The 97,837-nt window shown below is 70.1% G+C and carries 95 protein-coding genes, 1 pseudogene and 1 riboswitch (1 of these 97 only partly in view); of the genes and pseudogenes, 36 read left to right on the top strand and 60 right to left on the bottom strand.

Features of this window, described 5'->3' with window-relative positions:
- Positions 1-113: 113 nt before the first annotated feature.
- The 3 genes from AB0N07_RS10230 to AB0N07_RS10220 form a co-directional block, all read right to left on the bottom strand.
- The gene (locus AB0N07_RS10230) at positions 114-356 is read right to left on the bottom strand and encodes a hypothetical protein (RefSeq protein ID WP_344403631.1); all 243 of its coding nucleotides are present in this window, start codon (positions 354-356) and stop codon (positions 114-116) included.
- Between the two features lie 114 nt (positions 357-470).
- A complete protein-coding gene (locus tag AB0N07_RS10225; RefSeq protein ID WP_365833780.1) occupies positions 471-1,049 on the bottom strand; it encodes a DUF6082 family protein in 579 nt (192 codons plus the stop codon).
- Positions 1,050-1,298: 249 nt separating this feature from the next.
- Entirely contained in the window at positions 1,299-1,709 is a 411-nt protein-coding gene (locus tag AB0N07_RS10220) for a helix-turn-helix domain-containing protein (protein ID WP_365833779.1), read from the bottom strand.
- Between the two features lie 94 nt (positions 1,710-1,803).
- Between AB0N07_RS10220 and AB0N07_RS10215 the strand changes: the two genes are divergently transcribed.
- The 4 genes and pseudogenes from AB0N07_RS10215 to AB0N07_RS10200 all read left to right on the top strand — a co-directional run.
- Positions 1,804-2,658 carry an SDR family oxidoreductase gene (locus tag AB0N07_RS10215; RefSeq protein WP_365833778.1) on the top strand — a complete coding sequence of 285 codons (855 nt, stop codon included), beginning with the start codon at positions 1,804-1,806 and terminating at the stop codon, positions 2,656-2,658.
- Between the two features lie 127 nt (positions 2,659-2,785).
- The gene (gene rarD / locus AB0N07_RS10210; protein WP_365833777.1) at positions 2,786-3,736 is read left to right on the top strand and encodes an EamA family transporter RarD; all 951 of its coding nucleotides are present in this window, start codon (positions 2,786-2,788) and stop codon (positions 3,734-3,736) included.
- Positions 3,737-3,880: 144 nt separating this feature from the next.
- On the top strand, positions 3,881-4,369 hold the full coding sequence (locus AB0N07_RS10205; protein ID WP_365833776.1) for a VOC family protein: 489 nt from the start codon (positions 3,881-3,883) through the stop codon (positions 4,367-4,369).
- A gap of 32 nt (positions 4,370-4,401) precedes the next feature.
- Positions 4,402-4,826 (top strand): annotated as a pseudogene (locus tag AB0N07_RS10200) (M28 family peptidase); the annotation flags it as partial.
- A gap of 16 nt (positions 4,827-4,842) precedes the next feature.
- Here AB0N07_RS10200 and AB0N07_RS10195 read toward each other — a convergent pair.
- The gene (locus AB0N07_RS10195; RefSeq protein WP_365833775.1) at positions 4,843-6,054 is read right to left on the bottom strand and encodes a tetratricopeptide repeat protein; all 1,212 of its coding nucleotides are present in this window, start codon (positions 6,052-6,054) and stop codon (positions 4,843-4,845) included.
- A gap of 245 nt (positions 6,055-6,299) precedes the next feature.
- On the opposite strand from AB0N07_RS10195, the gene AB0N07_RS10190 reads away from it, so the two are divergent.
- Positions 6,300-6,809, top strand: a complete 510-nt coding sequence (locus AB0N07_RS10190; RefSeq protein WP_365833774.1) for a hypothetical protein — start codon at positions 6,300-6,302, stop codon at positions 6,807-6,809.
- On the opposite strand, the gene AB0N07_RS10185 is transcribed toward AB0N07_RS10190, so the two are convergent.
- The 5 genes from AB0N07_RS10185 to AB0N07_RS10165 form a co-directional block, all read right to left on the bottom strand.
- Positions 6,799-7,680: an ABC transporter permease gene (locus AB0N07_RS10185; RefSeq protein WP_365833773.1), complete on the bottom strand. Its 882-nt coding sequence runs from the start codon at positions 7,678-7,680 to the stop codon at positions 6,799-6,801. The two genes, AB0N07_RS10190 and AB0N07_RS10185, sit on opposite strands and share 11 nt — an antisense overlap.
- Positions 7,667-8,644: an ABC transporter ATP-binding protein gene (locus tag AB0N07_RS10180; protein WP_365833772.1), complete on the bottom strand. Its 978-nt coding sequence runs from the start codon at positions 8,642-8,644 to the stop codon at positions 7,667-7,669. The genes AB0N07_RS10185 and AB0N07_RS10180 overlap by 14 nt, the downstream gene beginning before the upstream one ends.
- 140 nt (positions 8,645-8,784) lie before the next feature.
- On the bottom strand, positions 8,785-10,023 hold the full coding sequence (locus tag AB0N07_RS10175) for an outer-membrane lipoprotein carrier protein LolA (RefSeq protein ID WP_365833771.1): 1,239 nt from the start codon (positions 10,021-10,023) through the stop codon (positions 8,785-8,787).
- 258 nt (positions 10,024-10,281) lie between these two features.
- Entirely contained in the window at positions 10,282-11,226 is a 945-nt protein-coding gene (locus tag AB0N07_RS10170; protein WP_365833770.1) for a CHRD domain-containing protein, read from the bottom strand.
- 158 nt (positions 11,227-11,384) lie between these two features.
- Positions 11,385-12,395, bottom strand: a complete 1,011-nt coding sequence (locus AB0N07_RS10165) for a polyprenyl synthetase family protein (protein WP_365833769.1) — start codon at positions 12,393-12,395, stop codon at positions 11,385-11,387.
- 676 nt (positions 12,396-13,071) lie between these two features.
- Positions 13,072-13,246, top strand: a riboswitch (cyclic di-AMP (ydaO/yuaA leader).
- A 4-nt stretch (positions 13,247-13,250) separates the two neighbouring features.
- Here AB0N07_RS10165 and AB0N07_RS10160 point away from each other — a divergent pair.
- Entirely contained in the window at positions 13,251-13,733 is a 483-nt protein-coding gene (locus tag AB0N07_RS10160) for a transglycosylase SLT domain-containing protein (RefSeq protein WP_365833768.1), read from the top strand.
- A 52-nt stretch (positions 13,734-13,785) separates the two neighbouring features.
- Here AB0N07_RS10160 and AB0N07_RS10155 read toward each other — a convergent pair whose 3' ends face one another.
- The 3 genes from AB0N07_RS10155 to AB0N07_RS10145 form a co-directional block, all read right to left on the bottom strand.
- Positions 13,786-14,643 (bottom strand): HAD family hydrolase, encoded by an 858-nt coding sequence (locus AB0N07_RS10155; RefSeq protein WP_365833767.1) that lies wholly within the window; start codon positions 14,641-14,643, stop codon positions 13,786-13,788.
- A 134-nt stretch (positions 14,644-14,777) separates the two neighbouring features.
- A complete protein-coding gene (locus AB0N07_RS10150; protein ID WP_365833766.1) occupies positions 14,778-15,980 on the bottom strand; it encodes an FAD-dependent oxidoreductase in 1,203 nt (400 codons plus the stop codon).
- A gap of 67 nt (positions 15,981-16,047) precedes the next feature.
- On the bottom strand, positions 16,048-17,295 hold the full coding sequence (locus AB0N07_RS10145) for an ATP-grasp domain-containing protein (protein WP_365833789.1): 1,248 nt from the start codon (positions 17,293-17,295) through the stop codon (positions 16,048-16,050).
- A gap of 262 nt (positions 17,296-17,557) precedes the next feature.
- Here AB0N07_RS10145 and fahA point away from each other — a divergent pair, with 262 nt between their 5' ends.
- The 8 genes from fahA (at position 17,558) to AB0N07_RS10105 (ending at position 27,039) form a co-directional block, all read left to right on the top strand.
- Entirely contained in the window at positions 17,558-18,787 is a 1,230-nt protein-coding gene (gene fahA / locus AB0N07_RS10140; protein WP_365833765.1) for a fumarylacetoacetase, read from the top strand.
- A 209-nt stretch (positions 18,788-18,996) separates the two neighbouring features.
- Positions 18,997-19,938, top strand: a complete 942-nt coding sequence (locus AB0N07_RS10135) for a M56 family metallopeptidase (RefSeq protein ID WP_365833764.1) — start codon at positions 18,997-18,999, stop codon at positions 19,936-19,938.
- Positions 19,939-20,175: 237 nt separating this feature from the next.
- Positions 20,176-20,964: a GntR family transcriptional regulator gene (locus AB0N07_RS10130; protein ID WP_365833763.1), complete on the top strand. Its 789-nt coding sequence runs from the start codon at positions 20,176-20,178 to the stop codon at positions 20,962-20,964.
- Positions 20,965-21,006: 42 nt separating this feature from the next.
- On the top strand, positions 21,007-21,234 hold the full coding sequence (locus tag AB0N07_RS10125) for a ferredoxin family protein (RefSeq protein WP_009338563.1): 228 nt from the start codon (positions 21,007-21,009) through the stop codon (positions 21,232-21,234).
- 16 nt (positions 21,235-21,250) lie between these two features.
- Positions 21,251-22,594: an ABC transporter substrate-binding protein gene (locus tag AB0N07_RS10120; RefSeq protein WP_365833762.1), complete on the top strand. Its 1,344-nt coding sequence runs from the start codon at positions 21,251-21,253 to the stop codon at positions 22,592-22,594.
- Positions 22,595-22,662: 68 nt separating this feature from the next.
- Entirely contained in the window at positions 22,663-23,511 is an 849-nt protein-coding gene (locus AB0N07_RS10115) for an ABC transporter permease (protein WP_365833788.1), read from the top strand.
- The gene (locus tag AB0N07_RS10110) at positions 23,495-24,262 is read left to right on the top strand and encodes an ABC transporter ATP-binding protein (RefSeq protein WP_365833761.1); all 768 of its coding nucleotides are present in this window, start codon (positions 23,495-23,497) and stop codon (positions 24,260-24,262) included. Before AB0N07_RS10115 ends, AB0N07_RS10110 begins: the two co-directional genes overlap by 17 nt.
- Before the next feature lie 11 nt (positions 24,263-24,273).
- Entirely contained in the window at positions 24,274-27,039 is a 2,766-nt protein-coding gene (locus AB0N07_RS10105) for a fumarate reductase/succinate dehydrogenase flavoprotein subunit (RefSeq protein WP_365833760.1), read from the top strand.
- 63 nt (positions 27,040-27,102) lie between these two features.
- Here the strand turns inward: AB0N07_RS10105 and recQ are convergent, their stop codons facing one another.
- From recQ to AB0N07_RS10030, 15 genes are all read right to left on the bottom strand, one after another.
- Positions 27,103-29,079: a DNA helicase RecQ gene (gene recQ, locus AB0N07_RS10100; protein WP_365833787.1), complete on the bottom strand. Its 1,977-nt coding sequence runs from the start codon at positions 29,077-29,079 to the stop codon at positions 27,103-27,105.
- Between the two features lie 167 nt (positions 29,080-29,246).
- Positions 29,247-30,905, bottom strand: a complete 1,659-nt coding sequence (nuoN, locus tag AB0N07_RS10095; RefSeq protein ID WP_365833759.1) for an NADH-quinone oxidoreductase subunit NuoN — start codon at positions 30,903-30,905, stop codon at positions 29,247-29,249.
- Positions 30,902-32,476 carry an NADH-quinone oxidoreductase subunit M gene (locus tag AB0N07_RS10090; RefSeq protein ID WP_365833758.1) on the bottom strand — a complete coding sequence of 525 codons (1,575 nt, stop codon included), beginning with the start codon at positions 32,474-32,476 and terminating at the stop codon, positions 30,902-30,904. The genes nuoN and AB0N07_RS10090 overlap by 4 nt, the downstream gene beginning before the upstream one ends.
- 5 nt (positions 32,477-32,481) lie before the next feature.
- Entirely contained in the window at positions 32,482-34,428 is a 1,947-nt protein-coding gene (gene nuoL, locus AB0N07_RS10085; RefSeq protein ID WP_365833757.1) for an NADH-quinone oxidoreductase subunit L, read from the bottom strand.
- 14 nt (positions 34,429-34,442) lie between these two features.
- Positions 34,443-34,742, bottom strand: coding sequence for an NADH-quinone oxidoreductase subunit NuoK (gene nuoK / locus AB0N07_RS10080; protein WP_046585936.1), 300 nt, complete (start codon positions 34,740-34,742; stop codon positions 34,443-34,445).
- Positions 34,739-35,581 carry an NADH-quinone oxidoreductase subunit J gene (locus AB0N07_RS10075; RefSeq protein ID WP_365833756.1) on the bottom strand — a complete coding sequence of 281 codons (843 nt, stop codon included), beginning with the start codon at positions 35,579-35,581 and terminating at the stop codon, positions 34,739-34,741. The genes nuoK and AB0N07_RS10075 overlap by 4 nt, the downstream gene beginning before the upstream one ends.
- On the bottom strand, positions 35,578-36,228 hold the full coding sequence (gene nuoI / locus AB0N07_RS10070) for an NADH-quinone oxidoreductase subunit NuoI (RefSeq protein ID WP_115906547.1): 651 nt from the start codon (positions 36,226-36,228) through the stop codon (positions 35,578-35,580). The genes AB0N07_RS10075 and nuoI overlap by 4 nt, the downstream gene beginning before the upstream one ends.
- The gene (gene nuoH, locus AB0N07_RS10065) at positions 36,221-37,585 is read right to left on the bottom strand and encodes an NADH-quinone oxidoreductase subunit NuoH (protein ID WP_365833755.1); all 1,365 of its coding nucleotides are present in this window, start codon (positions 37,583-37,585) and stop codon (positions 36,221-36,223) included. The genes nuoI and nuoH overlap by 8 nt, the downstream gene beginning before the upstream one ends.
- Positions 37,582-40,086: an NADH-quinone oxidoreductase subunit G gene (locus AB0N07_RS10060; protein ID WP_365833754.1), complete on the bottom strand. Its 2,505-nt coding sequence runs from the start codon at positions 40,084-40,086 to the stop codon at positions 37,582-37,584. Before AB0N07_RS10060 ends, nuoH begins: the two co-directional genes overlap by 4 nt.
- Positions 40,083-41,432 (bottom strand): NADH-quinone oxidoreductase subunit NuoF, encoded by a 1,350-nt coding sequence (nuoF, locus tag AB0N07_RS10055; protein ID WP_365833753.1) that lies wholly within the window; start codon positions 41,430-41,432, stop codon positions 40,083-40,085. The genes AB0N07_RS10060 and nuoF overlap by 4 nt, the downstream gene beginning before the upstream one ends.
- Positions 41,429-42,304: an NADH-quinone oxidoreductase subunit NuoE gene (gene nuoE, locus AB0N07_RS10050; protein ID WP_365833752.1), complete on the bottom strand. Its 876-nt coding sequence runs from the start codon at positions 42,302-42,304 to the stop codon at positions 41,429-41,431. Before nuoE ends, nuoF begins: the two co-directional genes overlap by 4 nt.
- The gene (locus AB0N07_RS10045) at positions 42,301-43,623 is read right to left on the bottom strand and encodes an NADH-quinone oxidoreductase subunit D (protein WP_365833751.1); all 1,323 of its coding nucleotides are present in this window, start codon (positions 43,621-43,623) and stop codon (positions 42,301-42,303) included. Before AB0N07_RS10045 ends, nuoE begins: the two co-directional genes overlap by 4 nt.
- Positions 43,620-44,363 (bottom strand): NADH-quinone oxidoreductase subunit C, encoded by a 744-nt coding sequence (locus AB0N07_RS10040; protein WP_365833750.1) that lies wholly within the window; start codon positions 44,361-44,363, stop codon positions 43,620-43,622. Before AB0N07_RS10040 ends, AB0N07_RS10045 begins: the two co-directional genes overlap by 4 nt.
- Entirely contained in the window at positions 44,360-44,914 is a 555-nt protein-coding gene (locus tag AB0N07_RS10035; RefSeq protein WP_007383964.1) for an NADH-quinone oxidoreductase subunit B family protein, read from the bottom strand. The genes AB0N07_RS10040 and AB0N07_RS10035 overlap by 4 nt, the downstream gene beginning before the upstream one ends.
- 14 nt (positions 44,915-44,928) lie before the next feature.
- Positions 44,929-45,288, bottom strand: a complete 360-nt coding sequence (locus AB0N07_RS10030) for an NADH-quinone oxidoreductase subunit A (RefSeq protein WP_003992243.1) — start codon at positions 45,286-45,288, stop codon at positions 44,929-44,931.
- Positions 45,289-46,053: 765 nt separating this feature from the next.
- On the opposite strand from AB0N07_RS10030, the gene AB0N07_RS10025 reads away from it, so the two are divergent.
- Positions 46,054-46,848 carry a C40 family peptidase gene (locus AB0N07_RS10025; protein WP_365833749.1) on the top strand — a complete coding sequence of 265 codons (795 nt, stop codon included), beginning with the start codon at positions 46,054-46,056 and terminating at the stop codon, positions 46,846-46,848.
- A gap of 104 nt (positions 46,849-46,952) precedes the next feature.
- Here AB0N07_RS10025 and AB0N07_RS10020 read toward each other — a convergent pair whose 3' ends face one another.
- The gene (locus AB0N07_RS10020) at positions 46,953-48,767 is read right to left on the bottom strand and encodes an FAD-dependent oxidoreductase (RefSeq protein WP_365833748.1); all 1,815 of its coding nucleotides are present in this window, start codon (positions 48,765-48,767) and stop codon (positions 46,953-46,955) included.
- Positions 48,768-48,857: 90 nt separating this feature from the next.
- Between AB0N07_RS10020 and def the strand changes: the two genes are divergently transcribed.
- On the top strand, positions 48,858-49,484 hold the full coding sequence (gene def / locus AB0N07_RS10015) for a peptide deformylase (protein ID WP_365833747.1): 627 nt from the start codon (positions 48,858-48,860) through the stop codon (positions 49,482-49,484).
- Between the two features lie 135 nt (positions 49,485-49,619).
- Here def and AB0N07_RS10010 read toward each other — a convergent pair whose 3' ends face one another.
- Positions 49,620-50,915, bottom strand: coding sequence for a geranylgeranyl reductase family protein (locus AB0N07_RS10010; RefSeq protein ID WP_365833786.1), 1,296 nt, complete (start codon positions 50,913-50,915; stop codon positions 49,620-49,622).
- Between the two features lie 109 nt (positions 50,916-51,024).
- Here AB0N07_RS10010 and AB0N07_RS10005 point away from each other — a divergent pair, with 109 nt between their 5' ends.
- Together AB0N07_RS10005 and AB0N07_RS10000 are read left to right on the top strand one after the other, a co-directional pair.
- Positions 51,025-51,549: a GNAT family N-acetyltransferase gene (locus AB0N07_RS10005; protein ID WP_365833745.1), complete on the top strand. Its 525-nt coding sequence runs from the start codon at positions 51,025-51,027 to the stop codon at positions 51,547-51,549.
- Positions 51,550-51,665: 116 nt separating this feature from the next.
- Positions 51,666-51,968: a PASTA domain-containing protein gene (locus AB0N07_RS10000; protein WP_365833744.1), complete on the top strand. Its 303-nt coding sequence runs from the start codon at positions 51,666-51,668 to the stop codon at positions 51,966-51,968.
- A 3-nt stretch (positions 51,969-51,971) separates the two neighbouring features.
- Here the strand turns inward: AB0N07_RS10000 and AB0N07_RS09995 are convergent, their stop codons facing one another.
- The 4 genes from AB0N07_RS09995 to AB0N07_RS09980 all read right to left on the bottom strand — a co-directional run bounded on the left by AB0N07_RS09995 (position 51,972) and on the right by AB0N07_RS09980 (position 55,005).
- Positions 51,972-52,664: a demethylmenaquinone methyltransferase gene (locus AB0N07_RS09995; RefSeq protein WP_365833743.1), complete on the bottom strand. Its 693-nt coding sequence runs from the start codon at positions 52,662-52,664 to the stop codon at positions 51,972-51,974.
- Positions 52,665-52,810: 146 nt separating this feature from the next.
- Complete coding sequence (locus AB0N07_RS09990; protein ID WP_365833742.1) at positions 52,811-53,257, bottom strand: hypothetical protein; 447 nt, start codon at positions 53,255-53,257, stop codon at positions 52,811-52,813.
- A 7-nt stretch (positions 53,258-53,264) separates the two neighbouring features.
- Positions 53,265-54,464 carry a cyclic dehypoxanthinyl futalosine synthase gene (gene mqnC / locus AB0N07_RS09985; protein ID WP_365833741.1) on the bottom strand — a complete coding sequence of 400 codons (1,200 nt, stop codon included), beginning with the start codon at positions 54,462-54,464 and terminating at the stop codon, positions 53,265-53,267.
- 127 nt (positions 54,465-54,591) lie between these two features.
- On the bottom strand, positions 54,592-55,005 hold the full coding sequence (locus AB0N07_RS09980; RefSeq protein WP_365833740.1) for an SsgA family sporulation/cell division regulator: 414 nt from the start codon (positions 55,003-55,005) through the stop codon (positions 54,592-54,594).
- A 241-nt stretch (positions 55,006-55,246) separates the two neighbouring features.
- Between AB0N07_RS09980 and AB0N07_RS09975 the strand changes: the two genes are divergently transcribed.
- Together AB0N07_RS09975 and AB0N07_RS09970 are read left to right on the top strand one after the other, a co-directional pair.
- Positions 55,247-57,040 (top strand): sigma-70 family RNA polymerase sigma factor, encoded by a 1,794-nt coding sequence (locus tag AB0N07_RS09975; RefSeq protein WP_365833739.1) that lies wholly within the window; start codon positions 55,247-55,249, stop codon positions 57,038-57,040.
- Between the two features lie 269 nt (positions 57,041-57,309).
- Positions 57,310-58,380: a sugar ABC transporter substrate-binding protein gene (locus AB0N07_RS09970; RefSeq protein ID WP_365833738.1), complete on the top strand. Its 1,071-nt coding sequence runs from the start codon at positions 57,310-57,312 to the stop codon at positions 58,378-58,380.
- 12 nt (positions 58,381-58,392) lie between these two features.
- Here the strand turns inward: AB0N07_RS09970 and AB0N07_RS09965 are convergent, their stop codons facing one another.
- A complete protein-coding gene (locus AB0N07_RS09965; protein WP_365833785.1) occupies positions 58,393-60,201 on the bottom strand; it encodes a serine/threonine-protein kinase in 1,809 nt (602 codons plus the stop codon).
- Positions 60,202-60,268: 67 nt separating this feature from the next.
- Positions 60,269-61,117, bottom strand: coding sequence for a menaquinone biosynthesis protein (locus AB0N07_RS09960; RefSeq protein ID WP_365833737.1), 849 nt, complete (start codon positions 61,115-61,117; stop codon positions 60,269-60,271).
- 307 nt (positions 61,118-61,424) lie between these two features.
- Between AB0N07_RS09960 and AB0N07_RS09955 the strand changes: the two genes are divergently transcribed.
- Positions 61,425-61,628, top strand: coding sequence for a cold-shock protein (locus tag AB0N07_RS09955; RefSeq protein WP_003992177.1), 204 nt, complete (start codon positions 61,425-61,427; stop codon positions 61,626-61,628).
- Positions 61,629-61,738: 110 nt separating this feature from the next.
- Here AB0N07_RS09955 and AB0N07_RS09950 read toward each other — a convergent pair whose 3' ends face one another.
- On the bottom strand, positions 61,739-62,305 hold the full coding sequence (locus AB0N07_RS09950) for an XRE family transcriptional regulator (protein WP_365833736.1): 567 nt from the start codon (positions 62,303-62,305) through the stop codon (positions 61,739-61,741).
- A gap of 65 nt (positions 62,306-62,370) precedes the next feature.
- On the opposite strand from AB0N07_RS09950, the gene AB0N07_RS09945 reads away from it, so the two are divergent.
- From AB0N07_RS09945 to AB0N07_RS09935, 3 genes are read left to right on the top strand one after another with little or no spacing between them, the layout of a single operon-like run.
- On the top strand, positions 62,371-63,081 hold the full coding sequence (locus AB0N07_RS09945) for an AzlC family ABC transporter permease (protein ID WP_365833735.1): 711 nt from the start codon (positions 62,371-62,373) through the stop codon (positions 63,079-63,081).
- Positions 63,078-63,392, top strand: a complete 315-nt coding sequence (locus tag AB0N07_RS09940; RefSeq protein ID WP_365833734.1) for an AzlD domain-containing protein — start codon at positions 63,078-63,080, stop codon at positions 63,390-63,392. Before AB0N07_RS09945 ends, AB0N07_RS09940 begins: the two co-directional genes overlap by 4 nt.
- Positions 63,393-63,441: 49 nt before the next feature.
- On the top strand, positions 63,442-64,089 hold the full coding sequence (locus AB0N07_RS09935; protein WP_365833733.1) for a class I SAM-dependent methyltransferase: 648 nt from the start codon (positions 63,442-63,444) through the stop codon (positions 64,087-64,089).
- A gap of 74 nt (positions 64,090-64,163) precedes the next feature.
- Here the strand turns inward: AB0N07_RS09935 and AB0N07_RS09930 are convergent, their stop codons facing one another.
- Positions 64,164-64,463: a hypothetical protein gene (locus AB0N07_RS09930; protein WP_365833731.1), complete on the bottom strand. Its 300-nt coding sequence runs from the start codon at positions 64,461-64,463 to the stop codon at positions 64,164-64,166.
- Between the two features lie 456 nt (positions 64,464-64,919).
- The gene (locus tag AB0N07_RS09925; RefSeq protein WP_365833730.1) at positions 64,920-65,474 is read right to left on the bottom strand and encodes a DUF6817 domain-containing protein; all 555 of its coding nucleotides are present in this window, start codon (positions 65,472-65,474) and stop codon (positions 64,920-64,922) included.
- Between the two features lie 193 nt (positions 65,475-65,667).
- Here AB0N07_RS09925 and AB0N07_RS09920 point away from each other — a divergent pair, with 193 nt between their 5' ends.
- On the top strand, positions 65,668-66,660 hold the full coding sequence (locus tag AB0N07_RS09920) for a LysR family transcriptional regulator (RefSeq protein WP_365833729.1): 993 nt from the start codon (positions 65,668-65,670) through the stop codon (positions 66,658-66,660).
- On the opposite strand, the gene AB0N07_RS09915 is transcribed toward AB0N07_RS09920, so the two are convergent.
- Positions 66,571-66,999: an ATP-binding protein gene (locus AB0N07_RS09915; protein ID WP_365833728.1), complete on the bottom strand. Its 429-nt coding sequence runs from the start codon at positions 66,997-66,999 to the stop codon at positions 66,571-66,573. The genes AB0N07_RS09920 and AB0N07_RS09915 overlap by 90 nt on opposite strands.
- A gap of 141 nt (positions 67,000-67,140) precedes the next feature.
- Here AB0N07_RS09915 and AB0N07_RS09910 point away from each other — a divergent pair, with 141 nt between their 5' ends.
- The 3 genes from AB0N07_RS09910 to AB0N07_RS09900 are packed head-to-tail and all read left to right on the top strand — an operon-like array spanning position 67,141 to position 68,965.
- Positions 67,141-67,995: a helix-turn-helix transcriptional regulator gene (locus AB0N07_RS09910; protein ID WP_365833784.1), complete on the top strand. Its 855-nt coding sequence runs from the start codon at positions 67,141-67,143 to the stop codon at positions 67,993-67,995.
- A complete protein-coding gene (locus tag AB0N07_RS09905) occupies positions 67,992-68,228 on the top strand; it encodes a DUF397 domain-containing protein (protein ID WP_365833727.1) in 237 nt (78 codons plus the stop codon). The genes AB0N07_RS09910 and AB0N07_RS09905 overlap by 4 nt, the downstream gene beginning before the upstream one ends.
- An 8-nt stretch (positions 68,229-68,236) precedes the next feature.
- A complete protein-coding gene (locus tag AB0N07_RS09900) occupies positions 68,237-68,965 on the top strand; it encodes a PIG-L deacetylase family protein (RefSeq protein WP_365833726.1) in 729 nt (242 codons plus the stop codon).
- 83 nt (positions 68,966-69,048) lie between these two features.
- Here the strand turns inward: AB0N07_RS09900 and AB0N07_RS09895 are convergent, their stop codons facing one another.
- The 3 genes from AB0N07_RS09895 to AB0N07_RS09885 form a co-directional block, all read right to left on the bottom strand.
- On the bottom strand, positions 69,049-71,361 hold the full coding sequence (locus AB0N07_RS09895; RefSeq protein WP_365833783.1) for an MFS transporter: 2,313 nt from the start codon (positions 71,359-71,361) through the stop codon (positions 69,049-69,051).
- 129 nt (positions 71,362-71,490) lie between these two features.
- Positions 71,491-73,407, bottom strand: a complete 1,917-nt coding sequence (locus AB0N07_RS09890; protein WP_365833725.1) for an AMP-dependent synthetase/ligase — start codon at positions 73,405-73,407, stop codon at positions 71,491-71,493.
- 235 nt (positions 73,408-73,642) lie between these two features.
- Positions 73,643-75,592: an AMP-dependent synthetase/ligase gene (locus tag AB0N07_RS09885; protein ID WP_365833724.1), complete on the bottom strand. Its 1,950-nt coding sequence runs from the start codon at positions 75,590-75,592 to the stop codon at positions 73,643-73,645.
- A 285-nt stretch (positions 75,593-75,877) separates the two neighbouring features.
- Here AB0N07_RS09885 and AB0N07_RS09880 point away from each other — a divergent pair, with 285 nt between their 5' ends.
- Positions 75,878-76,732: a MaoC/PaaZ C-terminal domain-containing protein gene (locus AB0N07_RS09880; protein ID WP_365833782.1), complete on the top strand. Its 855-nt coding sequence runs from the start codon at positions 75,878-75,880 to the stop codon at positions 76,730-76,732.
- On the opposite strand, the gene AB0N07_RS09875 is transcribed toward AB0N07_RS09880, so the two are convergent.
- From AB0N07_RS09875 to AB0N07_RS09845, 7 genes are all read right to left on the bottom strand, one after another.
- Complete coding sequence (locus tag AB0N07_RS09875) at positions 76,727-77,377, bottom strand: TetR/AcrR family transcriptional regulator (protein WP_365833723.1); 651 nt, start codon at positions 77,375-77,377, stop codon at positions 76,727-76,729. The two genes, AB0N07_RS09880 and AB0N07_RS09875, sit on opposite strands and share 6 nt — an antisense overlap.
- 38 nt (positions 77,378-77,415) lie before the next feature.
- Complete coding sequence (locus AB0N07_RS09870) at positions 77,416-77,724, bottom strand: DUF4229 domain-containing protein (RefSeq protein WP_365833722.1); 309 nt, start codon at positions 77,722-77,724, stop codon at positions 77,416-77,418.
- Between the two features lie 98 nt (positions 77,725-77,822).
- Complete coding sequence (locus AB0N07_RS09865; protein WP_365833721.1) at positions 77,823-78,347, bottom strand: GNAT family N-acetyltransferase; 525 nt, start codon at positions 78,345-78,347, stop codon at positions 77,823-77,825.
- Positions 78,348-78,363: 16 nt separating this feature from the next.
- On the bottom strand, positions 78,364-79,011 hold the full coding sequence (locus tag AB0N07_RS09860) for a UdgX family uracil-DNA binding protein (protein ID WP_365833720.1): 648 nt from the start codon (positions 79,009-79,011) through the stop codon (positions 78,364-78,366).
- A gap of 108 nt (positions 79,012-79,119) precedes the next feature.
- Positions 79,120-80,283, bottom strand: a complete 1,164-nt coding sequence (gene mqnE / locus AB0N07_RS09855; RefSeq protein ID WP_365833719.1) for an aminofutalosine synthase MqnE — start codon at positions 80,281-80,283, stop codon at positions 79,120-79,122.
- Positions 80,284-80,377: 94 nt separating this feature from the next.
- Complete coding sequence (locus AB0N07_RS09850) at positions 80,378-80,833, bottom strand: Lrp/AsnC family transcriptional regulator (RefSeq protein ID WP_365833718.1); 456 nt, start codon at positions 80,831-80,833, stop codon at positions 80,378-80,380.
- A gap of 58 nt (positions 80,834-80,891) precedes the next feature.
- Complete coding sequence (locus AB0N07_RS09845; RefSeq protein WP_365833717.1) at positions 80,892-81,575, bottom strand: UbiX family flavin prenyltransferase; 684 nt, start codon at positions 81,573-81,575, stop codon at positions 80,892-80,894.
- A gap of 92 nt (positions 81,576-81,667) precedes the next feature.
- Here AB0N07_RS09845 and AB0N07_RS09840 point away from each other — a divergent pair, with 92 nt between their 5' ends.
- Positions 81,668-82,270: a rhomboid family intramembrane serine protease gene (locus tag AB0N07_RS09840; protein ID WP_365833716.1), complete on the top strand. Its 603-nt coding sequence runs from the start codon at positions 81,668-81,670 to the stop codon at positions 82,268-82,270.
- On the opposite strand, the gene AB0N07_RS09835 is transcribed toward AB0N07_RS09840, so the two are convergent.
- The 3 genes from AB0N07_RS09835 to AB0N07_RS09825 are packed head-to-tail and all read right to left on the bottom strand — an operon-like array spanning position 82,261 to position 85,228.
- Positions 82,261-82,833, bottom strand: coding sequence for a Uma2 family endonuclease (locus AB0N07_RS09835; RefSeq protein ID WP_365833715.1), 573 nt, complete (start codon positions 82,831-82,833; stop codon positions 82,261-82,263). The two genes, AB0N07_RS09840 and AB0N07_RS09835, sit on opposite strands and share 10 nt — an antisense overlap.
- A 44-nt stretch (positions 82,834-82,877) precedes the next feature.
- Positions 82,878-83,780, bottom strand: coding sequence for a menaquinone biosynthesis prenyltransferase MqnP (gene mqnP, locus AB0N07_RS09830; RefSeq protein WP_365833714.1), 903 nt, complete (start codon positions 83,778-83,780; stop codon positions 82,878-82,880).
- Complete coding sequence (locus tag AB0N07_RS09825; RefSeq protein ID WP_365833713.1) at positions 83,777-85,228, bottom strand: menaquinone biosynthesis decarboxylase; 1,452 nt, start codon at positions 85,226-85,228, stop codon at positions 83,777-83,779. Before AB0N07_RS09825 ends, mqnP begins: the two co-directional genes overlap by 4 nt.
- An 88-nt stretch (positions 85,229-85,316) precedes the next feature.
- On the opposite strand from AB0N07_RS09825, the gene AB0N07_RS09820 reads away from it, so the two are divergent.
- A complete protein-coding gene (locus tag AB0N07_RS09820) occupies positions 85,317-85,730 on the top strand; it encodes a PLD nuclease N-terminal domain-containing protein (protein ID WP_365833712.1) in 414 nt (137 codons plus the stop codon).
- The gene (locus AB0N07_RS09815) at positions 85,730-86,614 is read left to right on the top strand and encodes a LysR family transcriptional regulator (RefSeq protein ID WP_365833711.1); all 885 of its coding nucleotides are present in this window, start codon (positions 85,730-85,732) and stop codon (positions 86,612-86,614) included. The genes AB0N07_RS09820 and AB0N07_RS09815 overlap by 1 nt, the downstream gene beginning before the upstream one ends.
- Here the strand turns inward: AB0N07_RS09815 and AB0N07_RS09810 are convergent.
- The gene (locus tag AB0N07_RS09810) at positions 86,511-87,473 is read right to left on the bottom strand and encodes a DMT family transporter (RefSeq protein ID WP_365833710.1); all 963 of its coding nucleotides are present in this window, start codon (positions 87,471-87,473) and stop codon (positions 86,511-86,513) included. The two genes, AB0N07_RS09815 and AB0N07_RS09810, sit on opposite strands and share 104 nt — an antisense overlap.
- 169 nt (positions 87,474-87,642) lie before the next feature.
- On the opposite strand from AB0N07_RS09810, the gene AB0N07_RS09805 reads away from it, so the two are divergent.
- A complete protein-coding gene (locus tag AB0N07_RS09805) occupies positions 87,643-89,055 on the top strand; it encodes a cytosine permease (RefSeq protein ID WP_365833709.1) in 1,413 nt (470 codons plus the stop codon).
- Here the strand turns inward: AB0N07_RS09805 and AB0N07_RS09800 are convergent.
- Positions 89,028-89,657, bottom strand: coding sequence for a hypothetical protein (locus AB0N07_RS09800; protein ID WP_365833708.1), 630 nt, complete (start codon positions 89,655-89,657; stop codon positions 89,028-89,030). The two genes, AB0N07_RS09805 and AB0N07_RS09800, sit on opposite strands and share 28 nt — an antisense overlap.
- 60 nt (positions 89,658-89,717) lie before the next feature.
- A complete protein-coding gene (locus AB0N07_RS09795; protein WP_365833707.1) occupies positions 89,718-90,053 on the bottom strand; it encodes a helix-turn-helix transcriptional regulator in 336 nt (111 codons plus the stop codon).
- Between the two features lie 135 nt (positions 90,054-90,188).
- Between AB0N07_RS09795 and AB0N07_RS09790 the strand changes: the two genes are divergently transcribed.
- A complete protein-coding gene (locus AB0N07_RS09790) occupies positions 90,189-91,163 on the top strand; it encodes a zinc-binding dehydrogenase (protein WP_365833706.1) in 975 nt (324 codons plus the stop codon).
- Positions 91,164-91,426: 263 nt separating this feature from the next.
- Here AB0N07_RS09790 and AB0N07_RS09785 read toward each other — a convergent pair whose 3' ends face one another.
- Positions 91,427-92,803: a PucR family transcriptional regulator gene (locus AB0N07_RS09785; RefSeq protein ID WP_365833705.1), complete on the bottom strand. Its 1,377-nt coding sequence runs from the start codon at positions 92,801-92,803 to the stop codon at positions 91,427-91,429.
- A gap of 105 nt (positions 92,804-92,908) precedes the next feature.
- Here AB0N07_RS09785 and AB0N07_RS09780 point away from each other — a divergent pair, with 105 nt between their 5' ends.
- Together AB0N07_RS09780 and AB0N07_RS09775 are read left to right on the top strand one after the other, a co-directional pair.
- Positions 92,909-93,376 carry a nucleoside deaminase gene (locus AB0N07_RS09780; RefSeq protein ID WP_365833704.1) on the top strand — a complete coding sequence of 156 codons (468 nt, stop codon included), beginning with the start codon at positions 92,909-92,911 and terminating at the stop codon, positions 93,374-93,376.
- Complete coding sequence (locus tag AB0N07_RS09775; protein ID WP_365833703.1) at positions 93,357-94,334, top strand: 2-oxoglutarate and iron-dependent oxygenase domain-containing protein; 978 nt, start codon at positions 93,357-93,359, stop codon at positions 94,332-94,334. Before AB0N07_RS09780 ends, AB0N07_RS09775 begins: the two co-directional genes overlap by 20 nt.
- Here the strand turns inward: AB0N07_RS09775 and AB0N07_RS09770 are convergent.
- The 4 genes in view from AB0N07_RS09770 to AB0N07_RS09755 are tightly spaced (at most 25 nt apart) and all read right to left on the bottom strand, a layout consistent with a single transcriptional unit that may run on beyond the window.
- A complete protein-coding gene (locus AB0N07_RS09770) occupies positions 94,321-94,713 on the bottom strand; it encodes an SRPBCC domain-containing protein (protein ID WP_365833702.1) in 393 nt (130 codons plus the stop codon). The genes AB0N07_RS09775 and AB0N07_RS09770 overlap by 14 nt on opposite strands.
- Before the next feature lie 25 nt (positions 94,714-94,738).
- Positions 94,739-95,836, bottom strand: coding sequence for a c-type cytochrome biogenesis protein CcsB (ccsB, locus tag AB0N07_RS09765; RefSeq protein WP_365833701.1), 1,098 nt, complete (start codon positions 95,834-95,836; stop codon positions 94,739-94,741).
- Positions 95,833-97,596, bottom strand: a complete 1,764-nt coding sequence (locus AB0N07_RS09760) for a cytochrome c biogenesis protein ResB (RefSeq protein ID WP_365833700.1) — start codon at positions 97,594-97,596, stop codon at positions 95,833-95,835. The genes ccsB and AB0N07_RS09760 overlap by 4 nt, the downstream gene beginning before the upstream one ends.
- Before the next feature lie 3 nt (positions 97,597-97,599).
- A protein-coding gene (locus tag AB0N07_RS09755; RefSeq protein WP_344403542.1) for a cytochrome c biogenesis protein CcdA crosses the window boundary here: on the bottom strand, positions 97,600-97,837 show its final stretch. Its footprint extends 533 nt past the window's final position; the window shows 238 of its 771 coding nt (coding positions 534-771); the start codon falls outside the window, past its right edge; it ends in the stop codon at positions 97,600-97,602.

Here is a 97,837-nt window from a genome sequence, read left to right as displayed (position 1 = left end):
GGCGGGGCGCGTCGCCGTGTTCGTGCTCGCCGACCTCCGAGCCGCTGGGGAGGGGGCGGTGGTGGTGGTGCGGCAGGGTGGCGCGCCCTCCCCTGTGGTGTCACACGTCGGTGTCACACGTCGGGGATGTCCTTCTTGGCACGGATGAGGGTCTCGCGGGTGATGACGACGATGCGTTCGTAGTCGGCGCGGGCGGCGTCCGGGGGCAGATGGGGGTCGAGGGCGGTGGTGGCTTCGGTGCCGATGACAGCGAAGTTGCCATCGGTCAGTTCGAACAGGTCGGGGCAGGTCTCGGAGGAATAGCTGCCTCTTTTGCGGGGTGGATCGCCGAGGCGGCGGGCTATCCGAACAGACATCGATTCGTCAGGCAACTGAGCTTCCCCTCCCGGAGTCACAGCCAACGCCCAGAGCATGACCGGGCCGACCTGCGCTCACACTCACCCGTCGGAGTACAGGTGCGGCATGCGCCCTCAGCCGTGCGCCGGGGGCTCGGGCTCCGGCTCAGGCACGGCGCCCACCACCCACCACTCGTCCGGCTCCTCGGCCAGCTCCTCCATCATCACGTCGACGGCCGCGCCGATCCTCGCCTCGACGGAGTCCTGAGGCAGACTCCGCCGGTGCTCGACGGTCCGGTCCCAGTACTCGGCGAAGACGGAATTGATGCACAACACCCGCAGATGGCCGAGGAGTTCGTCCCAGCCGAGCGCTCCGACCCGGTGGGCGAGCACCAGGGAGCCGTACTGCTGGTTGGCGAAGATCATCTGCCGGCGCCTGTCATCGGAAAGGCCCCCCAGCGTGCTCGACGCCTCGGCCAGCAAGGGGTCGTCCAGCTTGCGGTCGTTCTGGTCCACGATGAGGCGGTAGTGCTGGATGAGGTTGGCCCGGCGGATCTCCTCGGTCATCAGCCCGAGTTGCTGCACCAGTTCCGTCAGCAGCTGCTCCAGACGCCGGCTGCGTCCGCCCCGCGCGAAGGACATCCCCCTCAGCCCCAGTCCCGCCACCACTGCAGAACCGATACTTCGCGCGGCCGCGTTCCACCGTAAAGCCATCTCGAGGAATCCCCCTGGATCAGGTGGCCGTGCACCGGCCGACGATGCACGGACCGGCGCACGGGAGGGCACGACATTCCGCCTCCAGCGTGCCCGGTGCCGTCAGGCGGTGCGGAAGGCGGAGAGGGGGCGCATGGAAGGACGTAGCGCTCCTGCCCGTCCGCGCCCTGACATTCGTGTGCCCGGCGAGCGCCCGCCGCATGCGTCCGGCGCCTGCCGACGGACGCGTCGGCCCTGCTCAGCCCCCGCTCAGCGCTGCCGCTTCGCCGCGTCGTACGCGTCCCGCGCCTGCTGTACGGCGTCCATCCGCCGCTCGGTCCACACCGCCAGCGCCCGCACCTGCTGCGCCGCCTCGCGCCCCAGGTCGGTCAGGGAGTAGTCGACCCTGGGTGGGATCACCGGCTTGGCGTCGCGGTGCACCAGTCCGTCGCGCTCCAGGGTCTGCAGGGTCTGGGTGAGCATCTTCTCGCTGACGCGGCCGATGGCCCGGCGCAGTTCGCTGAAGCGGTACGGGCGCTCCAGGAGTTCGATCAGGACCAGCACGCCCCAGCGGCTGGTGAGGTGTTCCAGGACGAGGCGGTAGGGACACATCGCCTCGCCGGTGTCGTACTTGGCGACGGGTGCCGACCCGACGACGGATTCCGGACTGCTTACTGCCATGCCAGTACCTTACTTCAAAGTGGGTACTTTCCAATAGTTAGCGCCGCCCCTAGGGTTAGTGGCACATCCGCACCCCACAAGGAGATCGCAGATCATGAGCATCGTCGTCACCGGATCCACCGGACACCTCGGCCGTCATGTCGTGGAGCAGCTGCTGGAGAAGGTCCCGGCAGAGCAGATCACCGCCGTCGTACGCGACGAGGCGAAGGGCGCCGATTTCGCCGCGCGCGGGGTGAAGCTCGCGGTCGCCGACTACAACGCGCCCGAGTCCTTCGGCAGCCTCTTCTCGGCCGGCGACAAGGTGCTGCTCATCTCCGGCAACGAGTTCGACAAGGGCCGTGTCGGCCAGCACAAGGTGGTCATCGAGGCCGCGAAGGCCGCCGGTGTCGCGCTGCTCGCCTACACCAGCGCCCCCGGCAGCCTGACGGCCGCGCTCGCCGACGACCACCGCGGCACCGAGGGGGCCCTTCTCGCCTCCGGCGTGCCTTTCACGCTGCTGCGCAACGGCTGGTACCACGAGAACTACACCGAGAACCTGGCCCCCGTGCTGGAGCACAACGCCGTCGTCGCCGCCGCCGGTGACGGCCGGGTCTCCTCCGCCTCGCGCGCCGACTACGCGGCCGCCGCCGTGGCCGTACTGACCGGCGAGGGCCACGAGAACAAGACGTACGAGCTGGGTGGCGACGAGGCGTGGAGTTTCGCCGAGTACGCGGCCGAGCTCAGCAAGCAGACCGGCAAGGAGATCGCCTACAGCCCCGTCTCGGTCGAGGCCCTCACCGGGATCCTGACCGGCGCCGGGCTGCCCGGGCCGCTCGCCGCGATCCTTGCGGGCGTGGACGCCTCCATCGAGAAGGGCGAGCTGGTCGTCTCCACCGGCGATCTGTCGCGCCTGACCGGCCGTCCGACCACGCCGCTCGCCGACGCGATAGCGGTGGCCGTCAAGGGCTGACGCCCCCGGGCGCCCCGGGGCGCAACCCCCGCCTGTCATGACCGTATGGCGATACGGGTATGACAGGCGGGGGTGCTCGGCGTTACCTTCTGCCTGGGACGCGTGCGCGACGAGGTGAGGGGGGCCCGTGACCGGGAAGACGAGGGGCGAGCGGCACATAGGACTGCTGAACGGCTTCGCCGCCTACGGAATGTGGGGTCTCGTCCCCCTCTTCTGGCCCCTGCTGAAGCCCGCCGGCGCGGTCGAGATGCTCGCCCACCGGATGGTCTGGTCCCTTGTCTTCGTGGGCGCCGCGCTCGTCGTGGTGCGGCGCTGGGCCTGGGCGGGCGAGCTGCTGCGGCAGCCGCGCAGGCTGGGGCTCGTCGCGATCGCCGCGGCCGTCATCACCGTCAACTGGGGCGTGTACATCTGGTCCGTGAACAGCGGGCATGTCGTCGAGGCCTCGCTCGGGTACTTCATCAACCCGCTGGTCACCATCGCCATGGGCGTGCTGATCCTCAAGGAACGGCTGCGACCCGTGCAGTGGGTGGCGGTCGGGACCGGCTTCGCCGCGGTGCTCGTGCTCACGGTGGGTTACGGGCAGCCGCCTTGGATCTCGCTCACGCTCGCCTTCTCGTTCGCGACGTACGGGCTGGTGAAGAAGAAGGTCGGGCTCGGCGGGATCGAGTCGCTGGCCGCGGAGACCGTGCTTCAGTTCCTGCCCGCGGTGGGTTATCTGCTGTGGCTGAGCTCGCGGGGCTCGTCTACGTTCACGACGCACGGAGTGGGGCACGGGGCGTTGCTCGCCGCAACCGGGGTGGTGACCGCGTTGCCGCTGGTGTGTTTCGGGGCGGCGGCGATCCGGGTGCCGTTGTCGACGCTGGGGTTGCTGCAGTATCTGGCGCCGGTGTTTCAGTTTCTGCTCGGGGTGCTGTACTTCCATGAGGCGATGCCGGTGGAGCGGTGGGCCGGGTTTGCGTTGGTGTGGGTGGCCTTGTGTTTGCTGACGTGGGATGCCTGGCGCGGGGCGCTGCGCTTGCGGGGCGGGGTCAGCGTGCCGAAGGTTGAGGCGGCGCCGTCCGCTGCCGTGGACGTCTGACCGGGGGCTCTGTCCCCGGGCCCCCCGTATCGGCCTGAACGGCCATGTCCTCGAACGCCGGACGCGCTGAAAGTCAAACGCCGACCGGCGCTGGGAGTTGTCGACCCGGCAGACATCGGTCGCCGAGCCGCATATAAGTGGTCCATGTCTCAGACGCCCGAGCCCACGCCCCCGTCCGGCCCCTCCCCCGTCCACTGGAAGCTGGTCGTCGACGCCGGTGATCCCCATGCGCAGGCCGACTTCTGGGCCGCCGCGTTGCGGTATGAGGTCGAGGACAACAGTGCGTTCGTGGAGCGGCTGCTGGAGCTCGGGGCGCTGCCTGTCGCGGCCACCGTCGAGTTCCATGGGCGGCCCGCTTTCCGGGACCTGATTGCGGTACGGCATCCCGACGATCCGTACGACAAGGAGCGGGGGACGGGGCTCGGGCGGCGGCTGCTGTTCCAGCGGGTGCCGGAGGCCAAGAGCGTCAAGAACCGGCTGCATCTGGATCTGCATCCCGGCGACGGGCGGCGGGACGGCGAGGTCGAGCGGCTGGTGGGGCTGGGGGCGAGTGTGCTGCGGCGGGTGAAGGAGCCCGCCGGGGAGTGGGTGGTGATGGCGGACCCGGAGGGGAACGAGTTCTGCGTGCAGTAGGTCACAGCGGGGAGCCCCCGTGGGCTGGATGTTCCGGCCGCACCGGCTGCAACCTCATCGCCGACTGGCCGGGCGGTAAAGCCGACCAGGTCGTCATGGCGGGCTCCCACCTGGACAGCGCCAGCAGGGGTCCGGGGATCAACAACAACGGCTCCGGCTCGGCCGCCGTTCCGGAGACCGCGCCGACCGTGTCACGGGCCGACCACCACCCCGCCAAGCATCCGCGTTTCGCCTGGTGGGACGCGGAGGAGCGGGGCATCGCCGTCTCCGGCCGCTACGTCGACGGCCTCTCCGCCACACATCGCTCTCGGCGCAGACGGCCAAGTGGGGCGGTGGCTCGGGGAAGGCCTTCGACGCCTGCTACCACCGCTCCTGCGACACGACGTCCGACATCGACGACACCGCTCTGGATCGCAACAACGACGCCATCGCGCATGCTGTGTGGGAGCTGTCCGAGCAGTCGTCCCCGGTCGTCAACCCGGCGTCTGCCGGGTCGGCTTGCGGGCGCGTTCCGTGAGCCGGCCCATGCGGGTGCGGGCCGACTCCAGCCGCTCGATGTCGTCGGCCGCCGGGCCGTCCTCGGCCGTGAGCTCGGTCCACAGGCCGATCAGCTCGTGGCCGAGGTCCAGGCCCTGCTGCGGATCGCGCACGGCACGCCAGGCGGAGGCGGCGCTCTGGATGTTGCCGTAGGCCGCCTCCGCGTCCCCGCCGCGGCGGTGGAGCCGGGCCAGGTCGAGCGAGAGCCGGAACGCGCGGATCGGTTCGCCCGCCAAGTAGGCGATGTACGCGGTGAGTTCACGCAGCCGGAGCACTTCGGTGTGCTCCGGTCCGAGCGCCGCCGACGCCTCCTCGACCGTGGTCTCGGCCAACCCGGCCGCCGTCTCTATCCGCCCCGCCTTCACGGCCTCGTTGATCTGTGCCATCGGCTCCGCGAGGAATGCGGGGGCGGTCGGCGGTTCGTCACCGAGGACGGCTTCGGCCACGGCGTCGAAGCCGCGGGCGGGGGTCGGCTTGGGGTCGGGGTCGAGGGCCGGGTCCGGGGGGACCATGAGGAGGGGGCCGGTCGACGAGCGCCTGGATGCAGGTGCGTCCGCGGATTCCTTGCGGGGTTCGGGTTCCTCGCGGGGTACGGGCGTGTCCTCGGGTTCCGGGTGGTGCTGCGGGACCGCGTCCATCGGCGGGGGCGGGCCGAACTCGCCGGTCGGGGCCGCCACCGTGCCCGGAGCCCTGCCCTGTGCCGGCTGTGGCAGCGCACGCAGCACGAACGTCGGAGAAGTCTCCCGCGCGGGTTCCGCGGGCGCCCGCAGAACGTGCGTCGGCGCGTCGCCCTGGGGCGACGGCTCGGGCTGCCGCGACGGAGTCGCGGGAACAGTCATCCCTACGGGTTCCCCGGTGAAACTGCTGGCCCCGTCCGTGTCCACCTGAAGGTGTACGACGCAGCCGATCCGCTCGTCGTGCACGGTCGCGTGGACGGGGTGGCCGGTGGCGAGCGCGACGCGATGGAGATGGTTGAGGACGGTCTGTTGGATCTCCTCGCCGGCGGCCGCGGTGACCGGCACACCGCCGACCCAGGCACCGACCGCCCCGGCTTCGGGTACGCGGACGTCGATCGGTGCCGCCGCAACGGCCGCCGCGCCCTCGGCGCGCTGCTGTTCCCGCTTCTTCTCGCGGCTGAGTCGAGCCATCGGTTCCCTCACTCGGATGCGTCGGGGAGTCTGCGGACAGCGCGTTCGGGTTCCATGGTGCTCCCTCCCGCCGTCGGGTCTCCGCTCCCCCGGCGTCAAGATCCGTTCGTGCACGTACATTGAGTCTCGCCGGTCGCTGCCGGTTCTCCGGTCACCGTGGCGTCACAGACTCGTCCCAGGAGCTCGCCCCCGTCGTGTGGCCGGCGCCATGAACACCGGTGGGTGTACGAGGGAGGAAGGCGGGCATGCGGACGGACGTGCAGCAGGGACCGGAGATCTGGATCCGCGGCCCGGTCACCGTACCGGAGCCGGGACCGCAGCAGCCCGCCCCGTCCGCCGCCGGCGCCCGGCGCTACTCCTGGGTGGGCACGCACGGCGGCGCGGGCGTGTCCACACTCGCCGCCGTCTACGGCGGTCACGACTGCGGCCGTGCCTGGCCCGGCGCCGAGGACCCGCGGTCCGTCCTGCTCGTCGCCCGTACGCATGCGTCGGGGCTGACGGCCGCCCTGCGCACCCTGGAGGTCTTCCGCCTCGGGGAGGCCCCGCCGGGGCTCGACCTTGACGCCGTCGTGCTGGTCGCGGACGCTCCGGGGCGGCTGCCGCGGCCCCTCGACCGGCAGGTGCGGCTGATCGAGTCGCTCATCGACGTCTACCGCGTGCCCTGGGTGTCCGACTGGCGCCTCGGTGACCTCGGCGGGTCGCCGCCGCGCGAGACGCAGCCACTTGCCCGCCTCACGGGGGCGGCTAGGCGGTGATGTCCTTCGCCGTGAACCGGGCCCATGCCGCCGAGCCGAACACGGCCGCGTACAGGGCCTGGATCTCGAGGTTCTTCACCAGGTCGTCCCAGTAGACCGGGTCACGCATCAGATCGGCGAAGGACAGCCAGTAGTGGGAGAAGAAGTACGGCTGTATCGCGTGGAGCTGGGGTATCTGGTCGAGGATCTGGATGGTGATCAGCAAACCGACGGTCGTCGCCATCGCGGCGATGCCGCTGCCGGTCAGGGTGGAGACGAACAGCCCGAGCGCGGCGACGCCGATGAGGGACACGGCGACGATCAGGGCGATCAGCAGGGCTCTGCCCAGGCCCTCGGTGAAGCTGATCTGTGTGCCGGAGATGGTCGTCAGCTCGCCGAGCGGGAAGAGTATCGCCCCGACGGTGAGCGCCGAGACGGCCACCACGAGGGTGGCGACCAGGCAGAAGGTCATCACCGTCGCGTACTTGGTGAGCAGGAGGCGGGTGCGGCCGGCGGGGGCGACCAGCAGATAGCGCAGGGTGCCCGAGTTCGCCTCGCCGGCGATGGCGTCGCCCGCGATGACGCCGATCGCCATCGGCAGGAAGAACGGGAGCGTCGCGGCCAGCGCGGTGAACACCAGGAACAGGCCGTTGTTGGTGATCTGCGAGATGAAGGCGGGGCCGCCGCCGCGACCGGGGCCGTCCGGGGAACCGCCGCTGGTCTCGATCTTGACTGCGATGCCGACGAGGATCGGCACGGCAGCGAGGACGGCCAGCAGCGCGAGGGTCCGCCAGCGGCGGAACGTGGTGACCAGTTCGCTGCGGAAGAGTCCGAAGGTCCACAAAGGGCTCGGCTGACGCACCTCGGTCACGACCGCTTCAGCCTGCGACATCGAAGCCCTCCCCCGTCAACGCCACGAACGCGTCCTCCAGGGACGCCCGTTCCACGCCGAAGCCGCGGACCCGGACGCCGGCTGTGACCAGCGCGGCGTTCACCTCTGCGAGGTCGCGGTCCGGGGTCTCGGCGGTCACCCGGTCGTCGGTGACGACGATGTCGGCGGCGCCCTGCTCCTTCAGCACACGGGCCGCGTCCCCGGGGTCGGGTGTGGAGACGACCAGCCGGCCGCGCACCCCCGCGGCCAGGTCGGCCACGGCGCCCTGGGTGATCAGACGGCCCTGCGCCATCACCGCGGCATGGGTGCAGACCTGCTCGATCTCGTCGAGGAGGTGGGAGGAGAGAAAGACCGTCGTGCCGTCGGAGGCCAACTCCCTGACCAGCGAACGGATCTCGCGCATGCCCTGCGGGTCGAGCCCGTTGGTCGGCTCGTCGAGGACCAGCAGTCTGCGGGGCTGCAGCAGCGCCGCCGCGAGGCCGAGGCGCTGCTTCATGCCCAGCGAGTACGCCTTCGCCTTCTTGCCGGCCGCCGCGGTCAGGCCCACCCGGTCCAGCGCGGCCGCGACACGGGTACGGCGGGTGCGCGGATCGGCGGTCGGGTCGGCGGCGTCGTAACGCAGCAGGTTGTCGCGTCCGGAGAGGAAGCCGTACAGGGCGGGGCCCTCGATGAGGGCGCCGACGTGCGGGAGCACGGTGCGCGAGGCGCGCGGCATGGGCCGCCCGAGGACGCGCGCCGTACCCGATGTGGGTTCGATCAGGCCCATCAGCATGCGGATGGTGGTGGTCTTGCCCGAGCCGTTGGGACCGAGGAAGCCGAAGACGCTGGCCGCCGGGACGGTCAGATCCAGGCCGTCGACGGCGAGCTGCCCGCCGCGGTAGCGCTTGGTGAGCCCATGGGTGGCGATGACGCTGTCACCCGGCGGCCCGCTCTGCTGCGGCTCCGTGGCGGACTCCTCGTCCATCGGCTTCCTCGATTCGTGCAGGTGCCGCCTCTCGCGCGGCGACTACGTACAGTGACTACGTACGAGCGTCGCGCAAGGTTCCCGGCTGAGCGCTCGACGGCTGTGCCGCGAAGGGCCGTCGACCTTGCGGGGCGCTGCGCTCAGCCCGCGTTCGCCGCCTTGACCAGGGCGTCCTTGCTCACCGCGCCGACGTAGACCTTGCCCTTGTCGGTGATCAGGGCGTTGATCAGGCGGGTCTTGAAGACCGTGCCCGAGCCGAACTTGCCGGAGACCTTGTCGCCGAGCGAGTCGAGGAAGCCACCGAACTGGCCGCCGGCCTTGGAGCCGGACGGGATGCCCTTGCCGCCGGTGTCGAAGGTGGCGATGGAGTTCCAGCCCTTGCCGATGACGTTCAGCCCGTCGGCCCCCTTGCCGAGGTCCTGGCCGGGCTTGCCGTGCAGCTTGCCGGCCTTGTGGTCGCCCTTCGGGCCGCCCTCGAAGTGGCCCTTCGCGTGGTCGCCCTGCTTGTCCTCGGTGACCTTCGCACCCTTGGGCGGGGTGAAGTCGAAGGTCGAGGCGCTGGGCTTGGCGAAGCTGACCTGGGTGAAGCCGGCGTCGATCACGGCGGCGCCGCCGCTCGCCGGGGTCAGGGTGAACTTCAGAGGCAGCCCGGTCTTCGAGTCCACGGCCACGGTGATCTGACCGACCGTCGAACCGGACTGCTTCGGCTTGATGACCAGCCGGTACGCGTCACGGCCCGCGACCTGGGCGGTCCCCTCGACGGTGACCGACGTGGTGGAGTCGACCGACTTCAGAGCGTCCTTGGTGAGGTCCTTGGGCGTGGCGGGGACGTCCTGCTTCTGCTGCTTCTCCGCGTCGGCGGGGGCGGTCGAGTGGTAGACCTCGTTCGACTGGCTGTCGTAGCCCCAGACGTCCTTGCCGTTGTGGATGATGCTGTACTCGGCCGCGTTCTCCAGCAACGACAGCTTCTGCCTGTCCTGGCCGTCGGCCGCGACACGCAGGGTGTGCGTGCCGGTGGCGAGCTCCGTGAGCTTGGAGGTCGGGTCGGCGGACGAGCCGTCGCCCGACTTGCCGGCGCCGGAGGTCAGGCTGCTCTCGAGACCGCCGAGGTTCGGCAGCCCCAGATCCGTGGTGATCTTCACCGTGCCGGACATCTGCTGTACGTCCGACTTGGCGATCTTGTCGATGAGTTGTTGTGCGCTGATCTTCGGCAGATTGGGGTCGCCGGAGTCGGCGAGCGCCGGGACGAGCCCGATGGTCGCCGCCGCCACCCCCACCACCGCGACCGGGACGACGTACCGCGCGGCCTTGCGCCGACCCGCGCGCAGGTCGTCGGCCTCCTCGGCGGTCATGCTGTCGTCGGATTCGTACGGTGCCATGTGTGCACTACCTCCGTCGTCGGCGGCGGCTTGTCCAACCCGTGTGTTTCTGTTGTCCACCCCGAGCCGCCATTCTCACCCGAATCGGTGATCAGTGGTGATTTCCGTGGTTTCCATCTCACCAAATCGGCCAGGAGTAAGCGTCAGCCCCGGGGGCCAACTCCGTGTACATCTGGGGTATGACGCGAGAGGGCGACGCCCGCCCCGACCCGTAGGGGTCGTAGGGGGAGGACGCCGCCCGCCCGAGGTGAGCTCCCGTCAGTTCTGCAGGAAGACGTAGTCCGCCCGGTACGGGACTCCTGCGATCGCGCCGGGCGTGCAGGACCCGGCCGGGGCCACTCCGCCCACGGTGTTGAGCCGCAGGATCTCGGTGGTGTTCGCGAGCAGGCCGTGGCGCTTGCCGGACCGGGTGGCCTTGAGGTCGAGCTCGGGGATGTTGCCGTCGCCGTTCGGCGTCTTGGACAGGACGGCCCCGGTCACCGCACTTCCGTCCGGTGCGACCCACTGCGGTGTACCGGAGTCGGGCGCGACGAAGGAGTGCCGGATGCCGCCGCCGAGCAGGGCGCCGACGTCCCGCTGGGCGAAGGCGTAGCCGCCGCCGGCGGCGGGCTTGCACTCGTAGATCTGCTTGCCCTTGATCACGGACGCCTGGAAGTTGTGCAGGGCGTCACGGAAGTCGAAGGCGGCGACGCTGACCTTGTGGAGCTGGCCGCGGACGGCTCCGCCGGGGAACCCTGTGGTGTGCAGGTTGGCGTAGAACGAACCGGGGTCGGACTTGAGAGCGGCGAGCAGGGCGGCGTCCTTGACCTGGACCGTGCCGGTGACGCTGTGCCGCTTGCTGTGCTTCAGCAGGTCGGTGAAGTCGACCTTGACGCCGCCGTTGGTGCCCTTGGCGCCCTGGTGGATGTGGAGCATGGTCGGTTTGCCGGTGCCGCGCCAGGTCACGGCGACGGACACCTTGTCGTCCTGCACCTTGATGAACTCGAGACCGGCGCCGTCCTGGTCGCCGACGGCCGGGCCGCCCGCCACGGGCACCTCGTCGGCCCCGCGCAGACTGGCAGCCAGAAGGGTTCCCCCGGTGCCGTCGGACACGACACCGGTGGCGTGGGCCGGGATCACCGCGGCGGCGATCCCGCCGGCGGCGGCCACCGCGACAGCTGTGGCCACCAGGCTCTTACGGCGCTTCGAGAACGTCGCATTCATGCCCATGATTCTTTTTTTCTCCCCGTAGACCGGCCGACACCCCCTGCGTCGGCCTTCCGGGTATGACTACGGAAGCGATCTCATTCTGGATTCAGTCCAGATATATGACGTGCATCACATCGCCTGGAGCGCAGCTCAGAGGCCGCTCGGCCGACGGCTCAGCCGGCCCGGTGCACCACGGCGTCGCACATCTCCATCAGCGCGAGCTTGGCATCGCACTCCGGCAGCGGGGCCAGGGCCGCTCGCGCGTCCTCCGCGTACCGCACCGTGTCCCGCCGCGCCTGCTCCAGCGCAGGGTGCGCCCGCAGTCCGGCGAGCGCCTCGGCATGCCGCGCGTCGTCGCTCAGGTCGGAGTCCAGCAGCTCGCACAGGGCGATGTCCTCGGCAAGACCCAGCCGGGCCGCCCGCTCCCGCAGCCGCAGCACCGGAAGCGTGGGGACTCCCTCGCGCAGGTCGGTGCCCGGGGTCTTGCCGGACTCGCGCGACTCGGAGGCGATGTCCAGTACGTCGTCCGCCAGCTGGAAGGCGACTCCCAGCCGCTCCCCGTACTGCGTCAGCACGTCCACGACCGTCTCGTCGGCGCCCGACATCATCGCCCCGAAGCGGCACGACACGGCCACCAGCGAGCCCGTCTTGCCGCCGAGGACGTCCAGGTAGTGGTCGACCGGGTCCCGTCCGTCCTGCGGCCCCGCCGTCTCCAGGATCTGCCCGGTGACCAGGCGCTCGAACGCCTCGGCCTGCACCCGGACCGCCTCGGGCCCGAGGTCGGCGAGGATGTGCGAGGCGCGCGCGAACAGGAAGTCGCCGGTGAGGACCGCCACCGAGTTGCCCCAGCGGGCGTTGGCGCTGTCGACGCCACGCCGCACGGCGGCCTCGTCCATCACGTCGTCGTGGTACAGCGTCGCCAGATGGGTCAGCTCCACCACCACGGCCGACGGCACGACCCCCGGCGCATACGGGTCACCGAACTGGGCGGCGAGCATCACGAGCAGCGGGCGGAACCGCTTCCCGCCCGCCCGCACCAGGTGCTGGGCGGCCTCCGTGATGAAGGGCACCTCACTCTTGGTGGCTTCGAGCAAACCTTCCTCGACGGCCGCCAATCCGGCCTGGACATCGGCTTCCAGAGCCTGGTCCCGCACGCTCAGCCCGAACGGCCCGACGACGGTCACGAGGGGTCTCCTGTCTGCTGGTGTCTACTGGCGGTTACACGGTTTGTCGATAGGTCGCTGACATCACTCAAGTCAGCGTATCCGGTCACCTTTCGATCACCGATGCCACCCACCCGTCCAGCCCGGGCGGTATCGGATCACGGCCGGTATGTTTTTGATCAACTGATAAGAACGGATATCTACCGACTTGTCTATCGGGGTGTCGGCCGACCCGCCTCTCGGCGTGCCCCCCGGCGCGTCCGTACGAGTCGGCACGCCCGATCGCCCCTCCCTCACGAAACGACTCACGAGGACCTCCGGATCCCGGCGCGGGGTGCTCGACGGGCGACCGCCATGACAACGACGTGCACCACACGCCAGGTTCCGTTTTCGCCCCCCAATGAGGCGATGAGCTGCTGGTTGACCACTAGTTGGGGCCATTGCCCCTTTTTGCCGTTCTTGCGGATGCCGGTGACTTGACTCACACGGCGGTGCGGGCCGACGAGCGCCACCCTCTCACCGCTTCCCCTTCCCCGTACGCGAGTTGAACCTTGGCAACCGCAAAGGATCAAGTGCCCCATAAGCCTCAGACCAAGGTCAAGAGGCGTGATCTGTGAACTCGACACTTGTTCCCGTCATGTGCTCTCGCATACGTTCCCGGCCTGTCGGGTGGACGCCGAATCCTGCCGCCGCCCGGGAACAACCATCGACCAACTGACTCGCACGGCAGGAGCGGGGGAACCAGGTAGGCCGCCGGGCCGGGCATCGTCCCTGACCGGCTAGGGGTGAAGTCGCGCTGCCGTACGGCTGCGCGGCCGGGCATCTCCCCGCCCGAACCCGACAGCTCACCTCGCAGGCGCCGGAGAGGATCCCGCCATGCCTGCAACAGGTCAGCACCGTCGTCCCAGAAGCAACCGCCTCGCTCGCAAGCTCGCCGTCACCGGTACGGGCGTCGCCGTTCTCGCCCTCCCGCTCATCGGCGCGAACAGCGCGTCCGCGGCCACCCCGACCGTGGCCAGCGTGAAGTCGATGGGCTACGCCGACAACCTCGACGGCTGGATCCGGGGCGCCCTCCAGGTCATGCAGCAGAACGGAATCCCGGGGACGTACAACGGCATTTACCGCAACATCATCCGCGAGTCCTCGGGCGACCCGGCCGCCATCAACAACTGGGACTCGAACGCGGTCGCCGGCACCCCCTCCAAGGGACTGCTGCAGGTCATCGACCCGACGTTCCTCGCCTACCACGTGCCCGGCACGGCGATGAACCCCTTCGACCCGATCGCGAACATCACGGCCGCCTGCAAGTACGCCGCCGCGCGGTACGGGTCGATCGACAACGTCTTCGGCGCCTACTAGGCGCTCCCGGGGAAGTGCCTCGACGGGCCGTTCGTCGCATCCGGCACCCTGCTCACAACCCCTCGAGTTGCCCGAGCTCCACGAGTTCGTCGAGCTCCCCGAACTCGACGAACAGTCGCTCGAGGACGACGGCGATGCCGTCGTCCTCGTTCGACAGGGTGATCTCGTCGGCCACCGCCTTGAGTTCGGGGTGGGCGTTGGCCATGGCGACGCCGTGGGCGGCCCAGTCGAACATGGGGATGTCGTTCGGCATGTCGCCGAAGGCGATGGTCTGCTGCGGGCCGAGTCCCAGGTGTGCGGCGGCCAGTGCGAGGCCCGTCGCCTTGGTGATGCCGCATGGCTGGAGTTCGACGGTCCCCGGCCCCGACATGGTGACGGTGGCCAGCGAACCCACCACCGAGCGCGCCGTCGCCGCCAACTCGTCGTCGGACAGGTCGGGATGGCGCAGCAGCACCTTGCTGATGGGTTCGCACCACAGGTCGTCGCGCCGGTCGACCCGGACCGCGGGCAGCGTCGGATGCGGCATCAGATAGCCCGGTTCGATGAGCGTGAGTCCCTCCACACCGTCCTGGTCGACAGCCGCGTACACCTGGCCCACCTCGGCCTCGATCTTGCCGAGGGCGGTCTCGGCCAGCTCCCGGTCCAGGGTGACGGACCACAGCAGACGGTCCGCGCCCACGTCGTACACCTGCGCGCCCTGCCCGCACACCGCGAGCCCCCTGCCGCCCAGTTGGTCGAAGAGCGGCCGCACCCTGGGGGCCGGCCGGCCCGTCACGACCAGGTGCCGGGCGCCGGCCCCGGCGACCCGTGCGAGAGCGGCGAGGGACCGGTCGGAGAGCGTGTCGTCGCCTCGGAGCAGCGTGCCGTCCAGGTCGGTGGCGATGAGTGCATATGCGGTGGGTGCGGCCATGATCAGAGAATACGGACAGGACGCCCCACCGACTCATCGTGAACCGGACGACGGCCGATTGCCCCACCGTCCCTCACTCAACTCCCTTATCCTTATGGGCTCTTCATCGTCAGGCAAGAGCCCGCTGCCGCTGCCTAGCCGTGCGCTGCCGCCAGGTGTTTTGCCAGCCTCGGAGAGGCGAACTCGGTGCCGCACACGAAGCGCATCACCGGGCCGTACGACGCCGCGGCCGGCAGGCCGGTGAAGTACAGGCCGGGGACCGAGGAGACGTACCCCGCGCCCAGTTTGGGTGTGCCGCGGCTCACCGCGAGACGCGTGCGCAGTTCGTGGCCGAGGAAGTCCATGGCCGCGATGTCCACCCGGTATCCGGTGGCCGCGATGACATGGTCCGCGGACATGTCCAGGATGCGGCCGGCGTGGGTGCGGACCGTCAGCTTCGGGCTGCCGTCGGCCGCATCCGCCCGCACGATCCGGTCGACCTCGCTGACCTGCACCTTCCCCTCGAAACGATCGCGCAGCCACCATGCGCCGAGCGGACCGAGGACGCGCCGCACCAGGTAGTGGCGGGCCTCGGCCGGCAGATAGCGGTAGGGGTGCGGATAGTAGCTCAGGGCCCACAGGGACCAGGCGCGGCCGAACGGCGACTCGGGGCGCAGCTTCGGCTGCTTCCACGGCGGTGCGCCGAAGGCGACCCTGCCGCGGCCGCGGGAGACCACCCGCACCTGTGCGCCCACCTCCGCCGCCAGCGCCGCCGTCTCCAGCGCGGACTGGCCGGCGCCGATCACGATCAGTTCCTTGCCGGCGTAGCGCGTGAGGTCATGCTGCTGGGAGCTGTGTGAGACCGGGCCCGTGGGGGTGGGTCCGTCCGCCGCGGCGGTGGCCAGTTCGGCCGGCAGGTGCGCGAGGCCGGACAGGCCGGTCGCCACGACGACCGCGCGGGCGGTGAACAGCTCGCCGGAGTCCAGCTTGAGTTCGAAGCCGCCGCCTCCCCGCCGGTCCACCGACACCACCCGCACCTGCTCCAGTTCGGGCACCAGCTTCTGCTGGAACCACTCGCCGTAGGCGATGAAGGTCTCGACGGGGATGATGTCCTCGTCCGTCACCAGCCGCCTGATGCCGGCGGCGTCGCAGTAGTCGGCGAGCGTGTGGCCCTGCTGCGGCGCGTCCAGACTGGAGGCGGCCGGGGTCGACTTGAGGAGCATTCCGGCGGGCATGTGGTCGCGCCAGCTGACCATGGGCTCGCCGAAGACGCGGACCGGCAGTCCGCGGGCTCGGAGATGGGCGGCGGTCGACAGGCCGAAGGGCCCGGCGCCGATGACTGCAACCGGTTGAATCACGAAGTCCCTCCCCAGGACGCTTACTTCGTCACTTCGTGTGGTTCGTCTCGGGCGGCTGATCGGTCGGCTAGCCGCCCGAACTGGTGGTGTTGCCACGGCGGTTGGTCCGCCACAGCTGGTACAGGTGCTTCGCGCCCGGCCGCACGAAGCGGGCGAGCATCGTGAGAAACGGCAGCGGGTCGTCACCCGCGAACCAGGCCAGCTCCGTCCCGCTCGCGTGCGCCGGTGCGTGCGGCGTCGTATAGCCGCTGCGGCGGTAGGCGAGCAGGGCGGGCAGGTCGATGTTCTCCACGATGTACCGGTGGCCGGCCCGCTGTTCCCCCTCCGGGACGCTGCGGCCGGTCAGGTCGAGATGCATGGCGCGGACGACGTCCACCCCCGACTCGTTCTCGAAGAGCCGGAACTGGGCGCCGATGCGTGGATTGAAGTCGAGGAGTTTGTACTGTCCGTCGCGCCGGTCGAAGCGCAGGTCGAGGTCGATGATGCCGCTGAAGCCGATCTGTTTGATGAAACGCGCGGCGATGTCCGCGAGTTCCGGGTTGTCGACGACGTACGCGTTCGCCGTCATGCCCGCGTGCGGCGGCCAGGAGCGCACCTTGACGCCGGTGAACATGGCGAGCGGCGTCGAGTCCTGGTCGAAGTAGGCGTGCACGATCCAGTCCTCGGCGTCCTCCCTGGGCAGGTACTCCTGGAGGATCACCCCGGGGCACTCGCCCCAGTCGCGGGCGAGACCGAGCAGGCCCTCGCGGGTGGCGATCCGCGTCGTGCCGTTCACCGCCGGCCGTTTGCGCCGCACGAACGCCTCGCGGTTCTTGGCCACCACCGGGAAACGGGCCTTCTCGGCGAACGTGACGATGTCGTCGTACGACTGCGGGAAGGCGGCCGTCGGGCTCGGGATGCCGTGTTCCACGCACAGTTCGTGCAGTCCCTGCTTGCTCGCGAGACGGCGGGGCAGGGCGGGCTCGACCCGCGGGAACAGGAAGCGGGCGGCGAGTTCGTCCTGGTGCTCGGCGATCAGGACGGCTGCCTCCTCGTCGGTGGGGACGAGGACGGTGGGGCGGCCGATGCGGCGCCCGATGCGCAGCAGGCCCTCCACCAGACGGGCGGGTTCCTCCGTGCCGGTGGTCGGCCAGACGAACGCTTTTTCGAGATAACGGGAGGAGGCGGCGGGTGTGTAACGGTCCTCGGTGATCGCATACATCGGCACGCCGAGGCGGCCGAGGCTGCGGATCGCACCCACACCGCCGTGGTGCAGCGGGTAGTCGCCGAACTTGACGATCAGGCCGGGCACTTCACGGTCGGCCGCGAACGGCACACTGCGCATGCTGCTGGCCACGGGTCCCCCCACGCGTCCCCCTACGGACCGGACCCACCCCGTCCGTGTCCCCCAAAGGACGCTAAGCCGGAATTGCCACGTCCGACAAGCCCAATTCGGACATTGCAAACTCTTTAGACACTGCCCAAGACGGGCAACGCAGCCGTAACGTGTGGCGCGGCCCCCCAGCGGCCATATAACGGTTCGCGCAGGTGGCACACGACAGACGGTTCGCGACACAGTGAGAGTGAGGCAGCACCCCATGCCCCCCTTCGATGTCCCCGAGGGCGATCCCTTCGGTCCGCACAACCTTCCGTACGGCGTCTTCTCCCCCGCCGGCTCGGCGGAGCGGACCGTCGGCGTCCGGCTCGGCGACCAGGTCCTCGACACGGGCGCGGCGGCGCGGGCGCTCGGCTCGCCGTACGCCTCCCTGCTCGCGCAGCCCTCGCTGAACCCGCTGCTCGCCGCGGGCCGCACCACCTGGTCGGACGTGCGGCGCGCGCTGACGGCGTGGGTGACGGTCCCGGCGCACCAGGAGGCGGTCGAACCCTTCCTGCATCCGCTGGCGTCGGTGACGCTCCACCTCCCGTTCGAGGTCGCGGACTACGTCGACTTCTACGCCTCCGAGAACCACGCCCGCAACGTCGGCCAGATCTTCCGCCCGGACGCCGCGGACTCGCTGACGCCGAACTGGAAGCACCTCCCGATCGGTTACCACGGACGGTCCGGCACGGTCGTGGTGTCGGGCACGGACGTCGTACGGCCGTCCGGGCAGCGCAAGGCACCGGCCGATGCGGCGCCGGTCTTCGGGCCGTCCGTCCGCCTGGACATCGAGGCCGAGGTCGGTTTCGTGGTGGGTGCGCCCTCCGAGCACGGGCGGCCGGTGGCGCTCGGCGACTTCCGGGAGCACGTCTTCGGTCTGTGCCTGCTCAACGACTGGTCCGCGCGCGACATCCAGGCCTGGGAGTACGTCCCCCTCGGCCCGTTCCTCGGCAAGTCCTTCGCCACGTCGGTGTCGGCGTGGATCACCCCGCTGGACGCACTGGAGGACGCGCGGGTGGCGCCCCCGGAGCGGACCCATGCGCTGCTGCCGTATCTGGACGACGCGGCCGACTCGGGCCATGAGCCCGGCGGGTACGACCTGCGGATCTCCGTCGCGATCAACGGCTGCGTCGTCTCCGAGCCGCCGTTCTCCACCATGTACTGGACGGCCGCGCAGCAGCTGGCCCATATGACGGTGAACGGCGCCTCTTTGCGGACCGGCGACCTGTACGGATCGGGCACGGTGAGCGGTCCGGAGCCCGCGCAGCGCGGATCGCTCCTTGAACTGACCTGGAACGGGCGCGATCCGCTGGAACTTCCCGAGGGCAAGCGGACGTTCCTGGACGACGGGGACGTGGTGACGTTGTCTGCGTGGGCACCCGGACCGGGCGGCATCCGCGTGGGCCTCGGTGACGTGAGCGGACGGATCGTGGCCGGCGCGACGGAGTGAGCGGGTGCGGGAAGTGACGGCGGCGGTACGGATCGTGCGGGTTGTCGTACGAGACGTGCGAGATGTGCGAGGTGTGTCGTACGGGACGGCCGTCGTCCCCTGACTCCGGCGCCGTTCGCCGTCATACTGGCGGCGGGCGTCTTGTGCGCCGAGCCGCACCACCGCACCGCCCCCGCCCCTTCCTCCGACCAGGATCCGGAGACCGTGGCATGACCGTCTGTCTGCTCCTGCTGAGCGTCGTCGCCTTCATGGCCGCCGTGCCGGTGCCGCGTGCGCTGGTGCGGTCGGCGTGGCCCGAGCGGGAGCCCGTGGTCGCGCTGTGGGTGTGGCAGTGCCTGGTCGCCACCGTCCTGCTGTGCTGTCTGACAGCGCTCGTGCTGGGCGCGGCCGCCGTCTTCCACACCTTCCGCGACCACGTCTTCGCGCCGGCGCCGCCGGCCGTGACCGCGGCGTACGACCTGACCGCCGCCCCCGCCTGGTCCGCGACCCTCACCCTGCTGCTGGCCTGCGGCGCCGCCTGGACGACGGCGATGCTCGCCCGCGAACTCGTCGAGGCGCGCCGCCGCCGTGGACAGACCCGGGCGCATCTGCGTGAACGCGCCCCCGAGCTGCCCGCCGGACTGGAGGAGGCGGCGCGCGGCCCGCTGCTGGTGCTGGAGGACGAGTACCCGGACGCCTGGTGGATGCCCGGCCACCCGCCCCAGTTGGTCGTCACCACGGGCGCCCTGCACCGGCTCACCGACCACCAGCTCGACGCGGTCCTGACGCATGAACGCGATCATGCGCGGGCGCACCACGACTGGCTGCTGCATCTGTCGAGCGCGCTGGCCACCGGCTTTCCCCGCATCCCGCTGTTCGCTCACTTCTGCGAGCAGACCCACCGGCTGGTGGAGCTGGCGGCGGACGACACGGCGTCCCGCCGGTGCGGCCATCTGACCACCGCGCTCGCCCTGATCGAACTGAACCAGCACCGCGGCGTGCTGTCCTGCGCCTCCAGCCACCGCCTCCTGGGCGAACGCGTCGACCGCCTGCTGGAGCCGCCGCCGCGGCTGGGGCGCCGGCATCGGGCGCTGACGACGACGGTGGCGGCGCTGGTGCCGTTGCTGCCGCTGCTGATCGCGTTCGCGCCCGGCTTGACGGCGCTGGGCTGACCCTGCCCGGGGCTGGGTTCTCCGGGACGGGCGCTTCGGCCTGAACGGCCTCGTCCGCAAACTCCCCCACTCTCGGCTTCGCTCGAGCGGGGGACCCCCACGACGGGCTGGTACGTCGTGGCAGATCTTGCTTGAAAGTGAACGTAGCACCAGGTCAGCGGCCTACCTGACACCCCGGCAAGTGGCGCAACACTGCTGCAACACTCCATTCCCTACCAGCTCGCTATGGTTCGAAACATGCCTCCCGCCGACCGCATCCGAGACCACGCCGGACAGGGCGCGACCACCGTCGCCGCCCACCGTGCGCGGCGTCGGCTGCGTGCCGACCAGGCCAGGCAGCTCGCCGACCTGCTCCGCCACCAGCTCCTGGCCGGCGGTTTCCCGGACGGCACACTCCCGCACGAGACGACCCTCGCCACGGAGTACCGCGCCACCCGCAACACGGTCCGCCAGGCCCTGGACCTGCTCAGGGCCGAAGGCCTCGTGGAACGGCTCCCCGGAGTGGGCACCGTGGTCGTCGCCGAGAAGTACCCGCACGGCCTCAACCATCTGATGGGCCTCGCGGAAACCCTCCATGAGCACGGCCGCGTCACCAACGAGGTCCGCACCATGGGCCCCGCCCCCGCACCCACCCCGGTCGCCGAACGCCTCCGCGTCCCCGCCGGCGACGACGTCCTCTACATCGAACGTCTGCGCCGACTGAACGGCCTGCCTCTCTCCCTCGACCTCACCTACATCCCGCTCGACATCGGCACCGCCCTGCTCGGTGCCGACCTGGAGAACACCGACGTCTTCCGCCTCCTGGAGACGATCACCGGCCAGCGTCTCGGGCACGCCGAGATCACCCTGGAGGCGGTCAATGCGGACACCCACTCCGCCGCCGTGCTCGAAGCCCCGCGCGGCGCGGCCGTCCTCATGCTGGAACGGCTCACGCACCTCGCCGACGGCCGCCCGGTCGACCTGGAGTTCATCCGGTTCCGCGGCGACCGCATCACCATGAGCGGTCTGCTGCACCGCTCCCTCTGACCTCTCCCCGACCTCTTTCAGCCCCGTTTCCTGGAGACAGCCATGCCTTTGGTGCCCCAGCGGGCCGACGTGCCCGTGACCATCGACGAGTCGAAGTGCATCGACGGCTGCACCCTCTGCGTCGACATGTGCCCGCTGGACTCCCTCGCCATCGACGAGAGCAGCGGCAAGGCCTATATGCACGTCGACGAGTGCTGGTACTGCGGCCCGTGCGCGGCCCGCTGTCCCACCGGAGCGGTGACCGTCAACATGCCCTATCTGCTCCGGTGAGAGGCCCCGAACTTCCATGAAACACAAAGCAGTTGCTGCCGCCGCCCTCCTTCTCCTCCCCTTGACGGCCTGCGGTGGCAACGCGGCGGCCGGAAGCGACGGCGCCGCGGTCACCGTCACCGTCGGCTACCAGTCCAAGACCATCAACACGGTCACCGCGGGCACCCTCCTGCGCTCCCTCGGCTACTTCGAGAAGGAGCTGAACTCGCTGGGCGACGGCAAGCACTACAAGGTCGACTGGCAGGACTACGCCACGGGCGCCCCCATCACCGCCCAGATGACCGCCGGGAAGATCGACATCGGCTCGATGGGTGACTTCCCGCTCCTCATCAACGCAGCCCGCGGCAAGCAGCTCGGCAAGCCGACCCACCTGGTCTCGGTCACCGGCTACAACCTGCGCGGCGGTCTCAACACGATCGTCACCTCCCCGGACTCGAAGCTGGCCACCCTCACCGACCTGAAGGGCAAGAAGGTCTCCACGAGCATCGGCTCCGCCGCCGACGGCACGCTCGTACGGGCCCTGCAGCGCGCCGGCATCGACCCCGACAAGGGCATCCAGAAGCTCAACCAGCAGCCCGCGGTCGGCGCGTCGGCCCTGTCGGCGGGCAGCACGGACGCACTGTCGCAGTTCGTCGCCTGGCCAGGACTGCTCACCTTCCAGGGCAAGGCAAAGGCCCTGTACGACGGCGCCCGGCTGAACCTCCCCACCTTCCACGGCGTCACCGCCCGCGAGGACTTCGCCAAGCAGCGGCCCGCCGTCCTTGAGGCCTTTCTCAAAGCCCAGTCGGAGGCCACGGACTACCTCAACTCCCACCCGGTCGCCGCCGCCGAGTCGGTCGCCAAGGCCACCGGACTGCCCGCCGAGGTGGTCTACCTCTACAACGGCGCCCACGGCATCTCCACCTTCGACCCGGCGGTCAAGCCGCAGCTGGTCTCCGCGCTGAAGAAGGACGTCTCGGTACTGAAGTCGGCCAAGCTGACCGGTGACATCGACGTGGACTCCTTCGTCGACGACCAGTACGTGAAGAAGGCCCTCGGCGCGGACTACGCCCAGCGGCTCACCGCGACGCCGCCGGCCTCCGCGAGCGAGGTGTGGCCCAAGGCCGCCGAGAAGACGACCACGTTCAAGTCGCCCGCCGAGCTGCTGAGTTACGTGAAGAAGCACAAGGACGGCATCCGCGCCGCCTATGTCCCCGACGCCACCACCGGCACCCTCTGGTTCGCCGACAAGTCGGTCTGGGTGGCCGACGGCAGCCGGCTCCTCCCCTTCGTCGCACCCGCCACCGCCAAGGCGTACGTCGCCGCACACGGAGGCGCCCGCGTCATCACATACACCGACGCGCTGGGGCGGGCGTCGTGACCCGGCGAACGCCGCAACAGGAGAACCGGTTCGCGCCCCGCCGTCCGCGACGCGCGGGCCGGTACGCCCTGCGGCTCGCCTCGCTCGCGGCCGCCCTCGGCACCTGGCAACTGCTGGCCGGCCTCAAGGTGGACCTGTGGCTGCGCTTCTCGCAGTTCCCGACCGTCACCGATGTGGCCCGCACCTTCGCCGACCGGCTGTCCGGCCCCGACTACTGGACGGACCTCACCGACAGTCTCACCCGCATCCTCACCGGCTTCCTCCTCGCCGCCGTGCTCGGCGTGGCGACGGGCGTGCTCGTGGCGCGCTCCCGCCTCGCCGAGGACCTGCTCGGGCCGGTGCTGGAGGTCATCCGCCCGATTCCGGCGATCGCCCTGGTCCCCGTCGCGATCCTGCTCTTCCCCTCCAACGAACAGGGCATCGTCTTCATCACGTGCACCGCCGCCTTCTTTCCCGTCCTGGTCTCCACCCGGCATGCGGTCCGCGCGCTGACCCCCGTCTGGGAGGAGGCAGTCCTCACCATGGGCGGCGGCCGGTGGCGGATCCTCGGCTCGGTCGTCCTGCCGGGCGCGCTGCCCGGCATCTTCGGCGGGCTGTCGGTCGGCATGGGCGTCTCGTGGATCTGCGTCATCTCCGCCGAGATGATCTCCGGTCAGTACGGCGTCGGCTACCGCACCTGGCAGGACTACACCGTCGTGAACTATGCGGGCGTCTTCGTCGGCATGATCACGATCGGCGTGCTCGGCTGGGTCACGTCCACGGCCGTGGAGCTCCTCGGCCGCCGACTGACCCGCTGGCTGCCGCGCACGTCGTACATCCCCGGCGCACGGACTTTCCGTCCGGCGCGCGGTGCCGCTGCCGCCGCACCGGTGAGCCCCACCGCCAAGGAGGAGGCGCCCCATGACCAGCTCGTCTGACCTCCGTTCGCCTTCCCGCACCGGCGCGGGACTGACCCTGCGGGACGCCACGCTGGGACGCCCCGGCGCGCCCGTGCTGGAGGGGGTCGACCTCGACGTGACTCCCGGCGAGATCCTCACCCTCGTCGGACCCTCCGGCTGCGGCAAGTCGACGCTGCTGCGCACCCTGGCCGGACTGCTCGCGCCCCTCGCCGGACACGTCGGCGAGGACGGACATCCGCTGACCGGCCCCGCCGCCGACCGCGCCCTGATCTTCCAGGAGGACGCCCTCCTGCCCTGGCGCACCCTGCGCGCGAACGTCGAACTGCCCCTCGCCGTCAGGGGGCTGCCGCGTGCGGAGCGCCGGCGCCAGGCGGAGGACTGGCTGGAGCGCGTCGGCCTCGGCGAACAGTCCCGGCAGCTGCCCCACCGTGTCTCCGGCGGACAGCGCGGGAGGGCCCAGCTGGCCCGGGCGCTCGCGGGCGCACCCCGCGCCGTCCTCATGGACGAACCCTTCGGCGCCCTCGACGCCCAGACCCGCGCCGGCATGCAGGACCTGCTGGTGGAGGTACTGCGCGGCACGGGCGCGACGGTCGTCTTCGTCACCCACGACGTGGACGAAGCCCTCTTCCTCGGCGACCGTGTGGCCCTCCTCGGCAACGGCCGGCTGACCGCCGTACGCGATGTGCCGCTGCCGCGCGACCGTACGGCGCACGACGATCCCGCGCACGTGGCGCTGCGGCGCGACATCCTCACCTCGCTCGGTACCTGAAAGGCCCCCCGGTGACCACCCCCTCCTTGAACACGCCCCTGGAGATCCCCGCTCTCACCGACGCCGAGGAGATCCGCTGCGACGTCCTCGTCGTCGGCGGTGGCACCGCCGGCACCATGGCCGCGCTGACCGCCGCCGAGCACGGCGCGAACGTCCTCCTGCTGGAGAAGGCCCACGTCCGCCACTCCGGCGCGCTCGCCATGGGCATGGACGGCGTCAACAACGCGGTCATCCCCGGCCGCGCCGAGCCCGACGACTACGTCGCCGAGATCACCCGCGCCAACGACGGCATCGTCGACCAGTCCACCGTCCGCCAGACCGCCACCCGCGGCTTCGGCATGGTGCAGCGCCTGGAGTCGTACGGCGTGAAGTTCGAGAAGGACGAGCACGGCGACTACGCGGTCCGCCAGGTGCACCGCTCCGGCTCCTACGTGCTGCCGATGCCGGAGGGCAAGGACGTCAAGAAGGTCCTGTACCGGCAGCTGCGGCGACGCGAGATGCGGGAACGGATCCGCATCGAGAACCGCGTGATGCCGGTGCGCGTGCTCACCACCGAGGGGCGCGCGGTGGGGGCGGTCGGCTTCAACACCCGCACCGGCGCGTTCGTGGTGGTACGCGCGGGCGCGGTGATCCTCGCGACCGGCGCGTGCGGCCGGCTCGGGCTCCCGGCCTCCGGCTATCTCTACGGCACGTACGAGAACCCGACCAACGCCGGTGACGGCTACGCCATGGCCTACCACGCGGGCGCCGAACTCACCGGCATCGAGTGCTTCCAGATCAACCCGCTGATCAAGGACTACAACGGGCCCGCCTGCGCCTACGTCGCCAACCCCTTCGGCGGCTACCAGGTCAACCGGCACGGCGAACGCTTCGTCGACTCCGACTACTGGTCGGGCCAGATGATGGCCGAGTTCGCGGCGGAGGTCGCGAGCGACCGGGGTCCCGTGTACCTGAAGCTGAGCCACCTCCCGGAGGAGTCGATCTCCTCCCTGGAGTCGATCCTGCACTCGACGGAGCGGCCCACCCGTGGGACCTTCCACGCGGGCCGGGGCCACGACTACCGCACCCACGACGTCGAGATGCACATCTCCGAGATCGGCCTGTGCGGCGGCCATTCGGCCTCGGGCGTACGAGTCGACGACCATGCCCGCACGACCGTCCCCCGCCTGTACGCCGCCGGCGACCTGGCCTGCGTACCGCACAACTACATGATCGGCGCGTTCGTCTTCGGCGACCTCGCGGGCGCAGACGCATCCCAGTACACGCCGTACGAAGGCGAGTTGCCGGGTGACCAGCTCCGGGATGCGCACGAGCTGATCTACCGCCCGCTGCGCAACCCCGACGGCCCGCCGCAGCCCCAGGTCGAGTACAAGCTGCGCCGCTTCGTGAACGACTACGTGGCTCCGCCGAAGTCCGGCGCCCGCCTGTCCCTGGCCCTGGAGGCCTTCGAGCGGATGCACGACGACATCGCGGCGATGGGTGCGCGCACCCCGCACGAACTGATGCGCTGCGCCGAGGTCTCCTTCATCCGCGACTGCGCGGAAATGGCCGCCCGGTCCTCCCTGGCCCGCACGGAGTCGCGCTGGGGGCTCTACCACGACCGCATCGACCACCCCCGGCGCGACGACGCCTCCTGGTTCCACCACCTCGACCTGCACAAGTCCCCCTCCGGTTCAATGGAGTTCACGGCCCGTCCCGTGGCTCCGTATCTGGTTCCCGTCGACGAGTTCACGCCCGTGGGCGGCCCGTCCCGGCACATCGGCGAGGTCCACGCCGAGGACGTGGCGACCGCCGGCTCGCGGGATGTGGCGCCGGTCGCCACGGGGCCGACCTCCGCACGTGCCGCCACGCCCGTGGGCCACGGCTCGGGCGAGACCGCCTCGCCCCGGCTCCTGGAGCTGCTGGAGCTGGCCGAGGAGCAGCCGGAACTCGCCGCGATCGAGCCCTACTTGACCGACCTCGACGCCGCCGTGCGGCGCACTGCGGTCTCGGTCCTCACCGAGACGGTGCCGCCCGGCACCGGGCAGGCCCTGGCCGGCGCCCTCAGCGACCCCGATGGCGACGTACGTGCGGCCGCCGCGGCCTCGCTGCGCGAGCTGGTCGAGACCCTCCCGGCCGAACCCGACCTGGGTGCCGCCCTCACCGCTGCGGTCGCCGAGGCCGACCCCGTGGTCCGTGCCGCCGCCCTCGACGTACTGCGCGCCCTGCGCCTGGGGAACGTCGGCGTGTTCGCCGGGGCGCTGGACGATCCCGACATCGCCGTCCGTATCGAAGCCGTGCGCGCGCTCGTCTCGGTCGACGCGGTCGAACCGCTGTCCGGTGCGGCGGCCGACGCCTCGCGCGAGGTCCGCGTCACCGTGGCCAAGGCGCTCGCCGCCGTCAGCCCCCAGGCCCGTGCCGCGAGCGGCCAGGAGCTGCTCACCGGCACTCTGGACCGGCTCACCGAGGACAGCGACCCCCTGGTCCGCGGTGCCGCGCTCGGCGCGCTGGCCACCGTCGGCTGCCCGGCCCCGCTCGCGGCACGTGCCGTGGCCGCGCTGGCCGACCCGGCCTGGCAGGTCCGCGCCGGTGCCGCCACCGCCCTGTCCGCCGCGTCCGCCGACACGGCCGTGCCCGCCCTCGCCAAGGCGCTCTCCGACCCCAACGCCGACGTGCGCAAGGCGGCGGTGCTCGCCCTGACCCGGCACAACGGCACAGCGGAGGCCCGGGCGGCCCTCGCCACCGTCACGGCGGACCCGGACGCGGACGTCAGGGCGTACGCGGCCCGGGGGCTGTGACGGCGCACCGGACCCTGTGACGTGCCCTCCGCCGCGGCCCGGCGCCGACCAGCCGGCCCGCCTCTATATCCAGTCCGGTTCCGGCTCCGCGTCCATCTCGGGCCAGTCGTCCTCGGCGTCTGCACCGGCATCCCCGGCGGGAGCGGTGTGTGGTGCGCCGCCCAGTGAGGCCAGCACCTCCAGCACCCCTTCCCCGTACGTCGCCAGCTTCTTCTCACCGACCCCGCTGATGCCACCGAGTTGCGTCACCGAAGTCGGCCAGGTGGCGGTGATCTCGCGGAGCGTGGCGTCGTGGAAGATGACGTACGCCGGGACGCCCTGTTCGCGGGCCTGCTCGGCGCGCCAGGCGCGCAGTGCCTCGAACGCGGGCTGAAGTTCTTCGGGCAGCTCGGCCGCCGCGGCCTTGGCCTTGCGCTCGCCCCTGCCAGAGGAACCCGATGCCGAGCGCGAGGTCGCCGGCTTCTTCGGCTCCTTGCGCAGTGGTACCTCCCGCTCGCGCCGGAGCACCGACCCGCTGGCCTCGGTCAACACCAGCGTGCCGTACTCCCCCTCGACCGCGAGCAGCCCCTGCGCCAGCAACTGCCGTACGACGCCCCGCCATTCGCCCTCTTCGAGCTCCTCGCCGATGCCGAACACGGACAGCTGGTCGTGGTCGAACTGGATCACCTTGGCCGTGCGCTTGCCGAGCAGGATGTCGACGATCTGGACGGCGCCGAACTTCTGCCCCCGTTCGCGCTGCAGCCGGACCACCGTCGACAGGACTTTCTGGGCGGCGACCGTGCCGTCCCAGGTCTCCGGCGGGACCAGGCAGGTGTCGCAGTTGCCGCAGCCGGCAGGGTCGGGGTCCTGGCCGAAGTAGGCGAGCAGCTGGCCGCGCCGGCACTGGGCGGTCTCGCACAGCGCCAGCATCGAGTCGAGGTGGGCGGCGGCCCGGCGCCGGAACGCCTCGTCGCCCTCGCCGGACTGGATCAGTTTGCGCTGCTGTATGACGTCGTTGAGGCCGTAGGCCATCCAGGCCGTCGACGGCAGTCCGTCCCGGCCGGCGCGACCCGTCTCCTGGTAGTAGCCCTCGACCGACTTCGGCAGGTCGAGGTGGGCGACGAACCGGACGTCCGGCTTGTCGATGCCCATGCCGAAGGCGATGGTCGCGACCACGACCAGGCCCTCCTCCCGCAGGAAACGGGACTGGTGGGCCGCGCGCGTGCCTGCGTCCAGGCCTGCGTGGTAGGGCACCGCTTCGATGCCGTTGCGCGACAGGAACTCCGCCGTCGACTCCACCGACTTGCGGGACAGGCAGTACACGATGCCCGCGTCCCCGTCGTGCTCCTGCCGCAGGAAGCTCAGCAGCTGCTTCTTGGGGTCGGCCTTGGGCACGATCCGGTACTGGATGTTGGGCCGGTCGAAGCTCGCGACGAAGTGCCGGGCCGTCGGCATGTGGAGCCGCTGGGTGATCTCCTGGTGCGTGGCGTGCGTGGCCGTGGCCGTGAGCGCGATCCGTGGGACGTCCGGCCAGCGCTCGCCGAGGAGGGACAGGGAGAGATAGTCGGGGCGGAAGTCGTGGCCCCATTGGGACACGCAGTGTGCCTCGTCGATCGCGAAGACCGCGATCTTGCCACGGGAGAGGAGGTCCAGCGTCGAGTCGAGGCGCAGTCGCTCCGGTGCGAGGTACAGCAGGTCCAGCTCACCGGCGAGGTATTCGGCCTCGACGACCCTGCGCTCGTCGAAGTCCTGCGTGGAGTTCATGAACCCGGCGCGCACACCGAGCGCACGCAGCGCGTCCACCTGGTCCTGCATCAGCGCGATGAGGGGCGAGATCACGATGCCTGTACCGGGTCTGACCAGGGCCGGGATCTGGTAGCACAGCGACTTGCCGCCGCCGGTGGGCATGAGCACCACGGCGTCCCCGCCGGTCACCACATGCTCGATGACGGCTTCCTGCTCGCCGCGGAAGGCCTCGTAGCCGAAGACCCGGTGAAGCGTGGCCAGCGCCTCGCTCTCGGTCACCCCTGGCATCTCGCTGATCCCGCCCATCCCACCCATAGTTCCGTCCCCCGTACGTCGTCCCTCGACCACTGCCTCCACGATAGGGGCCCGCACTGACAGCCCAAGAGTTATCCACAGGCCCGGGCCCCTGCTTACGGCAGTGTGGGCCCCGGTTCCTGTTCGAGAACCGGGGCCCACGCCCGCGCAATCCAGGTCCGTGCAGATCAGCGCACGAACACTCCCGCCTGGCTCGCCAGGTCCAGGAAGTACTGCGGTGCCACACCGAGCACCAGCGTGACCACGACGCCGAACCCGATCGCGGCCATGGTCAGCGGCGACGGCACAGCGACCGTCGGGCCCTCGGGCCGTGGCTCACTGAAGAACATCAGCACGATCACGCGGATGTAGAAGAAGGCCGCGACCGCGGACGAGATCACACCGATCACGACCAGCGGGGCCGCCCCGCCCTCCGCCGCCGCCTTGAACACGGCGAACTTCCCGGCGAAGCCGGAGGTCAGCGGGATGCCGGCGAAGGCCAGCAGGAAGACCGCGAACACGGCCGCCACCAGGGGCGAGCGCCTGCCGAGCCCGGCCCACTTGGAGAGATGCGTCGCCTCGCCGCCCGCGTCACGCACCAGTGTCACCACCGCGAAGGCGCCGATGGTCACGAAGGAGTACGCGCCCAGGTAGAAGAGGACGGAGGAGACACCGTCCTTCGATGTGGCGATGACACCCGCGAGGATGAATCCGGCGTGTGCGATCGACGAGTACGCCAGCAGCCGCTTGATGTCGGTCTGCGTGATCGCGACGATCGCACCGCCGAGCATGGTGACGATCGCGACGGCCCACATGACCGGCCGCCAGTCCCAGCGCAGGCCGGGCAGGACGACGTAGAGCAGCCGGAGCAGCGCACCGAACGCGGCCACCTTCGTCGCCGCCGCCATGAACCCGGTCACCGGGGTCGGTGCGCCCTGGTAGACATCCGGGGTCCACATGTGGAACGGGATGGCGCCGACCTTGAACAGCAGCCCCATGACGATCATCGCGCCGCCGACGAGCAGCAGCGCGTCGTTGCCCATCGTGTTGGCGAGCGCCGGGTCGACGTTCGTGACCGAACCGTCGACGACATGCGCGATCGCCGCGTACGACACGGAGCCCGCGTAGCCGTAGAGCAGCGCGATGCCGAACAGCGTGAACGCGGAGGCGAACGCGCCGAGCAGGAAGTACTTCACCGCGGCTTCCTGCGACATGAGCCGCTTGCGGCGGGCCAGGGCGCACAGCAGGTACAGCGGCAGCGAGAAGACCTCCAGGGCCACGAACAGGGTCAGCAGGTCGTTGGCGGACGGGAAGACCAGCATGCCCGAGACTGCGAACAGCAGCAGCGGGAAGACCTCTGTGGTGGTGAATCCGGCCTTCACGGCTGCCTTTTCGCTGTCGCTGCCCGGCACGGACGCGGCCTGCGCGGCGAACGAGTCGACGCGGTTGCCGTGTGCCTCGGGGTCCAGGCGCCGCTCGGCGAAGGTGAACAGGCCGACCAGACCGGACAGCAGGATCGTGCCCTGCAGGAACAGGGACGGTCCGTCGACCGCGATGGCGCCCATCGCCGCGATGTGCGCCTTGGTGGTGCCGTATCCGTCGGCCGCGAGCGCCACGACCGCCGCGAAGGCGGCGACGAGCGCGACGGCGGAAACGAACACCTGGGCGCAGTAACGGGACTTGCGCGGCACGAAGGCCTCGATCAGCACCCCGACGATCGCCGCGCCGACGACGATCAAGGTGGGCGACAATTGCCCGTATTCGATCTTCGGTGCGGGGATCTTCGAGATCGGATCGGCCGCGGTTGCCGCGGTTGTCCACAGGCTGTGGACGGCTGCTGCGCTCACTTGGCCACCGCCTCCACCTCAGGCTTGGGGTCCTTCTTGTGTACGTCGGACAAGGTCGACTTCACCGCCGGGTTGACGATGTCGGTGACCGGCTTCGGGTAGACGCCCAGGAAGATCAGCAACACGATCAGGGGGGCGACGACCACGAGTTCGCGTGCCCTGAGGTCGGGCATCGCCGAGACCTCCTGTTTCACGGGGCCGGTCATCGTCCGCTGGTAGAGGACGAGGGTGTAGAGCGCGGCGAGCACGATGCCGAAGGTGGCGATGACCCCGATCGCGGGGTAGCGCGTGAACGTGCCGACCAGGACCAGGAACTCACTCACGAACGGCGCGAGACCGGGGAGCGACAGGGTGGCCAGGCCCCCGATCAGGAACGTGCCGGCGAGGACCGGGGCGACCTTCTGGACACCGCCGTAGTCGGCGATGAGCCGCGAGCCGCGCCGCGAGATCAGGAAGCCCGCCACCAGCATCAACGCGGCGGTGGAGATGCCGTGGTTGACCATGTAGAGCGTCGCTCCGGACTGACCCTGGCTGGTCATCGCGAAGATGCCCAGGATGATGAACCCGAAGTGGGAGATCGACGCGTACGCCACCAGCCGCTTGATGTCCCGCTGCCCGACGGCGAGCAGCGCCCCGTAGATGATGCTGATCAGGGCGAGGACGAGGATGGCGGGCGTCGCCCACTTGCTGGCCTCCGGAAAGAGCTGGAGGCAGAAGCGGAGCATCGCGAAGGTGCCCACCTTGTCGACGACCGCCGTGATGAGGACGGCGACCGGGGCGGTGGCCTCCTGCATGGCGTTGGGCAGCCAGGTGTGCAGCGGCCACAGCGGCGCCTTCACCGCGAAGGCGAAGAAGAAGCCGAGGAACAGCCAGCGTTCGGTGTTGGTCGCCATGTGCAGCGAGCCGTTGGCGCGGGCCTGCGCGATCTCCTGGAGGCTGAAGTTCCCGGCCACCACGTACAGGCCGATCACGGCGGCCAGCATGATCAGACCGCCGACCAGGTTGTAGAGGAGGAACTTCACGGCCGCGTACGACCGCTGCGTCGACGCTGCCTCCTCGCCGTGCTCGTGGGCACGGTCCCCGAAGCCGCCGATGAGGAAGTACATCGGGATCAGCATGGCTTCGAAGAAGATGTAGAAGAGGAAGACGTCGGTGGCCTCGAAGGAGATGATCACCATCGCCTCGACGCCGAGGATCAGGGCGAAGAAGCCCTGCGTCGGCCGCCACCGCTTGCTGCCTGTCTCCAGCGGGTCGGCGTCGTGCCAGCCCGCGAGGATGATGAACGGGATCAGCAGCGCGGTCAGCGCGATGAGCGCCACTGCGATGCCGTCGACGCCCAGCTCGTACCTGACCCCGAAGTCCTTGATCCAGGCGTGGGATTCGGTGAGCTGGTATCGGCCGCCGTCCGGGTCGAAGCGGACCAGGACGACGATCGCCAGGACGAGTGTGGCGAGCGAGACGATCAGCGCCAGCCATTTGGCGGCAGTGCGCTGCGCGGCCGGCACGGCGGCCGTGGCGATGGCCCCGATCGCCGGGAGCACCGCCGTCGCTGTCAGCAGAGGAAAGGACATCGGTATCAGACCGCCCTCATCAGCAGGGTCGCGGCGATGAGGAGCGCCGCACCACCGAACATCGAGACCGCGTACGACCGCGCGAAGCCGTTCTGCAGCTTGCGCATACGCCCGGACAGGCCGCCGACCGAGGCCGCCGTGCCGTTGACGACGCCGTCGACCAGGGTGTGGTCGACGTACACCAGGGACCGTGTGAGGTGTTCGCCGCCGCGGACCAGGACGACGTGGTTGAAGTCGTCCTGCAGCAGATCGCGCCGGGCGGCCCGGGTGAGCAGCGATCCGCGGGGGGCGACGGACGGGACCGGGCGGCGGCCGTACATGGCGTACGCAATGCCGACGCCGATGAGCAGGCAGACCATCGTCCCGCCGGTGACCGCCGCCGCGCTGAGCGGGGAGTTGCCCTCGCTGTGGCCGGTGATCGGCTCCAGCCAGTGCAGGAAGCGGTCGCCGATGCTGAAGAACGCGCCACCGAAGACCGAGCCGACGGCCAGCACGATCATGGGGATCGTCATGACCTTCGGGGACTCGTGAGGGTGCGGTTCCGCGTGTTCGCCGTGGTGCTCGGCGGCGGGCTCCGCGCTCGGCGCCTCCGGGGAGCGAGTGGGCTGGTTGCGCCAGCGCTCCTCGCCGAAGAACGTCATCAGCATCACGCGCGTCATGTAGAACGCGGTGATGGCCGCGCCCAGCAGGGCCGCGCCGCCGAGGATCCAGCCCTCGGTGCCGCCCTTCGCGAAGGCCGCCTCGATGATCTTGTCCTTGGAGAAGAAGCCGGACAGGCCCGGGAAGCCGATGATGGCGAGGTAGCCGAGGCCGAAGGTGATGAAGGTGACCGGCATGTACTTGCGCAGGCCGCCGTACTTGCGCATGTCGACCTCGTCGTTCATGCCGTGCATGACCGATCCGGCGCCGAGGAAGAGCCCGGCCTTGAAGAAGCCGTGCGTCACCAGGTGCATGATCGCGAAGACGTAGCCGATGGGGCCGAGGCCCGCCGCCAGCACCATGTAGCCGATCTGCGACATGGTCGAGCCGGCCAGCGCCTTCTTGATGTCGTCCTTCGCGCAACCGACGATCGCACCGAACAGGAGCGTGACGGCACCGACCACGGTGACCGCCAGCTGTGCGTCGGGCGCGGCGTTGAAGATCGCTCCGGAGCGGACGATGAGGTAGACGCCGGCGGTCACCATGGTCGCGGCGTGGATGAGGGCCGAGACCGGGGTCGGGCCCTCCATCGCGTCCCCGAGCCAGGACTGCAGCGGCACCTGGGCGGACTTGCCGCAGGCGGCGAGCAGGAGCATCAGGGCGATGGCCGTCAGCTTGCCCTCGGAGGTGTCTCCGACGTGACTGAAGACCGGCCCGAAGGCGAAGGTCCCGAACGTCGTGAACATCAGCATGATGGCGATGGACAGGCCCATGTCGCCGACGCGGTTGACCAGGAATGCCTTCTTCGCCGCGGTCGCCGCGCTGGGCTTGTGCTGCCAGAAGCCGATCAGCAGGTAGGAGGCGAGGCCGACGCCCTCCCAACCGACGTACAGCAGCAGGTAGTTGTCGGCGAGGACGAGCAGCAGCATCGCCGCGAGGAACAGGTTCAGATAGCCGAAGAAGCGGCGGCGGCGCTCGTCGTGCTCCATGTACCCGACCGAGTACAGGTGGATCAGCGAGCCGACACCGGTGATCAGCAGGACGAACGTCATCGACAACTGGTCGAGGCGGAAGGCGACGTCCGCCTGGAAGCCCTGGACCGGGACCCAGCTGAACAGGTGCTGCATCAGGGTCCGGTGTTCGGCGTCCTTGCCGAGCAGGTCGGCGAAGAGGACGACGCCGATGACGAAGGAGGCGCCGGCGAGGACCGTGCCGATCCAGTGGCCGACGGCATCGAGCCGCCGACCACCGCACAGCAGTACGGCCGCTCCGAGCAGTGGCGCCGCCACCAGCAGCGCAATCAGGTTCTCCACGATTCAGCGACCCCTCAGAGCTTCATCAGGCTGGCGTCGTCGACCGAGGCCGAGTGGCGGGAACGGAACAGGGACACGATGATCGCGAGGCCGACCACGACCTCCGCGGCGGCCACGACCATCGTGAAGAAGGCGATGACCTGGCCGTCGAGATTGCCGTGCATCCGGGAGAAGGTGACGAACGCGAGGTTGCAGGCGTTGAGCATGAGCTCGATGCACATGAACACGACGATCGCATTGCGCCTGATCAGTACGCCGGTGGCACCGATCGTGAACAACAGCGCGGCGAGATACAGGTAGTTGACCGGGTTCACTTCGACGCCTCCTCGGCCCGCTTGAGGTTCGCCGGATCGATCGCGGTCCGCTCCAGGCGCTCCTGAGCGCGCTGCTCCAGCGCCCGCAGGTCGTTGAGCGCCTCGGCCGACACGTCACGGATCTGGCCGCGTTCACGCAGCGTCTTGCTGACCGTGAGCTCGGACGGGGTGCCGTCGGGCAGCAGGCCCGCGATGTCCACCGCGTTGTGCCGGGCGTACACGCCGGGCGCCGGCAGCGGCGGCACGTACTTGCCTTCCCGGACGCGCTGTTCGGACAGCTCGCGCTGGGTCTTGGCACGTTCGGTGCGCTCGCGGTGGGTGAGCACCATGGCGCCGACCGCGGCCGTGATCAGCAGGGCGCCGGTGATTTCGAAGGCGAAGACGTACTTGGTGAAGATGAGGGCCGCGAGGCCCTCCACATTGCCGTTCGCGTTCGCCTCGCCCAGGCCGTTGAAGTCCTTGAGGGAGGCGTTGCCGATCCCGGCGAGCAGCAGGATGCCGAAGCCGAGCCCGCACAGAAGGGCCAGCCAGCGCTGGCCCTTGATGGTCTCCTGCAGGGAGTCCGCGGCCGTCACACCGACGAGCATCACCACGAACAGGAACAGCATCATGATCGCGCCGGTGTAGACGACGATCTGCACGATGCCCAGGAAGTAGGCGCCGTTGGCCAGGTAGAAGATCGCCAGGATGATCATGGTGCCGGCGAGCGAGAGCGCGCTGTGCACGGCCCTCTTCATGAGGACGGTCGCCAGGGCGCCGATCACGGCGACGGTGCCGAGGACCCAGAACTGGAAGGCCTCTCCGGTGGAGGTGGAGTAGGCGGCGAGTTGCGCGCTCATCGACCGATCACCTTCTTCGAGGCGGGCTCTTCCTCACCGAAGGTGGAGGCGGCCTCCTGGACGACCTCGCCCTTGGAGACGGCCACCTGGCGCTCGGTGCCGGGCGCGGCCTCGGTGACGAGCCCCCGGTAGTAGTCCTGCTCGTCCATCCCCGGGTAGATGGCGTGCGGGCTGTCGACCATGCCCTCTTCGAGGCCGGCCAGCAGCTGCTCCTTGGTGTAGATGAGGTTGGCGCGGCTGCTGTCCGCGAGTTCGAACTCGTTGGTCATCGTGAGCGCGCGTGTGGGGCACGCCTCGATACACAGGCCGCACAGGATGCAGCGGGCGTAGTTGATCTGGTACACGCGCCCGTACCGCTCGCCCGGCGAGTAGCGCTCCTCGTCCGTGTTGTCGGCGCCCTCCACATAGATGGCGTCGGCGGGGCAGGCCCAGGCGCACAGCTCGCAGCCGACGCACTTCTCCAGGCCGTCCGGATGGCGGTTGAGCTGGTGCCGCCCGTGGAACCGCGGAGCCGTGGTCTTCTTCTGCTCCGGGTACTGCTCGGTCAGCCGCTTCTTGAACATGGCCTTGAAGGTCACGCCGAAGCCTGCGACGGGGTTCATGAAGCCGGGCTTCAACTGCTCGGTCTCCTTGGGCTCCTCAGCCATCGGACGCCTCCTTTCCATCCGAAGATCCGTCACTGGCAGTATCCGACCCACCACTGACAATCAGCTCTCGCTCGCGGCGCGGACTGCGCCTCGGCACCGGCGGCAGCTCCTGTCCCGGCAGTGGCGGTACGGGGAATCCGCCCGCCATCGGGTCGAATCCGGCGGCCTGTTCGGCAGGCTGCTCGGCTTTCCCGCCCTTGTCGCGGAAGATGTCGGCGACGAAGGACAGAAGCAGCAGGGCGAGGACGCCGCCGCCGATGTAGAGGGCGATGTCGGCGAAGTCGTAGTGCTCGTTCCTGAGGGCCCGGACGGTCGCGACCAGCATCAGCCAGACCACGGAGACCGGGATGAGGACCTTCCAGCCGAGTTTCATCAGCTGGTCGTAGCGGACCCGCGGCAGCGTGCCGCGCAGCCAGATGAAGAAGAACAGCAGCAGCTGCACCTTGATCACGAACCAGAGCAGCGGCCACCAGCCGTGGTTGGCGCCCTCCCAGAAGGTGCTGATCGGCCAGGGGGCGCGCCAGCCGCCGAGGAAGAGCGTGGTCGACACGGCCGAGACCGTCACCATGTTCACGTACTCGGCGAGCATGAACATCGCGAACTTGATCGACGAGTACTCGGTGTTGAAGCCGCCGACCAGGTCGCCCTCGGACTCCGGCATGTCGAAGGGGGCGCGGTTGGTCTCGCCGACCATCGTGACGATGTAGAGGATGAAGGAGACCGGCAGCAGGACGATGTACCAGCGGTCGTGCTGCTGCTCGACGATCGTCGACGTCGACATCGACCCCGAGTAGAGGAACACGGAGGCGAAGGCGGCGCCCATGGCGATCTCGTACGAGATCATCTGTGCACAGGAGCGCAGGCCGCCGAGGAGCGGATAGGTGGATCCGGAACTCCAGCCCGCCAGCACGATGCCGTAGATGCCGACCGAGGCGACCGCGAGGATGTACAGCATCGCGATCGGTAGGTCGGTCAGCTGCATCGTGGTGCGGGTGCCGAAGATGGAGATCTCGTTGTCGGCCGGGCCGAAGGGGATCACCGCGATCGCCATGAAGGCCGGGATGGCCGCGACGATCGGTGCGAGGACGTAGACGACCTTGTCCGCGCGTTTGACGATGACGTCTTCCTTGAGCATCAGTTTGATGCCGTCGGCGAGCGACTGGAGCATGCCCCAGGGGCCGTGCCGGTTCGGGCCGATGCGCAGCTGCATCCAGGCGACGACCTTGCGCTCCCAGACGATGGAGAACAGCACGGTCACCATCAGGAAGGCGAAGCAGAAGACGGCCTTGATGACGACCAGCCACCAGGGGTCGCGGCCGAACATCGAGAGGTCTTCAGCGGCGAGGTACGGGCTCATGCCTCCACCTCCTCGGGGGCCTCGCCGACGAGCGTCGCCGGGCCGATACGGACGAGAGCGCCGGGCAGCGCCCCGGTGTCGGAGGCGACGCCCCCGCCTGCGGAGTTCAGCGGGAGCCAGACCACCCGGTCGGGCATCTCCGCGACCCGCAGCGGCAGTTCGACCGCTCCGGAGGGACCGGTCACGGCGATGGTGTCGCCGTCCTTGACTCCCGCCTCGGCGGCGGTCGCGGCCGACACGCGCGCATGCGCGGCGTGCCGGGTACCGGCGAGCGCTTCGTCGCCCTCCTGGAGAAGCCCCTGGTCGAGCAGCAGCCGGTGCCCGGCCAGTACGGCTTCACCGGCGGCGGGCCGCGGCAGCGGGGCCGCGGTTTCCAAGGGTTCCGTGGCCCGGGGGCCGTCCCAGGGGCCGAGCCGGTCGATCTCCGCGCGTACGGTGCGCAGATCCGGCAGACCCAGGTGGACGTCCATGGCGTCGGCCAGCATCTGCAGCACGCGCGCGTCGGTGGGCGCGAGACGGCGGGTCATCTGGTCCGGCTTGAGCGCGGCCTCGAAGAACCGCACCCGGCCTTCCCAGTTGAGGAAGGTGCCGGCCTTCTCGGCGACCGCGGCGACGGGAAGGACGACGTCCGCGCGTTCGGTGACCTCACTGGGGCGCAGCTCCAGCGACACCACGAATCCGGCCTCCTGCAGTGCTTCACGCGCGCGTGCCGGGTCCGGCAGGTCGGCGACCTCGACGCCCGCCACCAGCAGTGCCTGCAGCTCGCCGGTTGCCGCGGCCTCGACGATCTGGCTGGTGTCGCGGCCGTAGCGGTGCGGGAGTTCGGCGAGGCCCCAGGCCGCGGCGACCTCCTCACGCGCGCGTGGATCGGTGGCCGGACGTCCGCCCGGCAGCAGCGAGGGCAGCGCGCCCGCCTCCAGGGCGCCGCGCTCACCGGCCCGCCGCGGGATCCACACCAGCCGGGCGCCGGTCGCGGAGGCGGCCCGTGCGGCTGCGGTGAGTCCGCCTGCCACGGCGGCCAGCCGCTCGCCGACGACGATCACCGCGCCCTCGGCGCGCAGCGCCTCGGCCGCACTGGCCCCACCGTCCTCCAGTCCGACGCCGCTCGCGAGTGCGTCCAGCCACTCGGTCTCGGTGCCCGGGGCGGCCGGCAGCAGCGTGCCACCGGCCTTCTCCAGGCCGCGCGTGGTGTGCGTGGCGAGCGAGAACACCTTCTGGCCGTGCCCGCGCCAGGCCTTGCGCAGCCGCAGGAAGACGCCGGGCGCCTCCTCCTCGGCCTCGAACCCGACCAGCAGAACGGCGGGCGCCTTCTCCAGAGAGGTGTACGTGACGCCCGTACCGTCGAGATCACGTCCGCGTCCGGCGATCCTCGCAGCGAGGAAGTCGGCTTCCTCGCTGCCGTGCACGCGCGCGCGGAAGTCGATGTCGTTCGTGTCGAGGGCCACGCGCGCGAACTTGCTGTACGCGTAGGCGTCCTCAATCGTGAGGCGGCCGCCGGTCAGGACGCCGGTCCTGCCGCGGGAGGCGAGCAGTCCCTGAGCGGCGATCTGCAGCGCCTCCGGCCAGGAGGCCGGTTCGAGGTCACCCTCCGCGTTCCGTACGAGGGGTGTCTGGAGCCGGTCCCGCTGCTGTGCGTAACGGAACGCGAAGCGCCCCTTGTCGCAGATCCACTCCTCGTTGACCTCGGGGTCGTTGGCGGCCAGCCGCCGCATGACCTTGCCGCGCCGGTGGTCGGTGCGGGTGGCGCAGCCGCCGGAGCAGTGCTCGCACACGCTCGGCGAGGACACGAGGTCGAAGGGCCGGGAGCGGAAGCGGTAGGCCGCCGAGGTCAGCGCGCCGACCGGGCAGATCTGGATGGTGTTGCCGGAGAAGTACGACTCGAAGGGGTCGCCCTCGCCGGTGCCGACCTGCTGCAGGGCGCCCCGCTCGACCAGCTCGATCATCGGGTCGCCCGCGATCTGGTTGGAGAAGCGGGTGCAACGGGCGCACAGCACGCACCGCTCACGGTCGAGCAGCACCTGCGTGGAGATCGGCACGGGCTTCTCGTACGTCCGCTTCTTGCCCTCGAAGCGCGACTCGGCCTGCCCGTGCGACATGGCCTGGTTCTGCAGCGGGCACTCGCCGCCCTTGTCGCAGACCGGGCAGTCCAGCGGGTGGTTGATGAGGAGGAGCTCCATCACACCGTGCTGGGCCTTCTCGGCGACCGGCGAGGTGAGGTGCGTCTTCACCACCATGCCGTCGGTGCAGGTGATGGTGCAGGAGGCCATGGGCTTGCGCTGGCCCTCGACCTCGACGATGCACTGCCGGCAGGCACCGGCCGGGTCGAGTAGGGGATGGTCGCAGAACCGGGGGATCTCGATGCCGAGCTGCTCGGCGGCCCGGATGACCAGGGTGCCCTTGGGCACGCTGATCTCGGCGCCGTCGATCGTCAGCGAGACGAGATCCTCCGGCGGGACCGCCGCCTCTCCCCCACCCGTGGGAGCGCTGGTGGTCACGGTCATGCGTTCACCTCCGTGCGGTCGGCCCAGGCCGTCGACTTGGCCGGGTCGAAGGGGCAGCCGCGGCCCGTGATGTGCTGCTCGTACTCCTCGCGGAAGTACTTCAGCGAGGAGAAGATCGGCGAGGCGGCGCCGTCGCCGAGGGCGCAGAACGACTTGCCGTTGATGTTGTCGGCGATGTCGTTCAGCTTGTCGAGGTCGGACATCACGCCCTTGCCGGCCTCGATGTCGCGCAGCAGCTGCACGAGCCAGTAAGTCCCTTCGCGGCACGGTGTGCACTTGCCGCAGGACTCATGGGCGTAGAACTCGGTCCAGCGGGTGACGGCGCGCACGACGCAGGTCGTCTCGTCGAAGCACTGCAGGGCCTTGGTGCCGAGCATGGACCCGGCGGCGCCCACCCCCTCGTAGTCGAGGGGTACGTCGAGGTGCTCGTCGGTGAACATCGGCGTCGAAGAGCCGCCCGGTGTCCAGAACTTGAGACGGTGGCCCGGCCGCATGCCGCCGCTCATCTCAAGGAGCTGGCGGAGTGTGATGCCGAGCGGGGCCTCGTACTGGCCGGGACTCGCGACATGGCCGCTGAGCGAGTAGAGCGTGAAGCCGGGGGACTTCTCACTGCCCATCGATCGGAACCATTCTTTGCCCCGGTTCAGGATTGCGGGAACCGACGCGATCGACTCGACGTTGTTCACAACAGTCGGGCACGCATAGAGGCCCGCCACCGCAGGGAAGGGGGGACGGAGCCGCGGTTGACCCCGGCGGCCTTCGAGCGAGTCGAGCAGTGCGGTCTCCTCACCGCAGATGTACGCGCCGGCGCCGGCGTGCACGGTGAGCTGGAGGTTCAGCCCGCTGCCCAGGATGTTCTCGCCGAGGTAGCCGGCCGCGTAGGCCTCGCGCACGGCCTCGTGCAACCGCCGCAATACGGGGACGACTTCACCACGCAGATAGATGAAGGCATGCGAAGACCTGATGGCATAACACGCGATGACGATGCCCTCGATGAGGCTGTGCGGGTTCGCGAAGAGGAGCGGGATGTCCTTGCACGTCCCCGGCTCCGACTCGTCGGCGTTGACAACTAGATAGTGCGGCTTTCCATCACCCTGGGGAATGAACTGCCATTTCATTCCCGTCGGGAATCCCGCGCCGCCACGGCCGCGCAGCCCGGAGTCCTTGACGTACGCGATCAGGTCGTCCGGGGACATCGCGAGCGCCTTGCGGAGCCCCTCGTATCCCTCGTGCCTTCGGTAGACGTCCAGCGTCCAGGACCGGTCCTCGTCCCAGAAGGCCGACAACACGGGTGCGAGCAGCTTCTCGGGGCTGTTGTTCCTGAGTTCGGGTGCCAAGGTCATCACTCCCCCTCCTCGGCGGCAGGCCCTGCCGGGTGGGCCGGGTCGGAGGCCGACGTGTCCTGTGGCGCATCGTGTGAGCTGAGGTGCTCGGTCGGCGACGGCTCGTGCACTTCCCTGTCCTGCGGCTCGTCCTCGTGCGGGCCGCCGTCCCGCGGATGGACCACGCGCGCGGGTGCGGCCTCTCCCCTTGCCAGGCGAAGGCCCACCAGCGACGCCGGTCCCGCACTGCCGCTCTCCTCGACGGCCCCTGGCCGCTCGTCGGGGAAGCCGGCCAGCATCCGCGCGGTGTCCTTGAAGGTGCAAAGGCGCGCCCCGCGCGTGGGCTCGACGTCCCGTCCCGCGCGGAGATCGTCGACGAGGCGCTTGGCGCTGGCCGGGGTCTGGTTGTCGAAGAACTCCCAGTTGACCATCACCACCGGCGCGAAGTCGCAGGCCGCGTTGCACTCGATGTGCTCCAGGGTGACCTTGCCGTCGTCGGTGGTCTCGCCGTTGCCGACGCCGAGGTGCTCCTGGAGCTCCTCGAAGATCGCGTCACCGCCCATCACCGCACACAGCGTGTTGGTGCAGACGCCCACCTGGTAGTCACCGCTCGGCTTGCGCCGGTACATCGTGTAGAAGGTCGCGACGGCGGTGACCTCGGCCGTGGTCAGGTTCAGCACATCCGCGCAGAACTGCATCCCGGTGCGCGTGACATGGCCCTCCTCCGCCTGCACGAGATGCAGCAACGGCAGGAGCGCGGACCGGGAGTCGGGGTAGCGGGCGATCACCTCGCGCGCGTCCGCCTCGAGCCGGGCTCGGACGTCGTCCGGGTAGGCGGGCGCGGGCAGTTCGGGCATGCCCAGGCTGACGCCCCGCTCCGAAGAACTGGTGGTCACCGGTCGACGCCTCCCATCACGGGGTCGATGGATGCGACGGCGACGATGACGTCGGCGACCTGGCCGCCCTCGCACATCGCCGCCATGGCCTGCAGGTTGGTGAAGGACGGGTCACGGAAGTGGACCCGGAAGGGGCGGGTGCCGCCGTCGGACACGGCGTGCACTCCGAGTTCGCCCTTGGGCGACTCGACGGCCGCGTACGCCTGTCCCGGCGGGACGCGGAAGCCCTCGGTGACCAGCTTGAAGTGGTGGATCAGGGCCTCCATGGAGGTGCCCATGATCTTCTTGATGTGGTCGAGGGAGTTGCCGAGCCCGTCCGGTCCCAGGGCGAGCTGGGCGGGCCAGGCGATCTTCTTGTCGGCGACCATGACCGGTCCCGGCTGCAGCCGGTCCAGGCACTGCTCGACGATCCTGAGGGACTGGCGCATCTCCTCCAGGCGGATCAGGAAGCGCCCGTAGGAGTCGCAGGTGTCGGCGGTCGGGACGTCGAAGTCGTATGTCTCGTAGTCGCAGTACGGCTGCGTCTTGCGCAGGTCGTGCGGCAGACCGGTGGAGCGCAGGATCGGGCCGGTGGCGCCGAGGGCCATGCAACCGGCCAGGTCGAGATAGCCGACGTCCTGCATACGGGCCTTGAAGATGGGGTTCCCGGTGGCGAGCTTGTCGTACTCCGGGAGGTTCTTCTTCATCTTCTTCACGAACTCGCGGATGTGGTCCACCGCGCCGGGCGGCAGGTCCTGCGCGAGTCCGCCGGGCCGGATGTAGGCGTGGTTCATCCTGAGGCCCGTGATGAGCTCGTAGATGTCGAGAATCATTTCACGATCACGGAATCCGTAGATCATGATCGTGGTGGCGCCGAGTTCCATGCCGCCGGTGGCGATGCACACCAGATGCGAGGAGAGCCGGTTCAGCTCCATCAGGAGCACCCGGATGATCTTGGCTCGCTCGGTGATCTGGTCCTCGATGCCGAGGAGTTTCTCGACGGCGAGGCAGTAGGCGGTCTCGTTGAAGAAGGACGTCAGATAGTCCATCCGCGTCACGAACGTGGTGCCCTGCGTCCACGTTCGGAACTCGAGGTTCTTCTCGATGCCGGTGTGGAGGTAGCCGATGCCGCAGCGGGCCTCGGTGACCGTCTCGCCGTCGATCTCCAGGATCAGACGGAGCACTCCATGGGTGGAGGGGTGCTGGGGCCCCATGTTGACAACGATGCGCTCGTCGTCGGCACGGGCCGCGGACTGGACGATCTCGTCCCAGTCGCCACCGGTGACCGTGTAGACGGTGCCTTCAGTGGTCTCGCGAGGAGAGGCTTGCGAAGTGCTCACGAGTACGACCTCCGCTGGTCCGGAGCCGGGATCTGGGCGCCCTTGTACTCGACGGGGATGCCGCCGAGGGGGTAGTCCTTGCGCTGCGGATGGCCCTGCCAGTCGTCCGGCATCATGATCCGCGTCAGGGCCGGATGACCGTCGAAGACGATCCCGAAGAAGTCGTAGGTCTCGCGCTCGTGCCAGTCGTTGGTGGGATAGACGGAGACCAGGGACGGGATCTTCGGGTCGGCGTCCGGGGCGCTGACTTCGAGGCGGATCAGCCGGTTGTGGGTGATCGAGCGCAGGTGGTAGACGGCGTGCAGCTCGCGGCCCTTGTCGTGCGGGTAGTGGACGCCACTGACGCCGGTACACAGCTCGAAGCGCAGGGCGGGGTCGTCGCGCAGGGTGCGGGCGACGCGCAGCAGGTGTTCGCGCTCGATGTGGAAGGTGAGTTCGCCGCGGTCGACGACCGTCTTCTCGATCGCGTTGTCCGGGAGGAGTCCTTGCTCCTCCAGGGCGCCCTCCAGTTCGTCGGCGACCTCGTCGAACCAGCCCCCGTAGGGGCGGGCCGCCGGTCCCGGGAGGCGGACCGAGCGGACCAGGCCGCCGTAGCCGGAAGTGTCGCCGCCGTTGTTGGCGCCGAACATGCCGCGCTGGACGCGGATCTCCTCACCGCCCTCGCCGCGCTGGCCGGGGAGGTTCGAGGCCCCGAGATCCTTCTCCGGGTTGACCCCGTTGGTGCCGTTCGCGTCGCTCACCGCAGCAGCCCCTTCATCTCGATCGTGGGCAGGGCCTTGAGCGCCGCTTCCTCCGCCTCGCGGGCCGCTTCCTCGGCGTTCACGCCGAGCTTGGAGGACTGGATCTTCTGGTGCAGCTTGAGGATGGCGTCCATCAGCATCTCGGGCCGTGGCGGGCAGCCGGGCAGATAGATGTCGACCGGCACGATGTGGTCGACGCCCTGGACGATCGCGTAGTTGTTGAACATGCCGCCCGAGGAGGCGCAGACCCCCATGGAGATCACCCACTTGGGGTTCGGCATCTGGTCGTAGACCTGGCGCAGCACCGGCGCCATCTTCTGGCTCACCCGGCCGGCCACGATCATCAGGTCCGCCTGGCGGGGCGAACCGCGGAAGACCTCCATGCCGAAGCGCGCCAGGTCGTAGCGGCCGGCGCCGGTGGTCATCATTTCGATGGCGCAGCAGGCCAGCCCGAACGTGGCCGGGAAGACGGACGCCTTGCGCACCCAGCCCGCGGCCTGCTCGACGGTGGTCAGCAGGAATCCGCTCGGCAGCTTTTCTTCGAGTCCCATGTGTTAAAGGCCCCTCAGTCCCATTCCAGGCCGCCGCGCCGCCATACGTACGCGTACGCGACGAAGACGGTGAGCACGAAGAGCAGCATCTCCACGAGCCCGAAAATCCCCAGGGCGTCGAAGGTGACGGCCCAGGGGTAGAGGAAGACGATCTCGATGTCGAAGACGATGAAGAGCATCGCCGTCAGGTAGTACTTGATGGGGAAGCGCCCGCCGCCGGCCGGCGTGGGGGTCGGCTCGATCCCGCACTCGTAGGCCTCGAGCTTGGCCCGGTTGTACCGCTTCGGACCGATCAGCGTGGCCATGACCACGGAGAAGATCGCAAAGCCTGCCCCGAGGGCTCCCAGTACGAGGATGGGCGCATATGCGTTCACCGCTCCTCGCTCCTCTCAGTCGGCACTGACTGCTGGCGATGGCATCGGACTCACACCAACCTCATACGCCTCTCCAACCCCGCCCGTCCCGGCGAAGATCGAGAACATGTGAAGCAGGTCACAAGCCCAACTGCCTCGCATCTTATGCCCGCCGCTCTGTGATCTGCGACACGGGGTATTACACAAGCTTTGTGATCTCCACCACCTGATGAAGGATCATGAAGTCGGATGAGCGGTGATCTTCGTACGCGAAGCGTCCAAGTGATCACCAGAGGTGACATTTTCGCTCGTCGGCGCAGCTCGGGAGGGGCGTCTCAATATCAAGAGACTTCCCTTGCATGCAAATTGGTGCTGGACGAGATGTCCTGATAGGGCGACGCGTTCACACATCAGGGGGGGTGTGCGGTCCGGTGTGGACGCGTGCACGCATTCACGAGCGGGACCCGGCCGTGACGCGAGCGCAACCGGGCCGTGATCTTCACGCGAGACGCGCACATTGCTGTGACCGTTGCGTGACCTCCGCCACACCCCGAAAGGCGCCCGGGAACGGGGCTTGGCCACCTGCCTCAACCAGTGGTAAGCGCGGGGCAATTCGGGCGTAATCATGAAACGCCGTGATCACAGGCCTGATGGGCCGCGTCCGCAATGTCCGTTACGGCGTCAATAAAGAGCGAGCCGCCCGGAATTCGGGCCGCCGGTTGAACAACTGTGGCGCACCACACGTTTCTTGAAGGTATGGAGGAGCCCCTGATACCCGTTGTTCTCATGTCCCACACCGCTCACATACGCAGCCACCGGAAGCCCCGCCGCAGCGCGACCACGAGTCTCGCGGTGCGCGCCGGAGTTGCCGGTGGCGTCCTCAGCATGGCTGCCGCGGGCGCGTCGGCCTCGGCGAGCGCCGCCGAGACCACGCAGACCCTGCAACTGCCCACCCTGACGGCCGATCTGGCCACTCAGGTCGCCCAGTCCGCGGACGCCACGCAGCAGGCAGCCGCGAACTACGAGCTGCAGGCCGAGCGTGACGCGGCCGCCGCAAAGGCCGCGAAGCAGGCCAAGGCGGACCTCGCAGAGGCGAAGAAGAAGGCCGAGGCCAAGCAGAAGGCCGAGGCCGCCCGGAAGGCCGCCGCCGAGCAGGCCGCTTCCCGCAGCACGCAGCGGACCACCCTGGCCGCCATCACGACGAGCACTTCGACGTCCACGGCCACCGGTTCGGCCGCCGCGATCGTCGACTTCGTCAAGGCTCAGGTCGGTAAGGCGTATGTGTCCGGTGCGACCGGTTCATCCGCTTACGACTGCTCGGGTCTGGTGCAGACCGCCTTCAAGCAGATCGGCATCAGCCTGCCGCGGGTCTCGCAGGACCAGTCGACCGCCGGCACCCCGGTCTCGCTGAGCGACCTGCAGCCGGGCGACATCCTGTACTGGGGCAGTGCGGGCAGCGCGTACCACGTGGCGGTGTACGTCGGCGACGGCATGTTCGTCGGTGCGCAGAACCCGTCCACCGGTGTGGTCGAGAGGCCGCTCTCCTACGACCCGCCGACCGGCGCGGTGCGGGTGCTCTGACACCCCGCAGCACAACACGTGTTGCACGGACGCACGGAAGGGCCGCAGCCGCTCGGGGGCAGCGGCCCCTCCGTCCATGCCGCCGGGTCGAATGCCGGGCGGGTCTATCCCAGGTCGAAGGTGTTGGGCAGGCCGAGCTTGTAGCGCAGTTCGTCGGCCCGCTTCAGGGGCTCCAGCTCGGGCGGCCGGTACAGCTCCCAGATCTCACACGGCTCGGCGTCCGAATTGTCCGCGTCCAGGAGGGCGTTGACGGCCCGTCGCGCGGACTCGTTGGCGCCCTCCATCGTCGCCAGGTCGACATCGGTGTGGACGTAGTCGCCGGCGAGGAAGAAGTTCGGCACCTTCGTGCGGGCCGAAGGACGGTTGTAGAGCGTTCCCGTCGGGTGGATGAGGAGCTGTTCGCGGTTCTGCGGGTTCGGGCCGCCGAGACCGGTCACCGCCGGGTCCATGAACCAGCCGAGGCGGTCCTCGTCCCTGAGGGGCGTCTTGCCCGAGTCGTTGACACCGTCCTTCAGCTGGGCCCACAGCTCGGCGACGATCTCGTCCTTCGTGCACTCCCTGGCCGTCTTGCCATACAGGATGCCCGGCTTGTCCCACTCGGAGATGATCGCGGACAGGCAGTCGTGGGCCTGTCCGTCGCCGTAGTCACGCGAGAAGTCCCTTACGTCCCAGAACTGCGCCTGCCCGATGCCCGTCACCGACCAGGGTGAGTCGAGGCAGTTGATGTGGCCGTGCACGACGGGTGTGGGCGTGCGCAGATAGAACATCACGCCGGTCATCCAGTCCGTCTGCAGCGCGTCGCAGCGCGCCAGCTGCGGGTCCGCCGCCCGCAGCGCCCTGCCCCACGTCCCGCGGGCGTGCTCGACGGGCATGGCGCAGACGTAGTGGTCGGCGGTGACGGTGCGCTCCCGGCTGCCGTCACGGGCGGCGACACGTACGCCGGTCACGCGGCCGCCCTCGTACACGACCTCCCTGACCTGTGTTCCGAGCACGAACTCGACGCCCTGGGAGCGGAGGTGGGTCTCCCAGGGATCGATCCAGGCCTCGCTGGTGGGGGCGTCGAGGACGCGGTCGATGTCGGCGTCGCCGTCCAGGCCGCGGCCGAGCAGGCCCCACAGGATCAGGGCCTCGATGATGACCCGGCCGACGGTGCGGGTGGACGCCACTTCCGCGCGCGTGGCGACGAGGTTGCGGGTCTGGCCGATGCCGAGGAGGGTGCGGTACTCCTCGCTCATCTCCTCGGCGCGGATGAAGTCCCACCAGGCGGTCTTCTCCCACTGGTCCTCGCGGCGGGCGTCGCAGCTGGTGAGGTGGACGAGGAGCCGGTCGGCGAAGTAGGCGGCCTCGTGGGCGGGCAGGCGGGTGCCCAGGTCCAGGGCGGAGAGGATCTGGTCGCGGATCCAGGACGGGGTGATGTCGCCGGGGGCGGGTGGCGTGGTGACGCGGCGCAGGGGGAAGTGCAGGTCCGGGCGGCCCGAGCTGCGGGCGAACAGTTCCTCGGTGGCGTTGCGCAGATTGCCGTGGACGCCGTTCGCGTTGCCGGGGAAGGGGATGCGGCGCATCGTGTCCGGCAGGTTCCGGTAGAAGCCCGGGAAGAAGCGGAAGCCGTGCTCGCCGGGGAGCGGCGCCCGGCCGCCGGTCCCCGTGCCCGGGACGGGTATGGAGCGGGCCTTGCCGCCGAGGACGTCGTAGTACTCGTAGACGGTGACGGCGTAGCCGCGTTCGGCGAGTTCGTGGGCGGCGCTGAGGCCGGAGACTCCGCCGCCGAGGACCGCGACACGCTTGCCCGCGGCGGCCGCGTGCGCGCGTCCGGCGGGCCATAAGGCGAGGGCGCCGGCCGCTCCCCCGGCGCCGGCGAGGAAGCGTCTGCGGGTGTGGCCGGTGTTCTCCTGCGACTGCCGCGCGTGCTCTGTTGTCATGAACAACGGAGGGTAGGGAGGGACTCTGCATGTAGTAACCCGGTTCTCCCGCCACCCACAGCATCCTCACAACCACAAGGAGGCACAGACATGCCATGTGTGTTCGTGCAAGGCAGGCCCGTCGACTCGTATCCGCCGCTCGCGCCCGAGGCCCGGCGCGGGAGGGTGCGGCGCGTGACGGAGGTCGGGGAGGAGGTGCTGCACCGGCCGTGCCGGGACGTGACCGAGTTCGGGCCCGATCTCGCCGCGCTCATCGACGACATGTTCCTGACGATGTACGTCGCCGAAGGGGCCGGGCTCGCGGCGAACCAGGTCGGCGTGGACCTGCGGCTGTTCGTGTACGACTGCCCGGACGACGAAGGCGTCCGGCACGTCGGGCACGTCGTCAACCCGGTGCTCGACACCCTCGCCCCGGCCGGGCGCCGGCTGCTCGACGAGGCAGAGGGGTGTCTTTCGGTGCCGGGCGCCGTGATGGACGTACCGCGTCCGGACCGGGCAATGGTGCGCGGGTTCGACAAGGACGGCGAGCCCCTCACGATCGAGGGCACGGGGTACTTCGCGCGCTGCCTGGCGCACGAGACCGACCACTGCAACGGCCAGGTCTACCTGGACCGCCTCTCCAAGCGGGAGCGGAAGGACGCGCTCAGGCAGGTGGCGGACCGGCGCGACGAGGTGTTCGCGCGCCGGGCCGCCAACGTGGAGGCTCTCAGGAGCTGAGCGCTCCGCGGGACGTGCTGCGATGTGGGGGTCGCTCGTCTGCGGCATCGGCGTGGCCGGTCGCTCCCCCACTCTCGAACTCCGCTCGAGCGGGGGACCCTCATCGCGGCCGTGGACTTCGCCGGACCTGCTCGGTCACGCCTTCGGGGCCACCCTGCTCAGCCCGTTGATGATGCGGTCCATCGCGTCGCCGCCGGTCGGGTCCGTCAGGTTCGCCAGCAGCTTCAGGGTGAACTTCATCAGCATGGGGTGGGTCAGACCGCGCTGGGCCGCGATCTTCATGACCTTCGGGTTGCCGATGAGCTTCACGAAGGCGCGGCCCAGCGTGTAGTAGCCGCCGTAGGTGTCCTTGAGGACGCGCGGGTAGCGCTGCAGGGCGAGTTCGCGGCTCGCGGGCGTCGGACGGGCGTGGGCCTGGACGATGACGTCGGCGGCGATCTGGCCGGACTCCATGGCGTAGGCGATGCCCTCGCCGTTGAAGGGGTTCACCAGGCCGCCGGCGTCGCCGACCAGGAGGAGGCCCTTGGTGTAGTGGGGCTGGCGGTTGAAGGCCATCGGGAGCGCGGCTCCGCGGATCGGCCCGGTCATGTTGTCCGGGGTGTAGCCCCAGTCCTCCGGCATGGAGGCGCACCAGGCCTTGAGGACCTCGCGCCAGTCGAGTTCCTTGAAGGAGTCGGAGGTGTTCAGGACGCCCAGGCCGACGTTGGAGGTGCCGTCGCCCATGCCGAAGATCCAGCCGTAGCCGGGGAGCAGGCGGTCCTGGGGGCCCCGGCGGTCCCAGAGCTCCAGCCAGGACTCCAGGTAGTCGTCCTCGTGGCGGGGCGACTCGAAGTACGTGCGCACCGCGACGCCCATCGGTCGGTCCTCGCGGCGGTGCAGGCCCATCGCCAGCGACAGGCGCGTCGAGTTGCCGTCGGCGGCGACCACGAGCGGGGCGTGGAAGGTGACTTCGCGCTTCTCCTCGCCGAGCTTGGCGTGCACGCCGGTGATGCGGCCGGTGCGATCGTCGATGATCGGGGCGCCGACGTTGCAGCGCTCGAAGAGCCGGGCGCCCGCCTTCTGGGCGTTGCGGGCGAGTTGCTCGTCGAAGTCGTCGCGCTTGCGGACGAGGCCGTAGTCCGGGAAGGAGGCGAGATCCGGCCAGTCCAACTGGAGGCGGACGCCGCCGCCGATGATGCGCAGCCCCTTGTTGCGCAGCCAGCCGGCCTCCTCGGAGACGTCGATGCCCATCGCCACGAGCTGCTTGACGGCGCGCGGAGTCAGGCCGTCGCCGCAGACCTTCTCGCGCGGGAACTCGGTCTTCTCCAGCAGCAGCACGTCGAGGCCGGACTTGGCGAGGTGGTACGCCGTCGTGGAGCCGGCCGGGCCCGCGCCCACGACGATCACATCGGCGGTGTTCTCGGAGAGGGGCTCGGAGTGGGGTTCGGTCACGACGGTCACGGCGGGATCTCCCCAAGTTCGACAAATCTCTGTGCCGAGCGGCACTGGACACAGGCAGTCTATTCAGCAGAATTGATCACCAGGCTGAAGGGCTGCCCTCGTGAACCGAGCTCTCCCCGTAGTACGGCTGCGCGTCCCCACCGACGAGGACGCGGTCGCCTGGCACCGGGTCTTCGACGACCCGGACGTCATGGAGTTCCACGGCGGGAAATCCGCCGACCTGTCCGTCTACGAGGAGCTCACCGCCCGGCAGCGCAGACATGACGCGGAGCTCGGCTTCTGTCTGTGGACCATGGTCGACGAGTTGGGGCAGGTCATGGGCTTCACGGGCGCCCAGCCGTGGCCGCGGGAGTGGGGCCCCACGGGCGAGATCGAGATCGGCTGGCGGCTCGGGCGGGACTTCTGGGGCAAGGGGTACGCCACCGCGGCCGCGCAGATGACGCTGGAACGGCTCAGGGCGGCGGGAGTGCCGAGCGTGGTGGCGATGGTCAGGCCCGGGAACGAGCGCTCCATCGCCGTCACCCGGCGGCTGGGCATGGAGCTGGCGGAGACCTTCCTGCACCCCCTGCTCCAGGAGGACGCCCTCTGCTTCCGGCTCCAGCTCCAAAGCAGTCACACTCGGTAATCGACTGCTACAGAAAGACACTTGGCGCTTCCGGTCGACGCCCCCGTGCGGTTACCCTTCCAGTACCGCTGGGGGTGACATCTGTGCGAATAACACCCAAAACACCCGAGGTACGCGTGCCACGGCTGGTCGGACTGATGGCCATGGACGCGCGCAGGACGGCGGAGGCGACCGGCCTCTTCCTGAATGCGCCGGACCGCCCCGACTTCCACCGGACCGTGGTCGAGTACGTCGTACGGCAGTACCCGCAGCCCAATGCGGAGGTGCCGCGGGACTCCGTGATCTACGTGTGGTTCGACTTCGGCGAGGGAGAGGGCGGCGGAGGTGTGCGCGAGCCGCGCATCCCCCGGCCTCCGACCGGCGGGCTGCAGCGCGAACTGGACGAGCCGGGCGACCCGTACATCGTCAGCTCCGCCTGAGCGTCAGCCCTTGAAACCGCGGTGCAGGGCCACGACCCCGCCCGTCAGGTTCCGCCACGCCACCTTCGACCAGCCGGCCTTCTGCAGGTGCTCGGCCAGCGCGGGCTGGTCGGGCCAGGCACGGATGGACTCGGCGAGGTAGACATAGGCGTCCGGGTTCGAGGAGACCGCGCGGGCCACCGGCGGCAGGGCGCGCATCAGGTACTCGGTGTAGACCGTGCGGAAGGGCGCCCAGGTCGGGTGCGAGAACTCGCAGATCACCACGCGGCCGCCGGGCCTGGTCACCCGGTACATCTCGCGCAGGGCGGCGTCGAAGTCCTGCACGTTGCGCAGTCCGAAGGAGATCGTGACGGCGTCGAAGGTGTCGTCCTTGAACGGCAGCTTCGTCGCGTCGCCCGCGGTCAGCGGCAGCCAGGAGTGCTTCTTCTTGCCGACCTGGAGCATGCCGAGCGAGAAGTCGCAGGGGACGACGTACGCGCCCGTGCGGGCGAAGGGCAACGAGGACGTGGCCGTGCCGGCGGCCAGGTCCAGGATCTTCTGCGCGGGCCGGGCGTCGACCGCCCGGGCCACCTCCTTGCGCCACACCCGGTCCTGGCCGAGCGACAGCACGTCGTTCGTCAGGTCGTACCGTTCCGCCACGTCGTCGAACATCGAGGCGACTTCGTGCGGCTGCTTGTTCAGGGAAGCGCGGGTCACGCCGCCATTCTTGCAGCACGGCCCGCGGCTCCCGCTCAGGGGAGGAGCCTGGGCTTCTTCTTCGCAGCCACGTCCTCCACCCAGCAGCACAGCAGGATGAACAAGGCGATCAGGATCCGGCCGACCCATCTCGCCGGAGGTGGGGGCTAACGGCGCCTGTGGACGAGGCGCCCCGCGCAGACCGTCGCGATGCACGCGCCGGTTTCGTCGAAGACCGCGAGGTCGGCCCGGCCGGAGTCGACCAGCGCCTCAGACCGCGCACCGGATACGACGAGGACGTCGTTGCGGTCGGCTGCCGCCCGCAGTTCGGGTGAGTCGGCGTACTGCGCGAGGATCGCCACGGCACCCGACTTCAGCACGGCGTGAATGCGTTCGCGTGGGCTCGGGGCGTCGGGAAGCGGGCCCTCGTGGAGGCGCCCGGGCTCCAGGACGCCCGGCCAATTCCGCACCCGCGCCTGCGGAAACCGGTCCCGGACCGCCGCCAGCGGACCCACCGCGGCGATCCGGTTCCCGTCGACCGCCACGGCGCCGTCCTCGATCGGTTCGGCGTCCCTGCCGGTGCGGACCTCGTCCGCCGCGTGGATCGTCAGCACCGGTACCTCAGTTGGAAGCCAGCAGCTTCAGCTCGGGATGCGCGGTGCCGCCCGCGATCGCCGTGGACGAGATGTGCGACATCACCCGCTCGTCGACCGGGTCGTTCGCCGGGTCGTCGTGGACGACGATGTGCTCGTACGTCGTGGTCCGCTGGGCGGGAACGCGCCCGGCCTTCCTGATCAGTTCGATGATCTCGAGCCGGTTGGAGCGGTGCTTGGCGCCGGCCGAGGAGACGACGTTCTCCTCCAGCATGATCGAGCCGAGGTCGTCGGCGCCGTAGTGCAGCGACAGCTGCCCGACCTCCTTGCCGGTGGTCAGCCAGGACCCCTGGATGTGCTGGACGTTGTCCATGAACAGCCGCGCGACAGCGATCATCCGCAGGTATTCGAAGAGCGTGGCCTGGGTGCGGCCCTTCAGATGGTTGTTCTCGGGCTGGTAGGTGTACGGGATGAAGGCGCGGAAGCCGCCCGTCCGGTCCTGTACGTCACGGATCATCCGCAGGTGCTCGATGCGCTCGGCGTTGGTCTCGCCGGTGCCCATGAGCATGGTGGACGTCGACTCGACACCCAGGCCGTGCGCGGTCTCCATGATCTCCAGCCAGCGCTCGCCGGACTCCTTGAGCGGGGCGATGGCCTTGCGCGGCCGCTCGGGGAGCAGCTCGGCACCGGCGCCCGCGAAGGAGTCGAGGCCCGCGGTGTGGATCCGCGAGATCGCCTCCTCCACGCTCACCTCGGAGATCCGGGCCATGTGCTCGACCTCGCTCGCCCCCAGGCTGTGGATGACGAGCTGCGGGAACTCCTTCTTGATGGCGGCGAAGTGCTTCTCGTAGTACTCGACGCCGTAGTCCGGGTGGTGCCCGCCCTGGAACATGATCTGGGTGCCGCCGAGCTCGACGGTCTCCGCGCAGCGCCGCAGGATGTCGTCCAGATCCCGCGTCCAGCCCTTCGCCGTGTCCTTGGGGGCGGCGTAGAAGGCACAGAACTTGCACGCCGTGACACACACGTTCGTGTAGTTGATGTTGCGCTCGATGATGTACGTCGCGATGTGCTCGGTGCCGGCGTACTTACGGCGGCGTACGGCGTCGGCGGCGGCGCCCAGCGCATGCAGCGGGGCGTCGCGGTAGAGGTCGAGTGCCTCTTCGGGGGTGATCCGACCACCGGCCGCGGCACGGTCGAGGACGGACTGAAGGTCGGCCTTCTCGGTCACCGGGGCGTCCCTTTCGTCAAGGGTTGTGGACAGACCTGCCCAGCCTACGTCAGGCCGTGTACGCCCCGATCAGCAGCCCGAGAAACGCCCCGCAGAGCATGAGCAGGCGAAACCGTGGTCCCCAGCCTCACACGGCGCCGAACAGAGAGGCGAGCCCCCGGTCGAGGGCCGGTTCCAGGGGTTCGCCGCCCGGCTCGGTGACCGTGTAGGAGCGGAGCAGGAAGCGGTGCAGGGCACTGGTCTCGAAGCGGACCGCCGCAATGCCCTGCGGGGCGTGGAGTTCCACGACGGTGTGGGCCGGGCCGTGCGGGCTCAGTCGTACCGTGCCGAGACCCGCAGGACCACCCAGACCCTCCTCAAGAAGGCTGCGGGCGAACGTCCAGGTCACCTCCTCCTTGTCGAGCGAGATCCAGGCCGGGAAGACGAAATGGACCGCCAGCGGGTCGTCGGAGAGATATCGGAGGGTGACGGGCACCGCCAGCTCCTCCTGGTCGGGGGTGAGCAGGTGGGCGCCGGTGGGCTGCTCCAGGGCTATGTACACGAGGGGGCTCCCTTTTCAGGCATGTAGAGCATTTCGCTGCATGTCGGGTTCCGCGGCGGCCCGTTGGGCCTGTGCACCTCTTGGGAGCCCCTTCGGGGCGCGGACATTACGCCGTGACAGAAAACAACTCACGTGACGTGCGCCACATCGGCGATACATCGCAACTTTGATTGAAACTTTTGCCATCTAGGCTTACAAAACCTCCCCCACCCTCAGTAGTTGGCAACTGGAGCGTTCCGCCATGTCCGACGGTTCCACTGCAGTGTCCGCACCGGCTTCCGCGTCCCACGCCGCCACGGCCGCGTATGCCCGGATCTACGAGGAACAGCAGCCGCGACTCGTCGCATACGCCCGCTCGCTCACCCGGAACGCCTGGACCGCCGAAGACCTCGTCGCAGAGGCGCACTTCCGGGTGTGGCGGCGGCTGGCCGCGGGGCACGAGATCGACAATGTGCCGGCGTATCTGATGACCACGGTGCGGCACCTCGCGATCGCCGCCGGGAGCGCGGTCCGCGAGACGCCGCGGGACCCGCACGGCGAGGAGCGGGTCGAGACGGACGGTCACCCGCACACGGACGACCCCGCCGAGCGGGTGTCCTCCGTCGACCTGGTGGTACGGGTGCTGGGGCAGTTGCCCGAGCGGTGGGTGAAGGCGCTGTGGCTGGCCGAGGCGGAGGGACAGCCGCTGGCCGCGATCGGTCCGCAGCTCGGGACCAAGGAGGGTGCCACGGCGGTGCTGTTGCACCGGGCCCGCGAGGGTATGCGGCAGGCGTTCCTGCGGACGCAGACCGGTGCGCCCGACGACCCCGCATGCCAGGTGTACTGGGCGCGGATGCCCGCGTACGTGCGGGGTGCGGCGACGTCCAAGCAGTCCGAACGGCTGCTCGGGCATGTGGACGCCTGCGACGACTGCCGGACGCGGCTGGCCGCCCTGATGAGCGCCAACGACCGGCTGCCCGCGCTCGTCGGACCGGCGCTTCTCGTGTTCGCGGTGGGCGGTGCGGGCAAGTTCCTGCTCGCCCTGACCGCCGGATCGGCCGGTGCGGCGACCGCGGCCGGCGGGCACGGCGGGCTGCTGCACGGAGTGCGCCAAGGGGCGGTCGGCGGTTCGAAGACGCAGGTGGCGGCGGCTGCCGGAGCGGTCGTGGCGGGCGCCGCCGCGCTCCTGCTCGTCCTCGGCCCGGGCGACGCAGGTCGGCTCCCGGCCCAGCGCACTCCGGTGGCCGACGCACCCGCGGCTCAGGTCCCGGTGGCCGGGACGCCGGAGGGGCCGTCGTCGACGGGCGCGCGGAGCGAGGCACCGAAGAAGGGCGGTACGTCGGCTCGCCCGGCCGGCGTTCAGGGCAGCGAACGGGTGCGCCCGGCCGGGAACGCCGCACCGGCCGTACCGAAGCCCCATCATGCCGACGGGCCCGCCCCGGCTCCGAGCGGGAACACGGCCGGGGGCAGGAAGGACGACACACCGCCGACGACCAAGCCCACACCGAAGAAGCCGACCGAACCCACTCCCAAGAAGCCGACCAAGCCCACACCGAAGAAGCCGACCAAGCCCGCTCCGAAGGGCACGGAACCGGCTCCCCCGAAGACGGGCGGTCCGGACGAAGGCCCGAAGACTCCGCCCTCCCCCACCGACCCGTACCCGGAACCCCCGGCTCCGACCGAACAGCCCCCGGAGACGCCGGCACCTCCCGCCCCGGAGTCTCCGGAAAATCCGGCGCCTCCGGCCGAGGAAGCTCCCGAAACCCCGGCGCCTCCCAGCGAGGAGAGTCCCGAAACCTCGTCGGGCCCCACCGACGACTCCCCCGCAACCCCGTCGGGCCCCACCGACGACTCCCCCGCAACCCCGGCAGCCCCCTCCGACGGCACCAGCACGCCCCCCGTCACACCGCCCGCCCAGGACCCGTCACCGACCACGCCCAGCCCCACCGGGACCGAGCCCCCGTCCGGCTCCGGGCCCGCCGCCCCACCGGTCTCCACACCTCCCGGAGACGACTGCGGGAACCCGCACGGCAGCGCAGGGCACGGCCCGGAGTAAACCGCCGAGCCCGGGAGGCCACCTCATCCACGGATCACGGGTGCGCGGTGCGCCCGCCGCGCACCGCCGGCCGGGTGGGCGTGACGTCTACAGTGGGGGCGAGGAGGCCTGATGAGCAGCGGAAACCACACCAGCTCGCGTACCTCGCGAAGCCGCTCTCCGGTGCCGCCACAGGTACCGATCTCGCCGCCGACGGCGGCATGCACGGGCTACCGGTCCGCCCCCGGGCCTGATCTCCGGCATGGAACCGTCCGCAAGGAGAGCCCGCCGTGAAGACCCGCTGCCTCAGACATCCCGGCCTCGGCACCGTCACCGTCCTCGCCGTCGCCGCGCTCAGCGCCTGCGGCGGCTCCGGTGCCGAACCGGGGGGCGGCGCGCACGGTGCCCCGCTGGTGGGCGTCGACTATCCCCGCTCCGACACCGACTTCTGGACCTCGTACATCAAGTACACCCCTCGGTTCGCCAAGGAGCTCGGTCTGAGGCTGGAGACGACCGACTCGCAGAACGACGTCGGCAATCTCGCCGCCAACGTACAGACGCTCATCATCCACGGGGTGAAGGGCGTGGCGATGGCTCCGCAGAGCACCGGCGCGATCGGGCCCGTCCTGCGGCAGCTGTCCGCCCAGCAGATCCCCGTGGTCACCCTGGACACCCGCCCCGACACCGGCCACGTCTACATGATCGTCCGTGCCGACAACCGCGCGTACGGCGAGAAGGCCTGCCGGTTCCTCGGCACCGAGCTCGGCGGCGAGGGCAAGGTCGTCATGCTCGAAGGCGACCTCGCCTCGATCAATGCCCGGGACCGCACCGAGGGGTTCAACGGGTGCATGAAGGAGAACTACCCCAAGATCCAGGTCTTCGGCGAGGCGACCGACTGGGACGGGGCGATCGCTGCCCGGAAGCTGCAGACGGATCTCACCGCTCACCCGGACATCAAGGGCGTCTACATGGAGGCCAGCTCCGAGCTCTCGGGCACCCTCCAGGTGCTCCGGCAGCAGGGTCTGCTGGTCGGCCCGAAGGACGACAAGCACGTGTTCGTGGTCTCCAACGACGGCACCCCCAGGGAGCTCGAGAGCATCGCCCGGGGCGAGATCGACGCGACGGTCTCCCAGCCCGCCGACCTCTATGCGAAGTACGCCCTGTCCTATGTGAAGGCGGCGATCGAAGGCAAGACGTTCAAGCCGGGCCGGACCGACCACAACAGCACGATCGTCCAGGTCCGCAAGGGTGTGCTGGAGGACCAGCTCCCCGCCCCGCTGGTGACAGCCCGCGGCGGGACCTACGGCGGGGTCCCCAGTCTCAGGAGCGACGACACGTCCCTCTGGGGCAACAACCGCTGACCTGCGCTTCGTCTATTCGACTTTCGACATCCGCGCCGTGGGCTTGCCCTCGGCGTCGCTGTCCGACATGTACTTGAGGTCGTTGCCCACCCGGGCCAACCGCACCGTGTGCGCCACCGGGTTGCACCCGGTGTGATTGGACTTGGCGCCCACCGACGTCGTCACGAGCTCCTGCTTCGTCACCTTCTTCAGGGTCAGTACGTCGTTGCAGACGCCCCCGAGCTGGTCGGTCTGCCGGACTCGGCCCACCTCCCCGCCCACACCGGCCTGATGGACCGTCACCCGGAAGGTGCCCGCGGGCAGGGCGCCGTTGAGGACGAGGCCCTGACCCTCCCAGGTGCCGAGGTAGCCGGCGGGCACGGCGGACCCGGTGGCGCCGTCGGCGGCGGTGGGGTCGCCGGTGGGTGAGGCGCTCGATGTGGCGCCCGGCTGTGGGGGGCGCGCACCGCTGCCGGAACTGCCCGCGTTGTTCTCAACTCTGCCCGGCAAGAGGTCGAAGAGGAACACCGACCCCACCGTCACCGCCGCCAGCGCCCCGGCCACCGCCAGCGCCACCGTGCAGCTCAGCTGCCGTCCGCGCCCGCCTTCCCCCGGCACGGACGTCGCCGCAACGGACACGGAAAGCCTGCCCGGACCCTGCTCGACGGGAGGCGCGTCCCGCGGCTCGGGCACGGAGGCGGGAGGCGCATGAAGGGCAGAGACAGAAGCGGCGGGGACAGGAACGGCAGGCGCAGGCGCGGAAACCGAGGGGGCGGAGAAAGCCGCAGCCCCCGGCATCACCGGCGCAGGCCCGAACTCCCCCGTCGTCGGCTGCCCGGCCAACGCCCGGCCGGCCGTCGACCGCCCGGCCCCTTCGCCACCCGCCGTCACCGCATCCCCGACCGAGGGGCTGCTGAACTCCACCGGCCCCGAGGGCGCCTCGTCCCCCGCCTCCAGGTTCAGCAGCTTCACGACGCTGCGGCTCACCTGTTCCACCAGCGTCCCCGGCAGCCACCCGCTCGCCACCAGCCGCGCCGCCCCCTCGGGAGCGAGCCGCCGTGCCAGCTCACCGGGCGTCGGCCGCCGGCCCGGCTCCTTGACCAGGCACGCCTCCACCACCTCCCGCAACTCACCGCTCAGCGAGCCGAGTTCGGGCTCCTCGTGGACGACCTTGTACAGCAGCGCCGCGGACGAGTCGCCGGGGAACGGCTGCTCTCCGGTCGCCGCATACGCCAGTACCGCGCCCAGCGAGAAGACGTCGGCCGCCCCTGTGGCCCCCTTCCCCAGGATCTGCTCGGGCGACATGTAACCGGGGGAGCCGATGGACACACCGGTGGACGTCAGGGACGCCGTACCGTCGGTCGCCCGCGCGATGCCGAAGTCGATCAGCAGCGGGCCGTCGAGCGTCAGCAAGACGTTGGACGGCTTCACGTCCCGGTGCACCAGGCCCAGTTCGTGCACCGCCGCCAGCGCCTCCGCCAGCCCCGCACCCAGCACCCGTACCGAATGAGCCGGCAGCGGGCCGCCGTCCGCGACCGCCGCCGCCAGCGACGGGCCCGCCGCGTACGCCGTGGCCACCCAGGGGACGTCCGCCCCGGGGTCCGCGTCGAGCACCGGAGCCGTCCATGCGCCGCCCACCCGCCGCGCGGCCTCCACCTCACGGCGGAAGCGGGCGCGGAACTCCTCGTCGAGCGCGAAGTGCGGGTGCACGATCTTGACCGCGACCGTGCGGCCCCCGGCGCTGCGTCCCAGGTAGACGCGGCCCATCCCGCCGGAGCCGAGCCGGCCGAGCAGCCGGTAGGGCCCCATGACGGTGGGCTCGTCGGCTCCGAGCGGCTGCATGGCGTCCATCCCTCCCCCGTGTCCCCCGTAACGACGAGAAAAGGGTAGTGCGCCGTTCCCGTACGGCTTACGGCTGCAGCAGATCCACCTTCACGTCGGCCGGGAAGCCGGTCGTCGGCCCGACCCGCCGGGCGAACTCGGCGACCGCGGCCAGCTGCGGCCCCCCGAAGCGGAAGTCCAGCGTCGTGAAGTACTGCTCCAGGACCCGCTCGTCGTAGTCCTCCCAGCGGGCCGCCTGCTCGGCGACCTTGCCGACCTCGTCCAGGGAGAGGTTGCGGGAGGCGAGGAAGGCCTCGTGGACCTTGCGGGTGATCTCCGGCTCGCGCTCGAGGTAGTCCCGGCGCGCCGCCCAGACCGCGAAGACGAACGGCAGCCCGGTCCATTCCTTCCACAGCGTGCCGAGGTCGTGCACCTCAAGGCCGAAGCGCGGCCCGTCGAGCAGGTTCGCCCGCAGGGCCGCGTCCCCGATGAGTACGGCCGCCTCGGCCTCCTGCATCATCAGGCTGAGGTCGGGCGGGCAGGTGTAGTAGTCGGGCTGGACGCCGTAGCGGTCGGCCAGCAGCAGCTCGGCGAGGCGGACGGAGGTGCGCGAGGTCGAGCCGAGCGCGACCCGGGCGCCGTCCAGCTCGTCCAGCGGGACCTGCGAGACGATCACGCAGGACATCACCGGGCCGTCGCAGCCCACCGCGATGTCCGGGAAGGCGACCAGGTCGTCCGCGTTCCTGAGGAACTCGACGAGGGTGATGGGCCCGATGTCGAGGTCCCCGTGCACCAGTTGCTCGCTGAGCTTCTCGGGGGTGTCCTTGGTGAGCTCGAAGTCGAGGAGCGTGCCCGTTCTCGCGAGCCCCCAGTACAGGGGCAGGCAGTTCAGGAACTGGATGTGGCCGACGCGCGGCCGGGTGCGAGAATTGTCCACATCGCGAGGCTAGACCCTATGAGGTACGGTGCAGCCTTCAGGGTGGTGCGGCACCGTCACCGGTGTCACGTCAATCCCACTGCGAGACCTTCAAACGTCCGGGTGACGTGATCTTGCCCTCTATTGCTTTCGGCTGCCCGCGTGCTAGGCTCGCCGCAAGTTGCAGTTTGGTTTCCCTTGCAGTACAGAGCCTGCGGAGCATGTAACCGCGGGCTCTCGTCGTTTTCAGACGTATGCAGTTGTGCAGCACTGTTTTCACACTTGCAGGTTCTGGAGCAGGGCAACCCTTTGGGCCCAAGGAGGGCTTATGGCTACCGGAACCGTGAAGTGGTTCAACGCCGAAAAGGGCTTTGGCTTCATCGCCCAGGAAGGTGGCGGTCCGGACGTGTTCGTCCACTACTCCGCCATCAACGCGAGCGGCTTCCGCTCGCTGGAGGAGAACCAGCAGGTCTCCTTCGACGTGACCCAGGGCCCGAAGGGCCCGCAGGCGGAGAACGTCACCCCCGTCTGATTCGGTCTCGGAGCCTGGTGCTTTGATCCGGAACTGAGAGCAGTACCCAAGGAGCCCCGCGCCGCAAGGCAGTGGGGCTCCTGCCTTTTCCCGAACATGACCCGTACGGCTCACACGTGCTGCATGACCAGCACGAACGTCGTCCCGGGCGCCAGCGCCTCGTACGAGTGCGGCACATCCCCGCGATACGTCATGTAGTCCCCGGGCCCGAGCTCCTCGGTCTCCCCCGCCGGGCCGGCCTTCACCCTTCCGGCGCTCACGATCAGGTGCTCCACCGTGCCCGGGATGTGCGGCTCCGACTCGCGGGCGGGTCCCGGCTCCGCGCGCAGGTGGTAGATGTCACGCCGGGCGCCGGGCGGGCTCGCGGACAGCAGGGTGGCCCGGTAGTCCGCCCGTTCGGAGGCCACGACCGGCCCCTCTCCCGCCCGGATCACGTGCACGGCAGGGGCGGGCGGCTCCACCAGCACGCTGAAGGGCACTCCCAGGGCCACCCCAAGCGCCCAGAGCGTCTCCACGCTCGGGTTTCCGCTCCCGCCCTCCAGCTGCGACAACGTCGACTTCGCGATCCCGGCCCGTTTGGCCAGCTCGGAGAGGGACAGCCCGGCGCGGGTGCGCTCGCGCCGCAGCGCGGCCGCGATCCAGTCCAGGGGGAGCCGGGGTGGCAGATCGGACGTCATGTTCGCTCCATCGGTACGTTCGTTCGCCTTGACGAACGAGGGTGCTTCTGTTCACCCTAGAGAACATGCGTACGGCATGGCGAACGCCCCGAGTGCCCGGAACACCGGCCTCCACCCCGCCGCGGGATCTGGTCCGGGACGCCTCCCTCGTCTGGCTCGCCAGCGGCATCGTCGGTGTCTCCTTCGGCGCGATCGCCGTGGCCGGGGGTCTGCCGGTGTGGGTGCCGGTGGTGATGTCCCTCGTGGTCTACGCGGGCTCCGCCCAGTTCAGCGCGGTCGGCGTTCTGCTGGCCGGGGGCGGCCCGATCGCCGCGGCGGCCACCGGTCTGCTCCTCAACACCCGCACGGCCGCCTTCAGCCTCGCCATCGCCGACACCCTCGGGCCGGGCCGCCTCACCCGCCTGATCGGCGCCCATCTCGTCACCGACGAGACGGTGGCCTTCGCCCTGGCCCAGGCCGATCCGGTACGGCGGCGGAGGGCGTTCTGGGTCTCGGGGATCGGCCTGTTCGTCGTATGGAACGTGGGTGTCCTGGCCGGAGCGCTGGCCGGGAGCGCGCTGGGCGACACGGCGACGTACGGCCTGGACGCGGCCTTTCCCGCGGTGCTGGTGGCTCTGGTGCTGCCCACCCTGCGGGCGGACGCCCGGATACGGCGGTCCGCGCTCCTCGGCGCCGCCCTGGCCCTCGCGGTGACGCCGTTCGTCCCGGCGGGGGTGCCGGTGCTGCTGGCGCCGGCGGGGCTGGTCCTGCACGGCCGCAAGGAGGTCTCCGCATGAACGCCACGGTCGCGATGATCCTGGCCCTGGCGGTCGGGACATACGCCTTCCGGCTGGTCGGCCCGGCGCTGCACGGACGCGTGGAGCTCCCGGCGCGGGTCCAGGAGCTGCTGTCGGCGGGCGCGGTCGTACTGCTCGTGGCACTGCTGGCGACAGGGTCGCTGACGGAGGGCGGAGGTTTCGCGGGGTGGGCGCGACCGGCCGGGGTGGTGGTCGCCGGGGTGCTGGCGTGGCGGCGGGCTCCGTTCGTGGTGGTGGTGCTGGGGGCTGCGGTGGCGACGGCGGTGTTGCGGATGGCCTGGGCGGCATGAAGGCAGCGCTCGGGGGGCGTTGTCAGTGGGCGTCGATAACGTCGGGCCCATGACCGACACCGACTTCGTGACCACCACTCGTACCTTCTACGACGCGATCGCCGAGGACTACGCCGTCATGTTCGCCCAGGAGCGCACCGAGCCTCGGGACGGGGCGGTGCTGGCCGGCTTCGCCGAGCTGGTGAGCCGGGGCGGGGGCGGGCAGGTCGCCGACCTCGGCTGCGGCCCGGGGCGGGTGACCGCACACCTCTCCTCACTGGGCCTTTCGGTCTTCGGCCTCGACCTGTCCGAGTCGATGCTCACGATCGCCCGGCGCGAGAACCCCGGGCTCCGGTTCGAGCGGGGGTCGATGCTGGAGCTGGACCTTCCCGACGGGGCGCTGGCAGCGGCCGTGTCCTGGTACTCGACGATCCACACCCCTGTGGACCGACTGCCGTCCCTCTTCGCGGAGTTCCACCGGGTGCTGGCGCCGGGCGGCCACATGCTGGTCGCCTTCCAGGTGGGCGATCGGACCCGGTATCACGACCGGCCGTGGGGCCATCAGGTGTCGCTGGGCTTCCAGCGCCGCCAACCGGACGACATGGCCGCGCTGTTGACGAAGGCCGGATTCACGCTGCTGTCACAGACCGTGCGGGAGACGAATGAGGAACTCGGCGAGACGACCCCGCAGGCGTTCCTGACCGCCCGAAAGCCGTAGGCAGTACAGGGAGTACGAGGAATTCCGGCGGACGGCCGCGAATAAAATTCCATGTCGCCAGCCTCAGGAATTCCTCAGGGCCTTTCCTTCGTGCGAACCCGGGCCGCCGCCTGGATGGCCTGGACGCAGGGCTCGTCCTCGCGCTGGGTGACTGGGGAGAGCTCGTCGAAGGGGACGAGTGCGGCGTGGTCCGGGTTCCGGGTCTCCGTCCAGACGGCCCAGGCGTCGTGGACATCGACCGCGGTGACCTGTTCCCCTTTGGCCCGCATGAGGACGGCGTAGACGAGGAAGAGACCGTCGGCGTCCGCTGGGGGACGGGCCTGAAGCGGCAGGAATTCGCGGATCAGACCGGCGTCCGCGCGTAGATAACTCACGTGCAAAGTATGCCGATGAACAGACGTGCGTCCAATGCCGCAAATATCCAGGGGACTTTCCGTTCGGTCGCACCCGACTCGGTGTGCCAGGTCCACCACGGTCCGTCAGGATTCCTCGCCAGGATTTCCCACTCCCGACTGAAGACCTGGAGCGGGAGTTGCGGTTCGACGGCATTGATGATGTCCAGTTTCGCTCGGTTGAGGACACGGTAACTGCGTAACTGGAGCGACCGGACGAAGGAGATGGAGAGCGGTCCGGACGGAGAGGAAGAAGGCGTTCGCGGCACCGCGCCGGGCGGAGACGCGGTCCGACATCTCGACGGCCATCTCGTAGAGGTCGAGCAGCTCCGGAGAAGGGGCGGGCCCTCCCTGGCGGGCGGGATCCCCTTCGGCGGCAGCCGGTTCGGACGTCACCAACTCGTCATGCTCTGGCGCGACTTGACTGTAACCCTGACCTCAGGGCCGGGGCTTCAGCACCGCGAGGCAGTCCAGCCAGGCCGGATCGGACAGGAGGGGGCGGAGGCAAGTGAACAGGGCGAGGAGGTGCGGAGCCCAGCGGTCGCGGAAGGAGCGGGCCCTGCGGGCGAGGTCGAATTCGTTGGCCGCAGTCAGTTCGGCGAAGTCCTGACGAAGGCGCAGGTCCGGGACGTAGGTCCGGCCGGTGAAGCGGTCCCGGAAGGAGAAGACCGCGGCGGAGCCGGGGCCCGCGAGGCAGGAGTAGGTGGCCGTGCGGTCGCAGCTCGCGTAGAAGTACACGATCGCCTCGGCCTCCGGGCCGATCGCCGTGGCCAGTTCGGCACGCCGGTCGAGAGGGAGCAGGGCGACGGGGAAGCCGTCGATGCCGTAGGCGGCGTGGCAGAGGCCCGCGAGTTGCAGGGCCGGGCGGGCCCTCCACTGTGCGAGCCGCGCACGGACGCGGTCGAGGTGGGCGATGAGCAGGCCGCCGGGGTGCGGGGCGGTGTCGGCGCCGTCGTAGGAGTGCCTGGGCTTGAGCGATGGACGTGATGGCACGGACCGGCTCCCTTCGACGACGACGCCCGTGCGGTCGGCACCCGCTCCCACTCCCCCGCCTGGTCCGGACGTCGGCTGGAGGGTGTGGAGCGGGTTGCCGCCTGGGCTGCCCTGCGGGAGATCGTCGTACGGCGGTGTGGGTGCAGTCAATCCTTGGTATTTGTCGTCAAAACCAAGGATTATCTTGGGTGTTATGACGCTGGATGACCTGCGGGTGTTCGTGGCGGTGTGCCGGGCCGGGAGTCTGAGTGCGGTGGCCCGGGAGCTGGGCTGTACCCAGTCGGCGGTGAGTCAGCACGTCAAACGGCTGGAGCGGGAGACCGGAGTCGCCCTGCTGGAGCGGCAGGCGCGGGGGGTCGCGGCGACGGCGGCGGGGCGCGTGCTGGAGGCGGCGGCGACCGAGGGGCTCTCGGGACTCGACCTGGCCCTGCGGCAACTCCGCGACCTGGTCGACGGCGAGAGCGGGTACGTCCGGGTGGCGACCGGGGCGACGACCGTACGGCACTTCATGTCGGACGCGGTGGTGGAGTTCCGGCGGCGCCACCCCAAGGTCAACCTGGAGTTCCGCACGGTGAGTTCGGGGCGCGGCAGCTTCGAGGCGCTGACCGACGGCACGTTGGACCTGGCCTGGATCACCCTCGGTCCGCCCGCCCGGGGCATCGAGCAGCGGACGGTGGCGGAGCTGCCATGGGTGCTGGCGGTGAGGGACGACGACCCGCTGGCGGGGCGGCCGTCCCTGGAAGCCGCGGAGCTGAACAGCCTCCGGGTGATCCGTCTCCCACCCAACTCCGCGGCCGCCCTCCAACTCGACGCCGCCTGCGAGGAGTTGGGCCTACGCCTCGGCGGCGACATGAGCATCGCCGACTGGGACACGGCCCTGCTGCTCGCCGAGTTGGGGGTGGGGCGGGCGGTCGTACCAGCACTGTCGGGGCTCGCCGTTCCCGGCGAAGGGGCGTTGCGGCTGATTCCGGTGCCCGCGTTGCGGCGGCTGCGGGTGGGGTGGGCCGTACGGCGGTGGGACGCGCTCAGCCCGGCGGCGCGGGCGTTCGCGGACACGGTGGCGGAAGGCCGGGGCGGGCGACGGGGCGCCGGCTCTTCAGCGCAGGGCGATCTCGGCCCAGACCGTCTTGCCCACGGTGCGCTCCGAGACACCCCAGGTGCGGGCGAGGAGCGTCACGAGCAGTAGCCCTCTGCCGCCCTCGCCGTCCGGTTCGTTGACGAAGCGGAGTTGGCGGTCCGCGCGCGGGTCGCTCACTTCGATACGGAGAGTGCCCTCCGGGAGGAGCAGCAGGCGGAGTTCGAAGTCGCGTCCGGGGACGCGGCCGTGGGTGACGGCGTTGGCAGCGAGTTCGGCCACGAGGTGTCGGGCCGTGTCGTTCACGTCGGTGTCGTGGGGGTGCCCCCAGGCCGCGAGCTGCTGTGCGGTGAGCCGTCTGGCCAGGCGGGCGCCGCGAGGCGTTGCGCTCAGGCGCTGGGTCAGTTCGGCGGTGGGGGCGGTCAGAGGGGTGGAGATTTCGGCGTTCACGTGACTGAGCGTGGTGGGTTGTCTTTACGCTGACCAGGGGCGACAGCACGACTCTGCGTAGCAGTACGGCTTCGAGAGGTGGGGAGTCGGGTGGTCGGCCGTGACCACAACGGTGTGAGGGCGGTGGCGTACGTGACGGATGTGCGGGAGCAGAGGCCGGAGACGCCTGCGGAGGCCGACGGGACGACGGAACTCTTCAGCGCGCTGGGCAGGATGCTCAGGCTGCTGCGCGAGCGGAAGGAGCTGACGCAGAAGGAGTTCGGGCAGATGGTCGGGTACGGGCCCGACCAGATCTCCGCGATGGAGCGGGGTGTGCGGGTTCCCCGGCCGGAGTTCCTGGAGAAGGCGGATCCGCTGCTGGATGCGGGCGGGCTGCTGAAGGAGGTGATCCCCGACGTCGAGCGGGCGATGAGCAAGACGCGGACGCGGCATCCGGAGTGGTATCGGAGCTATGCGGCAATGGAGGCAGAGGCGGTTGAGCTGCACCACTACAGCTGCTACGCGATGCAGGGCTTGCTCCAGACCGAGGACCATGCACGGGCCGTGTTCGCGAAACGGCGGCCGTTTCTGGACGAGGAGACGATCGAGAAGCGGGTCGCGGACCGGCTTTCCCGGCAGCAGGTCTTCGAGCGTCGGCCAGCACCGATCGTGAGCTACGTCCTCGAAGAGGTTGTGCTAGACCGGCCGATCGGAGGGCGACGCATGCATGCCGACCAGCTTCGGCACCTGCTGCAGGTCGGGCGCATGCGGAACGTGGAAATCCAGGTAATGCCGACAGAGCTGGTTGAACACCCCAACATGGATGGGGCGTTCAACCTGCTGGTACCCAAGGGGCACGGACAGGTGGCGTATACAGAGATCCAGGGGTATCCGCGGCTGATCACCGACCCGGAAGAGGTACGGAAGATCGCCGATCGCTATGGGATCATGCGAGCGATGGCCCTCACTCCCGCGGAGTCCCGGACGTTGATCGAAAAGAAGCTGGAGGAGCTATGAACAACGAGCAACTCGCCTGGTTCAAGTCCAGCTACAGCGGCGGCGAAGGAGGCGACTGCCTCGAAGTCGCCTACTCCTGGCGCAAGTCGAGCCACAGCGGCGGCGAGGGCGGCGAGTGCGTAGAGGTCTCCGCCTGCCCCCACGCCATCCACATCCGTGACTCCAAGAACCCCACCGGCCCCCACCTCACACTCTCCCCCACCACCTGGTCGGCCTTCCTCGCCGGTAGGTAACCTCGGCGATGCCCCTCCCCAGCCTCCTCGCCGTCTTCGCGCACCCCGACGACGAATCCCTCTCCGCCGGTGGTGTACTCGCCCAACACGCGGCCTCGGGAGCGCGCACCGCCGTAGTCACCGCGACCTGGGCCGAAGGCACCTGGCGCGCCGCTGAGTTGGCCGAAGCGCTGCGGATTCTCGGTGCGGGGAAGCCACGGATGATGGGTTACGCCGATGCGCGCGTGCCGGAGTCGGCGCCGGGTGCCCCGCGCTTCTGCGATGTGCCGTTGGACGAGGCGGTCGGGCAACTGGTCGCGCACATCCGGGAGTTCAAGCCGGACATCGTCGTCACGCATGATGCGTACGGCGGGCTGAGCGGTCACCCGGACCATGTGCGCGCCCACCGGGTGACAGTTCTCGCGGTCCACGCCGCCGGACGGCCGAGCGCCCTGTACCTGGCCACGCACCCCGACTCCGCCGTACGGGCGCTGGGCCGTGACATCCTGCTCCGGCCCGGCAGGGCGGTGTACAGCGTGCCGGACGCGTGGATCGCGGTGGCCGCGGATGTCGGGCCATGGGTGGAGCAGAAACTGGACGCGATCATGGCTCATCGCAGCGAGGTGAAGCGGGGCGCCCTGCCGGGGCGGCTCGCCGCGCTCCCGGCGGCCGAGCGGGCCCGGGTGATGTCCACCGAGTGGTACATCCGGTACGGCGCCCTGCCACCCGTAGAGCCGTCGCCGGGATTTACCCCATAGGTACTGGATCGGGACGGATACGACAGCGTCCGCCGCCCTAAGATCCGGGGTGGCGGACGCTGCCGTATGGGGGTCGGTGGGTGCTAGGCCTCCTTGTGGCCCAGCTGGATGTCGACGCTCTCCTGGCTGCCGTTCAGCGTGACCTGGGTGGCCACCGGCGGGTAGCCGCTGGCGATCACGGTGTACTGCTCGCTGGAGAGGTCGGTGAAGGCGTAACTGCCGTCCACGCTCGTGGTGCGGGTCCCCACGACATTGCCGGCGGCGTCGATGAGGGAGACCCGGGCGTCGTCCAGCGCACGCCCGTCCGGAGTGTGCACCGTGCCCCGCAGGGTCGCGGCAGCGACGAGCCGGACGTCGCAGCGGGCGGTCTCGGCGGTGACCGTGGCCGGTACGGCGGCCGGGCGATGGCCGGGGGCGCTGACGCTGAGCGTGTAGTCGCCGGGGAGCAGGTCGCCGATGCCGTAACCGCCGTCCGTCGCGGTGGTGGTGGAGGCCGTCACGTCGCCGCGCTGGTCGGTGGCCACCACCAGCGCACCGGGCAGGACCTCGCCGTCGCCGCCGTACACCGTGCCGGCCAGGCCGCCCGGGCTGGGCAGGATCACGAAGTCGTGGGAGACCGGTGCGCCGTTCAGGGCCAGCGTGACGACCTGCGGCTGGTAGCCGGGTGCCGAGCCTATGAGGACGAGGCTGCCGCGCTCGGCGGTGTCCACCGCGTATGTGCCGTCCTCGCGGGAGACCGCGCGGGCCAGTTGGCGGCCCGCCGTGTCCAGGAGGGTGATCGCGGTGCGGGCAACGGGGACGCCCGTGCCGTTGCGCACCTGTCCGCGGATGACGGCCACGTCCGCACGGACGGCGGTCACGGCCACGGGGACGTCCGAAACGGGGGCCTCGACCTGCATCTCGGTCCGCGTCTCGGCCTGTTCCGCGGGCTCGCTCGCGTTCCTCTTCGCGCGGAACAGCAGGGCCGTGACGACCGCGGCGAAGGCGAAGAACCCGGCCGACCACCAGTAGGCGACCTCGTAGCTGTGCAGGGCCGCGTTCGCCTTGACCAGCGGGTCGGACAGATGGTCCTTGGCGTAGTCGGTGGCGGCGGTCGCGGCCAGCGTGTTCAGCAGCGCCGTACTGATCGAACCGCCCACCTGCTGGGTGGTGTTGAGGGCCGCCGAGGCGACGCCCTGGTCGCTCGCCTGGACGCCGAGGGTGGCGTAGCTCATCGCCGCGGGCATCGACATGCCGAGCCCGGCGCCCAGCAGCAGCAGCGGGCCCAGCACATGCGCCGCGTAGCTGCTGTCCAGGTCGAGGCGGGTCAGCCAGATCATGCCGCCCAGGGCGATCAGCATGCCGGTGGGTACGACGATCTTGGGGCCGATCCTCGGCACCAGCCAGTTGGTGGAGATCTGCGCCAGCACCATCAGCGCGCCCACCATCGGCAGGAAGGCCACACCGTTCTTGACCGGCGAATAGCCCAGCGTCGACTGCAGGTAGTAGGTGAGGAAGAGGAAGACGCCGAACATCCCCGCGGACGAGATGAGGATGGTCGACAGGGCGGCGGCGCGGTCGCGATCGGCGAGGACGCGCAGCGGCAGCACCGGGTGCTGGGCACGGGTCTGCCAGAGGAAGAACGCCACCAGCAGGACGGCACCTGCGGCCAGGAAGCCCCAGGTCATCCAGTTGCCCCAGCCGTGCGTCTCCGCGTTGGCGAAGCCGTAGACGATGCCGAACAGACCGCCGGACACCAGGACCACACCGAGGATGTCCAGCTTCGGACGCTCGGCCGGGATCGAGCGTCCGAGGAAGACGACCGCGCCGATCAGCGCCGGAACCGCGATGGCGTCGTTGACGTACAGCGTCCAGCGCCAGTCCAGGTACTCGGTGAGCAGACCGCCGAGGACCAGTCCGACGGCCGCGCCGGAGCCGGCGATGGCACCGAATATGCCGAACGCCCTGGCGCGTTCCTTGGGTTCGGTGAAGGTCGTGGTCAGCAGGGAGAGCGCGGCCGGCGCGAGCAGCGCGCCGAACAGGCCCTGCACCGCGCGCGCGACGACCAGCATGGTGAAGCCGTTGGCCGCCCCGCCGACCGCGGAGGCGGCGGCGAAGCCGACGATGCCGACGATGAAGGTGGTCTTGCGGCCGAAGAGGTCGGCGAGCCGGCCGCCGAGCAGCAGCAGACTGCCGAAGGCCAGGGAGTAGGCGGTGACGATCCACTGCCGGCCGTTGTTGTCGAAGCCCAGGTCCTGCTGGGCGGACGGCAGCGCGATGTTCACGATGGTGGCGTCGAGGACGACCATGAGCTGGGCGAGGCCGATCACGGCCAGCGCCCACCAGCGGTGCTTCGACGGAGCCTGGGTGGGGCCGGGCGGCCCGGCCTGGGCGGTGGCGGCAGCGGCGGCCGGGATGACTTCCACGATGATGCTCCCCATCGGTCCGAAACCGTTTCGTACGCCAACCTAGGCGCACCAGGCAGCGAAACGCAAACGTTTCGATGTGATGCCGCCGGGACGTACGAAAGATTCACAAAGGGCGGCTCACCGCTCGTACAGACCCTCGACCTCCGCAGCGAAGTCCCGCATCACGGCCTCCCGCCGCAGCTTCATCGACGGGGTCAGATGGCCCTCCTCCTCCGTGAAGTCCCGGGGGACGATGACGAAGCGGCGGATGGACTCCGGGCGGGAGACCAGTTTGTTCGCCTCGTCGACCGCACGCTGCAGGATCGCCTTCAACTCGTCGTCGTCGACGAGGAGTTCCGCGGGGACGGGGTGCCGTCCGTTCATCCGGCGCCAGTGGCTGACGCCCTCCATGTCGAGGGTGATGAGTGCGGCGATGTAGGGGCGGCGGTCGCCGACGACCATGCACTGGGAGATCAGGGGGTGCGAGCGGAGCCAGTTCTCCAGGGGTGCCGGCGCGGTGTTCTTGCCGCCCGCCGTGATCAGGATCTCCTTCTTGCGGCCGGTGATCGTGAGGTAGCCCTCGTCGTCGAGGCGGCCGATGTCGCCCGTCGGGAACCAGCCGTCCGCCGAGGAGGGGATCACCCCGCCGCCGTGCGGGTCCCAGTAGCCGCGGAAGACCTGGCCGCCCTGGAGGAGGATCTCGCCGTCCGCCGCGATGCGGACCTTGGTGCCGGGCATGGGCCAGCCCACCGTGCCCAGGCGGGGCTTGAGGGGCGGGGTGACCGTGGCGGCGCCGGTGGACTCGGTGAGGCCGTAACCCTCGTAGATCTCCATGCCGGCGCCCGCGTAGAAGGCGGCCAGGCGGCGGCCGAGCGGGGAGCCGCCGGAGATGATGTGGCGGATGCGGCCGCCCATGGCATTGCGGATGCGGCGGTAGACGAGCGGGTCGTAGAAGGCGCGGGACGCCTTGAGGGAGGCGCCCGGGCCGGAGCCGGTGCCTGCCTGCCGGGCCTCCATCGCCTCGCCGTAGCGAACGGCCACGCTCGCCGCGCGGTCGAAGGCGGAGACCCGGCCGCCGACCTCCGCCTTGGCGCGAGCGTTGTTGTAGACCTTCTCCAGCATGTACGGGATGCAGAGGAGGAAGGTCGGGCGGAACGTGCCCAGGTCGGCCAGGAGGTCGTCCGCCTGGAGGCTCGCGGCGTGGCCCAGGCGGACCCGGGCGCGGATACAGGCGATCGCGACCATGCGGCCGAAGACGTGCGACATGGGCAGGAAGAGCAGCGTGGCCGGGTCTTCCGACTTCGACTTGAAGACGGGGTAGAGGAGTTCGGTCGCGTTGTCGACCTCGGCGAGGAAGTTGCCGTGCGTGAGCACACAGCCCTTGGGGCGGCCGGTGGTGCCCGAGGTGTAGACGACCGTGGCCAGCGTGTCGGGGACCAACATCCCGCGGCGTACCGCGACTTCCTGGTCGGGCACGGGCGCGCCGAGCTCGGCCAGCCGCTCCAGGTGCCCCTTCTCCACGATCCACATGTGCCGCAGGTCCGGCAGACGGCTGAGCTCCGGACCGAGGGCCGACGCCTGCCCCGCGGTCTCCGTCACCAGAGCCACCGCGCCGGAGTCCTGGAGGATCCACCAGGTCTGGTAGACGGAGGAGGTGGGGTAGATGGGGACCGTGACCAGGCCCGCGGCCCAGGCGGCGAAGTCGAGGAGCGTCCACTCGTAGATCGTCCGCGCCATGATGGCGATACGGTCGCCGGCCACCAGGCCTTCCGAGATCAGGCCCCTGGCGAGGGCCAGGACCTGCTCCGCGAACTCCGCCGCGGTCACGTCCGCCCAGTCCCCGTCCTGGGTGCGGCGGCTGAGGACGCGGGCGTCGGGTGCCGCCTCCGCGTTGTCGAACGGCAGGTCGGCGAGCGAGCCATGGGTGGGCGGCGGGACGAGCGGCGGGACCGACGCCTCACGCACTTCGCCGTCCAGCCGTCGTATCTCGGGCTCCACCAGCTGGGGGACGCCGTCGTAGTCGGATGCGGACGGGTAGGGCACGGGCACGGACATGGCAGCTCCTGGGGCGTGCAGCTCGGTACCGCTGTGCTGTTGTACGTACTGCGCGTACCGAGACGTTCACCAGCGGTGTGCGGCTTCGGGGTTACCGCGGGTTACGCGATAGTACGTGCCCGGCATGGGGAGTTGGTGCGGGCCCTCCGGGGGTTTTGGGGTGGGGTTGTGCCTTGGCTGACCGTTGCTTGTCTGCCGCGCCGTCGTGGTTGCTCGCGCAGTTCCCCGCGCCCCTTCAGGGCGCTCCTGCACCGGTGGGGTCATAGAGCTGCTCGATCTGTTCCGCGAACTCCTCCGCGATCGCCTCCCTCTTCAGTTTCATCGACGGAGTCAGATGGCCTGCCTCCTCCGTGAAGTCGACCGGGAGGATCGTGAAGCGGCGGATGGACTCCGGGCGGGAGACCAGTTTGTTGGCCTCGTTCACCGCGCGTTGCAGGACCTCTCGCAACTCGTCGTCGTCCAGGAGCAGTTGGGCCGGGACAGGGTGCTTGCCGCGCATGCGGCGCCAGTGGCTGATGCCCTCCATGTCCAGGGTGATCAGGGCGCCGACGTAGGGGCGGGCGTCGCCGACGACCATGACCTGGGAGATCAGGGGGTGGGCGCGGAGCCAGTTCTCCAGCGGGGCCGGGGCGACGCTCTTGCCGCCCGCCGTGATCAGCAGTTCCTTCTTCCGGCCGGTGATGTAGAGGTAGCCCTCCTCGTCGAGGCGGCCGATGTCGCCGGTGGCCAGCCAGCCGTCGACGGTCGCCGGGACGACGCCGCCCGCGTTCGGGTCCCAGTAGCCGCGCAGGACGTGGTCACCGGCCAGCAGGATCTCGCCGTCGGCGGCGATCCGGACCTTCGTGCCCGGTATGGGCCAGCCCACCGTGCCCAGCCGGGGCCTGAGCGGCGGGGTCACGGTGGACGCGCCCGTCACCTCCGTGAGGCCGTAGCCCTCGTAGATCTCGATGCCCGCCCCGGCGTAGAACGCGGCCAGCCGGCGACCCAGCGGGGAGCCGCCGCAGATCATGTAGCGGACCCGGCCGCCCATGGCGCCCCGGATACGGCGGTAGACCAGCGGGTCGTAGAAGGCGCGGGCGGCCTTCAGCGCGGCGCTCGGGCCGGGGCCCGTGCCGGCGTGGCGGCCCTCCGTCGCCTCCCCGTACCGCCGGGCCACGCCCGCAGCACGGTCGAAGGACGTGACCCGGCCGCCGGTCTCGGCCTTCGCGCGAGCCACGTTGAACACCTTCTCCAGCATGTACGGGATGGCGACGAGGCAGGTGGGGCGGAAGCTTGCCAGGTCGGGCAGGAGTTCGTCCGCCTTCAGGCTCGGCGCGTGGCCCAGCCGTACCCGGGCCCGTATGCAGGCGACCGCGACCATGCGACCGAAGATGTGCGACATGGGGAGGAAGTGCAGGATGGACGCCTCTTCGCTGGTCCGTGAGCGGAACACCGGGTAGAGGAGCTCAATGGCATTGTCGACCTCGGCGAAGAAATTGCCGTGGGTGATCGCACAGCCCTTGGGGCGGCCGGTGGTGCCCGAGGTGTAGACGACCGTGGCCAGCGTGTCGGGGACCAACATCCCGCGCCGTACGGCCACTTCCTGCTCCGACACCTGGCCGCCCTGCTCCGCCAGCCGCTCCACATGGCCCTTCTCGACGACCCACAGGTGCCGCAGGTCGGGCACCCGGTCGAGTTCCGGGCCGAGGGCCGCCGCCTGGGCGGCGGTCTCCGTGACGAGTGCGACCGCGCTGGAGTCCTGGAGGATCCAACGGGTCTGGAAGGCCGAGGAGGTGGGGTAGATCGGGACGGTGACCAGGCCCGCGGCCCAGGCGGCGAAGTCGAGGAGCGTCCACTCGTAGATCGTCCGCGCCATCACACCGAGCCGGTCCCCCGGCACCAGCCCTTCGGCGATCAGCCCCTTCGCCACCGCCAGCACCTCGTCGGCGAACTCGGCCGCCGTCACGTCCGCCCAGCGGCCCGACTCGGTGCGGCGGCTGAGCACCGTGTCGTCCGGGGCGATACGCGCGTTATCGAAGGGCAGGTCGGCGAGCGAGCCGTGGGTCACCGGCGGGACGAAGGGCGGCACGGAGACCTCGCGCACCTCCCCGTCCAGCCGCCGGATCACGGGCTCCACGAGAACCGGCGTGCCGTCGTACGTCGTGGAGTGGACGACGGCGGGCGCGGACGGCTGCGAGGTGGACACGGGCGACTCCAGACGTTCACCAGAGTTGCCCTGCGGGGGGAGTCACCGCAGGTCGGGGGAGGTGATCGTACGGCGCGCCCGTGATGAGCCGGTGTGGGTTCCAAGGTGGTCCGGCGGCGGGGATGCGTCGGGGATGTGCAAGCTCGTCGCTTTTCTTGCCGATAGGGCCGTACCGGACGGTATGGTGAACGCTTTTCAGCTTCTGCCCTCCCTCCACCTGCCCTTACCTCGGGTAACCTGACTCTGGAGTAAGCAGAGCGCCAGTGGGGAGTTTTCGGTATGTCGATGTCCGTCGTACTGCCCGGCACCCCGGCCCTCGGGCCCCTGCTCGCCCGCGGCGCCCTGCTGTCCCCCTTCAAACGCCCGCGCCCGGACGCCGACTTCCCCCGCAGCCGGCTCGTCCTGCCCGGACTGCGCATCGACCTCGCGCGGCTGGCGGCGTACGAGCGGGTGTGCGGCTTCGCGACCGGCGACGACGCGCTGCCGCCGACCTATCCGCAGGTGCTGGGCTTCCCGCTGGCCATGCGGCTGATGAGCGACCGGGGTTTCCCGCTGCCGCTGCTCGGCCTGGTCCACACCTCGATCGAGATCACGCAGCGGCGCGCGCCCGCGGCGACCGGGGAGTACGAACTCGCCGTGTACGTCGGCGGGCTGGAGCCGCATCGACGCGGCACCGAGGCCTCGGTGATCACCGAGATGCGGGCCGACGGGGAGGTCGTATGGGAGTCGCGGAGCACCTATCTGGCGCGGCACCGGACGCAGCATTCCGGTGAGCCGTCCAGGGACGACCGGGAACAGCTGCCCGCCGTGGCCGAGTGGCGGCTGGCCGCCGACGTCGGGCGGCGGTACGGCGCCGCGTCCGGCGACCGCAACCCCATCCATCTGCACCCGCTCACCGCTCGACTCTTCGGCTTCCCCCGCGCCATCGCGCACGGCATGTGGACGGTGGCCCGCTGCCTCGCCGCGCACGGCGTGCCCGAAGGCGCCCGGGTGGAGGCGCAGTTCAGGGCGCCGGTGCTGCTGCCGGGGACGGTGACGTACGCGGCGGACGGGGAGCGGTTCGAGCTGCGCGGGAGCGGGGGCCGCGTCCATGTGAGCGGGAGCGTCAGCGGCCTCGCGGTGGCTGACGGCTCGTCATGATTCGGGGACGTGCGGCGGCGACCAGGGCCGTCCGTCCATGAGGTTGCCCAGGCCCGCCCAGGCGAAGTTCATCAGGGTGGCCGCCGCCTGGCGGGCCGTGGTGCCGGGGGTCGCGTTGGCCCAGGCGGCGAGGGCTTCGGCGGCCCCGACCAGGGCCTCGGCGAGCCCGGCGACCTCCCGCTCGGGGAGGTTCGGGTCGCGGTGGGCCTCCCTGGCCGCGACGACGATGAGCTGCGTCACGAACGCGACGATCTCCTCACGCATCGCGGTGACCTCGGCCGCGAACGGTTCCCGGGTACGGGCCTGCAGATGCAGCACGGCCCAGCCGTCCGGGTTCTGCGCGGTGTGCGTGAAGAACGCCCGCAGCCCCTCCCAGAGCTGGCGGTCGGCGGGCAGCTCGGGCATGACCCCGGCCCGGACGGCCTCGACGAGCGCCGTCGCCTCCCGGCGGATGCAGGCCGTGAACAGGTCTTCCTTCGAATTCAGGTACAGGTACACCAACGGCTTGGACACGCCCGCCAGTTCGGCGATCTCGTCCATCGACGCGGCCATGTACCCACGCTGCCCGAAGGTCCGCACGGCGGCGTCCATCATCTGCTGCTCACGGACCGCGCGCGGCATCCGCTTGGTCTTCACGGCACCCATGGGGCAAGGGTAATTGGGAGCGGGCGCCCGCAACCCCGTCAGGAAGCCTGGGGTGCCTGGCCCTGCGAGCGGCTCGCGTCGTCCGCCTCGTCCTCCTGGGCGGCGTTCGCCGCGAAGCCGGCCTTCATCCGGTCGACCCGCTCGACGACCTTCACGGAGGCACGGTCGCGCTCCCCCCGCAGGACGACGAAGCTGATGGGGGCGGAGATCACCAGCGCCAGCAGGCAGAGCCACATGAAGTTGGAGGCGCCGTAGCCGCGCGGGACGATGCCGGAGTAGACGAGGCCCCAGACGACCAAGAAGCAGCCCGCGAAGATCCCGAGGCGCATCAGCGTGTAGCGGAGCATCTCAATCCACTCTTCCGTCAACGGTACGAACATTCCCAAAGGGCACCGTCCAGTGAAGCACGCCCGGGACCCGATCTTGCAGGGGGGTGGGCGGGCTCTCAGCCCAGCGGCAGCAGCATGAAGACGTCGTCGCGGTAGTCGTCCGGGGCCACGCGGATGGCGTCGGGGACCCGGCCGACCTCCTTGTAGCCGCAGGAGCCGTAGAACCGCTCCAGGCCGTTCCCGCCGCGGCAGGTGAGCCGGATCGCGTCGATGCCCTCGAAGCCGCGGGCCGCGTCCTCGGCGGCGCCGAGGAGGGCACGGCCGTACCCCTTGCCCTGGTGGCGGGGGTGCACCATCACCGTGTACAGCCACACCCAGTGCGTCATCAGCCGGTGGGTGTTGAAGCTGAAGAAGGCGGTCGCCGCGACCGCACCCGACTCGTCCAGGCCGACCAGCAGCCGGCTCCGCCCCTCCACCATGGCGACGAAGTGCTTCACCAGCTCGGGCCGTACGTCCTCGGTCGTGACCGGCGGTACGAAGCCCACCGAACCGCCCGCGTTCGAGACGTCGGCCCACAGGTCGAGGATCCCGTCACGCAGAGCGGGAGTGACGGCCGGGTCGAGAGTGAAGGTAAGGGACACCGGGCAATGGTACGCATTACGACAGTGCCCGCGCCGCCACCTCGAGATCCGAGACGAGGCCCCGGTAGGCCGCCTCCCTGTCGTCCGCGCGCAGTACGGCCGAGGGGTGCACGGTCGGCACGAGCCGCTCCCGCCTGCCGTGGATCTCCTCCTCCAGGACGGTCCCGCGCACCTGCGTGACCCGGAACGAGGAGCCCAGCAGCGCCTTCCCGGCGGTCGCCCCCAGCACCACGACCAGCTCGGGTTCCACCACGGCCAGCTCGGCGGCCAGCCACGGCCCGCACGCCGTCATCTCCCGCAGGCTGGGCGCCTTGTGGATACGGCGCTTGCGGGGTTCGGCCTGCGTGAACTTGAAGTGCTTGACGGCGTTGGTGACGTACGCGTCCGCCGGGTCGAGCCCGGCCTCGGCGAGAGCCCGGTCGAGCAGTTTCCCCGCGGGGCCGACGAAGGGCTTGCCCTGCCGGTCCTCCTGGTCCCCGGGCTGCTCCCCGACGAGCATCACGCGCGCGTGCGCGTTCCCCGCCCCGAAGACGGTCTGCGTTGCGGCCCGGTGCAGCGGGCAACCCCGGCAGTCGGCGGCAGCCTTACGCAGGGCCGGAAGCCCACCGCGCTCGGGAAGGAAGGGTTCGGCGGTATAGGCATCCTCGGGCGCCTCTGTAGCCATGCGGCCCGGGTACCCACCCCAGGGGCGCGGGACCGTATCTTTTTGCGGCTCCGCCGCGGGGCGCGACAAGCCCCCACACAGCCGCAGCCAAGAACGAACCGGAAAGCGTCACACCCGCATAGGCTGCGGCGACTCCCGACGAGCCGGATCGGGACCCTCGTACTCCCGAATGATCTCGTACCGAGTGTTCCGCTCCACCGGCCGGAACCCGGCGTCCCGGATCAGATCCAGCAGATCCTCACGGGTCAGCTTGTTCGGCGTGCCGTAGTTGTCGGCGTCGTGCGTGATCTTGTACTCGACGACCGACCCGTCCATGTCGTCCGCCCCGTGCTGCAGCGCGAGCTGCGCGGTCTGGACGCCGTGCATGACCCAGAAGACCTTGACGTGCGGGACGTTGTCGAACAGCAGCCGGGAGACGGCGAACGTCTTCAGCGCCTCCGCGCCGGTCGCCATCTGGGTGCGGGCCTGGAGCCGGTTCCGGACCTTCCCGTCCTTCATGTCCACGAAGTCGTGCTGGTAGCGCAGCGGGATGAAGACCTGGAAGCCGCCGGTCTCGTCCTGCAGCTCACGCAGGCGCAGCACGTGGTCGACGCGGTGCCGCGGCTCCTCGATATGGCCGTACAGCATGGTGCACGGGGTCTTCAGACCCTTCTCGTGCGCCAGGCGGTGGATGCGCGACCAGTCCTCCCAGTGGGTTCGGTGATCGACGATGTGCTGGCGGACCTCCCAGTCGAAGATCTCCGCGCCGCCACCGGTGAGGGACTCCAGGCCCGCGTCGATCAGCTCGTCCAGGATCTCGCTCGCGCTCAGCCCGGAGATCGTCTCGAAGTGGTGGATCTCCGTGGCCGTGAAGGCCTTCAGCGAGACGTTCGGCAGGGCGGCCTTGAGCTCACGCAGCGAACGCGGGTAGTAGCGCCACGGCAGGTTCGGGTGCAGGCCGTTGACGATGTGCAGCTCGGTGAGGTTCTCGCCCTCCATCGCCTTGGCGAGCTTCACCGCCTCCTCGATGCGCATCGTGTACGCGTCCTTCTCGCCCGGCTTGCGCTGGAAGGAGCAGTACGCGCAGGAGGCGGTGCAGACGTTGGTCATGTTGAGGTGCCGGTTGACGTTGAAATGGACCACGTCACCGTTCTTGCGCGTACGCACCTCGTGGGCGAGGCCGCCGAGCCACGCCAGGTCGTCCGACTCGTACAGCGCGATGCCGTCCTCGCGGGTCAGCCGTTCACCGGCCCTGACCTTGTCCTCCAGCTCGCGCTTGAGCCCGACGTCCATACCCTCAACCTCTTTCTACGACAGCTCGACCCAACCGTACTCCCCCACCCTTCGGGCGGGAGGTGCCCCCAAACGGCGCTCCGCGCCTACTGACTCACACCTCTTCGGGCAGTTCCCCGACCCGGTTCTCCCACTTCGTGGACAGCACGATCGTCGTACGGGTGCGGGAGACGCCCTTGGTGCCGCTGAGCCGTCGGATGATCTTCTCCAGGCCGTCCACGTCGCTCGCCCGCACCTTGAGCATGTACGAGTCGTCGCCCGCGATGAACCAGCAGTCCTCGATCTCGCTGAGCTCCTTCATCCGCTGGGCCACGTCCTCGTGGTCGGCGGCGTCGGACAGCGAGATGCCGATGAGGGCGGTGACGCCGAGGCCCAGCGAGGCGGCGTCCACGGTGGCGCGGTAGCCGGTGATGACGCCGGCCGCCTCCAGCCGGTTGATGCGGTCGGTGACGCTGGGTCCCGACAGGCCGACGAGGCGCCCCAGCTCCGCGTACGAGGCCCGGCCGTTCTCCCTCAGGGCCTGGATGAGCTGCCTGTCCACCGCGTCCATGCGATTCGATGCCTTCCGCTGAAGATTCCCGAGTAGATGAGAGGTGCTGCGGCGTGCCCTACCGGTCGGCGCTCCCGCCGCCCAGTTCGCCCGCCCAGCGCCGGTACAGACCGTGCTCGACGCCCGCCGCGTCCAGCACCCGCCCGGCGACGAAGTCCACCAGGTCCTGGATGTGGGTGGCGCCCGCGTAGAAGGCGGGCGAGGCGGGCACCACGGTCGCGCCCGCGTCGTCGAGTGCCACCAGGTGCCGCAGGGTCTGACCGTTCAAGGGGGTCTCCCTCACGGTCACGACCAGCGGCCGGCGTTCCTTGAGCGTGACGCTCGCCGCGCGCTGGAGCAGGTCCTTGGACAGCCCGAGGGCGACACCGGCCACACAGGCGGTGGAGGCGGGCACGATCAGCATGCCCTTGCTCGGGTACGAGCCCGAGGACGGCCCCGCGGCCAGGTCGCCGGCCGGCCAGTACCGCACGCCGTCAATGTCCGCGTCGTAGACCCCGGGCTTGCCCTCGGCCCCCCGGCCAAGCCATTCCCGCAGGTCGTCCCGCCAGTGCGCGTCCCGGAACGAGATCCCCGTCTCGTCCAGCAGCGTGAGCCGCGAGGCCCGGCTGACGACCAGGTCCACGCTTTCGCCGGCCTCCAGGAGTGCGCGCAGCACCGACGCGGCATAAGGCGTGCCGGAGGCCCCGGACACCCCTACGATCCAAGGTGTACGCGCCGTCTCTCCTGGCTTGGCTGGGTTCACAACACCGAGCCTATCCGGCCGCGCAGCATGGGAACCGGTCGAGGGGGCTCGGGCGTTCTTCGGGCGGGGACGAGTGAGTGGTGGGGGTTGCCATGTCGGACAGCGGGCTCGAGTGGTCGCGCGGGGACCGGGCGAAGGCCGCGGCCACGCTGATGGTGGGCTGGGTCGCGCTGCTGTGGCTGCTGGAAGTGGTCGACGTGCTCAGCGGCCATGCGCTGGACGGCCTCGGCATCACGCCACGTGAACCCTCCGAGCTGGTGGATGTGGTGCCCGCCGCGTTCATCCACTTCGGCTTCGCCCATGTGGCCGCCAACAGTGTGCCGCTGCTGGTCATGGGCTTCCTCGCGGCGCTGGGCGGGATACGCCGGTTCGCCGTGGTGTGCCTGGTCGTCATCGTGGCGGACGGACTGGGTGTGTGGCTCGTGGCCCCGGCGCACAGCAACACGGCGGGCGCCTCCGGCCTGATCTTCGGCCTCTTCGGCTTCCTGCTGGTCAGCGGCTTCGTGGAGCGCCGACCGCTGGGCGTCGTGGTGGGTCTGCTGGTGGGTGCGGTCTGGGGCGGCTCGATCCTGCTGGGCCTGTCCCCACTGCAGACGGGCGTCAGCTGGCAGGGCCACCTCATCGGCCTGGCGGCGGGCGTTGCGGCGGCGTTCTGGTTCCGGCGGCGCGCCGACCACAGGGCCGTTCAGGGCTGAGGACGCGCTTCCGGATCCACGGGGAGGGGGGCGGTGTCGATGATCAACCGTCCGATCTTGGTCTCCACGGTGGCCTGGCCCCCGTAGGGAAATGTGTCGCGGCCCTGGTAGCCATCGGGGCCGGGGTTCCAGAAAGTGACGAGGTGCCCGTCGCGAGGATCGAAGATCAGATAGTTCGGGATGCCACGCGCCGCGTACTGCTTGTTCTTGACCTCGTAGTCGTTGCGGACACTGGACGGCGAAACGACCTCGATGGCGAGTTCGATCAGGTCGGGCGAATAGGCGGTCAGATTGCGGTTCTTCTCGGCCGAGGGGATGACGGCGAGGTCAGGGCAGAACTCGAATTCATCGCTGAACGGGATCGCGACGTCGCTGATGAAGGCCCACTCCCCGCCGAGCTGGACCTCCAGCTGCATCCACAGCCGCACGATCGTCTCGTTGTGAAACGGCCTGAGCGGACTCATCACGATGTTGCCCTCGACAATCTCCATCCGATACCCGCGGAACATGTCCTCGTACCGGGCGAGCTGTGAGTGCAGGCGATCGCTGTCCGAGACGGTCACGTCAGCCTCCCTCTCTCTGCACTCGATGGTAGGCCGCACCGTAGTCAGACGGTCAGCCCCCGAACCAGAAGATCCAGCAGCGCACACACGAACAGGGCTATCCCGATGAACCCGTTGACGCTGAAGAACGCGCGGTTGAGGCGGGACAGATCATGCGGGCGGACGATCGAGTGCTCGTAGACGAACGCGCCCGCGACGATCATCAGGCCGACCCAGAAGAAGCCGCCCCCGTCGGTGACGACGGCGTACCAGACGAGCAGGGCCGTGGTCACCGCGTGGCACACCCGGGCGCCCCAGATCGCCGCGGGGATGCCGAAGCGGGCCGGGACCGACATGACGCCGATCTCGCGGTCGGTCTCGACGTCCTGGCAGGCGTAGATCAGATCGAAGCCGCCGATCCAGATGCCGACGGCCAGGCCCAGGATCGTGGCGTCCCAGGACCACTCGCCGCTGATCGCCAGCCAGCCGCCGACCGGGCCCATCGCCTGGGCGAGGCCGAGGATGGCCTGCGGGAAGTTCGTGAACCGCTTGCCGTACGGGTACACCACCATCGGGATCACCGCGATGGGGGCCAGGGCGAAGCAGAGCGGGTTGAGCAGGGCCGCCGATCCGAGAAAGACGACGACCGCGATCAGCGCGCCGGTCCAGGCGTGCTTCACCGACATCGCGCCGGTGACCAGCTCCCGCTGTGCCGTGCGTGGGTTCCTGGCGTCGATCTCGCGGTCGATGATCCGGTTCACCGCCATCGCGAAGGTGCGCAGGCCCACCATGCAGACGGTGACCAGGAGCAGCCGCCCCCAGTGGATGTTCCGGTCCCACTGGAACATCGCGGTGAGCGCGGCGATGTAGGCGAAGGGCAGGGCGAAGACCGAGTGCTCGATCATCACCAGGCGGAGGAACGCCTTGGTGCGTCCCGGCTGCGGGATCGCCGCGGAGGCGCTGCTCACAGGCCGTACTCCTTCCAGCGGCGGTCGACCTTCGCCGCCGTCTCCGGGTCGGACAGGACCATGTCGGGCCAGCCGCCGTCGCGCGTGTAGCCCTCCTCGGGCCACTTCTTCGTCGCGTCGATGCCTGCCTTGCCACCCCAGAACTGCTGGTAGGAGGCGTGGTCGAGATGGTCGACGGGGCCTTCGACGATGCTGAGGTCGCGGGCGTAGTCCGTGTTGCCGAGCGCGCGCCACGCGACCTCGTGCAGATCGTGGACGTCGCAGTCGGAGTCCACGACCACGATCAGCTTCGTCAGGGACATCATGTGTGCCCCCCAGATCGCGTGCATCACCTTCTGCGCGTGCTTGGGGTACTTCTTGTCGATCGAGACGATCGCACAGTTGTGGAAGCCGCCTGCCTCGGGGAGGTGGTAGTCCACGATGTCCGGCACGATGATCTTCAGAAGAGGAAGGAAGAAACGCTCCGTCGCACGACCCAGCGGTCCGTCCTCCGTCGGAGGCCGGCCTACGACGATCGACTGAAGCAGCGGCCGCTTCCGCATGGTCACGCAGTCGATCTTCAGCGCGGGGAAGGGCTCCTGCGGGGTGTAGAACCCGGTGTGGTCGCCGAAGGGCCCCTCGGGGAGCATCTCGCCGGGCTCCAGCCAGCCCTCGATGACGACCTCCGCCTGTGCCGGCACCTGCAGCGGCACGGTCTTGCAGTCGACCATCTCGATCCGCTTTCCGGCGATGAACCCGGCGAAGAGGTACTCGTCGATGTCGCCGGGCAGCGGCGCGGTGGAGGCATAGGTGACCGCGGGCGGGCAGCCGAAGGCGATCGCGACCGGCAGCCGTTCGCCGCGCCTCGCCGCGACCTGGTAGTGGTTGCGGCTGTCCTTGTGGATCTGCCAGTGCATGCCGATGGTGCGCTTGTCGTGGCGCTGCAGCCGGTAGAGGCCCAGGTTGCGGATGCCGCTTTCCGGGTCCTTGGTGTGGGTGAGCCCCAGGTTGAAGAAGGATCCGCCGTCCTGCGGCCAGGTGAAGAGGGCCGGCAGCTGGTCCAGGTCCACGTCGTCGCCGGTGAGGACGACCTCCTGGACGGGGGCCTCCTTCACCTTCTTCGGCGGGACGTGCGCCATCGCGCCGAGCTTGCCGAAGGCCTCGCGGACGCCGACGAAGCCGTGCGGCAGCTCGGGCCGCAGCAGCCCGCCGATCTTCTCGCTGATCTCCCCGTACGACTTCAGCCCGAGGGCCTTCAGCAGGCGCCGGTCGGTGCCGAAGACGTTCATCGCGAGGGGCATGGCGGAGCCCTTCACGTTCTCGAAGAGCAGCGCCGGGCCCCCCGACTTCTGCACCCGGTCGACGATCTCCCCGACCTCCAGATACGGGTCCACCTCGGCCTTGATGCGCTTGAGGTCACCCTCGCGTTCCAGTGCCCTGAGCAGGGAGCGAAGATCGTCGTAAGCCATGCGTCCCAGTATCTGCCACCCGCTACCCTGACCCCGTCACCGGGGCCGTCCAGCGTCCCGTCACCGTCTCCTGGGGGATCGCACCACCATGATCAGGTATCTGCCGTTCCTGCTGGTCCTGGCGCTGTGGATCTATGCCTTCATCGACTGCCTGAACACCCCTGAGGAGCAGGTCCGCGGGCTGCCCAAGGTGGTCTGGGTCATCATCATCCTGCTGTTCGGAGAGGTGCTGGTGGGGCCGATCGCCTGGCTGATCGCGGGCAAGTACCGCGGGCCCGTCCCGGCGGCCGGATCCACGCCCTCCGAGTGGCACCGCCACCACCGCACCCCGTTCGTCGCGCCCGACGACAACCCCGAGTTCCTGAAGTCCCTCAAGGAGGAGGCTGCATCTTCCAAAGACGTGAAGGACGAGGCGCTCCTCAAGGACTGGGAGGCCGATCTGCGGCGCCGCGAGGAGGAGCTGCGGCGGCGCGAGCGCGGCGAGGACCCCAGGGCGGACTGATGGAGCTGCGGCTGCTCGTCACCTTCGAGAAGGTCGCGACCGTGCTGAGCTTCACGCAGGCCGCGGCCGAGCTGAAGTACGCGCAGTCCAGCGTGACCGGCCAGGTACGGGCCCTGGAGTCGTCCCTGGGTGTCGAGTTGTTCGACCGGCTCGGCAGTCGTATCCGGCTCACGGAGGCAGGTGAGCGGCTGCTCCCCTACGCCCGGCAGATCATCGAGCTCACCGAGGATGCGCGGGCCGCGGTCACCGGTACCGAGGAGCCCGTCGGTTCGCTGGTGGTCGGCACGATGGAGTCGCTGACCTCGTACCGGCTGCCGCCGCTGCTGGAGTTCTTCCACCACCGCTACCCCGGGGTGCGGCTCTCCCTGCGCACCACCATCGGCGACGAGACCCGGCAGGCGCTGCGGCAGGGCACCTACGATCTCGGCTTCCTGATGGAGGAGGCGACCGAGCACCCGGGCCTGGAGAGCGTGGTCCTGTGCGAGGAGCCGCTCGCGCTGGTCGCCGCGCCCCGACACGCCCTCGCCGGGCGGGAGTTCGCCACCGCCGATCTCGTACGCCAGCCCCTTCTCGCGACCGAGCCGGGCTGCGCCTACCGGGACTTGTTCGAGCGGGAACTCAAGTCGGCCGGTGAGCCGGTCGACTTCGTGGAGTTCGGGACGATCGAGGCCACCAAACGCGCGGCGGCGGCCGGCCTCGGGGTCTCGTTGCTGCCCGAGGTGACGGTCGCCGCCGAACTCGCCGAGGGGTCTCTCGTACGGCTGCCGTGGCAGCCGCCGTTCACGCTTCGGACGCAACTGGCGTGGCGGGCCGGGAAGCGGCTTCCGGCGCACGTACGGCTGTTTCTCGAGCAGGCGCGGAAGATCGTGGCCGAGCAAGCGTGACCTTCAGGCCGGCCAGCACGATCAGCGGGACGCCCAGTGCCTGGACGAGGCCGATGTGGTGGCCGTACACCGCCCAGTCCATGACCATCGCGACCGCCGGGTAGACGAAGGCGAGGACGGCGATCTTCGAGGTCGGCAGCTTGGCGTAGGCGGCGTACATGAGGACGTACATCACGCCGGTGTGGATGAAGCCGAGGCCGACCAGCCAGCCCCAGTCCCAGCCGGTGCCGGCCATCGCGCCGAAGTCGGCGAAGGGGAGCAGCAGCGAGATCCCGACGAGGACCTGGACCAGGGCGATCAGGTGCGGGCGGACGCCGGTGATGCGTTTGGTGACCAGGGTGGACAGGCCGTAGAGGAGCGCGGCGAGGAGGGCCTGGCCGACGCCCTTGAGGTAGCTCCCGCCGCTGGTGAAGTCGGACGGTGTGACGCCCGAGACCAGGATCAGGCCCGCGAAGGCCAGCGCGATCCAGCCGACCTTGGCGGCGGTGAGGCGCTCGCGGAAGAGGAGGGCGCCGAGCAGGACCACGTAGAGCGGCTGTGTGTGGTAGACGACCGTGGCGACCGAGATCGACGTGTTCCGGTACGACTCGAAGAGGAACACCCAGTTGAAGACGATGAACACGCCGCCCAGGACGGCGAGTCCAAGGGTGCGCGGGGTGAAGCCGTGGCCGCGGAACCAGCCGCGGGAGAGGACGTAGGAGCCGAGCGCGAGGGCTCCGAAGACGACCCGGAAGAAGACGACGTTGAAAGGCGAGGCGCCCGACTCGACGACGAAGACGCCAAGGGTGCCGGACAGCACCATCGCGGTCATCAGCTGGGCGACGCCCCTGTTCTCTGCGGACTTGCTCTGCGTGGTCATGTCCTGGACGCTACGAGCGGGTGGCGGTGCGGGTCCACGCGCCAGTGGGGCGTCCTGCCGATGGGGTCATCGGCGGCGCCGATGCCTACAGGTTGTACGCCGCAGGGCCCACCGAAGCGGACAGTGCGCCCCTGTGCCCGGACCGGCCGGAACCGGACACTTACCTCGCATGACGACTGCTCCCGCCGACTCCTCCAACGCCCTCGCCCCCGCATACGGTGACAAGGTCATCGCCGTCGAGACGGCGGGCTCCGAGCCCATCCCCGACGCCGAACGCCACGGCTCGCCGCTGCAGCTGCTGTGGACCTGGGCGTCCCCGAACATCGAGTTCGCGACCGTCTTCATCGGTGTGATCTCGGTGCTGTTCTTCGGTCTGAGCTTCTGGCAGGCCACGGCCGCGATCGTGCTGGGCACGGCGCTGGGCGCGATCACGCAGGGCGTACTCTCCCTGGACGGGCCGCGGTTCGGTGTGCCGCAGATGGTGATCGGCCGCTTCTCCTTCGGGCGCCTGGGCAACATCCTGCCGGCCGCGGCCAACGGTCTGGTGGCTGGTGTGGGCTGGTTCGCGGTGAACAGCGTGAGCGCGGCCTTCGCCCTGAACACCCTGACGGGCCTGCGCCCGCTGCCCTCCCTTCTCCTGGTGGTCGTGGCCGAGATCCTGATCGGTTTCATCGGCCACAACTTCGTGCACACCTTCGAGAAGTACGCCTTCCCGGCCCTCGCGGTGATCTTCCTGCTGGCGGGCGTGTGGACGTTCAAGGACGCGGACCTCGGCGGGGGCGGCAGCGGCGGCGGCGTCGGCGGGTTCCTCCTCGCCTTCAGCGCGGCCTGGGGCTATGCGGCCGGCTGGAACCCGTACGCCACGGACTACTCCCGCTATCTGCCGCGCACCGCGAACCGGTTCAGGACCGTCCTCTACCCGGCCGTCGGCCTGTTCGTGTCCGTCGCCCTCGTGGCGGTCATCGGGGCGGCCTCGGCGACCATCGTGGCCCCGAAGAACGCCACCCCGACGGCGGCCTTCACCGGTCATCTCCCCGGCTGGCTCGGTGACCTGGTGCTTCTCGCCATCATCCTCGGCGGCATCTCCGCGAACGCCCTCAACATCTACTCGGGCGCGATCTCCATCGCCTCCTTCGGTCTGAAGCTCCCCACCTGGCTGAGCCGCAGCGTGCTGGTCGTGGTGTCGGGTGTCGCCGGTACGGCGGCCGCGTGGGCGTCACTGTCCGACGCGGGGTCGGCGTACGAGGCGTTCCTGCTGGTCATCGCGTACTGGGTGGCGCCGTGGCTGGGGGTCGTCCTGGTGGAGCGGTGGCTGCAGGGCCGCACGACCACGGACGAGGAGCTGGCCGCCCGCCTGAACGACCGCTCCTTCACCAACTGGCCCGGCCTGGCAGCCCTGTTGATCGGCGTCGCGGTGTCGGTCCCGCTCTTCTCCAACCAGGAGGACTACGTCGGTTACGTACCGAAGCACTGGCCGTCGTTCGGCGACATCACTCCGGTGGTCGGGTTCGTGGTGAGCGCGGCGCTGTATGCGGTGCTGCGCCGGGCGAAGGCTCAGCTCCCGTCCAGCGGTTCCGCCTGATCCGCGTGCTCGACCCTGATGTACCGGCTGTTGTGCTCCCCGTAGGCCTTCTTGAGGATCGGTTCCGCCTTGTCGGGGTCGTCGACCCCGATGAGGACGAAGCCCCGTTCGTCCGCGGCGACTTCACGCATCGCGAAGGTGCCGTCCCAGCGGTGCATGTCGTCGACGACCCGGTCGCAGAGGGCGTGGAGGGTCCTTCCGCCGATGTCGGTGTCGTGCAGCCGCACGGTCACGCCCCGCACGGCCGCCCCGCAGATCGCGTCGTCCAAGGCGGCTGAGGGCATGCGCCAGACGTCGACCGACCGGTGATCCTCGTCGACGGAGAGGCCTGTGTAGACGTCGGGGTACCTCTTCCGGGCCAGTTCGTCGACGTGTACGACCACGCGCGTCAGCGGGGTGCCGTCGTCGCGGTCCGGGAGGCTTTCGACGGGGCGGGTGCCGGCGCAGGTGCGGTCCGCGACCGCCGACTTGATCCGGTCGGGATCCGCTCTGAGACCTCCGTCGGTGTGACCGGCCCCCATGGCCTGGACGTACAGACCCGCGGCCACCACCAGCGCGACGCTCGCTCCGGCCGATGCGATCCAGGTGCGGTTGCTGCCCATGTCCCCCTCCATCCCCCTGCGTCGGCGTCAGCACTGTGACGCGGGAGGGGGCGCGGAGGTTCAGACCGTCGGCTCGTCCCGCAGGACGAGGTCCAGCAGACCCGGGAAGCGGGCCTCGAACTCCGCCCGCCGCAGACGGTTGACCCGCCGGGGCCCCTCGTCCCGCTGCTCGACCAGGCCCGCGCCCCGCAGCACCACGAAGTGGTGGCTGAGCGCCGCCTTGCCGACCGGCACGTCGAAGCTGCCGCAGCTGCGCGACCACTCCGCCGAGCCCGCCAGCTCCCTGACCAGGCTGATGCGTACGGGGTCGGCGAGCGCGGCGAGGGCGGTCTGCACGGAGACGTCGTCGGGGTGGGTGTGCTCGGGGGCGGCCCGATGACTGGTGCGCTGCGCCACGCGGGCCTCCTTCACGCCTGACCGAGGTTCACGTCTTGCCGACTGTTCGATGAAAATCATACACTCGCGACTGTTCGCTTTTCATTGAACAGTCCATGGAGCAGTCGTGGACCGAACAGTCATGGATGGTGTGGCATGCGTGCGGTGGAGTTCCAGGAGTACGGCGGACCCGAGGTCCTGAAGGTCGTGGAGGCGGAGGTCCCCGAGCCCGGTCCGGGCCAGGTGAGCCTCGACGTGGCGTACACCGGGGTGAACTTCGCCGATCTCAAGGCGCGCAGCGAGGGCTACCGGGTGCCGCAGCTGCCCTACGTGCCCGGACTGGAGGCGTCGGGGCGCATCCGCGCGCTCGGCGAGGGGGTCACGGGTCTGTCCGTCGGCCAGGAGGTGACGGCACTGACGGAGGGCGGCGCCTACGCGGATGTGGTCCTGGCGAACGCCGCGACCGTCTTCCCGGTCCCGGCCGGCGTCGACCTGCGTACGGCGGCGACCCTGCCGGCCGTGCTGCCGACGGCGTACGCCCTGCTGCACGCGGTGGGCCGGCTGCAGCCGGGCGAGACGGTGCTCGTGCAGGGCGCGGCGGGCGGCGTCGGCACGGTGGCGGGACAGCTGGCGAAGGCGGCCGGGGCGGGGGCCGTGTACGGGGTGGTGTCGAGCGCGGCCAAGGCGGCGTACGCGCGCGAGTACGGCTACGACGAGGTGTTCGTCGGCGAGTTCGCCGAGGCGGTACGGGAGGCGACCGGCGGCCGGGGCGTCGACCTCGCGCTCGATCCGGTCGGCGGCGAGACGCTTCGGGGCAGCCTGGCCTCGCTCGCGTTCTTCGGGCGCCTGGTCTCCTTCGGCAACGCGAGTGCGGCACCGGCGTGGACGGTGGGCCAGCCGGAGCTCTACCCCTGCGGGCTGTCGGTCGGCGGCTTCTCGATCCTCACGCTGGCGCAGACGGCCCCCGGGGAACTGCGCTCCCTCGCCGAGCGGGCCTTCGCGAAGGCGGTGGACGGCACGGTGTCGCTGCCGGTCACCGCCGAGTTCGGGCTGGAGGAGGCAGCAGAGGCGCACCGGCTGATGGGGACGCGGACCAGCACCGGGAAGCTGTTGCTGCGGGTGAGCGGCTGAGGGCAGCGCGCGGGCTGGACAGTTCGTCGCGAATTTCGACACGGTGGGTACGCCGACTTACCGCGCCACTGCTCGTTCCTGCGGCGGGCGGGCATCCCGGCACGTAGCCGTTCCGGGGCGAGCGATTCGTGGCCGGCAACATCCGGCTCGGCCTCGCGATGCTCAACAAGGTCGACGCGGCCGCAAGCTGTTCACCGAGGACGACACCCTGCGCACCCCGAGAACGGTCCTGTGCTCGGCCCCGTACAACGGCCCGCGCCAGGTCACCCTGCGCTGGGAACGCGCCCCGAAAAGGGCGCGGGGCTGTGTCCATATGCGGCTCCGCCGCGGGGCGCGACCAGCCCGGTCGAACCAGCAGACGACCGGCGGTCCATCACGGCACCCCCAGCGGAGCGCCCCCGCACGACCCGATGCGCACACACCGCCGCCAACAACTCCGCCAGCAGGTCCGGATCGTCGACCTCAAGCCCCAGCAGGGACTCGATCCGCTCCAGCCGCTGGTACAGCGACTGGCGGCCGATGTGCAGCAGGGCCGCGGTCCGGGTCGGGGAGCAGCCGTGCCGCAGATGGACCTCCAGGGTGCGGACCAGGTCGCTGGGGTGGGCCGCCTCCCAGGCCAGCAGCGGGCCCAGGGTGTGCTGGACCAGCCGGTCGAGGCGGTCGCGGTTGGTGTCGATGCCGCCGCGGGTCAGCTCCCGTTCCAGGGCGAGCGCACGGGCGGAGGTGACCAACGGGCCCTCGGGGGCGGGCGGTTCGGCGGCCGGCACGGTCAGCGCCAGCTCCAGCGTCGTACGGGCCGCCCGCAGCGTGTCGCTCCAGCGCAGCCAGCCGCTGCCCGCGTCGACGGCGTGCCCGACGGCGACGGTGAGGCCCGCGTCGGCTGCCGTACGGAAGGCATCCTGGACGGCACGGACCGGATCACCGGAGCGGAAGCGACCGCCGAGGCCCGCGCCGCCGTCGCCCGGCAGCGCGAGCAGTGCCAGCACATCCCCCGGGAACGGCGCCCGCAGCACGCCCGCCCCGCCCAGCAGCCGTACTGCCCGGTCCACGGCGCCCACCTCGCGCGTGCCGTGCACCGACACCCCGATGAGCCGGGCGCCCGGCCCCGGGTGGAACCCGGCGAGCGCGGACCGTGCCTCGACCTCCGGCTGGTTGAGGGCCGCGCGGTCGGCCAGGTCGGCGAGCAGGGCGGCCGTGTGGTCGCCGCCCCAGGGACGGACCACCGACCGCCCGGACAGCCCCCGGGCCACGATCGCGCGGTTCGCCGCCTCCGTGATCCGTACGAAGGGCACGACCCGGTGCAGGGCCAGCAGGGGCAGGCCCAGGCGGCGGGCCTCGTCGACCACCTCGGGCGGCATCTGCGGCAGTGAGCGGCCCACCTCCACCGCCAGCCCGGCGGCGCCCCGCGCGGCCAGCTCGCGGACGTACCGGCGGCGGACCTCCTCGTCGGCGTCCATCAGGCCGAAACCGTTCGTGAGCAGCAGTTCTCCGCCGTCGAGGAAGTTGGCGCCCTCGTACACCTCACTGGAGTGCACCCAGCGGACCGGGCGGTCCAGGGCGCCCTCGCCGGCGAGGAGGGCGGGTTCGGAGGCGCGGACGGGATCGAGGTCCAGGACTTCGCGGAGGGTGAGTGCGGCCACGGGCACCTCCAGGGACGGCGCGTGGACAGTTCGTCCGGCGGCGGGATGCCCGGAGAGTACTTTCCGCACGTTGCCCTCGTGTTTCGGCCACAGCAGAGTGAGGACATGGACCTTGAGGACCCCATGGACCAGGTGACGGCACGGGCCTGGCTCGCCACCGCCGTCGCGGAGGCGCGCACGGGGCTCGCGGAGGGCGGCATCCCGATCGGCGCCGCGCTCTACGGCGCCGACGGCACCCTGCTGGGCCGCGGCCACAACCGGCGCGTCCAGGACGACGACCCCTCGATGCACGCGGAGACGGCCGCGTTCCGCAATGCGGGACGGCAGCGCTCGTACCGCGGTACGACGATGGTCACGACCCTCTCGCCGTGCTGGTACTGCTCCGGTCTGGTCCGCCAGTTCGGCATCTCCCGGGTGGTGGTCGGCGAGGCGGCCACCTTCCACGGCGGGCACGACTGGCTGGCGGAGCACGGCGTGCGGATCGTGCTGCTGGACGACGCCGAGTGCATCGGGATGATGCGCGACTTCATCAAGAACCATCCGGCACTGTGGAATGAGGACATCGGTGAGTGACCCGCGTATTCCGACCATCGATCTGCGGCCGTGGCTCGACGGCGACGAGGACGCCCGCACCGCCATCGCCCGCACCGTCGACGAGGCCCTGCAGACCGCCGGGTTCCTGCTGGTCACCGGGCACGGCGTGGATCCGGCACTGCGGTCGGCGATCCGGGCGGCGGCCCGCGCGTTCTTCCGGCTGCCCGTCGGCGTCAAGCAGCCGTACGCGGCGAAGGTCGGCGGCCGCGGCTGGCTCGGCCCGGGCGCCGAGGCCAACGGCTACTCGGAGGGTACCGAGACCCCGCCGGACCTGAAGGAGTCGCTGACGTTCGCGACGCACGAGCCCTTCGAGGACCCGGTCGTCAACGCGGAGTGGTACGCGCCCAATGTGTGGCCGCAGGAAGTGCCGGAGCTCCGGACGCTGTGCGAGGAGTACCTGGAGCGGATGGGCGAGCTGGAGAAGCAGCTGCTGTCCCTGCTCGGCGAGGCGCTCGGCCTGGAACCGGACTTCTTCTCCCGGCACATGGACCATCCGACGTACGGCTTCAACATCAACTGGTATCCGGGCACGGAGGTCGTCGGGGAGCCGCAGCCGGGTCAGTTCCGCATCGGGCCGCACACCGACTTCGGGACGGTCACGATCCTCGACCGGCAGGCCGGCAAGGGCGGGCTGCAGGTGTACACGGACGAGGGCGGCTGGGAGGACGCGCCCTTCGACCCGGAGGCCTTCACCATCAACATCGGGGATCTGATGGCCCGTTGGACCGGTGACAGGTGGCGGTCGGGTCGGCACCGGGTGCTGCCGCCGCCCGGGGACGCGCCCGCCGAGGAGCTGATGTCGCTCGTGTACTTCGGCGAGTGCACACCGGGGACGCTGGTGGAGTCCGTGCCGGCGCCGGTGGGGCGGGTGGCGTACGAGCCGGTCGACTCGCACATCTATCTGCGGGAGAAGCTGGACTCGATCACGGTCGGCTGACCAGCTTCTCGAAGCGGGCCCGCCAGGCGGGCTCCGCCGCCTCGGCTCCCCGGTACTCGTGGGTGAAGCGGAGGGCCGTGCCCTGCTCGCCGTCCCGCTCCAGGTGGAAACGGATCCGGTCGCCGTCGTCCAGCGTGTACTCGGCGACCCGGTCCACATCCCAGGCGGTGACCCGGCCGCTGCCCAGGTCACGCAGGGCGACCGCGCCGCCGAGCCTGGGTTCGAGGACGTCGGCGGCGGTGAACCACCGGGCGAGCCCCTCGGGGGTGGCCACCGCCGGCCAGACGTCCTCCATGCGCCGTGGGACCCGCACCAGGAAGTGCAGCATGTGCGTGTTCCCGTGGCTCTGACTGGTGCCCTGTGCGATGGAACCGCTCATGACACCAGTGTCGGCCCTGCGTGGCTCAGACGCCCGCGTACGAGTGCTTGCCGGAGACGAAGATGTTGACGCCGTAGTAGTTGAACAGCCAGCAGCCGAAGGCGATCAGCGCCAGGTAGGCGGCCTTGCGGCCCTTCCAGCCGGCGGTGGCGCGGGCGTGCAGGTAGCAGGCGTAGGCGACCCAGGTGATGAACGCCCAGGTCTCCTTCGGGTCCCAGCCCCAGTAGCGGCCCCAGGCCGACTCCGCCCAGATCGCGCCCGCGATGATCGTGAACGTCCACAGCGGGAAGACGGCCGCGTTGATGCGGTACGAGAACTTGTCCAGCGAGGACGAAGAGGGCAGGCGCTCCAGGAACGAGGTGGCGAAGCGGCCGGGCGTGCCGCCGTTCTCCAGCTTGGTCTCGTACGAGTCCTTGAAGAGGTACAGCAGCGTGCCGACGGCGCCCACGTAGAAGACCGCGCCGCACAGGATGGCGGTGGAGACGTGGATGTACAGCCAGTACGAGTGGAGAGCGGGAACCAACTGGTCACTGGCGGTGTACAGGACCGTGACGGCGATGCCGAGGTCGAGGAGGACCGTGGTGATCAGGAACAGGCCGAGCCAGCGGACGTTCTTCTTCAGCGCGAGCAGCGCGAGGTACACGGTGACGGCCACCGCGGAGAACGTGATGTTGAACTCGTACATGTTGCCCCATGGCGCCCGCTCCACCGAGGCCGCGCGGGCGATCACGCCGGCGAGGTGGACGAGGTACGCGAGCACGGTGAGCGAGATGGCGATGCGCCCGTAGAGGTCGCCCTGCTCGTCCCCGCCGTGCGCCCCGGGCCCGTCGGGCACGTCCCGCGCACCGGCCGAGGCCCGTACGACGACCTTGGGCCGCTCCAGTACCGCGGTGCCGCCCGCCTTGTTCACGGTGACGGCCGGGGCCTTGGCCCCCTTCGCCTCCGTGGTGAGCGCGGCGGCCGTGCGGGCGACCCTGCTGCGGCTGCCGAAGAGCCATTCGGCGATGTACGCGAAGAAGGCCAGGGTGTAGACGGCCATCGCGGAGTAGATCAGTGTGTTGCTGATGTTCGCGAGGTGTTCGTTGGTGGCCGTGGCCAACTCGGTTCCGGCGGCGAGAGTCACTTCGTCTCAGCCCCTTCGGCAGGTACGACTTCGGTGTCGGGGGTGGTGGTGTCGTCTTGGTCCGGTGAGCCGGCGTCGGGTTCGGCGTCGGAGTCGTGGGAGTGCTCGTCGGGCTCGGGTGCGCCCGGCGCCTGGTCGTAGAGGATTCCTGCGAGGTCGCCGAGTTCCTCGGGGAGCTTGGCGGACTCGCTGCGGCCGAGGCCGGCCATCTCGACGACGGTCACACCGTCGGCGCCCTTGACGGCCCGCACCCAGACGCGGCGGCGCTGGATGAACAGGGACGCGGCGAGGCCGAAGATCGCGGTGAGGGAGCCGGCGAGCGCCCAGGAGGTGCCGGGCTGCTGGACGACCTGGAAGTTCGCCCACTGCTTGGTGGACTCGTAGGTGATCGAGCCGGCGCCGTTCGGGAGCTGCATGGTCTGGCCGGGCCTCAGGTTGTCCCTGAGCTGGGCGCCCTTGGAGTCCTTGAACTCCTTCACATGCGCCTTGTCGAGCTGGTACACGCTCTGCGGGATACCGGAGTCGACACCGAGGTCGCCGTGGTACGGCGTCAGGTTCAGCACCGGGTTGCGCAGCGCGGGGAAGGTGGAGGCCGTCTCGCTGCCCGGGGTGTAGGTCGGCAGGAGGAAGGCCGAGATGCCCAGCTGTTCGCTGACGCCCTTGGCGTTCTTGTAGCCGTCGAGGACCTTGACCACACCGGTGGAGGTGACGTTGGAGTCGAGCGGGAGGAGCGGTACGGCATCGCGGTAGACGACGTTGCCCTTGCCGTCGCGGACCGTGATGACGGGGGCGTAGCCGTGGGCGGTGAGGTAGACCTTGGCGTCGCCGATCTCCAGCGGCTCGTTGACCTTGACCAGGTCCTTCCTGCCCTTGCCGTAGGCGCCCTGGCTGTAGGTGAGGGCGGCCTGGTAGGTGCGCGGGGTGCCCTTGTTGGGGCCGCTGGCCTCGTAGGTGCCGGTGAACTTGTCCAGGTGGAAGCTGAACGGCACCAGGTCGTCGGTGGTGAAGAGGTTCCCGGACTTGAAGTCGTCGTACTGCGTGGTGGTGTTGGAGAAGCCGTCGCCCTCGACGATCAGCTTGTTGCCCTCGGACTTGAAGAGCTGGCCCCAGGCGAACGCGATCAGCATCACGATCAGCGCGATGTGGAAGGCGAGGTTGCCGACCTCCCGCAGATAGCCCTTCTCGGCGGCGACGGCGTCACCGGCGAGGTGGGCGCGGAAGCGGCGCTTCTTGAGGAGGGCGAGCGCGGCCTCGCGTACCTGCTCGGGTTCGGTCTCCGTGCGCCAGGTGGTGTAGGCGGGCAGCCGGGTCAGGCGCTTGGGGGCGCCCGGCGGGCGGCCGCGGAGCTGGCCGATGAACTGCCAGGTGCGCGGGACGATGCAGCCGATGAGGGAGACGAACAGCAGGATGTAGATCGCGGAGAACCACACCGAGCTGTAGACGTGGAAGAGGCCGAGCTTGTCGTAGACCGGCGCCAGGAAGGTGTGGGATTTGCGGAAGTCGGCGACCTTGGTCTCGTCGATGCCGGACTGCGGGATCAGCGAGCCGGGGATGGCGCCGAGGGACAGGAGCAGGAGCAGCAGCAGCGCGACCCGCATCGAGGTGAGCTGCCGCCAGAACCAGCGGGCCCAGCCGATGACGCCCATCGCGGGCAGGTTCGCCAGCTCCTCCCTGGGCGCGGTGGAGAGCTGGGAGCCGGCAGCGCCGAGGTCCGGGTCGTCGGCCCGCTCGGAGGGCGTACCGGTGGTGGCCTTGCTCATCGATCAGATCCCCACAGTGAAGCCGGCGGACCAGGACTGCATGTCCTGCACGATGCGGTCCCAGGCGCCGGTCAGCAGCAGCAGACCGGTCACGATCATCATCGTGCCGCCGATCCGCATCACCCAGACATAGTGGCGCTTGACCCAGCCGAAGGCGCCGAGCGCCTTGCGGAAGGCGACCGCGGCGAGCACGAAGGGCACGCCGAGGCCGAGGCAGTAGGCGACGGTCAGTATGGCGCCC

The organism is Streptomyces sp. NPDC051172 (assembly GCF_040682555.1).
In the GTDB taxonomy this organism is placed as follows: domain Bacteria; phylum Actinomycetota; class Actinomycetes; order Streptomycetales; family Streptomycetaceae; genus Streptomyces.
This window is presented reverse-complemented; position numbering and strand designations above follow the sequence as displayed.

What these genes read in the sequence shown, in the direction of transcription:
- AB0N07_RS09955 (WP_003992177.1), top strand. Translation starts at nt 61,425, where the DNA reads ATGGCTACCGGAACCGTGAAGTGGTTCAACGCCGAAAAGGGCTTTGGC.
- recQ (WP_365833787.1), bottom strand. Translation starts at nt 29,079, where the DNA reads ATGGGTGGGATGGGCGGGATCAGCGAGATGCCAGGGGTGACCGAGAGC.
- AB0N07_RS10190 (WP_365833774.1), top strand. Translation starts at nt 6,300, where the DNA reads ATGCGGACGGACGTGCAGCAGGGACCGGAGATCTGGATCCGCGGCCCG.
- nuoH (WP_365833755.1), bottom strand. Translation starts at nt 37,585, where the DNA reads ATGAGCCCGTACCTCGCCGCTGAAGACCTCTCGATGTTCGGCCGCGAC.
- AB0N07_RS09945 (WP_365833735.1), top strand. Translation starts at nt 62,371, where the DNA reads ATGCGTACGGCATGGCGAACGCCCCGAGTGCCCGGAACACCGGCCTCC.
- AB0N07_RS09825 (WP_365833713.1), bottom strand. Translation starts at nt 85,228, where the DNA reads ATGGCTTACGACGATCTTCGCTCCCTGCTCAGGGCACTGGAACGCGAG.
- AB0N07_RS10020 (WP_365833748.1), bottom strand. Translation starts at nt 48,767, where the DNA reads ATGACAACAGAGCACGCGCGGCAGTCGCAGGAGAACACCGGCCACACC.
- AB0N07_RS09900 (WP_365833726.1), top strand. Translation starts at nt 68,237, where the DNA reads ATGCCCCTCCCCAGCCTCCTCGCCGTCTTCGCGCACCCCGACGACGAA.
- AB0N07_RS10170 (WP_365833770.1), bottom strand. Translation starts at nt 11,226, where the DNA reads ATGAATGCGACGTTCTCGAAGCGCCGTAAGAGCCTGGTGGCCACAGCT.
- AB0N07_RS09800 (WP_365833708.1), bottom strand. Translation starts at nt 89,657, where the DNA reads ATGGGCAGCAACCGCACCTGGATCGCATCGGCCGGAGCGAGCGTCGCG.
- AB0N07_RS10195 (WP_365833775.1), bottom strand. Translation starts at nt 6,054, where the DNA reads ATGGCTCGACTCAGCCGCGAGAAGAAGCGGGAACAGCAGCGCGCCGAG.
- AB0N07_RS09905 (WP_365833727.1), top strand. Translation starts at nt 67,992, where the DNA reads ATGAACAACGAGCAACTCGCCTGGTTCAAGTCCAGCTACAGCGGCGGC.
- AB0N07_RS09950 (WP_365833736.1), bottom strand. Translation starts at nt 62,305, where the DNA reads ATGACGTCCGATCTGCCACCCCGGCTCCCCCTGGACTGGATCGCGGCC.
- AB0N07_RS09965 (WP_365833785.1), bottom strand. Translation starts at nt 60,201, where the DNA reads ATGCAGCCGCTCGGAGCCGACGAGCCCACCGTCATGGGGCCCTACCGG.
- AB0N07_RS09810 (WP_365833710.1), bottom strand. Translation starts at nt 87,473, where the DNA reads ATGACCACGCAGAGCAAGTCCGCAGAGAACAGGGGCGTCGCCCAGCTG.
- AB0N07_RS09975 (WP_365833739.1), top strand. Translation starts at nt 55,247, where the DNA reads ATGTCCGACGGTTCCACTGCAGTGTCCGCACCGGCTTCCGCGTCCCAC.
- AB0N07_RS10205 (WP_365833776.1), top strand. Translation starts at nt 3,881, where the DNA reads ATGTCTCAGACGCCCGAGCCCACGCCCCCGTCCGGCCCCTCCCCCGTC.
- AB0N07_RS09920 (WP_365833729.1), top strand. Translation starts at nt 65,668, where the DNA reads ATGACGCTGGATGACCTGCGGGTGTTCGTGGCGGTGTGCCGGGCCGGG.
- AB0N07_RS09770 (WP_365833702.1), bottom strand. Translation starts at nt 94,713, where the DNA reads ATGAGCGGTTCCATCGCACAGGGCACCAGTCAGAGCCACGGGAACACG.
- AB0N07_RS10135 (WP_365833764.1), top strand. Translation starts at nt 18,997, where the DNA reads ATGACCGTCTGTCTGCTCCTGCTGAGCGTCGTCGCCTTCATGGCCGCC.
- AB0N07_RS09935 (WP_365833733.1), top strand. Translation starts at nt 63,442, where the DNA reads ATGACCGACACCGACTTCGTGACCACCACTCGTACCTTCTACGACGCG.
- AB0N07_RS10110 (WP_365833761.1), top strand. Translation starts at nt 23,495, where the DNA reads ATGACCAGCTCGTCTGACCTCCGTTCGCCTTCCCGCACCGGCGCGGGA.
- AB0N07_RS10060 (WP_365833754.1), bottom strand. Translation starts at nt 40,086, where the DNA reads ATGACCGTGACCACCAGCGCTCCCACGGGTGGGGGAGAGGCGGCGGTC.
- AB0N07_RS09875 (WP_365833723.1), bottom strand. Translation starts at nt 77,377, where the DNA reads ATGGGTGCCGTGAAGACCAAGCGGATGCCGCGCGCGGTCCGTGAGCAG.
- AB0N07_RS10160 (WP_365833768.1), top strand. Translation starts at nt 13,251, where the DNA reads ATGCCTGCAACAGGTCAGCACCGTCGTCCCAGAAGCAACCGCCTCGCT.
- AB0N07_RS10225 (WP_365833780.1), bottom strand. Translation starts at nt 1,049, where the DNA reads ATGGCTTTACGGTGGAACGCGGCCGCGCGAAGTATCGGTTCTGCAGTG.
- AB0N07_RS09940 (WP_365833734.1), top strand. Translation starts at nt 63,078, where the DNA reads ATGAACGCCACGGTCGCGATGATCCTGGCCCTGGCGGTCGGGACATAC.
- AB0N07_RS09890 (WP_365833725.1), bottom strand. Translation starts at nt 73,407, where the DNA reads ATGTCCGTGCCCGTGCCCTACCCGTCCGCATCCGACTACGACGGCGTC.
- AB0N07_RS10120 (WP_365833762.1), top strand. Translation starts at nt 21,251, where the DNA reads ATGAAACACAAAGCAGTTGCTGCCGCCGCCCTCCTTCTCCTCCCCTTG.
- nuoI (WP_115906547.1), bottom strand. Translation starts at nt 36,228, where the DNA reads ATGGCTGAGGAGCCCAAGGAGACCGAGCAGTTGAAGCCCGGCTTCATG.
- AB0N07_RS10220 (WP_365833779.1), bottom strand. Translation starts at nt 1,709, where the DNA reads ATGGCAGTAAGCAGTCCGGAATCCGTCGTCGGGTCGGCACCCGTCGCC.
- fahA (WP_365833765.1), top strand. Translation starts at nt 17,558, where the DNA reads ATGCCCCCCTTCGATGTCCCCGAGGGCGATCCCTTCGGTCCGCACAAC.
- AB0N07_RS09840 (WP_365833716.1), top strand. Translation starts at nt 81,668, where the DNA reads ATGTCGGACAGCGGGCTCGAGTGGTCGCGCGGGGACCGGGCGAAGGCC.
- AB0N07_RS10125 (WP_009338563.1), top strand. Translation starts at nt 21,007, where the DNA reads ATGCCTTTGGTGCCCCAGCGGGCCGACGTGCCCGTGACCATCGACGAG.
- AB0N07_RS10155 (WP_365833767.1), bottom strand. Translation starts at nt 14,643, where the DNA reads ATGGCCGCACCCACCGCATATGCACTCATCGCCACCGACCTGGACGGC.
- AB0N07_RS09850 (WP_365833718.1), bottom strand. Translation starts at nt 80,833, where the DNA reads ATGGACGCGGTGGACAGGCAGCTCATCCAGGCCCTGAGGGAGAACGGC.
- AB0N07_RS09820 (WP_365833712.1), top strand. Translation starts at nt 85,317, where the DNA reads ATGATCAGGTATCTGCCGTTCCTGCTGGTCCTGGCGCTGTGGATCTAT.
- AB0N07_RS09775 (WP_365833703.1), top strand. Translation starts at nt 93,357, where the DNA reads ATGAGGACATCGGTGAGTGACCCGCGTATTCCGACCATCGATCTGCGG.
- def (WP_365833747.1), top strand. Translation starts at nt 48,858, where the DNA reads ATGCCATGTGTGTTCGTGCAAGGCAGGCCCGTCGACTCGTATCCGCCG.
- AB0N07_RS09815 (WP_365833711.1), top strand. Translation starts at nt 85,730, where the DNA reads ATGGAGCTGCGGCTGCTCGTCACCTTCGAGAAGGTCGCGACCGTGCTG.
- AB0N07_RS09790 (WP_365833706.1), top strand. Translation starts at nt 90,189, where the DNA reads ATGCGTGCGGTGGAGTTCCAGGAGTACGGCGGACCCGAGGTCCTGAAG.
- AB0N07_RS09760 (WP_365833700.1), bottom strand. Translation starts at nt 97,596, where the DNA reads ATGAGCAAGGCCACCACCGGTACGCCCTCCGAGCGGGCCGACGACCCG.
- AB0N07_RS09870 (WP_365833722.1), bottom strand. Translation starts at nt 77,724, where the DNA reads ATGCTCCGCTACACGCTGATGCGCCTCGGGATCTTCGCGGGCTGCTTC.
- AB0N07_RS10035 (WP_007383964.1), bottom strand. Translation starts at nt 44,914, where the DNA reads ATGGGACTCGAAGAAAAGCTGCCGAGCGGATTCCTGCTGACCACCGTC.
- AB0N07_RS09860 (WP_365833720.1), bottom strand. Translation starts at nt 79,011, where the DNA reads ATGGCTACAGAGGCGCCCGAGGATGCCTATACCGCCGAACCCTTCCTT.
- AB0N07_RS09880 (WP_365833782.1), top strand. Translation starts at nt 75,878, where the DNA reads ATGTCCGTCGTACTGCCCGGCACCCCGGCCCTCGGGCCCCTGCTCGCC.
- AB0N07_RS10185 (WP_365833773.1), bottom strand. Translation starts at nt 7,680, where the DNA reads ATGTCGCAGGCTGAAGCGGTCGTGACCGAGGTGCGTCAGCCGAGCCCT.
- AB0N07_RS10230 (WP_344403631.1), bottom strand. Translation starts at nt 356, where the DNA reads ATGTCTGTTCGGATAGCCCGCCGCCTCGGCGATCCACCCCGCAAAAGA.
- AB0N07_RS09780 (WP_365833704.1), top strand. Translation starts at nt 92,909, where the DNA reads ATGGACCTTGAGGACCCCATGGACCAGGTGACGGCACGGGCCTGGCTC.
- AB0N07_RS10025 (WP_365833749.1), top strand. Translation starts at nt 46,054, where the DNA reads ATGTCCCACACCGCTCACATACGCAGCCACCGGAAGCCCCGCCGCAGC.
- mqnE (WP_365833719.1), bottom strand. Translation starts at nt 80,283, where the DNA reads ATGGACGTCGGGCTCAAGCGCGAGCTGGAGGACAAGGTCAGGGCCGGT.
- AB0N07_RS10090 (WP_365833758.1), bottom strand. Translation starts at nt 32,476, where the DNA reads ATGTCCTTTCCTCTGCTGACAGCGACGGCGGTGCTCCCGGCGATCGGG.
- AB0N07_RS10180 (WP_365833772.1), bottom strand. Translation starts at nt 8,644, where the DNA reads ATGGACGAGGAGTCCGCCACGGAGCCGCAGCAGAGCGGGCCGCCGGGT.
- AB0N07_RS10175 (WP_365833771.1), bottom strand. Translation starts at nt 10,023, where the DNA reads ATGGCACCGTACGAATCCGACGACAGCATGACCGCCGAGGAGGCCGAC.
- AB0N07_RS09805 (WP_365833709.1), top strand. Translation starts at nt 87,643, where the DNA reads ATGACGACTGCTCCCGCCGACTCCTCCAACGCCCTCGCCCCCGCATAC.
- AB0N07_RS10075 (WP_365833756.1), bottom strand. Translation starts at nt 35,581, where the DNA reads ATGAGCGCGCAACTCGCCGCCTACTCCACCTCCACCGGAGAGGCCTTC.
- AB0N07_RS10130 (WP_365833763.1), top strand. Translation starts at nt 20,176, where the DNA reads ATGCCTCCCGCCGACCGCATCCGAGACCACGCCGGACAGGGCGCGACC.
- AB0N07_RS10215 (WP_365833778.1), top strand. Translation starts at nt 1,804, where the DNA reads ATGAGCATCGTCGTCACCGGATCCACCGGACACCTCGGCCGTCATGTC.